Source organism: Gracilibacillus kekensis (assembly GCF_900143085.1).
Taxonomy (GTDB): domain Bacteria; phylum Bacillota; class Bacilli; order Bacillales; family Amphibacillaceae; genus Gracilibacillus; species Gracilibacillus kekensis.
On record NZ_FRCZ01000005.1, the window covers coordinates 57,672 to 173,014 of the forward strand.

The 115,343-nt window shown below is 35.9% G+C and carries 112 protein-coding genes and 1 riboswitch (1 of these 113 only partly in view); of the genes, 29 read left to right on the top strand and 83 right to left on the bottom strand.

The genetic code is table 11. The features are described from left to right. The 3 genes from BUC25_RS12625 to BUC25_RS12635 all read right to left on the bottom strand — a co-directional run. A protein-coding gene (locus tag BUC25_RS12625) for an ABC transporter substrate-binding protein (RefSeq protein WP_073202234.1) crosses the window boundary here: on the bottom strand, positions 1-930 show its 5' portion. The gene continues 429 nt to the left of window position 1, outside the view; only the first 930 of its 1,359 coding nucleotides appear in the window; its start codon is at positions 928-930; its stop codon lies off the left edge, out of view. 67 nt (positions 931-997) lie between these two features. Then, complete coding sequence (locus BUC25_RS12630; RefSeq protein ID WP_073202235.1) at positions 998-1,831, bottom strand: carbohydrate ABC transporter permease; 834 nt, start codon at positions 1,829-1,831, stop codon at positions 998-1,000. 19 nt (positions 1,832-1,850) lie between these two features. Further along, complete coding sequence (locus tag BUC25_RS12635; RefSeq protein WP_073202236.1) at positions 1,851-2,819, bottom strand: carbohydrate ABC transporter permease; 969 nt, start codon at positions 2,817-2,819, stop codon at positions 1,851-1,853. 317 nt (positions 2,820-3,136) lie between these two features. Here BUC25_RS12635 and BUC25_RS12640 point away from each other — a divergent pair, with 317 nt between their 5' ends. Beyond that, entirely contained in the window at positions 3,137-3,766 is a 630-nt protein-coding gene (locus BUC25_RS12640; RefSeq protein WP_073202237.1) for a YesL family protein, read from the top strand. Positions 3,767-3,822: 56 nt separating this feature from the next. Here BUC25_RS12640 and larB read toward each other — a convergent pair whose 3' ends face one another. The 15 genes from larB to BUC25_RS12715 all read right to left on the bottom strand — a co-directional run bounded on the left by larB (position 3,823) and on the right by BUC25_RS12715 (position 19,759). Continuing rightward, positions 3,823-4,566 (bottom strand): nickel pincer cofactor biosynthesis protein LarB, encoded by a 744-nt coding sequence (gene larB / locus BUC25_RS12645; protein WP_073202238.1) that lies wholly within the window; start codon positions 4,564-4,566, stop codon positions 3,823-3,825. 100 nt (positions 4,567-4,666) lie between these two features. After that, the gene (locus BUC25_RS12650; RefSeq protein WP_073202239.1) at positions 4,667-6,130 is read right to left on the bottom strand and encodes a gluconokinase; all 1,464 of its coding nucleotides are present in this window, start codon (positions 6,128-6,130) and stop codon (positions 4,667-4,669) included. A gap of 61 nt (positions 6,131-6,191) precedes the next feature. After that, a complete protein-coding gene (gene larE / locus BUC25_RS12655) occupies positions 6,192-6,992 on the bottom strand; it encodes an ATP-dependent sacrificial sulfur transferase LarE (RefSeq protein ID WP_073202240.1) in 801 nt (266 codons plus the stop codon). A 37-nt stretch (positions 6,993-7,029) separates the two neighbouring features. After that, complete coding sequence (locus BUC25_RS12660) at positions 7,030-7,800, bottom strand: SDR family oxidoreductase (RefSeq protein ID WP_073202241.1); 771 nt, start codon at positions 7,798-7,800, stop codon at positions 7,030-7,032. Between the two features lie 18 nt (positions 7,801-7,818). Beyond that, complete coding sequence (locus BUC25_RS12665; RefSeq protein ID WP_073202242.1) at positions 7,819-9,090, bottom strand: nickel pincer cofactor-dependent isomerase, group 22; 1,272 nt, start codon at positions 9,088-9,090, stop codon at positions 7,819-7,821. A 158-nt stretch (positions 9,091-9,248) separates the two neighbouring features. Further along, on the bottom strand, positions 9,249-10,172 hold the full coding sequence (locus BUC25_RS12670) for an AEC family transporter (protein WP_073202243.1): 924 nt from the start codon (positions 10,170-10,172) through the stop codon (positions 9,249-9,251). Positions 10,173-10,294: 122 nt separating this feature from the next. Next, on the bottom strand, positions 10,295-11,371 hold the full coding sequence (locus BUC25_RS12675; RefSeq protein ID WP_073202244.1) for a Gfo/Idh/MocA family protein: 1,077 nt from the start codon (positions 11,369-11,371) through the stop codon (positions 10,295-10,297). A 63-nt stretch (positions 11,372-11,434) separates the two neighbouring features. Beyond that, positions 11,435-12,295 (bottom strand): sugar phosphate isomerase/epimerase family protein, encoded by an 861-nt coding sequence (locus BUC25_RS12680; RefSeq protein WP_073202245.1) that lies wholly within the window; start codon positions 12,293-12,295, stop codon positions 11,435-11,437. Further along, on the bottom strand, positions 12,292-13,302 hold the full coding sequence (locus BUC25_RS12685) for a Gfo/Idh/MocA family protein (RefSeq protein ID WP_073202246.1): 1,011 nt from the start codon (positions 13,300-13,302) through the stop codon (positions 12,292-12,294). Before BUC25_RS12685 ends, BUC25_RS12680 begins: the two co-directional genes overlap by 4 nt. 32 nt (positions 13,303-13,334) lie before the next feature. Next, entirely contained in the window at positions 13,335-14,477 is a 1,143-nt protein-coding gene (locus BUC25_RS12690) for a Gfo/Idh/MocA family protein (protein ID WP_073202247.1), read from the bottom strand. Beyond that, a complete protein-coding gene (locus tag BUC25_RS12695) occupies positions 14,477-15,337 on the bottom strand; it encodes an AraC family transcriptional regulator (protein WP_073202248.1) in 861 nt (286 codons plus the stop codon). Before BUC25_RS12695 ends, BUC25_RS12690 begins: the two co-directional genes overlap by 1 nt. Before the next feature lie 536 nt (positions 15,338-15,873). Continuing rightward, positions 15,874-16,719: a carbohydrate ABC transporter permease gene (locus BUC25_RS12700; RefSeq protein ID WP_073202485.1), complete on the bottom strand. Its 846-nt coding sequence runs from the start codon at positions 16,717-16,719 to the stop codon at positions 15,874-15,876. A gap of 2 nt (positions 16,720-16,721) precedes the next feature. Further along, entirely contained in the window at positions 16,722-17,612 is an 891-nt protein-coding gene (locus tag BUC25_RS12705; protein WP_073202486.1) for a carbohydrate ABC transporter permease, read from the bottom strand. Between the two features lie 110 nt (positions 17,613-17,722). Next, positions 17,723-19,063, bottom strand: a complete 1,341-nt coding sequence (locus BUC25_RS12710; RefSeq protein WP_073202249.1) for an ABC transporter substrate-binding protein — start codon at positions 19,061-19,063, stop codon at positions 17,723-17,725. A gap of 63 nt (positions 19,064-19,126) precedes the next feature. Then, complete coding sequence (locus tag BUC25_RS12715) at positions 19,127-19,759, bottom strand: YesL family protein (RefSeq protein ID WP_170862699.1); 633 nt, start codon at positions 19,757-19,759, stop codon at positions 19,127-19,129. Between the two features lie 224 nt (positions 19,760-19,983). Here BUC25_RS12715 and BUC25_RS12720 point away from each other — a divergent pair, with 224 nt between their 5' ends. The 3 genes from BUC25_RS12720 (at position 19,984) to BUC25_RS12730 (ending at position 24,081) form a co-directional block, all read left to right on the top strand. Continuing rightward, positions 19,984-20,733, top strand: coding sequence for a response regulator transcription factor (locus BUC25_RS12720; protein WP_073202251.1), 750 nt, complete (start codon positions 19,984-19,986; stop codon positions 20,731-20,733). Further along, a complete protein-coding gene (locus BUC25_RS12725; RefSeq protein WP_073202252.1) occupies positions 20,726-22,498 on the top strand; it encodes a sensor histidine kinase in 1,773 nt (590 codons plus the stop codon). Before BUC25_RS12720 ends, BUC25_RS12725 begins: the two co-directional genes overlap by 8 nt. Before the next feature lie 404 nt (positions 22,499-22,902). Further along, positions 22,903-24,081 carry an ROK family protein gene (locus BUC25_RS12730; RefSeq protein WP_073202253.1) on the top strand — a complete coding sequence of 393 codons (1,179 nt, stop codon included), beginning with the start codon at positions 22,903-22,905 and terminating at the stop codon, positions 24,079-24,081. A 219-nt stretch (positions 24,082-24,300) separates the two neighbouring features. On the opposite strand, the gene gndA is transcribed toward BUC25_RS12730, so the two are convergent. Next, positions 24,301-25,710, bottom strand: coding sequence for an NADP-dependent phosphogluconate dehydrogenase (gene gndA / locus BUC25_RS12735; protein WP_073202254.1), 1,410 nt, complete (start codon positions 25,708-25,710; stop codon positions 24,301-24,303). A gap of 15 nt (positions 25,711-25,725) precedes the next feature. Continuing rightward, positions 25,726-27,123 carry a glucuronate isomerase gene (gene uxaC / locus BUC25_RS12740; protein ID WP_073202255.1) on the bottom strand — a complete coding sequence of 466 codons (1,398 nt, stop codon included), beginning with the start codon at positions 27,121-27,123 and terminating at the stop codon, positions 25,726-25,728. 442 nt (positions 27,124-27,565) lie between these two features. Between uxaC and BUC25_RS12745 the strand changes: the two genes are divergently transcribed. Then, positions 27,566-28,168 (top strand): TetR/AcrR family transcriptional regulator, encoded by a 603-nt coding sequence (locus BUC25_RS12745; protein ID WP_073202256.1) that lies wholly within the window; start codon positions 27,566-27,568, stop codon positions 28,166-28,168. A 232-nt stretch (positions 28,169-28,400) separates the two neighbouring features. Continuing rightward, entirely contained in the window at positions 28,401-29,591 is a 1,191-nt protein-coding gene (locus BUC25_RS12750) for a M14 family metallopeptidase (RefSeq protein ID WP_073202257.1), read from the top strand. Between the two features lie 148 nt (positions 29,592-29,739). On the opposite strand, the gene BUC25_RS12755 is transcribed toward BUC25_RS12750, so the two are convergent. Then, positions 29,740-30,375 (bottom strand): NAD(P)H-dependent oxidoreductase, encoded by a 636-nt coding sequence (locus BUC25_RS12755; RefSeq protein ID WP_073202487.1) that lies wholly within the window; start codon positions 30,373-30,375, stop codon positions 29,740-29,742. Between the two features lie 314 nt (positions 30,376-30,689). Here BUC25_RS12755 and BUC25_RS12760 point away from each other — a divergent pair, with 314 nt between their 5' ends. From BUC25_RS12760 to BUC25_RS12770, 3 genes are all read left to right on the top strand, one after another. Continuing rightward, a complete protein-coding gene (locus BUC25_RS12760; RefSeq protein ID WP_073202258.1) occupies positions 30,690-31,970 on the top strand; it encodes an MFS transporter in 1,281 nt (426 codons plus the stop codon). A 116-nt stretch (positions 31,971-32,086) separates the two neighbouring features. Next, positions 32,087-33,049, top strand: coding sequence for a helix-turn-helix transcriptional regulator (locus BUC25_RS12765; RefSeq protein WP_073202259.1), 963 nt, complete (start codon positions 32,087-32,089; stop codon positions 33,047-33,049). Positions 33,050-33,124: 75 nt separating this feature from the next. Beyond that, on the top strand, positions 33,125-33,757 hold the full coding sequence (locus tag BUC25_RS12770; RefSeq protein WP_073202260.1) for a type 1 glutamine amidotransferase family protein: 633 nt from the start codon (positions 33,125-33,127) through the stop codon (positions 33,755-33,757). A 306-nt stretch (positions 33,758-34,063) separates the two neighbouring features. Here the strand turns inward: BUC25_RS12770 and BUC25_RS12775 are convergent, their stop codons facing one another. Together BUC25_RS12775 and BUC25_RS12780 are read right to left on the bottom strand one after the other, a co-directional pair. Next, positions 34,064-34,981: an aldo/keto reductase gene (locus BUC25_RS12775; RefSeq protein ID WP_073202261.1), complete on the bottom strand. Its 918-nt coding sequence runs from the start codon at positions 34,979-34,981 to the stop codon at positions 34,064-34,066. A gap of 82 nt (positions 34,982-35,063) precedes the next feature. Continuing rightward, positions 35,064-35,930 carry an ROK family protein gene (locus BUC25_RS12780; RefSeq protein ID WP_073202262.1) on the bottom strand — a complete coding sequence of 289 codons (867 nt, stop codon included), beginning with the start codon at positions 35,928-35,930 and terminating at the stop codon, positions 35,064-35,066. A 160-nt stretch (positions 35,931-36,090) separates the two neighbouring features. Between BUC25_RS12780 and BUC25_RS12785 the strand changes: the two genes are divergently transcribed. Both BUC25_RS12785 and BUC25_RS12790 read left to right on the top strand, forming a co-directional pair. After that, positions 36,091-36,387 (top strand): hypothetical protein, encoded by a 297-nt coding sequence (locus tag BUC25_RS12785; protein ID WP_073202263.1) that lies wholly within the window; start codon positions 36,091-36,093, stop codon positions 36,385-36,387. Between the two features lie 94 nt (positions 36,388-36,481). Beyond that, positions 36,482-38,206, top strand: coding sequence for an ABC transporter ATP-binding protein (locus BUC25_RS12790; protein ID WP_073202264.1), 1,725 nt, complete (start codon positions 36,482-36,484; stop codon positions 38,204-38,206). Between the two features lie 113 nt (positions 38,207-38,319). On the opposite strand, the gene BUC25_RS12795 is transcribed toward BUC25_RS12790, so the two are convergent. The 3 genes from BUC25_RS12795 to csaA form a co-directional block, all read right to left on the bottom strand. Further along, the gene (locus BUC25_RS12795) at positions 38,320-38,517 is read right to left on the bottom strand and encodes a helix-turn-helix transcriptional regulator (protein ID WP_073202265.1); all 198 of its coding nucleotides are present in this window, start codon (positions 38,515-38,517) and stop codon (positions 38,320-38,322) included. Beyond that, positions 38,514-39,026, bottom strand: a complete 513-nt coding sequence (locus BUC25_RS12800; RefSeq protein WP_073202266.1) for a DUF6773 family protein — start codon at positions 39,024-39,026, stop codon at positions 38,514-38,516. The genes BUC25_RS12795 and BUC25_RS12800 overlap by 4 nt, the downstream gene beginning before the upstream one ends. 190 nt (positions 39,027-39,216) lie before the next feature. After that, positions 39,217-39,546, bottom strand: coding sequence for a chaperone CsaA (csaA, locus tag BUC25_RS12805; protein ID WP_073202267.1), 330 nt, complete (start codon positions 39,544-39,546; stop codon positions 39,217-39,219). 379 nt (positions 39,547-39,925) lie between these two features. Here csaA and BUC25_RS12810 point away from each other — a divergent pair, with 379 nt between their 5' ends. The 5 genes from BUC25_RS12810 (at position 39,926) to BUC25_RS12830 (ending at position 44,905) form a co-directional block, all read left to right on the top strand. Next, on the top strand, positions 39,926-42,214 hold the full coding sequence (locus tag BUC25_RS12810; protein WP_073202268.1) for a ribonucleoside-diphosphate reductase subunit alpha: 2,289 nt from the start codon (positions 39,926-39,928) through the stop codon (positions 42,212-42,214). A 117-nt stretch (positions 42,215-42,331) separates the two neighbouring features. Continuing rightward, entirely contained in the window at positions 42,332-43,381 is a 1,050-nt protein-coding gene (locus BUC25_RS12815; protein WP_073202269.1) for a ribonucleotide-diphosphate reductase subunit beta, read from the top strand. Positions 43,382-43,408: 27 nt separating this feature from the next. After that, positions 43,409-43,852, top strand: a complete 444-nt coding sequence (locus BUC25_RS12820; protein WP_073202270.1) for a flavodoxin domain-containing protein — start codon at positions 43,409-43,411, stop codon at positions 43,850-43,852. 55 nt (positions 43,853-43,907) lie between these two features. Further along, positions 43,908-44,339, top strand: coding sequence for a small multi-drug export protein (locus BUC25_RS12825; RefSeq protein WP_073202271.1), 432 nt, complete (start codon positions 43,908-43,910; stop codon positions 44,337-44,339). 110 nt (positions 44,340-44,449) lie between these two features. Next, positions 44,450-44,905, top strand: a complete 456-nt coding sequence (locus tag BUC25_RS12830) for a DUF2269 family protein (protein WP_073202272.1) — start codon at positions 44,450-44,452, stop codon at positions 44,903-44,905. 189 nt (positions 44,906-45,094) lie between these two features. On the opposite strand, the gene BUC25_RS12835 is transcribed toward BUC25_RS12830, so the two are convergent. The 5 genes from BUC25_RS12835 to BUC25_RS12855 form a co-directional block, all read right to left on the bottom strand. Continuing rightward, the gene (locus BUC25_RS12835) at positions 45,095-45,373 is read right to left on the bottom strand and encodes a hypothetical protein (protein WP_073202273.1); all 279 of its coding nucleotides are present in this window, start codon (positions 45,371-45,373) and stop codon (positions 45,095-45,097) included. Positions 45,374-45,386: 13 nt separating this feature from the next. Then, a complete protein-coding gene (locus BUC25_RS12840; protein WP_073202274.1) occupies positions 45,387-46,304 on the bottom strand; it encodes a TIGR03943 family putative permease subunit in 918 nt (305 codons plus the stop codon). A gap of 11 nt (positions 46,305-46,315) precedes the next feature. Next, entirely contained in the window at positions 46,316-47,314 is a 999-nt protein-coding gene (locus BUC25_RS12845; RefSeq protein ID WP_073202275.1) for a permease, read from the bottom strand. Between the two features lie 677 nt (positions 47,315-47,991). After that, a complete protein-coding gene (locus BUC25_RS12850; protein ID WP_073202276.1) occupies positions 47,992-49,164 on the bottom strand; it encodes a pyridoxal phosphate-dependent aminotransferase in 1,173 nt (390 codons plus the stop codon). 7 nt (positions 49,165-49,171) lie between these two features. Further along, on the bottom strand, positions 49,172-49,963 hold the full coding sequence (locus BUC25_RS12855) for a carbon-nitrogen family hydrolase (RefSeq protein ID WP_073202277.1): 792 nt from the start codon (positions 49,961-49,963) through the stop codon (positions 49,172-49,174). Positions 49,964-50,090: 127 nt separating this feature from the next. Between BUC25_RS12855 and BUC25_RS12860 the strand changes: the two genes are divergently transcribed. Beyond that, the gene (locus BUC25_RS12860; RefSeq protein WP_073202278.1) at positions 50,091-51,653 is read left to right on the top strand and encodes a catalase; all 1,563 of its coding nucleotides are present in this window, start codon (positions 50,091-50,093) and stop codon (positions 51,651-51,653) included. 79 nt (positions 51,654-51,732) lie between these two features. Here the strand turns inward: BUC25_RS12860 and hisA are convergent, their stop codons facing one another. Then, positions 51,733-52,485 (bottom strand): phosphoribosylformimino-5-aminoimidazole carboxamide ribotide isomerase, encoded by a 753-nt coding sequence (gene hisA, locus BUC25_RS12865; RefSeq protein WP_073202279.1) that lies wholly within the window; start codon positions 52,483-52,485, stop codon positions 51,733-51,735. 110 nt (positions 52,486-52,595) lie between these two features. Continuing rightward, positions 52,596-53,615 carry an NADH:flavin oxidoreductase/NADH oxidase gene (locus BUC25_RS12870; RefSeq protein WP_073202280.1) on the bottom strand — a complete coding sequence of 340 codons (1,020 nt, stop codon included), beginning with the start codon at positions 53,613-53,615 and terminating at the stop codon, positions 52,596-52,598. A 180-nt stretch (positions 53,616-53,795) separates the two neighbouring features. Between BUC25_RS12870 and BUC25_RS12875 the strand changes: the two genes are divergently transcribed. Further along, on the top strand, positions 53,796-54,632 hold the full coding sequence (locus BUC25_RS12875) for a manganese catalase (RefSeq protein ID WP_073202281.1): 837 nt from the start codon (positions 53,796-53,798) through the stop codon (positions 54,630-54,632). A 42-nt stretch (positions 54,633-54,674) separates the two neighbouring features. Here the strand turns inward: BUC25_RS12875 and BUC25_RS12880 are convergent, their stop codons facing one another. After that, positions 54,675-55,352: a phosphatase PAP2 family protein gene (locus tag BUC25_RS12880; RefSeq protein WP_073202282.1), complete on the bottom strand. Its 678-nt coding sequence runs from the start codon at positions 55,350-55,352 to the stop codon at positions 54,675-54,677. A gap of 227 nt (positions 55,353-55,579) precedes the next feature. On the opposite strand from BUC25_RS12880, the gene BUC25_RS12885 reads away from it, so the two are divergent. Further along, entirely contained in the window at positions 55,580-56,350 is a 771-nt protein-coding gene (locus tag BUC25_RS12885) for a SurA N-terminal domain-containing protein (RefSeq protein ID WP_073202283.1), read from the top strand. Positions 56,351-56,382: 32 nt separating this feature from the next. Here BUC25_RS12885 and BUC25_RS12890 read toward each other — a convergent pair whose 3' ends face one another. From BUC25_RS12890 to BUC25_RS12910, 5 genes are all read right to left on the bottom strand, one after another. Further along, the gene (locus BUC25_RS12890; protein ID WP_073202284.1) at positions 56,383-57,981 is read right to left on the bottom strand and encodes a hypothetical protein; all 1,599 of its coding nucleotides are present in this window, start codon (positions 57,979-57,981) and stop codon (positions 56,383-56,385) included. Further along, complete coding sequence (locus BUC25_RS12895) at positions 57,974-58,774, bottom strand: ABC transporter ATP-binding protein (RefSeq protein ID WP_073202285.1); 801 nt, start codon at positions 58,772-58,774, stop codon at positions 57,974-57,976. Before BUC25_RS12895 ends, BUC25_RS12890 begins: the two co-directional genes overlap by 8 nt. 859 nt (positions 58,775-59,633) lie before the next feature. Beyond that, a complete protein-coding gene (locus tag BUC25_RS12900) occupies positions 59,634-60,575 on the bottom strand; it encodes a glycine betaine ABC transporter substrate-binding protein (protein ID WP_073202286.1) in 942 nt (313 codons plus the stop codon). 69 nt (positions 60,576-60,644) lie between these two features. Further along, positions 60,645-61,481: an ABC transporter permease gene (locus BUC25_RS12905; protein WP_073202287.1), complete on the bottom strand. Its 837-nt coding sequence runs from the start codon at positions 61,479-61,481 to the stop codon at positions 60,645-60,647. After that, the gene (locus BUC25_RS12910) at positions 61,474-62,670 is read right to left on the bottom strand and encodes a quaternary amine ABC transporter ATP-binding protein (protein ID WP_073202288.1); all 1,197 of its coding nucleotides are present in this window, start codon (positions 62,668-62,670) and stop codon (positions 61,474-61,476) included. The genes BUC25_RS12905 and BUC25_RS12910 overlap by 8 nt, the downstream gene beginning before the upstream one ends. 242 nt (positions 62,671-62,912) lie before the next feature. On the opposite strand from BUC25_RS12910, the gene BUC25_RS12915 reads away from it, so the two are divergent. Continuing rightward, positions 62,913-63,407, top strand: a complete 495-nt coding sequence (locus BUC25_RS12915; protein ID WP_073202289.1) for a GbsR/MarR family transcriptional regulator — start codon at positions 62,913-62,915, stop codon at positions 63,405-63,407. Positions 63,408-63,718: 311 nt separating this feature from the next. On the opposite strand, the gene BUC25_RS12920 is transcribed toward BUC25_RS12915, so the two are convergent. From BUC25_RS12920 to BUC25_RS12930, 3 genes are all read right to left on the bottom strand, one after another. Then, on the bottom strand, positions 63,719-64,576 hold the full coding sequence (locus tag BUC25_RS12920) for a hypothetical protein (protein ID WP_073202290.1): 858 nt from the start codon (positions 64,574-64,576) through the stop codon (positions 63,719-63,721). Between the two features lie 271 nt (positions 64,577-64,847). Further along, on the bottom strand, positions 64,848-65,804 hold the full coding sequence (locus BUC25_RS12925) for an alpha/beta hydrolase (protein WP_073202291.1): 957 nt from the start codon (positions 65,802-65,804) through the stop codon (positions 64,848-64,850). Between the two features lie 104 nt (positions 65,805-65,908). After that, a complete protein-coding gene (locus tag BUC25_RS12930) occupies positions 65,909-66,361 on the bottom strand; it encodes a MarR family winged helix-turn-helix transcriptional regulator (RefSeq protein WP_073202292.1) in 453 nt (150 codons plus the stop codon). Positions 66,362-66,455: 94 nt separating this feature from the next. Between BUC25_RS12930 and BUC25_RS12935 the strand changes: the two genes are divergently transcribed. Next, a complete protein-coding gene (locus tag BUC25_RS12935; RefSeq protein WP_073202293.1) occupies positions 66,456-67,379 on the top strand; it encodes an ATP-binding cassette domain-containing protein in 924 nt (307 codons plus the stop codon). 12 nt (positions 67,380-67,391) lie between these two features. After that, positions 67,392-68,219 (top strand): ABC transporter permease, encoded by an 828-nt coding sequence (locus tag BUC25_RS12940; protein ID WP_073202294.1) that lies wholly within the window; start codon positions 67,392-67,394, stop codon positions 68,217-68,219. A gap of 85 nt (positions 68,220-68,304) precedes the next feature. Here BUC25_RS12940 and BUC25_RS12945 read toward each other — a convergent pair whose 3' ends face one another. Beyond that, a complete protein-coding gene (locus BUC25_RS12945; RefSeq protein WP_073202295.1) occupies positions 68,305-69,024 on the bottom strand; it encodes an AAA family ATPase in 720 nt (239 codons plus the stop codon). 70 nt (positions 69,025-69,094) lie between these two features. Beyond that, positions 69,095-69,652 carry a DUF6241 domain-containing protein gene (locus BUC25_RS12950; protein ID WP_073202296.1) on the bottom strand — a complete coding sequence of 186 codons (558 nt, stop codon included), beginning with the start codon at positions 69,650-69,652 and terminating at the stop codon, positions 69,095-69,097. Between the two features lie 155 nt (positions 69,653-69,807). Here BUC25_RS12950 and BUC25_RS12955 point away from each other — a divergent pair, with 155 nt between their 5' ends. Beyond that, on the top strand, positions 69,808-70,650 hold the full coding sequence (locus tag BUC25_RS12955; protein ID WP_073202297.1) for an aldo/keto reductase: 843 nt from the start codon (positions 69,808-69,810) through the stop codon (positions 70,648-70,650). A gap of 224 nt (positions 70,651-70,874) precedes the next feature. Here the strand turns inward: BUC25_RS12955 and BUC25_RS12960 are convergent, their stop codons facing one another. The 7 genes from BUC25_RS12960 to BUC25_RS12990 all read right to left on the bottom strand — a co-directional run bounded on the left by BUC25_RS12960 (position 70,875) and on the right by BUC25_RS12990 (position 80,672). Then, on the bottom strand, positions 70,875-71,096 hold the full coding sequence (locus BUC25_RS12960; protein WP_073202298.1) for a hypothetical protein: 222 nt from the start codon (positions 71,094-71,096) through the stop codon (positions 70,875-70,877). A 16-nt stretch (positions 71,097-71,112) separates the two neighbouring features. Continuing rightward, on the bottom strand, positions 71,113-72,363 hold the full coding sequence (cypC, locus tag BUC25_RS12965; protein ID WP_170862700.1) for a CYP152 family fatty-acid peroxygenase CypC: 1,251 nt from the start codon (positions 72,361-72,363) through the stop codon (positions 71,113-71,115). Positions 72,364-72,881: 518 nt separating this feature from the next. After that, positions 72,882-74,810, bottom strand: coding sequence for a fructose-1,6-bisphosphatase (fbp, locus tag BUC25_RS12970; RefSeq protein WP_073202299.1), 1,929 nt, complete (start codon positions 74,808-74,810; stop codon positions 72,882-72,884). Between the two features lie 1,029 nt (positions 74,811-75,839). Further along, a complete protein-coding gene (locus BUC25_RS12975; RefSeq protein ID WP_073202300.1) occupies positions 75,840-76,793 on the bottom strand; it encodes an ABC transporter permease in 954 nt (317 codons plus the stop codon). Continuing rightward, positions 76,794-77,843, bottom strand: a complete 1,050-nt coding sequence (locus BUC25_RS12980; protein ID WP_073202301.1) for an ABC transporter permease — start codon at positions 77,841-77,843, stop codon at positions 76,794-76,796. Continuing rightward, on the bottom strand, positions 77,840-79,375 hold the full coding sequence (locus BUC25_RS12985) for an ABC transporter ATP-binding protein (RefSeq protein ID WP_073202302.1): 1,536 nt from the start codon (positions 79,373-79,375) through the stop codon (positions 77,840-77,842). The genes BUC25_RS12980 and BUC25_RS12985 overlap by 4 nt, the downstream gene beginning before the upstream one ends. A gap of 157 nt (positions 79,376-79,532) precedes the next feature. After that, a complete protein-coding gene (locus BUC25_RS12990) occupies positions 79,533-80,672 on the bottom strand; it encodes a BMP family lipoprotein (protein ID WP_073202303.1) in 1,140 nt (379 codons plus the stop codon). A 1,243-nt stretch (positions 80,673-81,915) separates the two neighbouring features. Here BUC25_RS12990 and BUC25_RS12995 point away from each other — a divergent pair. The 4 genes from BUC25_RS12995 to BUC25_RS13010 are packed head-to-tail and all read left to right on the top strand — an operon-like array spanning position 81,916 to position 86,523. After that, on the top strand, positions 81,916-83,484 hold the full coding sequence (locus BUC25_RS12995) for a DUF6583 family protein (protein ID WP_073202304.1): 1,569 nt from the start codon (positions 81,916-81,918) through the stop codon (positions 83,482-83,484). 30 nt (positions 83,485-83,514) lie between these two features. Next, the gene (locus tag BUC25_RS13000; protein WP_073202305.1) at positions 83,515-84,741 is read left to right on the top strand and encodes an ABC transporter permease; all 1,227 of its coding nucleotides are present in this window, start codon (positions 83,515-83,517) and stop codon (positions 84,739-84,741) included. Beyond that, complete coding sequence (locus tag BUC25_RS13005; protein ID WP_073202306.1) at positions 84,738-85,859, top strand: ABC transporter permease; 1,122 nt, start codon at positions 84,738-84,740, stop codon at positions 85,857-85,859. Before BUC25_RS13000 ends, BUC25_RS13005 begins: the two co-directional genes overlap by 4 nt. Then, positions 85,852-86,523, top strand: coding sequence for an ABC transporter ATP-binding protein (locus BUC25_RS13010; protein ID WP_073202307.1), 672 nt, complete (start codon positions 85,852-85,854; stop codon positions 86,521-86,523). Before BUC25_RS13005 ends, BUC25_RS13010 begins: the two co-directional genes overlap by 8 nt. 233 nt (positions 86,524-86,756) lie before the next feature. On the opposite strand, the gene BUC25_RS13015 is transcribed toward BUC25_RS13010, so the two are convergent. Continuing rightward, the gene (locus BUC25_RS13015; protein ID WP_425292875.1) at positions 86,757-88,019 is read right to left on the bottom strand and encodes an acetylornithine deacetylase; all 1,263 of its coding nucleotides are present in this window, start codon (positions 88,017-88,019) and stop codon (positions 86,757-86,759) included. Further along, complete coding sequence (tenA, locus tag BUC25_RS13020) at positions 88,019-88,699, bottom strand: thiaminase II (RefSeq protein ID WP_073202309.1); 681 nt, start codon at positions 88,697-88,699, stop codon at positions 88,019-88,021. The genes BUC25_RS13015 and tenA overlap by 1 nt, the downstream gene beginning before the upstream one ends. A 136-nt stretch (positions 88,700-88,835) precedes the next feature. Beyond that, a riboswitch (TPP riboswitch) is annotated at positions 88,836-88,933 on the bottom strand. A gap of 181 nt (positions 88,934-89,114) precedes the next feature. Between tenA and BUC25_RS13025 the strand changes: the two genes are divergently transcribed. Next, entirely contained in the window at positions 89,115-89,543 is a 429-nt protein-coding gene (locus tag BUC25_RS13025; protein WP_073202310.1) for a pyridoxamine 5'-phosphate oxidase family protein, read from the top strand. 103 nt (positions 89,544-89,646) lie between these two features. Here BUC25_RS13025 and BUC25_RS13030 read toward each other — a convergent pair whose 3' ends face one another. The 3 genes from BUC25_RS13030 to BUC25_RS13040 all read right to left on the bottom strand — a co-directional run bounded on the left by BUC25_RS13030 (position 89,647) and on the right by BUC25_RS13040 (position 93,561). Next, positions 89,647-90,648, bottom strand: coding sequence for an NADP-dependent oxidoreductase (locus BUC25_RS13030; RefSeq protein ID WP_073202311.1), 1,002 nt, complete (start codon positions 90,646-90,648; stop codon positions 89,647-89,649). Between the two features lie 270 nt (positions 90,649-90,918). Then, positions 90,919-92,376, bottom strand: coding sequence for a Na+/H+ antiporter NhaC (gene nhaC / locus BUC25_RS13035; protein ID WP_073202312.1), 1,458 nt, complete (start codon positions 92,374-92,376; stop codon positions 90,919-90,921). 24 nt (positions 92,377-92,400) lie between these two features. Then, the gene (locus BUC25_RS13040; RefSeq protein WP_073202313.1) at positions 92,401-93,561 is read right to left on the bottom strand and encodes a trans-sulfuration enzyme family protein; all 1,161 of its coding nucleotides are present in this window, start codon (positions 93,559-93,561) and stop codon (positions 92,401-92,403) included. A 169-nt stretch (positions 93,562-93,730) separates the two neighbouring features. On the opposite strand from BUC25_RS13040, the gene BUC25_RS13045 reads away from it, so the two are divergent. After that, on the top strand, positions 93,731-94,414 hold the full coding sequence (locus BUC25_RS13045) for a FadR/GntR family transcriptional regulator (protein WP_073202314.1): 684 nt from the start codon (positions 93,731-93,733) through the stop codon (positions 94,412-94,414). Between the two features lie 315 nt (positions 94,415-94,729). Here BUC25_RS13045 and BUC25_RS13050 read toward each other — a convergent pair whose 3' ends face one another. The 27 genes from BUC25_RS13050 to BUC25_RS13175 form a co-directional block, all read right to left on the bottom strand. Next, a complete protein-coding gene (locus tag BUC25_RS13050) occupies positions 94,730-95,722 on the bottom strand; it encodes an NADPH:quinone oxidoreductase family protein (RefSeq protein WP_073202315.1) in 993 nt (330 codons plus the stop codon). A 241-nt stretch (positions 95,723-95,963) separates the two neighbouring features. Then, positions 95,964-97,691, bottom strand: a complete 1,728-nt coding sequence (locus BUC25_RS13055; protein ID WP_073202316.1) for an ABC transporter ATP-binding protein — start codon at positions 97,689-97,691, stop codon at positions 95,964-95,966. A 342-nt stretch (positions 97,692-98,033) separates the two neighbouring features. Continuing rightward, the gene (locus BUC25_RS13060; RefSeq protein WP_073202317.1) at positions 98,034-99,503 is read right to left on the bottom strand and encodes a hypothetical protein; all 1,470 of its coding nucleotides are present in this window, start codon (positions 99,501-99,503) and stop codon (positions 98,034-98,036) included. Between the two features lie 391 nt (positions 99,504-99,894). Next, positions 99,895-100,059 carry a GNAT family N-acetyltransferase gene (locus BUC25_RS19585; RefSeq protein ID WP_244535184.1) on the bottom strand — a complete coding sequence of 55 codons (165 nt, stop codon included), beginning with the start codon at positions 100,057-100,059 and terminating at the stop codon, positions 99,895-99,897. Between the two features lie 12 nt (positions 100,060-100,071). Continuing rightward, positions 100,072-100,377, bottom strand: a complete 306-nt coding sequence (locus BUC25_RS19590; RefSeq protein WP_244535185.1) for a hypothetical protein — start codon at positions 100,375-100,377, stop codon at positions 100,072-100,074. Positions 100,378-100,582: 205 nt separating this feature from the next. After that, the gene (locus tag BUC25_RS13070) at positions 100,583-101,437 is read right to left on the bottom strand and encodes a DegV family protein (protein WP_073202318.1); all 855 of its coding nucleotides are present in this window, start codon (positions 101,435-101,437) and stop codon (positions 100,583-100,585) included. A 196-nt stretch (positions 101,438-101,633) separates the two neighbouring features. Then, entirely contained in the window at positions 101,634-102,035 is a 402-nt protein-coding gene (gvpU, locus tag BUC25_RS13075) for a gas vesicle accessory protein GvpU (protein ID WP_073202319.1), read from the bottom strand. A gap of 5 nt (positions 102,036-102,040) precedes the next feature. After that, positions 102,041-102,628: a YtxH domain-containing protein gene (gvpT, locus tag BUC25_RS13080; protein WP_073202320.1), complete on the bottom strand. Its 588-nt coding sequence runs from the start codon at positions 102,626-102,628 to the stop codon at positions 102,041-102,043. 18 nt (positions 102,629-102,646) lie between these two features. After that, positions 102,647-102,958 (bottom strand): gas vesicle protein, encoded by a 312-nt coding sequence (locus BUC25_RS13085; protein ID WP_073202321.1) that lies wholly within the window; start codon positions 102,956-102,958, stop codon positions 102,647-102,649. Between the two features lie 23 nt (positions 102,959-102,981). After that, entirely contained in the window at positions 102,982-103,266 is a 285-nt protein-coding gene (locus tag BUC25_RS13090; protein ID WP_073202322.1) for a gas vesicle protein K, read from the bottom strand. Continuing rightward, complete coding sequence (locus BUC25_RS13095; protein WP_073202323.1) at positions 103,232-103,507, bottom strand: gas vesicle protein; 276 nt, start codon at positions 103,505-103,507, stop codon at positions 103,232-103,234. The genes BUC25_RS13090 and BUC25_RS13095 overlap by 35 nt, the downstream gene beginning before the upstream one ends. Before the next feature lie 10 nt (positions 103,508-103,517). Continuing rightward, entirely contained in the window at positions 103,518-104,324 is an 807-nt protein-coding gene (locus BUC25_RS13100; protein ID WP_073202324.1) for a GvpL/GvpF family gas vesicle protein, read from the bottom strand. Between the two features lie 9 nt (positions 104,325-104,333). Next, positions 104,334-104,591, bottom strand: a complete 258-nt coding sequence (locus BUC25_RS13105) for a gas vesicle protein GvpG (RefSeq protein WP_073202325.1) — start codon at positions 104,589-104,591, stop codon at positions 104,334-104,336. A gap of 4 nt (positions 104,592-104,595) precedes the next feature. After that, positions 104,596-105,363, bottom strand: coding sequence for a GvpL/GvpF family gas vesicle protein (locus BUC25_RS13110; protein WP_073202326.1), 768 nt, complete (start codon positions 105,361-105,363; stop codon positions 104,596-104,598). An 18-nt stretch (positions 105,364-105,381) separates the two neighbouring features. Then, positions 105,382-106,287, bottom strand: a complete 906-nt coding sequence (gene gvpN / locus BUC25_RS13115; RefSeq protein WP_073202327.1) for a gas vesicle protein GvpN — start codon at positions 106,285-106,287, stop codon at positions 105,382-105,384. A gap of 21 nt (positions 106,288-106,308) precedes the next feature. Beyond that, complete coding sequence (gvpO, locus tag BUC25_RS13120) at positions 106,309-106,575, bottom strand: gas vesicle protein GvpO (RefSeq protein ID WP_073202328.1); 267 nt, start codon at positions 106,573-106,575, stop codon at positions 106,309-106,311. Positions 106,576-106,624: 49 nt separating this feature from the next. Then, positions 106,625-106,888: a gas vesicle protein GvpJ gene (gvpJ, locus tag BUC25_RS13125; protein WP_073202329.1), complete on the bottom strand. Its 264-nt coding sequence runs from the start codon at positions 106,886-106,888 to the stop codon at positions 106,625-106,627. Between the two features lie 25 nt (positions 106,889-106,913). Next, positions 106,914-107,375: a gas vesicle protein GvpQ gene (gene gvpQ, locus BUC25_RS13130; protein ID WP_073202330.1), complete on the bottom strand. Its 462-nt coding sequence runs from the start codon at positions 107,373-107,375 to the stop codon at positions 106,914-106,916. A 23-nt stretch (positions 107,376-107,398) separates the two neighbouring features. Next, on the bottom strand, positions 107,399-107,821 hold the full coding sequence (locus BUC25_RS13135) for a hypothetical protein (RefSeq protein ID WP_073202331.1): 423 nt from the start codon (positions 107,819-107,821) through the stop codon (positions 107,399-107,401). A 16-nt stretch (positions 107,822-107,837) separates the two neighbouring features. After that, positions 107,838-108,089, bottom strand: coding sequence for a gas vesicle protein GvpJ (gene gvpJ / locus BUC25_RS13140; protein WP_073202332.1), 252 nt, complete (start codon positions 108,087-108,089; stop codon positions 107,838-107,840). A gap of 513 nt (positions 108,090-108,602) precedes the next feature. Continuing rightward, positions 108,603-108,710 carry a YjcZ family sporulation protein gene (locus BUC25_RS13145; protein WP_073202333.1) on the bottom strand — a complete coding sequence of 36 codons (108 nt, stop codon included), beginning with the start codon at positions 108,708-108,710 and terminating at the stop codon, positions 108,603-108,605. 165 nt (positions 108,711-108,875) lie between these two features. Further along, positions 108,876-109,634 carry a metal-binding protein ZinT gene (locus tag BUC25_RS13150; protein ID WP_073202334.1) on the bottom strand — a complete coding sequence of 253 codons (759 nt, stop codon included), beginning with the start codon at positions 109,632-109,634 and terminating at the stop codon, positions 108,876-108,878. A gap of 191 nt (positions 109,635-109,825) precedes the next feature. Then, the gene (locus tag BUC25_RS13155) at positions 109,826-111,724 is read right to left on the bottom strand and encodes an ABC transporter permease (protein ID WP_073202335.1); all 1,899 of its coding nucleotides are present in this window, start codon (positions 111,722-111,724) and stop codon (positions 109,826-109,828) included. Further along, positions 111,699-112,463, bottom strand: coding sequence for an ABC transporter ATP-binding protein (locus BUC25_RS13160; protein ID WP_073202336.1), 765 nt, complete (start codon positions 112,461-112,463; stop codon positions 111,699-111,701). Before BUC25_RS13160 ends, BUC25_RS13155 begins: the two co-directional genes overlap by 26 nt. Before the next feature lie 82 nt (positions 112,464-112,545). After that, a complete protein-coding gene (locus tag BUC25_RS13165; RefSeq protein WP_073202337.1) occupies positions 112,546-113,547 on the bottom strand; it encodes a sensor histidine kinase in 1,002 nt (333 codons plus the stop codon). Next, positions 113,544-114,248 (bottom strand): response regulator transcription factor, encoded by a 705-nt coding sequence (locus BUC25_RS13170; RefSeq protein WP_073202338.1) that lies wholly within the window; start codon positions 114,246-114,248, stop codon positions 113,544-113,546. The genes BUC25_RS13165 and BUC25_RS13170 overlap by 4 nt, the downstream gene beginning before the upstream one ends. Positions 114,249-114,348: 100 nt before the next feature. Next, complete coding sequence (locus BUC25_RS13175; protein ID WP_073202339.1) at positions 114,349-115,317, bottom strand: permease prefix domain 1-containing protein; 969 nt, start codon at positions 115,315-115,317, stop codon at positions 114,349-114,351. Positions 115,318-115,343 lie beyond the last annotated feature (26 nt).

Sequence of the window (115,343 nt, forward strand, 5' to 3'; positions counted from 1 at the left end):
GGCTATTTCAAAGTCAGGTGTGAATTGGCCCCATTCTGATAGCATATATGACCCAATTGGTATCATACTAATGGACTCTGTAAAGAATTGCTGACGATAATCCATCTGTTGGGAAAGGTTTTCCGATAATGGTACAGAACTTTCATCAACATTTTCTAGGTTATTACGTAATTCTAACGATTCTCTGACTAAAGGATCATCTATATTTGAAGTACCATCCTCTTTTAATATTTGATTTGCTCCTTCTGGTTTTCCTAATAATTTAATCAAAGAAAACAGATCGTGCCACGTGTGAAAATATGACCCATAGTGATCTTCTGTAGTTAACTGCTGTGCAATTTCACGATAATCTTCCCATGTCCATTCTGTTGGGATTTCTATACCCGCTTCTTCTAAATGATCTTTATTCATCATCACTAACATCGTTACTTGTTTCATTGGCAGACCATAATATTCTCCGTCAAAAGCAGGATAACCATTTAAATATTCTTCATTTATGTCAATACCTTCTTCATCTAAAAAAGAATTTATTGGCTCTACCAACCCTGCATCAATACGCTTAGCTAAATCATTGGGGTTACTAAACATAATAACATCTAGGTCTTCTCCAGCAGATGCCATTAAATCAAGTTGTTGAAAATAATCCTGCGAGTTCATATTCTCTACTAATGGCATAGATTCTATATTTATACCTGGATTTTCTTCCTCATACATTTCAATAATTGGTTCCCAATTCCCGTTTTCTTCGTTTATCCAGTGCACAAAATTTAATGTGATTTCTTCTTCGCTACCACTTTCTTCATTACTGCCATCATCTTCTGAAGCTTCATTGTCTCCTTCGGATGAACTATTGTCTCCTCCGGAACATGCTGCTAATAACAACATACCTATTAGTGCGGTGACCCATAACAAACCCCATTGTCTTTTCATGTAAATCTCCCCTTCTTTTTTAGAAATATTTATAGTTAACCATATCATTCATATGGTTACTAACTCGTTAACCTTTGACACCACCAAGCTGAATCCCTTCAATAACTTGTTTTTGTCCTATGATAAAAATAATCAATAGCGGAATAATTGCCGACACAGATGCAGCCATCATTAAGGAATAGATACTGCCGTGTTCATCGGCAAAGCTTTGCACCCCGAGTTGAATCGTATACAACTCCTCACTTCTTAAGAAAATAAGTGGGTATTGAAAGTCGTTCCAAGTCCAAATAAAACGTAATATTGCGTAAGTAGCAATTGCTGGTCTTACTAACGGTAATGCAATCGATAGAAAAATCCGAAAATGACCAGCACCATCCATTCGGGCAGATTCAATAATTTCATTACTGACTCCTAAATAAAACTGACGAAGCATAAATGTACCAAATACACTGAAACTATTTAGTAAAATTAAACCAGTGTGAGTATCATATAATCCAAACCATCTATATAGTAAGAATTGAGTAACTAGTAACGTTTGTGGCGGAATCATAAAGGTAGCTAGTACGATTAGGAATACCACATCACGACCTTTAAAATTAATTTTCGCAAAACCATAAGCAGCTAATGCTGATACAAAAACAGAAGTTATAGTTGTTAGTACAGTAACTTTTATAGAGTTCCAATATAATAGAAGGAACGGCATTGAACCCGTCCACACTTCTCGATAATTTTCAACAGCATTCCATGTTTGTGGTATCCATTGAATAGGGAAAGTTAGCACATCTTCTTCTACTTTTAGTGATGAAGAAATCATCCATATAAAGGGTGCCATAAACAGAATACCGATAATCGTCATAATAATTGTCATGGCTAATTTTCTAAAATCAAAACTCTCTGTCATTATAATTCCCCCTCCCTCATTAGTAGTTCACCCATTTTTTCTGACCAACAAATTGGATATAGGTAATTACTAAAATAATTACGAACATTACTAAGGCTATTGCTGAAGAATAACCAGTTTTTAACTCTAAAAATGCTTGTTGATAAAGATAAACTACAGGTATATTGGTAGAATTTGCAGGTCCACCGTTTGTTAGTACAATAATTAAATCAAATATTTTAAAACTTGATATGATACCGGTTACAAATAATAAGAAAGTGGTAGGTGAAACTAAAGGAATCGTAATTTTTGTAAACTGATACCACGCAGAAGCGCCATCAATCTGTGCAGCTTCATACAGTTCTTTTGGAATATTTTGCAATCCTGCTAAATATATAATTAAGTTAAAACCAATACTTGTCCAAATCATAATAATCATCACAGAAGGCAATGCATAAGTTGTATCCGCTATCCAGCCAGGAGGATTATCGATTCCGATTGTCATTAAAAATTGGTTAATCGGTCCCTCAGAAGGATGAAATAATACGCGAAAAACAACAGCAACTGCTACAACACTTGAGATAAAGGGCATAAAGAAAATAACTTTAAATAGATCTTTGAAAAAAATATATTTGTTGATAATAACAGCAATGCCAAGTGAAAAAATTAATGTAATTGGAATTGCTATTAAAACAACGAAGTTATTTCTTAGCGATTGTAAAAATACATTATTATTGAATAAGGTAACGAAATTATCTAATCCTACAAAAGCTGCCTCTGCATAACCAGATACAAAATTCCAGTCCGTAAAACTTAATGCTAATGATGACACCATTGGGAATAAAACTAAAATTGATGTTCCAATTAACATTGGCGCTATAAACAACCATCCAGCTAAGTTTTCACGCCAACCACTAAATGGATCACCGTTCCTTTTTTTCTTTTTCACTTTCGATTTGGCGGAGCGCTCTTTTTGTATTTTTGTTTTCGCTCTCACTTCACTACTCATGTTGCTCACCTCTTTTTTGAAATTGTAGATTCATTATAGTATCTGCAACCGCTTACAACAATGGACATTATTTACGTTAAAAGAAAAATTTTTACTACTTCAATCTGATACCATATAGCTCATTAAATACACTCGCATCAATGAATTTGCAAATTTAAAGTGGATAAAACAAGTAATTTAAACTTTTATTTTGATCTTTACTTAATTACCGAAACGGAAGAATTTCTACTTTTCAGGAAAAATTTTTACCTTCTTCAAATTTAAGCATAAACCCAATAATAAACATGTTATATTTGTAATAAAGAGGAGGAATTGCAATGCAACTAGGAACTTTTTCTAATTCAATCTATACTTTATGTACATGGTTTTACCGATTAGCATATGTAAATGTTCTATGGATATTATTCACAATATTAGGATTAGGGATCTTTGGTCTGTTTCCTGCAACAATTGCGATGCTGGCTACTTTAAGACAATATATAAATAAAAAAGATGTACCTGTATATAGTACCTTCTGGAAGTACTACAAGGATGAATTTGTTAAAAGTAATAAACTTGGCGCTGTCATCATGTTAATTGCGATAATTCTCTATATAAACACTCAATTCATCAAAACAACTGATCTTAGTATTTCAGAATTCATGACCGTAACATCCATTATAATGAGTTGTTTTTATTTTTTAGTAATTTGTTACTTATTAGCCTCATATGTAGAATTTGACTTAAATGTAAAAACTCATATTAAAAATTCTATCTTAATAGCGATGTATAATCCGTTACCTAGCCTATATATCATTTTCGGTTTTGCGGCTGTCTATTATGCACTAACCTACATATCAGGTCTTGGTTTCTTTTTCAGTGTTAGTATATTAGGTTTAGTGGTTTTATCTTCTGCTAAGCTGGCATATCGCAAAATTGAAAAGAAACAAACAGCTTTGCCAACATAATAGAGACCCCTTACAGATTGTAGGGGGTCTCTATTATATGCATGCAAAACCAAAAGTTAGTGTGTATTTGCTATCCGCTGTATCATAACCGCATTATAAGCGCCACCAAAGCCATTATCGATATTCACAACACTAATTCCAGATGCGCAAGAGTTCAACATCGTTAACAACGCGGATAATCCTTGAAAATTTGCACCATATCCTACACTGGTAGGAACTGAGATAACCGGATGGGAAACTAGTCCTCCGACAACGCTTGGTAATGCTCCTTCCATACCTGCGATCACTACAGAAACAGTCGCATTTTGAATCTCTTCAATATGTGCAAACAACCTGTGAATCCCTGCTACTCCTACATCGTAAAAACGTCTTACTTCCACTCCAAAAGCTTCTGCGGTTTTTGCTGCTTCTTCAGCTACAGGTAAATCAGATGTACCTGCACAAACAATTGCAATATATCCACTAGTTTGTACATTCTCATCATTGTTCTTCATAAATAAGGTTCGACTTGCTACATCATATTGAAAGTCAGGCAATGATTTCATAACGGTTTCAGCTTTCGTTTGTTCAATTCGAGTAACTAACACGTTCTCTTGTTTGTTTATCATTGCCCGGGAAATATTGATGATTTGTGTCGGATCTTTTCCTTCGCCAAAGATTACCTCTGGAAAGCCTTGGCGCTTTTTTCGATGATGATCTACTTTAGCAAAGCCTAGGTTTTCAAACGTTTCTAATTCTTTTTGCGCCTGATCAGGTGATAATGTACCATCTGCTACTTGTTTTAAAATTTGCTCCAACATTTTGACCACTTCCATCGACAGATTTTATGGCCACTTTTAATTGCTTTATGGCCACTTTTCTTACTTTTATGGCCACTTTCACACCTTTTATGGCCACTTCCTAAAAATACTTCTCAATATCCTTTGCTAATTGCTGATATTTCGCAAATACTGCTTGATATTTCTGATGATTTAACATATCAGGTTTCACAACTTGATCGATCGGAATATTTTCTTTAATTTGTTCAAATGACTCCACTTTACCGGTAGCAACTAGTGCTGTCCAGCTCGCACCCCACGCTGCTCCATGATGTGTATCTGCCAGTTGTATATCCTGACCGAACACATCTGCCAAAATTTGAACCCATAAAGGGGATTTGGATAACCCACCATTAACGGAAATCATAGTTGGTTTTCCTGCTATCTCTTCTAAGGATTGACCAATTTGATAAAGGTTAAAGACAATTCCTTCTAATACTGCTCGTACTAAATGTGACCTTCGATGAGTTACACTTAAGCCATAAAAACTACCTCTTGCATTTTGATTCCATACTGGTGCTCTCTCGCCATTCACATATGGAACAAACAATAATCCTTCTGCTCCGACTGAAATGTTTTCAGCACCACTTAGAAATTCTTCATGGCTACCGCTGAACTCCATCATTTCCTTTAGCCACTGAAGTGCAATCCCACCATTATTTGTTGGTCCACCAATGATTGATGTATTATTTGTAAATGCATAACTGAATGTTTCTTCATTATCATTAACATGATGACCTGAGATTAATTGTCGTATTGCTCCACTTGTTCCAACAGTTACTGCTACTTCTCCAGGTTTAATAGCTCCATTACCGAGGTTTGCTAATTGACCATCTGCAGCTCCAATTACTAATGGTGTACCTTTAGGCCATCCTAGCTCATTTGCAACCTCAGGTTTTAACCCCTCAAAAATTTCGGTTGGAGGTACAATTTTAGATAATTGAGAACTTTCTATGCCCGCTAACTTTAATGCTTCAGGTTCCCAATCCAATGTCTTTACATTCATGAGACCTGTTGCTGACGCCATTGAATAATCAACGACACGCTCTCCAAACCACTTATATAAAAGGTATTCTTTCCATGACATAAAATAGGCAGCATTTTGATAGGGCTGATAATTATTTTCTTTCATCCACATCAATTTCAATAAAGGTGACATCGGGTGTATCGGTGTCCCTGTTTTGCTGTAAACACTCTTTTTGGTATTACGATTCAATCGCTCAGCCAGTTCACTACTTCTGCCATCCGACCATATCGACATGTCTGAGAGTGGATTACCATGTTCATCTACACATATTAAGGAATGCATCGCACAAGAGATCCCCACACTTAATATGTTATTCCCTGTTGTTTCATTTAAAATGTCTCGTATAACTTGATGCGTCTTTAATTCGATTTCAGCTGGTTTTTGTTCAACAAATGTCGGCTTTGGATAATACGTTTCAATTAGTTGTTCTTTTTCAGCCTTTACATTTCCTTTTAAATCAAATGCAACAGCCTTTACACTCGTTGTACCAAAATCCAGTCCAATCACTAACTCTTCCATAATGCCCTCCTCAACCTAGATAGAAGAAAAGCCTTGGATGACCCAAAGCTTTTCTTCTAAATTATGATAATGCACGGTTCATACTACCGCTTTTATATCCAATTAAGTCCATTGTTACAAATTTATAGCCATAGCTTTGTAACTTTTCAGTTACACGTTGATGATTGGCTAATAATTTCTGCATATCCTGTGGTTCCACTTCAATTCGGGCAATATCCTCATGTGTACGTACGCGCACTTGACGAAGTCCAATTGTTTTTAAAAAGGCTTCAGACTTATCTACTTTTGTGAGCTTTGCTTGTGTTATCGTTTCACCATAGGCAATACGTGAGGATAAGCAGGCGAATGATGGTTTATCCCATGTTGGTAGTCCCGCTTGTTTCGATAACTCACGAATCTCCTCTTTATATAAATCAGCTTCTGCCAGTGGTCCTCGAACGCCCTGTTCTTTTGCTGCACGCATACCTGGACGAAATTCACTCATATCATCCGCTATCACACCATAAACGATATTTTCAAATCCTTTTTCCTGCATAATTGGCACTAAATGATCAAACAAACTGCTTTTACAGAAATAACAGCGATTTTTATCATTCTCTGTATATCCTGGGATCGCTAATTCACTTGTTTCAATTACAGCATGTCGTGCACCAATATGGGCAGCTAATTGTTTTGCCTCTTCTAATTCACTTGTAGGATAGGTTTCTGAGTCAGCAGTTACAGCTAGTACGTTTTCTACGCCTAAACTATCTACTGCTACTTTTAACAAGAAGGTACTATCTACCCCGCCTGAAAATGCAACAACAACCTTTTTCATTTCTTGGAGAATAGAAACTAACGATTCATACTTTTGTTCTACCATGTTCTATCTCCCTCCCTTTTTACGAGTCTTACCTCTATTATATCGTCATACTTCCAAATCCGCCATCAACTCGTAATAGCTCACCTGTTACAAATCCACTCGCTTTATCTGAGGCTAAATATACGGTTGCACCTTGTAATTCTTCTGGATCACCGAAACGATTCATTGGCGTATGACCCATAATCGAGTTAACACGGTCTTCACTTAAAATTTTACGGTTTTGTTCTGCAGGGAAGAAGCCTGGAATAATAGCGTTCACTCGAATATTGTGTGGTGCAAATTCGCGTGAAAGATATTGCGTCACACTATTAATCGCTGCTTTTGAAGCCGAGTAGGTAAATACTTTCGATAATGGTGTTGTAGAGGACACAGATGAAATATTAATGATGCTTCCACCACGTTTTTGCTCGACCATTTTTTTGGCAAAGATTTGAGTAGCAAAGACAACTCCGCGTAAGTTAACGTCCATGATTTTATCCCATTCTTCTGTTTCTAACTCTAAATAGGGTGTTGTACTGTTCATACCTGGAGCATTAAGGAGGATGTCCCAGCCGCCTGACCATGCTTCAATTTCTTTTGCAACTTCTTCTACCGTTTCCAGTTTACTGACATCTGCTTGAAAGGCTTTTGCTTCTCCACCAGCTTCTACTATTTCTTTGACTACCTCTTCAGCTGTATCAAGATTACGTCCGACAATCGCAACCTTTGCCCCATGATCTGCAAGACCTTTTGCCATTGAACCTCCTAGTGTACTGTTTCCTCCAAGTGCTACTGCTACTTTTCCTGTTAAATCGAATAATTTACTCATTTTATTACCCCTCTCTGTTTATTGTATAAGATTTCCTTCTTGATCAAATGATAATTCGTATAGATCACTTATTTTTTCTAGATTATCATGCTGTTCGACATCCGCTATCATATTTTCTGAAACTTCAATTTCACCAATTTCCAGCGTGTTTTTTATTCGGACTACCCGCGCTTTAGTAAAATCTAAGATATTACACGTTTTAATTGCGGCTTGAATCGCAGTTTTATCTGTCGGCATTGCTGTTGAGATATGTGTTGGACCTACTACGGTCGATGTTAAGCCATTGGCATACGTTGCTTCACGATCCATTTTATCGACTAATTTTTGAGTGGTGAAATCAGCGGTTCCGACTCCGTTGGCATTTCCTTCTGTCTCTTCTGTTAAATCTAAAACAATCATTTTAGATACATCTGGGCCACCGTAGGCATATGGTGTCGGATAACGACCAGTTATGTTGGGATCCATCCCATCACCACTAATGTTTTTACCAATTTCATCAATGATTAAGACATCAATTTGATCAAAAAATAACTTCGGTAGAGATGCCTTGGCAAGTTTTTGCAGATCTGGCTCCTGTTCAGCTATTTCCTCCGGCAGTAACACATTTAACTTTGCTACCTTATCAAATGCGTTTTCTACCGTTGCAACAGCAAAAAGGATCGGCATTTTATCAATGATGATTTCTGCCATTGCTGGAACATGTTCAGCCATATGTTTAAAGCCTAGCTGATGACATGCTTCTGCTCCTTTTTGTTTCCCTAATCCGATACTAATCATTTTCATAATCCCGCTCTCAACTGGACCACGAAAAGCAGTGTGTGGTTTCACACGATTGATGACAACAATACCATCTGCTTCAGAAGCTAACTTATCAATATAAATTGGTAAACCATTTTCTAATTGATCAATTTTTATAACTTCCATTGAAGACCGAATTTCTGCACCGACAACATCTTCTTTTACACCCAAATGTTCTAGTACAGCTTTTTGTCCAGGACCTGTTGCACCGCCATGACTTCCCATACAAGGTACAATAAAAGGTTTCGCACCATGTTCTTTTAAAAAATCAGTCGTGCCTTTAGTTGTTTCAACTAAGCGATCTAAACCACGACTTCCAACTGCAACTGCTACTTCCATCCCTGGTTTAATTTGACTTTTTATGTTTTTTTGTTGTAACTGATCATTAAGCTCTTGACCTAAATCATCCAACTTCTGATCATCAAAGTATTGTTTTACCTTCATCATTTTAGGAACTGGAATATGTTGTACTAATTCATCCAAAATACTCATCCATGTCACTCCTTTAAGATTAGTATGGCTAAAAGTTTTAATATGAGACTTCAATCAGGAAATTAGCGTCCGTGTATCCCTAAGCGAGCTTCATGTTCGAAACTCGAATTAGATTGTTACATGTAGTATATCATTAATTTGTTTGGCGGACAAATTAATTAAAAAATCACATTTGCCATATACACCACTACCGTAACGGTTAGCATGCTTGCAATCGTTGAAAATAGCACAGTCTGGGCTGCAAGGTCCGGGTGACTTTTATATTCTTCAGCAATTACGGCACTATTGACAGAGGTTGGCATCGCAGAAGCAATGAATAATGCTTGTGCCATTATGTCCTCAATCTGAAATACCCAAATGATGAAGAGAGCCACTATAGGTCCACCGATTAATCGCAACACGATACTTGCATATACGGTATATAATCCCTTTTTAAATTTCATTTTTGCAACCTGTGCACCTAAAGTCATTAATGCTAAAGCAATCATGGCGTCTGCTATATAGTTGGCGGACACCCAGATTGGTTCCGGTATCGAAACGTTCCAGGCATTTAACAAAACACCTGAGAGCATTGCATAAAGAACAGGCATTTTGAAATAACCTAATGCTGCCTTCAACTTCCCTTCTTTTGCAGCTCTAAGAGAAAATATGCCATAGGAAAACAAGAAAATGTTTTGCAGTGTCAGCATAATTACCTGTATCGACATTGCAAAAGGATCACCGCGAAACACTAAATCATTCACCGGTACACCGTAATTGCCAGAATTAAAAAACATCACACTGTTGGCAAATGTCGTCTTTTTTCCTCCTTTTATTTTCATTACATATGCTGTAGTGAGTGCCAATACATACAGCAAGATAACAAGTAATAAAAAGAATAGAAAAACATAAATAAACAATTCTAAACCAAAAGTTGCTTCATACAATTTCACAAAAATAAATCCCGGAACCAAGAAATAAATATTCAACTTAGCTAATGTAGCAAGATCTAAGGTGAATCGGATATATAAAAAATAGCCGATTGCCATTAATATAAAGATAGGGAGAATTACATCCTTGAAGATGACGAAAAATTCTACCAAGTCCTCACTCCCTTATAACAACGTTGTTATTTTGATTTTATCATAAATTTATTCGAAAAGATATACTCAATAATAGCAGAAAAAGCTGCATTCCACGATTAAAATGCAGCTTTTTCTTTCATTTATTTCGTTACATCTAATGCTTTAACTTGTGCCTGAATACAGAGCTCTGCTGCTTTAAATGCATGTTGTTGTGTCATTGCATTTTCTGTACGGTGGATACAATCCTTGATTAACTCTCCAAAGAACGGGAATCCAACTTTACCATTTAAATCGAAATGCTTTTCGCCTTCTTGATTAACTAGATATAATTGATTTCCGCCTTTGTCCGTAGCTAAATCGACATACTTACGAATCTCAATCGTTCCTTCTGTTCCGACAATAAAGGTACGGCCGTCTCCCCAAGTACTTAGGCCATCTGGCGTAAACCAGTCGACACGGAAGAATTGGGTAGCACCATTCTCACCTTTTAAGGTAGCATCGCCATAATCCTCAAGTTCAGGATAATCTGGATTGTCATAATTAGCTACTTTACTTTGGAGTACTTCCGCATCCTTACAACCTGTATAAAATAAGAACTGTTCAATTTGATGACTTCCGATATCACAAAGGATACCGCCATATTTTTCTTTTTCAAAGAACCATTGTGGTCTACTTGGCGCATTAAGGCGATGAGGTCCAAAACCTGTAACCTGAATCACTTTTCCGATTGCGCCATCCTCAATAAGCTGCCCAGCAAATACAGCACTCTCCACATGAAGACGTTCACTATAATAAACCATATATTTTTGGCCAGTTTCTTCTACTACCTTTTTCGTTTCTTCAAGTTGTGCCATTGTTGTAAAAGGTGTTTTGTCAGTAAAGTAATCCTTGCCTGCTCGCATGACTTGATTGCCAAGTGCACTCCGTTCCGAAGGGATTGCTGCTGCTGCAACTAATTTTACTTCCTCATCCTCAAGCACCTGTTCAAGTGATTCAGCTTGCCTTGCTTGTGGAAACTTCTCTAAGAAATTAGCCACTTTTTCCGGATCTGGATCATAGACCCACTTCAATGTCGCACCTGCTTCGACAAGTCCATTACACTGACCAAAAATGTGCCCATGGTCTAATGCTACAGCGGCTATTACAAATTCTCCATCTTTCACGACAGGATTCGGCTTTCCTTTTGGTGCATAATTCATTCCGTCTGCATTACTCACTTTTACGTCACTCCTTATCTATTAAATTGCTTTTATTGTAAATGCTTCTTTAGAATAATTAAATTAAAACCAATTTGCATAACCCATCTTCCTTAAATTTTCTGCAGAATCATGCAGGCAATCGAACGGATCACGACCATATGTGTCATCTTGTTCAATAAGGAAATACTTCGCACCAGCTTCCTGGCTTGCTTCAATAATCGCTGGCATATTAAGATTGCCTTCCCCTACCTCTGCAAACTCTATCAAATTGACAAACTTATTAAAAAAGTTACCCATATCTTTTAAATCTTCCTCGGTTACATCGAGATTACCGATTCGATAATCTTTCAAGTGAATTAAAGAAACGCGATCTTTATATTGTTTGATAAAGTCCACTGGATCAACACCTGCACGGTGAATCCAGTGCACATCCAATTCAAAGCCAAGTTCAGTAGTATTTTCTTTCATTAGATCTAATAAGAATTTACCATCAAAGCGTTGGAATTCAATATGATGTGTATGATAATAGAGCTTAATTCCTTCTTCTTTTAAGCGCTTCGCCGTTTCTTCCGCTCGATCAATAAAATCCAAGATCTTTGCTTTATCTCCCATTATCGAAAAAGGAAGCATACCAATACGGATAAATTGACAATTTAACACTTTACAGTCTGCTACAATCTTATCGTAGTTGTCTGTTAAATTCTCCTGTTCTTTACCAGCCACCATTGGTTCAAGTGGTGCAGAGATTGCCGTAATATCGATGTTAAAATCATCACTTGCCTTTTTCAGGTTTTGAACATTTTCAGGTGTCATCGGAATTTGTGAAACTTCTACCGAACGAAACCCTAATTCATAAATTTTTTTCATTGTTTCATAAGCACCTAGTTCTTCTACTTTTCCTTTCAACATCATCATTTGAACACCGATCTTACCATTTGTCATTGTAAAACCCCCATCTTCATGATTTGCTTCTTTTCTGATGATTGATTAATTAAATCAATCATTTCCATGGAAATATAACCTTCTTTTGCATGAATATACTCATCGCCGTCCTGAATTATCTGATCATAGAAATTTGTGATTAATTTCGCATGACTTGCACCATAATAAAACTTGGAACCAGTTAACTTACGGTCTTCCAGCAACTTTATTTTTTTACCATGTTCATTGGCAATCGTTAAAATACTGTCTTTGATCGTTAATTTAGCTTTTTCAAGTAGCACTTGAAATTCTATGGAAGAATTCTGTGCATTGGAAATGGTAGCAAAAAATAAACCTGTTGCACCATTTTCATATTTAATATGGGCTGTTGCAGTGTCTTCAACGTCAAAACCATAATCCAATAAACGATCAACAGAGCCACGAATGGTTTCAATATTGCCACCAATCCATTGCATCAGATCAAGGGTATGAATCGACTGATTGATCATGACTCCACCACCTGCCGTTTTCATACTCCCCCGCCACGGTTTTGATTCATAATAGGATTTAGGGCGATGCCAAGTAACAATTCCCTTTAGACCGGTAATACTGCCATACTTTCCGCTGACAATGATTGCTGCTAATTCCTCTACCGTTTCATTCAATCGGTTTTGCAAACATACGGCAATTTTTACATGGGGATGTTGTTCTTCCAAAGCAACAATCGCCCGACTATCTTCTTTTGAATGTGCTAGCGGTTTTTCTAACAGAACATTGATCCCTCGTTCGACAGCAGCTTTTGTTGCGGGATAATGAAGATGATGTGGCAAGCAAATATGCACACAGTCGATGTCAACTTCATCCATCATCACTTGATAATCTCTATATAAAGGGACATTCGTTACCTTGTTGGTATAATTCTCATCGATATCACATACTGCAACTAACTGAGCATTATCACTTTGTTTGATTGCCGGAAGGTGAATGTTGGATATATCACCTAATCCTATTACTGCAACTTTCAACATCATTTCACACCCCATTTTTTTAGCGAATAATATTACTTTTCTTGTTGTCGAAGTTTAGTTAATTCTTCTAAATATTGCTCTTCATTTATCGGTAAGCTTACTTCTTTGTTTAACCAGCTTGAAAGATGCATTGCATTCGCTAATTCGACACCATTAATACCGTCTGATCCTGGAGCAATTAACGGCGTACCATCGAGAATGTTTGCTGCAAAGTTTTCCAAAACTGCTACATGCTGACCGCCCCAAACGCTTTCAAACTCCAATACTTCCTCCTGGTAAATAGAGCCCGGTCCTTCACCTTGGAACAATCTCATGACATCCTGCATCGACATCGAGTCACTCATGTCACTTTCTGGTGTATTCAAACGTTTTACCGTTACTTTTTTACTATCATCAACTACAATTTTACCCTTATCACCATGAATTTCGAGACGGTCCGTTCCCATAATATCGTGTGTACATGTGATGAATACACCAGTAGCACCATTTCCATAATCAAAAACAGTTGTTACGTCATCTTCTACCGGAATATTACGCTGGTAACCATATTGGGCTTTTGTATACACCTTCTCAGGCATTCCACAGATCCATTGTAAAAGATCGATTTGGTGTGGAGCTTGATTAACAAGTACTCCACCTCCTTCACCATCCCAAGTAGCACGCCATGAACCGGCATCATAATAACCTTGTGGACGCCACCATGTTGTGATAATCCAGTTTGTACGGCGTATAGCCCCTAATTCTCCATTATCGATAATTTCTTTTACTTTTTGATATAATTCATTCGTTCTCTGGTTAAACATAATTGCATAAGTCAGTTCTGGCTTCGTTGCTGCAAATTCATTAATTTCTTTCACTTGTTTTGTATATACACCCGCTGGTTTCTCTAGTAATGAATGGATATCACGTTTTAATGCGTTGATTCCCATCTCTGGATGCAGGTAATGAGGAACACAAGTTACGATAGCATCAACATCTCCACTCTCTAACATGTCTATATAGTTATCATAAAAAGGTATACCTGGAAATTCTTCATCTGCTCGTTTCTTCTTTTCAGGATCCGTATCACACATGGCCCCAATTTCCATATTACTTACTCGACCTTCTTTAATAAAGTTTCCGTAAGCACCACCCTGTTGTCCTAGTCCGATAATTCCTAATTTAACTTTTGACATTAATCTTCACTCCTTTTATATATTTCAAGGCGTTTCTGTCGATATTGTCTAGCAGTCATTCCAACATTGGATTTAAAAAAACGACTGAAATGCGAAACGCTTTCAAAACCAGATTCATCTGCTATTTGTTGTAAGGTCTTCTCTTCGTTAACTTCCAAAAGAAATTTCACTTGCTGGAGGCGTGTCGCCATTACAAACTCCATAATGGTATAACCAGTCATCTCTTTGAAGACATGTGAGACGTATGATTTACTTAAATTTAGGCTTTCAGCAATCCGATCAATCGACATTTTTTCACGGAAATGCTCTTGAATAAATGACGCTATTTTCTCTGCATGCTGCGCTTTATCGTATTTTTCATTGGCTGCCTTATGAGAAGAAGTATGACCTAAACGGTTAACCAGAACAAGAACCTGAATCAATAATGCCTTCAATCTCCATTCCTTTTCTTTCTCCGTTGCCTCTTGATCATTTTTTGCTTCGCTCATTTTTTTGATTAATTGCTCCAATTCTTCAATATTTTGTCGACTTGAAGAACGAATTAAGCAATGATGAAGCTTATGAAACACATCTAACAAAGAAGATGCTCCGATTGATGATAGCGCCGGCTCAATTACGTCCGGTGAAAAATGAATATGACTTCGAACATATTCACTATCTCGAGGTAAATTAGGCTTATGCAGAGCTAAACCATCCATCAGTAAAATATCACCTGGTTGTAAATCATATATTTGATTATGAATCAAATACCTGCATGTTCCTTGATGAAATAAATAGATCTCATACTCTTGATGTGAATGAGCCTTCACCTCTCCAAATTGACCTTGCAGACGATAATTAACCATTAATTCTCGATTCATATTTTCATCACCTTTATCACTTACACTTTTATTCTATTGTAAACGATAAGATAATAAAATAACTAATATTGCTTTATTTATTATAATTTTTGACTCAGAGTGCACACGTTCAAAACAAAAAACGGCCGACACACAAAATTTCTCCTCACTCTAAAAATAAATTGTTGCGCAGTATACGGAAACTGCGCAATAAATGATGTTGTAATTTTGACATAATGTGCGAGCTTAGCAATCGCTTCGGCTTGTCCGCTTCTACTTCTATGGGAATGTTTTACCTGAAGATCCACTTTTTCAAGTGCTCTTTGCTTGAAAAAGTTAGCTGAAGGGAAAACCCCACGGAAAGGGAAGTGGGCAGCCGGAGCGGTTTACTAGTCCATAACATGTTTCAAAATTACCACTTTTCTATTAAATATACGTCCAGTATTACGTAGTTTCTTCCTACGACGAAATATAAACCCAAACGATGCGAGGGTGTCTACATCATCGTTTGGATTTTATCAATGACAATGGAAATGTGCACTAAACTCTTCCATATATTACCCTTTCACACTTCCTGCTGTTATTCCTTCCACAAGATATTTTTGGAAAAACAAGAATACTAGTAACTGAGGTACAATAGAGGCAACACTCATTGCGAACATTGGACCCCATGCGGAAACGGAAGATGGGTCTGAGAACATCTGTAGCCCTAGTGCAACCGTATATAATTTCGTATCATTTAAATATACTAATGGAGTCATAAAATCATCCCAAGTCCAATAAAATGAGAAAATAGCTACTGTTGCAATTGCTGGAGTAGTCAGAGGTAATATGATTCTCCAAAAGATCGCAAACGTACTAGCACCATCCATGTATGCAGCCTCATCTAATTCTCTTGGAATCCCTCGTATAAATTGAATCATTAAAAAGATAAAAAACGGAATACCACCAATGAAAGCAGGAACTATTAATGGTAAATACGTATTAACCCATCCTAAATTATGAAAAAGGATATATTGCGGAATTAATGTTACCTGTTGTGGTAACATTAGCGTTACGATCATACAAACAAACAATGGAGTACGAAAACGAAAATTCACTCTCGCAAAACCAAATGCCACTAATGTAGAAGAAAAAATGGTTCCAATTACTACCATAGTAGTCACAAATGTAGAATTTAGAAAGAAGGTAGTAAAGCTAAGATTTCCAAACCCTTCCCAGCCTCTAGCATAGTTTTCCCAATTCCATTCAGAAGGGATTAATGACGCCGCATTCCGGAATATTTCATTTTCTGCTTTCAATGAACTGGCAATCGTCCATAAAATAGGATAAATCATCAATAGTCCTAACAGCCATATCGATCCATGGTAAACAAGTGTTCGAAGTGATTTATTCTTTTTCATCATTAATTCCCTCCTTCCGATTCATAGTGAACCCAGCTTTTAGCTGTTCTGAATATAAATGCAGTGAAAAGTCCACATATTATAAGCAATATCCAAGCTAATGCTGAAGCATAACCCATGTCAAAGTGCGCAAATGCTTTCTCATATAAATAGACAGCATAGAATAACGTATTATCCATTGGTCCGCCATTTGTAATTAAAAAACTTTGAGTAAACGCCATAAAACCCTGGATCGTTTGCATCACAAGATTAAAAAAGATAACAGGAGATAACATTGGTAACGTAATCTTAATAAATTGCAAGAATGGATTCGCTCCATCAACGGATGCTGCTTCATACAATTCAAATGGTATCGCTTTTAATCCTGCCAAGAAAATTAACATTGGCGATCCAAATTGCCATATTACCAATAAAATTAGAGTTGATAATGCAAAATCTGGACTTGTTACCCAACTCGTCGTTGGAATGCCAAAAATTGCTAATATATCATTTACCGCACCATCACTACCGAATAGTTGTTTCCAAACAACGGCAATTGCTACACTTCCTCCAAGAATCGATGGCACGTAATATAGTGTACGATAAACACCAACACCTCGGCGTTTTGTATTAAATAGCATTGCGACAAACAAAGCAAACGCTAACTTTAACGGTACACTGCCAAATACAAAAATAAGTGTGACGCGAATTGCTTTCCAAAAACGATCATCATTAGTAAACATGTTGATATAATTGTCTAAACCTATCCAACTAGGGGCAGATAATAAATCATAATTAGTAAAAGAGAAATAGAGTGATGCGATCATCGGGCCGATAATAAAGCCTAAAAACCCAATTAACCACGGCGCAATAAATGCAAACCCTATTAAATCCAATCTAAGTTGACTACGCATTTTACTTGTGTGTTTCTTTTGGTTTAATTCATGTATTTGTTCAGCCAAGCCCCGCACCTCCAGTAATTAAAGCAATCAGAAGCCACCTGAAAGATGGCCTCCATTGCAATTTATTCATTTTTCGCTAGTATTTCTGATGCTTTTTCTCTGAAATTCTTTGCTGCTTCTTCAGGTGTTATTTCGCCATAATGAATCGGATCCTGCACCTCATTTTCAAATAATGATTCAATTTCTGTAGCTCCTTGTGGATCTGGTGGATCAATCTCACGGCTATATTCTTGCGCTAACTCTACATATTCAAACATTTTCTTACCAGCATCTGATGCATTTTCTTTTAGATGCTCTCGAACAGCTGTGGCTATTGGTACACCACGTTCTGCATTAAGAATGTCATTCGCTTCAATACTATTTGTGAAAAAGCTGATGAATTTAGCTGCCTCTTCTTGCTCTGTTGAATCATTTGATACGGATAAAAACTGACCTGGCTTAATGTAATGACCTAACTCTCCGCCTTCTAGTGTTGGTTGAAGCATCAAGTCTAAAGGTCTTCCTGCTGCTGATTCTAAAGCGATCAATTGGTTACTATGAATATCCATCGTAATTGCAGTATCTTCTGTCACTATAGGGAATTGTTCAACATTGGCATCAGCATCCATAAATACTTCTGGTGGAGCAGCTCCGCCAGATTCCAACATATCTGCAGTAATTTGCAAATAGTCGATTAATATTTGATCATCTTCATACCCTAACGCTGTACCATCATCACTATATAACCACTGACCATTTTGTCTTAGATAATGTTTAAATCCCATTACTCCGGCCATTGGGTGCACACCATAAACACCATCACCTAAATTTTCTGACAATTTTTTTGAAGTCTCCTTTAAATCTTCCCACGTATAACCTGGTTCAAATGGTTCTAGACCCGCTTCTTCAAACATCGCATTATCTACCGCTATCGCATGGGCATTTGCACCAATATTAATAGCAAATAACTGATCATCGATATATCCTCCCCCAATATACGTATCTTCTACATCGCTTAAATCGAGGGCACCACTATCCACATGTTCACTTAGATCAGCTAATAAACCTTTACCAGCATACTCAGCTAAGAATTTATAATCCATTTGGACGATGTCCGGAAGATTCCCACCTGCTGCTTGGGTTGCCATTTTCTCCCAATAACCATCCCATCCAGTGAATTCCGCTGAAATTTCTACATTTGGATTCTCTTCCATATATAAGTCAATTACTTCCAAAGTTCTGTCATGTCTATCTTGCGAGCCCCACCATAGCATTCTCAGTTCGACTTTCCCTTCACCTGCTTCTGAATCATCCTCCGAAGCACCTGATCCAGAAGAGTCACTATCAGAGCTACAAGCTACTAAAATACCGATAATAAAAAATAATACGGCCATATACATTCCTTTTTTCCAGATTTGTTGCATCCTTCAATCTCCCCTTTTCATTTAATATATATTTAAAACAATAGATATTGTCTTAAACCATTGTTAATTGCTATAGCGCTCCTTAATGATTGTTATTTGGTCTATAGCATGTGTTGCCATAATCATAATTATAAAAAAAGTTAAACTAACACCTATCGAAAACATGATTTGGGGAAAATATAAAGACAAATATAGCATCCCACCTGCTGCAACAGCCATCCCGATTGTCTTAAAGGGATTTAACATTGCTACAATAAAAGCATAACGTATGGTTGTAAATAACCGGACCTGATAATGGATATAGATAGGAAACACATATAAAACCACCATCATATACCAAATTGATAGAATAAAGATGAGAATACTAATTGTTCTGAATAGTAGTCCCTCCTTTTGCATAAAAAACTGGAGATCAAAATAAATAATAGCACCTAGACCGATTAAAACAATGGTTAACATATTTACTTTAAGAAAACTTGTCTTGTACTCTTTCCAAAACGACGAAAAAACAGAGGAAACGTTTTCATTTCTTAGCCAATTATGTTGAATTTTACATATTGCAGCCGTTGCAGGCCCTAATCCAAATAACACGAAACCTAATAGTGTAAACAAAAACCATAGGATATTCAAATAGGTTAACTTTAATGCAGTGATACAAAATGTTCGTGTGATTTCCGTTAATTTTACTGAATTCATTTCCTCATCCTTCTTTTTGACGTTGTCATTTTTTCCTGGTTCCATTAAAATAGAAAAGGCCTTCCATGTTTAATCGATATGTTCAGTATACTTAATAAAAACGATCAAAAAAGGCTTCACAATTAATAAAAACACTTTTTTCTTAAGCGCTTACATTTAAAGGTTCCATATTTTATCTTTTGAAATAATAAATGATACCTTTTTAAATCGAAGGGAGTTTTTAGATGTATAAGATACTTTTAGTTGATGATGAAATAGAGATCCGAAGTGGATTGAAAAATTACTTTCCATGGAACAATTTAGGTTTTGAAGTTATCCATGATTGTGAGAACGGTAAAAAAGCATTAGCCTATCTTGATATGAATGAGGTAGATGTAATACTAACTGACATTCGCATGCCTGTAATGGATGGGATTGAACTAGCCAAAAATATATTTCATAATAAGAAGCCAACGAAGGTAATTCTTTTAAGTGGTTATAAAGAATTTCATTATGCAAAAGAAGCAATAAAATATGGGGTAGTTGACTATATCGTAAAGCCAGGTAAATACGATGAAATACAAGAAGTGTTCACTAATTTGAAGCAACAACTTGATACCGATGTCTCTACTAAACAGTTAAAAACTTATCCAAACTATACAGATAATGTTATTGAAACAATCAAATCATTTACGATAAAAAATTATGCAGATATATCGCTCGAGGACTTATCAGACCTGTGTAAAATGTCCCCGAATTATATCAGCACTTTTTTTAAAGTAAATACTGGAAAAAACTTTTCAACATATGTAACGGAAATTAGAATGAAGAAAGCTGCAGAGATGTTATCCGATTTTCATTATAAAACTTACGAAATAAGTAGTTTAGTAGGTTATACAAATCCCAAAAATTTCACTCGCGTATTTAAAAAGTTTTATGGGATAACTCCACGAGAATACAGAAAGCAGAAAGAAGCAGCAGATAGTCATGAATAATAAAATATTATTTAAGAATATGGTACTATTTCTTTTCCCTTTATTAATTCCTGTCTTTATTTTAGGATCTTTTGCTATCATCATAACAGATAAATATATGAAGGAATCTATTACAAATAACAATTTAAATACCCTTCAACAGCTCGAACAACAAACGAATATCGTTTTGAATGAAATGCATCTATTGCATTTAGATTATAATTGGAATCCACAAATCATTTTATCACTTCAAAATATTCTTGATTCTGATTATTTAACCCTTGAACAAAAAAGAAATTTGGAATACGGAAGAGGAACATTACGCAGGAAAGATATTGCAACCGATTATATCCATTCCATTTATGTATATTATATGAATGATAAAAACCGTGTACTTACTTCCAGTTCTGGTGTAAGAGACATTGATACGATGTATGATCAAGACTGGTATAAAGAATTCAATACTAATTCGACAAATGAAGAGCTTTGGATTGAAACAAGAGAAATTGCTCCATATGAATTTGTTAAGCCAGTTCCAGTAATTACAATTTATAAAAATGTATTTAAAACAAACGCTTCAAATGCTGAAGGATTGATCGTCTTAAATATCAGTCAGGACTTTTTCAAAAATTTAATTAGTGAACTTAATCATTACCATAACCAAAGTATTTTTGTGGTAGATGAAAATAATAATAAATTATATGGTAATGCTGCTAGCGATGACATAGAGTTCAACGATTTATCTCCAACAAACGAACAAGACACATATGAATTAACTATCAATAACAAAAATTATATCGTCAATCAGCTCCATTCCACAGAACATCATTTAAAATATTACTCAGTAACTGAAAAAAACATTATTTATTTTTTACCAAATCAGTTACGTTTACTTACTCTTGCGTTCGTAGTTCTTTCACTTATTTTGGGAGCAGCTACGATTTACTATTTATCAAGGAAAAACGCGCGACATGTCAGTGATATTATAAAAATTCTAAACACTACTAATCAAAATGAGAAGGAATTAATTAGAAATGTGTCCTTCAAAGACAATGAGTATCAAATGATTGTTAGACGAATCCTTAAAAATTATATTGCGCAAAACAATCTGGAAAAAGAACTTAATAATAAGCAGTATCAACTGCAATCTGCGGAGTTACTGGCACTGCAAAATCAAATCAACCCGCACTTTCTGTCTAACACACTAGCTATCATCTATTGGAGAGCAATGGCACTTACAGGAAAACCAAATAAAGTAACCAAAATGTTAGAGACCTTAACAGATATACTTAATTTTTCTTTAAGAATCAAACATCATACCGTTACTTTAGAGGAAGAAATTGAAAACACCAAAAATTACCTCGAAATCCTAGCAATTAGATCTGATAAATATTTCGATGTGGAATGGGATTATTCACCTGACCTTAAACAGATAGAAGTGTTAAAGTTTCTCCTGCAACCCATTATTGAAAATAGCTTGCAACATGGTTTTGATTATGAGAGTGATACCGACTGTCTACACTTAAGAATCAAAATAAGATTAGATCATGACATAATTAGGTTTACTGTTATTGATAACGGACAAGGAATCGATCCTGCAAGGCTGCATGATCTTCAAAATATCATCAATAAAACAGGGTACACAACCGATCATATTGGATTAACAAATATTCAAAAAAGGTTATCACTAATTTATAACAACGATTATAAGTTTATCATTAGAAGTAAAAAAAGTTGGGGAACGATTATAATTATCGAGCATCCGATTCACTCTACAATAAAATGAAACATTCATTAAAAAACTAAGAAAACCGGAAACTCATCCGGTCCTTTTAGTAGTAATTTTGGAATGAATATTAGATTTAACACCCTCTCTGGCTTATCCACTTCCACTCATGCGGGAAGTGGACAGCCACAGCGCTGGTTCCTGTAAACTTTATTTCAAGATGACTACTCTGATCACAAATGCGTTGATACCGTGGGTTAAATTATATGCTTTCTTTCCTTATTGAAAAGTCCCGGGTCAAACATCATTGTTCCACACGGGGCTTTTTGCAACTATCGTATATAAGGATTATTGTTATCTAATTAACCACTATCTTTTTCTTATCTTTATTTGTTATAATTTATATTAAGATAATCATTAATTTTAGTTTGTTTTCCAAACAAATATATACATGGAGGTTACAAATGCATACTGGGGATGGAGCTTACATAAAGAAATTAAATCGCAGCTATATATTAACAGAAATCTTTGAGCATCATAAAATTTCAAGAGCAAGCCTTTCTAAAGTGACAGGCCTAAATAAAGCAACAATATCTGTACAAGTACATGACCTGCTTGAAGAGGATTTAATATACGAAACACAAGAAGAACACTATTCTGTCGGGAGAAGACCGATTCTATTATCTATTAATGAAAAAGCCGCTTATTTTTTAGGTATTGATCTTGATCATGAACATATTCTTTTTAATATTACTGACTTAAAAGGAAATACTGTGAAATATGAAAAATTCGATCTTCACACAGATGTTTATGAGGAAATAATTGTATTAATGGCAGAACAAATAAAGAAGTACCAACAAGAGTTTGATTCAGCCAAGTACGGACTGGTTCAAACTGTGATCGCTATCCATGGTACAGTATCCACTGACAATAAGATTCACTTCATTCCACGCAGTCAATGGAGAGATAAAGATATATTAACAGATCTTGAAAAACTGCAAATTGAAAATATTACAATAGAAAATAACGCTAATTTATCTGCATATGCCGAACGAATCTTTCAGTACCATAAAAGTGAAAACTTATTAAATATTAACTTTTCATCTGGTATTGGGTCAGGAATTATAATTAATGGTGAGTTGCACAAAGGTTATCATGGTCATGCTGGGGAAATGGGACATATGATCATTTATCCAAAAGGAAAACCTTGTCGCTGTGGCAATGAAGGTTGTTGGGAGCGATATGCATCTGAACCCACATTTTTTGAAAATGCGAATAAACTTTTAAACAAGAAAATACAAACACATACTGACATCAAAAGATTATTAAATGAACAAAATGAAGATGTCATTAATGCATTAAACATTTGGATCGCTGATTTAGCAATTGGATTAAACAATGTAATCAATTTATACAACCCGGAGATGATTGTATTAAATAGTCCTATTTTAAAAATTTATCCTCATTCACTAGAAGAGATCAAAAAACATCTTATATCTTCTGTTTCGCAGTACCGTGATATTGTAATCTCAGGATTAGGTGCAAAGGCAAGTGTAGTAGGTGCATGTGCAATGGGAATTCAGCAATTTCTGGATCTGCCACGTCTAACGTTGTCAGAAACAAATAATTCGATTTCTCATTAATTTTTATTTTTCAAATCTTTTCATCATGTTGGCATCATAAACATATACAGACAAAAAGTTCTTCTCATAGGAAAATCCAAACGATTCAATTGATCGTTTGGATTTTCTTACTTATTAAGATCAAATTACGCATTTAATTATCAAGTGTTTTTAGAGATTATACGTACATAACAATATTAAATTCATCACCTAGCGTTGAATTTCAACAAATACATATCGTTATTTCATCCACTCAGTATGGAAAGTACCCTCTTTATCTTTTCGCTGATACGTATGTGCACCAAAATAATCACGTTGAGCCTGGATTAAGTTGGCAGGCAGATTTTCAGACCGATAACTGTCATAATAGGCAATCGCACTTGCAAATGTTGGAACAGCAATACCATTAGCAATCGCTACAGACACTACTTCTCGAAGGGACGATTGGTATCCTTCTACAATCTCCTTGAAATAAGGATCTAGCATTAAGTTGGCTAAAGTTGGTTCACGATCATATGCATCCTTAATCTTTTGCAAAAAGTGTGCTCGAATAATACATCCGCCACGCCAGATCATTGCAATTTCACCATAATTCAAATTCCAATCATTTTCATCTGATGCCTGTCGCATTTGGGCAAATCCTTGTGCATAAGAAGTGATTTTACTCATGAATAATGCCTTGCGAACAGATTCAATTAATGCTTTTTTATCTCCATCAAATTTTACAGTTGGACCATTCAATTGTTTACTAGCTGCGACACGTTCTTCTTTTAAAGCAGAAATAAAGCGTGCAAACACAGACTCCGTGATTAATGGTAAAGGGACACCGAGATCAAGCGCATTTTTACTTGTCCATTTTCCTGTTCCTTTCTGCCCTGCTGTATCTAGAATAACATCAACAAGTGGTTGACTTGTTTCTTCGTCCTTTTTCGTAAAAATATCAGCAGTAATCTCAATTAAATAGCTGTCCAATTCCCCTTTATTCCAATCAGTAAATACATCATGTAATTCTTCTGTTGTCAGTCCACCAATATGCTTCAAAATATAATAGGCTTCAGCAATTAATTGCATATCTCCATACTCAATGCCATTATGAACCATTTTGACATAGTGTCCTGCACCATTTGGCCCGATATATGTAACACATGGTGCACCGTCAACTTTAGCAGAAATAGCTTCTAAAATTGGCGCCACTAAATCATATGCTTCTTTTTGTCCACCAGGCATGATCGAAGGACCCTTTAATGCTCCTTCTTCACCACCAGAAACACCTGTTCCAATGAAGTGAATGCCAGTTTCATCTAATTCTTTGTTACGACGGATTGTATCTGTAAATAACGTATTACCACCATCAATTAGAATATCACCTTCAGCTAAATGGGGTTTCAGCGATTCTATTGTGGCATCGGTCGCTGGTCCCGCCTTAACCATTAACAAAATTTTTCTTGGTTTTTCTAAAGATGCTACAAATTCTTCAATTGTTTTAGCGCCTGTGAAATTTTTACCTTGTGCTTCATCTGCAAGAAAAGCCTCTGTCTTTTCATACGAACGATTAAATACTGCCACAGAATAACCACGACTTTCGATATTCATGGCAAGATTTTTACCCATAACTGCTAATCCAATCACACCAACTTGTTGTTTTTTCATTTATTTCACCCTCGATTATAGATTAAAATATCTTTTGGCATTGTTATAACAAATATCTGCGACATATTGTTTTAATAAAGTAATATCATTTGGTACTTTGCCTTCTTCTAACCACGTGCCAATTACATTACATAAAATACGGCGGAAGTATTCATGTCGCGAGAATGATAAGAAACTTCTCGAATCTGTTAACATACCAACGAAATGACGAATCAAGCCAAAATTGGCAAGAGTTTTCATTTGGTATTCCATTCCATCAATATGGTCATTAAACCACCAGGCAGTACCGAATTGAATTTTACCAGGTATTTCTGCGTTTTGGAAATTCCCAGCTGTGGCAGCTAAAACTTCGTTATCACGTGAGTTTAACGTATAAAGAATCGTTTTTGGTAATTTGTCCTGTTGGTCTAACGAATCTAATAATTTATTCAGTGGTTCAGCTAATAATTTGTCACCCAACGAATCAAAACCTGCATCTGGTCCAACTTGATTAAACATTCTCGTGTTATTATTTCGCTGAGGTCCAATGTGTAATTGCATCGCCCATCCTTTTTCTGCATACCACTCACCAAGTTGAATCAGTGTAAAAGTCTTAAATTGATCGATTTCTTTACTTGTTAACGATTGGTTATTCAGACGTTTCTTAAAAATAGAAGCTATATCTTGTTTTGACGCTGCTTGATAAAACATCACATTGATCCCATGATCAGAACTGCGGCATCCTACCTCATCAAAAAAGTTAACACGTTTTTCCAGCGCTAGTAAGAAGTCTTCATAAGTCTCAATGTTCATGTTAATGACACTTGCTAATTTCTCTACCCAATCAATAAATCCTTGCTTTTCAATTGCTAAACCATTATCAGGTCGAAATGATGGCGACACTTTCGTTGAATAACCCTCTTTTTTTAGTTTAATATGATAAGCTAAATCATCGGTAGGATCATCGGTTGTTCCTACTAGTTCAACCTTATCCTTTGCTAAAATCGATCGAACGGATAATTCGGGTGATTGTAATTTTTGATTGGCTTGTTCCCAAATCGACTCTGCTGATTGTTCATTCAGCAATTCATCAATATCAAAGTACCGTAATAGTTCCAGATGTGTCCAATGGTATAAAGGGTTACCAAACGTATTTGGCACGGTTTTTGCCCATGCTTTGAATTTATCAAAGTCACTTCCATTACCGGTAATTAAATCTTCTTTAATACCATTCGCTCTCATTGCCCGCCATTTGTAGTGATCACCAGATAACCAAATATCATAAATGTTTTTATAATTTTTATCATCATATATCTCATTTTGCTGGAGGTGGTTGTGGTAATCAATAATAGGTAAGTCTTTAGCCGTTTCATGATACAAACGTTTTGCAGTTTCGTTATACAATAAAAAATCTTCTGTAATAAATGTTTTCATTTTTTCGCCCCTCTCCTTTAGTTTGTTTGGTAAACAAATTTATAATTACACTATAATCTTATTTCTTCATGATTTCAAGTTTTCTCCTTATGATTCGGTTGAAACACTATTAACACCACCGAACTATGGATTGTTTTTTTAATCGCATTTTCATTAAATATTACATTTTGGTTAATATAATGAATGAGTTTGGAATTCTACAAAAAATTACATTTTTCAATGGTGTTATTTAATTTATCCATTAAATGACCGATATAATTAATATCCTATTATTATTGTAATAAATTGAGTGCTCATGAGCATTGACTGAAAGTGCTTAACATTATCACAAACTTTACTTAACATCTTGTATATTTTAATTGTTCCACTTTCGACATCCTTTCATTCCAAGAGATTTTTCCTTCCATAAACGTATATAAAAATAATTTAAAGGAGCAAAAAAGTGCCTAAAGAAACTTTTTTTAATTTACCTACTGAAAAAAAACAGAAATTAATCGATGCTTTAAAAAGAGAATTTTCAAATACTTCCCTAGCTGATGCCTCTATTGCTAACATTATTAATTATGCTCAAATTCCAAGAGGTAGCTTTTATCAATACTTTAAAAATAAAGATGACGCATTCTTCTATTTATTTGATAAGCAAACAAACCATGCAATGGAACAATTTATTTGGATCCTTCAAAAGCATGATGGTAATTTATTCGATACAGCTACTGCCTTCTATCAACTAATTATCGAAGAACGTGAGAATTTTACATTCTTTAAGAACGCTTTATTAAATATGAATTATAAAATTGAGGAATCATTGACTGGCATCTTTGCCAGTAGAGATAGAATGGATCACTTTAAGAATATCTACCACAAAATAAACTGGTCACTTCTCACCATTCAGTCAGAAGAAGAACTTTTTCAACTGATGAAAATGATTTCTGCTGTCACCTTTCATAATATTGTTGAAAAATTTTCAAAAGATCTACCTATTGATGTTTCCATTCGTAATTATAATGGGCAGTTAACTTTGATTAGAAATGGTGTTGGCAGTTGAATTGTCACTACACAAAACTTTTTTTATAGTCATCACTAAAAAAAATAGTGATGGCTTTTGATTTTATTACAATATAATCCCCCCTCTTCAAGATTTAAGAGTAAACTTTAGAAGCTAACCATTGACACGTTTAGGTGAGCATATCAGTACTTTTGTTTGAAATCTTCTTTGATCATAAATCTTTCATTTCCTTCATATGATGAAATAGTGTCTAAGATCGGAGTGAAGCCAAATGAAAGTAAGCGTTCGAAAAGGTGATTCCTTTTGGTATTTCAGTCAATTGTTCCAAATCCCACTCCCTCTAATAAAAGCATCCAACCCAGATTTAAACCCTAATCAATTAGCGATTGGACAAGAGGTTAATATACCTGGTTTTGTCCTCCAAAACTATGTAATTCAGAAGAATGATACACTCTGGCATATTGCACAAAACATGTCATTTGCAGTGGATGCCTTACTACTGCTTAATCCCACCATTCAACCTACACAATTACAAATTGGTCAAAAGCTAATACTTCCTCAAAGGGTGACCGACCTTGTACTATCGAATGAAAATAATTATTCCTATCAAAAGATGATGTCAGATATTCAACAACTGGTCACTATCTATCCATTTATCCAAACACAAATTATTGGAAAATCCGTACTAGAAAAAGATATTGTTGAATTACTAATTGGCATTGGGCCCCGCCAAAAACATACAAATGGTTCTTTTCACGCTAACGAATGGATAACAACCCCCGTAATTATGAGATTTATAAATGAATATGTATTAGCATTAACAAATAACAACTCCATTCGTGGACTGAATTTGTTACCTTTTTTTGAAAGCAATACGTTTTCTTTAGTTCCGATGGTAAACCCTGATGGTGTGGATTTAGTTTTAAATGGGGCAGAAGCTGCTGGGAATTTAAGAGAGTCCGTACTTTCATTAAATGATGGTAGTAATGATTTCTCTAGATGGAAAGCAAATATTAACGGAGTGGACCTCAACAATCAATATCCGGCGCTATGGGACACAGAAGCAGCTCGAAAACCTACTTCACCAGGGCCACGTGATTTTCCGGGTTATCAACCATTAACAGAACCGGAGGCTATTGCAATGGAACAATTAGCACAACAGCGCCCATTTGAAATTTTGAATGCCCTTCATACACAAGGTGAAGTTATTTTTTGGGGTTTTCAAGGCTTAGAACCACCAGAGTCCCAAACGATAGTAGAGGAATTTAGTCGTGTGAGTGGGTATCAACCCATTCAATATGTCGATAGTTTTGCCGGATATAAAGACTGGTATATACAAGAATTTCAAAGACCAGGTTATACGGTAGAGTTAGGTATGGGAGTCAATCCTCTTCCAATTTCACAGTTCGAAGAGATCTATCAGGAAACACTGGGGATTATGTTAGCAACATTGTACTTATGAATTGAGTCGTTCATCAGTAGAAAACAATTGGTTTAAAGTATTATTATAGGTCTGATAATTCAAGTAAGGCATTCGCGTTATCTATTTGCGAATGCCGATTTTCTTCGTTTCTATACTTGTCTAATGTATAACAAGAGTACTTCATTTCTTATTCTATCCACTTAACAATATCATCATAAGGACGACGTATTTTTTTCGCAGCATCCTGTAAACGATAACCAAAAGCTGCCATTACCGAAATGGAAAAACTTTCATCTTTTAGTAACCCTTCTTCTCTTAATAATTGATTCATTTCTGCTATTGAGAATCCTTCAATTGGACAGGAATCTATACCAATTTGAGCAGCAGATGTCATCATATTTGCTAATGCTATATAGGTCTGTTTAGAGGACCAATCCATCATTCTGCGATCATCTTCTAACAATGCAAAATCACTTTTTTGAAAGTTTTCTATCATTTCCAATATACCTTCTATTGCTTGATTTGGAAATTGATGAACTTTCTCAAAGTGGTTTTTTAAATATTCTGCATCATATTTTGTGTCTTTGGCAGTTCGTGCTAAAAGAATCACAAAATGACTGGCATCCATTACTTTTCCTTTTGCACCCCAAGAAGTATTTTTAATTTTTTCTCTTATTTTTTTATTTTGAATAACTAAAAAACGCCAAGGTTCTATACCAAACGAACTTGGTGACAAATAAGCAGTTTCCAAAATAAAGTTAAAATCTTCATCAGATATTTTTTTGTTTGGATCGAATTTTTTAGTAGCATGTCTAAAATTCATCGCTTTTAGAATTTCGTTTTTTTTATTTGTCTTATCCACTCTACTACCTCCTACATCATGTATAATTAATTTCAGTTCATGTACTTATTATACGGATTCATTATATTACCATCTAATATTTCGACCTATAATTAGAATTAATTAATCTATCCTTGTGATTTTTGTTTCATTTATTCATCACTCAGCAATTTTTCTCCCCTATTCGTGCAATATATGTTTTAATTTAAACACAGGAACTTTCCTACCTATTAGATACAGATGTACTGAATCTCACTCAATAAATTAAATTTTTGAAAAATGAAAGGTGTTTGATTATGAAAGAAAATTCCACTCTTCAACCATATCTGGAGTCAGAAAATAAGAGAAAGCAATTATACAAGCGGACATTAGTTTTTGTTATTTTATCACAAATTTTTGGTGGTGCTGGACTAGCTGCCGGTATAACCGTTGGAGCCTTATTAGCTAAGGATATGTTAGGTACAGATAGCTATGCAGGGCTTCCCGTTGCTATTTTCACACTAGGTTCAGCCCTTTCAGCATTTTTAGTAGGGAGAATTTCACAAAGAAATGGCAGAAGAACTGGACTTGCTTCCGGATTCATTGCAGGAGGCATTGGAGCTATAGGAGTTGTTTTAGCAGCCGTTAGTGATAATATCACTTTGCTCTTTATCTCCTTATTAATCTATGGTGCAGGTACGGCAACAAATTTACAAGCAAGATACGCAGGTACTGATTTAGCGAGTGAAAAGCAAAGAGCTACTTCTGTTAGTATCGCAATGATTGCTACTACTTTTGGTGCCGTTGCGGGCCCTAATTTAACAGAACCAATGGGAGAGGTCGCATTATTTTTCGGTATTCCTGCTCTCGCAGGTCCTTTTTTATTAGCAGCTGCAGCCTATCTTCTTGCTGGAATCATATTATACATATTTTTAAGACCTGATCCATTATTAGTAGCAAATGCATTCGTCAATCAACAAACCAGTTCAAATGAAGCAACCAAAATTGTTGAAAAGCAAGCTAAAACAAACAATAACGGGATCATCATTGGAGCGATAGTCATGGTCACCAGTCAACTAGTTATGGTAGCTATTATGACGATGACTCCTGTTCATATGGGCCATCACGGTCATACAATAAGTGCCATCGGTATGGTAATAGGCATACACATCGCCGCCATGTATTTACCTTCTCTTGTTACTGGTGTATTAGTTGATAAGCTAGGAAGAAATACCATGGCAATTGCCTCTGGATTGACATTGTTACTTGCAGGTGTTTTACCATTTGTTTTGGATCAAAGTTCGGTCAGTGTGATGATTCTATCATTAGCACTATTAGGATTAGGCTGGAATTTTGGATTGATTAGCGGGACTGCTATGTTAGTAGATGCCACAACTGTTAAAAATCGTGCTAAAGTACAAGGATCAGTAGATGTCTCGATCGCTTTATCTGGGGCAACTGGTGGAGCATTGTCTGGTATGATAGCAGCTCAAACTAGTTTCGTGACGTTATCTCTTGTTGGTGGTATTTTGGCATTGGGATTAATTCCTGTGGTGGCTTGGTATTCAAAAGCAAATACAGCTAAATCGGATGGTTAGGAAACTCATACGAAAGGTGACGCCCATTTATTTTGTTAAAGCTAAGAAAATTTTAGTGTCTCAAAGTTTGATGAAATATATAATAGAAAATAAATTCCATATAGAGGTGGAAATAAATGCCTAAAATTGACAATATGTTAGCAATTCTATGGATGCTTCGTTCAGGTGAAAAAATCACTGCAAAACAAATTTCAGAAAAGTTAGAGATGAATATAAGGACTGTGTATCGTTATATTGATACAATTTCAATAAGTGGCGTACCTATAATTTCAGAACCAGGACATAACGGTGGATATACTTTATTGAACAATTTTATTGAGGCTCCCCTATTTTTTGATTTTGAGGAGCAAACTTCACTATTTCACGCTGCTGTTTTTGCTGAAGAAGCTGGATATTATGGAGGTGAAGCGTTAAATAGGGCCATTTCAAAACTAAGTAAATACTCTAATCAAGAGCAGGAAACAAAGATAAACCAACATCTAACTAGTCTTGAAGTAATCAGTCGATTAAGTCCACTCTCTATGGAGCCTTATTTGAAGGAGTTGGAGCATGCCGTAACTGACGAATACTCAGTAAAAATTCTTTACTATAAAAGTGGTGAAGAGCAATTAAATGATAGATTGGTCGATCCGTACAAAATTATCTATTGGAATAATAAGTGGTATCTGATTGGATTTTGTCATCTTAGGAATGATATTCGTAGTTTTAGAGTAGATCGAATAGAAAGTCTAAAGCTAACCGAAAATAAGTTTAACCAGCCAGAAAATTTTTCAGCACGTGACTTTTTTATGAAAAATCTTCTTCCAACTATAGAAGATAAGGAAGGAATTATTTCTTTGGTTATTAACGGGGATAAAGGTGTATTGGCTGATATTTGCCAACATTGGTTTTTAGGACATTATTTACAAGATAGGACTTCAAATCAAGCAGTATTTCTTCTTGAGAAAGATATAATACATACATATGTACCTTATTTACTTTTAACGTACGGTAAATCTATTCGAGTTATTGAGCCAATCAGCCTTAAGAAAAGAATGATTGAAGTTTTGTCGGAATTAATAAAATTTCATCAAATTTAATTACTTCCCTGACGCTAGGTGTCAGGGAAGTAATGTTATAGTTGGCTATATCTATAATGATTGGAGCGGTATTGAATGCACACAAATGAAGTTTATCTATATGTATTTAACACTATGTCGGACTGGGAATACGGATATTTAATAGCTGAACTAAACACAGGAAGATATTTCAAAAAAGATTTAGCACCTTTAAAAGTAATTACAGTAGGAGCTAATAAAGAAATGATTACTACTATGGGAGGTCTGAATATAAAACCAGATATTTCCTTTGAGGAATGTACTCTTGAAAGTAAAGATCTTCTAATCCTACCAGGAGGGACTACTTGGAGTGAAGAAATTCATCAACCAATCTTGGAAAGAATTGGACAAGCTTTAAAGCTTGGAACTATTGTTGCTGCAATTTGTGGTGCAATTGAGGGCCTCGCGAATATGGGATACTTAGATACTAGAAAGCATACAAGTAATAATTTAGAATATACTAAAATGGTTTGTCCTAACTATAAAGGAGAAAAGTTCTATGAGTTGAGATCTGCGGCAGCTGATGCTAATTTAGTCACTGCATCAGGAATAGCTCCTCTGGAATTTGCAATGGAGGTACTGAAAAAACTAGATGTATTTACACCAGATACATTAGATTCATGGTATAACCTAAATAAGACTCATAAACCTGAATACTTCTTCCAGTTAATGGATTCAATAAAAAGATGAGTTAAAAAAATCAACTTAGCAGATTTATATAAGTTAAATAATTACCATGCCTTAGACAGTCAAAGCATTGTTTTTAATCATAAAGCACAATTTTTCTATTAATTAAAGGTGAAGTTGGTGATTTTTGTATTGAAGATTCCTTAACGTTGTAAATCCGCATTTTCCTGACGGTACCACTAACTACAAACTACAGCTACTGACTGGATGAATCTTATTATCCAGACAAGCGTGAAAAATGCGATTAAGTCTCAAGTAAAAAACGAACCAAAAATCATGGTTCGTTTTTTACATACCTAAATTTTATGTTTACGGCAATTTATTCCCCGCCACACGATACAGATCATACCATTCTTCTCTAGTCAATTTCACGTCAGATGCCTTAGCGATTTCCTGTAAGCGACCAGGGTTCATCGTACCGACAATTGGTTGCATTCGTGCCGGGTGACGTAAGATCCATGCTATTGCAATCGTCGTTTTTGTTACACCTTTGGCATCTGCATATTCCTGAAGTTTTTCATTTAGAATAGGGAACTGTTCATTGTCCACAAATACGCCATCAAAAAAGCCGTGTTGGAATGGCGACCATGGTTGAATGGTCATATCATGTAGACGACTATAATCTAAAATTCCTCCGTCCCTTACGATGGCTGGATCATGCTCCATATTGACATTTAAACCTGCGTCAATCATCGGTGTAAACATCATACTTAATTGCAATTGGTTTGCCACAAGTTCTTGATCGACATTTTTCTTCAACAAATCAATTTGTGTTGGATTATGGTTACTGACACCAAAGTGACGAACTTTGCCACTTCGTTTTAATTCATCAAAGGCTTCTGCTACCTCTTCGGGTTCTACTAGTGTATCTGGTCTGTGCAACAATAAAATATCTATGTAATCTGTATTTAATCTTCTTAAACTGCCTTCAACAGATGAAAGAATATGTTCTTTTGAGAAATCAAAAAAACCATCTCGAATACCGCATTTTGTTTGAATCACCATTTTTTCTCGAATACTAGGGTTCATATTAATGGCATCTGCAAAGATTTCTTCCGATTTACCACCACCATAGATATCTGCATGATCAAACATGTCAATTTCTAATTCAAGCGCATTCTCAATCACACGATTGGCATCTTGTTTCGACAGTTGATCCATACGCATACAACCTAATGAAATTTCACTTACTTGTAGGCCACTTTTGCCTAGTTCTAGTTTATTCATCTCTATCACCTCGTTGATATTGTAGCATATAGCCTGAATGTAAGCGATTAACTTGCTCGATATTTAAAAGGAGTATTATTAGTTATTGCATCGCTAAATAAAGTGCACCTTTCACGCCTGCTTCATCTGTTAACCCAGGGGAAACAATATAATGATCAATTTCTTTTTCGGTTAAATATGGTGAACTGACATAGCCATTCAGCATTTCTAAAACATTTTTTCTTATCAACGGGAATAGTTGTTTTTGTTTCATCACTCCTCCACCCATAATAATTCGCTCAGGAGATAATATATAAATATAGTTGGTTAAAGCTTGAGCTAAATAAAAAGCTTCCATTTCCCATACTTTTGGATCATCTGCTAATTCAACACCTTTTTTGCCCCAACGTTTTTCTAATGATGGACCTGCTGCTATTCCTTCTAGACAATCTCCATGGTAGGGACAGGTACCAGCGTAAGTATCATCAGGATGACGTCGTACTTTAATGTGTCCCATCTCTGAATGGGATAACCCTTTTAACGTTTTTCCTTGAAAATATGCGCCAGCACCGATTCCTGTGCCTACCGTTATGTATAAACATGAGTCTACATCTTTTGCATTACCCCATTTAGCTTCAGACATAGCTGCTACATTTACATCCGTATCTATTATGACAGGAATATTTAGTCCATCTTTTAATTTGGCACCGAGTGGATAATCGACCCAGTCTGTTTTTGGTGTTTTTTGTAATTTACCATATGTTGGACTTGAATCATTTATATCAATTGGACCAAATCCACCTATCCCTATACGTTCTATTCCTTTTCCATCAAAAAAAGCTAAGATCTTATGTATCGTTATGTCAGGGTGTTCTGTTGGAATTACTTTCTTTTCCAGTATATCTCCTTTTTCATTACCTACTGCTAATACAAATTTTGTCCCACCAGCTTCAATAGCACCTAAATACATTAGTATGTTCCTCCTCAAAGTTAAAACAACTTTCATCATAATCTATAAAATATTGTAGCATAATCTAACAGCTAAAAAGGAATCTTTTTTGATATATTTCTTTAAATTGGGCATTGCTATCAAAAGGAATATATTGAATTGTTTAGAGGAGTGACATGCGATGGGTATAGAGAATTTTTGGTTGATTGTTATTTTAACCGCTAGTTTTATTTTACTTTTAAGACATTTAGGATTATTGATAATTCAAATCATTTTTGCAATATTGGTAGATCAATTTATGCATTCATTTCTATTTACAATAGCATTCATCATTCAAATCTTGTTTAGTTTATGGATTGCATACCGCGTTTTCCAAGCGGCAGGCTATCAATACCAATTAGAAATGGAGAAGACTAGTCGAATACCACAACACTATACTATCGAGAGCAGATCAGGAAGAAGAAAAAATTTCTTATAGACTAGGTAAAAATTTGATAACGCGTGAGTATTACGAACGGTTAATATCGTGATATAATATGTTAGTTAAATCAATTAAAGGAGTACATACTAACATGTTAAAACAGTTTTTCTCTTATTATAAGCCACATAGACGGTTATTTATTATTGATTTCACAAGTGCTGTTATTGTAGCCATTTTAGAACTTGCCTTTCCCTTAGCTGTTCAGTGGTTAATTGACGATTTATTAGTTGATGGCAATTGGAACTTGATTGTAACCATTAGTATCTTATTATTCGCTGTGTACTTATTAAGTACATTTTTACAATATGTCGTAAGTTACCTTGGACACAAACTAGGTATTAATATAGAAACAGATATGCGTGAGGAATTATTTACCCATGTGCAGCGTCAATCGTTTCGTTTTTTTGATAATACCAAAACAGGTCATATTATGAGTCGAATCACTAACGACTTATTTGATATCGGAGAGCTTGCTCACCATGGTCCTGAAGATTTTTTCATAGCAATTATGACCTTCACTGGAGCTTTTTGGATTATGTTCACAATTAATCCGACGTTAGCTCTGATTGCATTGGTTATGGTTCCACTATTGGTTGCACTTGTTACCTTTTGTAATATTGCGATGAACAAAGCCTGGCATCAAATGTATCATAATATTGCCGATGTCAATGCACGAGTAGAAGATGCAGTATCTGGTGTCCGTGTTGTCCAGTCTTTTACGAATGAAGATTTTGAGTTAAACCGTTTCAAGGGGGACAATGGCAGATTCCGAAAGGCAAAGATCAAAGCATACAAAGTAATGGCAGGTACCCATTCAAGTATTTATATGATGACTCGTTTTCTTACATTGATCGTGTTAATAGTGGGGGCATGGTTAAGTATTAACGGAAAGCTTTCCTATGGTGAGCTTGTCAGTTTTGTTTTGTATACCAATGTCTTGATTAAACCTATTGATAAAATCAGTGCCTTATTGGAATTATATCCCAAAGGAATGGCAGGATTCCGTAGATTCAGAGAAATGTTATCTAAAGAGCCTGAAATTAAAGATGCTCCTAATGCAGTAAGTGTAGACAAATTAGATGGCAACATTAAGTTTGAAAAGGTTGACTTCTCTTACGACGATCAGCAGCAAGTTCTTGAAGATATTGATTTACAAATAACTCCTGGTGAAACGATTGCCTTTGTTGGACCTTCTGGTGCTGGAAAAACGACAATTTGTTCATTAATTCCAAGGTTTTATGATATTAATAGTGGGGCTATCACCATTGATGGTATCGATGTTCGCCAAATGACAAAAAAATCACTTCGCGCGCAAATTGGTATTGTTCAACAAGATGTATTTCTCTTTACTGGAACGGTTCGTGAAAATATTGCATACGGTAATCACCAAGCATCAGAAGAAGACATCATTGATGCAGCTCAAAAAGCACACTTACATGATGTTATCACGAAGCTCCCTGACGGATATGATACGCAAATTGGTGAACGAGGCTTGAAATTATCAGGAGGGCAAAAGCAACGATTAGCGATCGCCCGAACTTTTTTAAAAAATCCACCGATTCTCATTTTAGATGAAGCTACATCAGCATTAGACACAGAAACCGAACGGATTATACAACAATCATTAGATCAACTTGCAGAAAATCGGACTACTCTAGTCATTGCCCACCGACTAGCTACGATTCGCGATGCAGATCGGGTGGTCGTAGTTACTAATGATGGAATTGCAGAAGAAGGCAGTTACCAGGAATTACTGGCTAATAATGGCGTATTTGCTCGGTTACATAAGATACAATACGAACAAAATCAAAATTAAGAAGCGATATGACTTTAAAGATAATCAGTTTCTTATTTTTGTCCTTCATCTCGCTTATGAAGGACACTTTTTCTTCGTTTTCAATTTTTTTGTCTTTCATTTTAACTGGTTACTTACTCTTCTTCCCAAAACAAATCATCCAATGTTTTACCCAAGGTCTTACATATCGAAAGGCATAATTGCAAACTGGGATTGTACTTACCTTGTTCAATTAAGCCAATGGTTTGCCTTGTCACACCTACTTTCTTTGCGAGATCCGCTTGCGACAAATCATGCTCGACTCTTGCTACTTTTATTTTAATATTTTTCATTCTTCCTCATCCTCTAACTGCTTTTCAATTACCTTGTCACTTCTACTTTTAGCTATTGAATAACTTACAACTAAAAATACAACTAAAAAAGGAATATAGAACATCATTGTAGCTCCGAATGTTATGAAGAAGTAACTAACGGCTTGAGGAGTACTATCTGCATATCTAAACGCACTATTAAATCCAAAAAACAATGCAATTAAACCACCAAATATAACCGCATAAACAATATTCTTCGTTTGATAGCTCCACTTGCTTCGATTATCATGCATCTCTACTTCTGAGGAAAAGAGTCCTTTTTGAGTGGACCTTATACCATAGTAAATTCCTGCCACTAAGAAAATAATTGTTTCTGTTACCACATGTTGGATCTCAATACCAAAGCTGCTAAACTTATAAATCACTGATCCTAAGCAAATTAGATATATCAATAAATAAATTTCCCGGTAAATTTTATTTTGTTCTATGGTCACTCGCTCATCTTGAAATTTCCTTTTAAATAAATTCACCTTAAATTTCCTCCTTACGATATTATAATCTCATCATACAACATCACATTACATAATGCAATATATATTTTTCATTAAGATAAATATATAATGCGAAAAGCATACTAACAATTTTAAATATGAGGATCATATGTCAATTTATACTTCGTTGTTACAAAAAAAAGAAGCCTAAACAAATTCAGGCCTCTCTTTAAGAAATTTTTGTACCGTTTTCTACTTGTTGATCTGGACTTAATAATATTACATCATCCTCATCTGGTACTCCACCTAATACTAATACTTCCGATTTAAATCCTGCAATCCTTAGCGGTGGAAAATTGACCACAGCAGTTATTTGTTTTCCAATTAATGATTCTGGCTGATAACGTTTAGTAATTTGGGCAGAAGATTGCTTAACCCCTAACTCTCCAAAATCTATTTTCAGTTTGATAGCAGGCTTTTTAGCTTCTGGAAATTCCGCCGCTTCTAATATAGTACCAATTCGCAAATCTAGTTTCATAAAATCATCAAAATTCGCCAACTTTTTCACCTCACTTTCCTATTAACCGTCTTTTATTTCACATTAAAAAACATCAGTATTGAAAGATATTAAACATATATTACCATTTTTTTAATAAGCAGGACTTTTGTATGAATTTTAAAAAGCAATTTATATTGTAACCCTTTCCACATCAACTTATCCAACGTTTTCGTGATAGAAACCTCTATTATTTTATAGTTGTCAAAACACTTTTTTTCGTATAAAATACAACATATAGTAAATCAGATTTGAAAAGCATCAATATATTGTATTTTTTCTACTATGCATTTCAATCACGGTTTATAGATATTATACATATTTTTATCTAATTATCCGCTCCAAGTTGGGCGCTTTTATTATGTAAATGGAGGTTTTTTTCATGACAACTGAAGTTCAATCTATTAAACAATCTGTCATTAATGCTTTACAAGAGGCGGAAGAAAAGTATGGTCTTGATACAACAGATATTACGAAACGTATCGAAGAATCGACAAAATCAGATAAGGATTCTACACAGGAAGCTCTCTTTTATTCTTTGAATCGGATATCCATGGATCAGCCAAACTGGACATTTATAGCAGCTCACTTTCAACTGAGTCAATTATATGAAGCTGCCAGCAAAAACAGAGGCTATAATACGGATCAAAAATACGGTGATCTTTACCATCTTATTCAAATTTTAACGGACAAAGGTATTTATAGCAACGATTTACTTACACACTATACTAAAAACGAAATTGATCAACTTCAACAATCTATCAACCCTGATAGAGATGATTTATTTAACTACATAGGACTATTTTTATTAGCAGACCGCTATCTAGCTAGAGATCATGATCGAAACCTGTATGAACTTCCACAGGAACGATTTATGATAATCGCAATGACGCTCATGCAAAATGAATCAGCAGAAAACCGCTTAGAGTTAGTAAAAGAAGCATATTGGGCATTAAGTAATCTTTATATGACGGTAGCCACTCCTACTCTGTCTAATGCTGGAAAAAGCTATGGTCAACTGTCATCTTGTTTTATTGATACCGTAGATGATTCATTAGATGGCATCTACTTAAATAACTGGGATATCGCCCGCTTAAGTAAAGACGGCGGTGGTATTGGTATTTATTATGGAAAAGTCCGTGCATTAGGATCGGATATTAAAAAATTCAAAGGCAATTCTTCTGGTGTCGTGCCTTGGATTCGTCTACTTAATGACACAGCAGTTAGTGTTGATCAACTTGGTCAACGTCAAGGGGCTGTTGCGGTTTATTTGGATGTATTCCATAAAGACATTATGAATGGCTTCCTTGATTTAAAAACAAATAATGGAGATGAACGCCGAAAAGCACACGATATCTTCACCGGTGTCTCTATTCCTGACCTTTTCATGAAACAAATCCAAGAAAAAGACGCAAACGGAAAAAGTATTGGCGAATGGCATACGTTCTGTCCACACCAAGTCAAGCAAATGATGGGTTGGAAAGATGAACATGGCAACCCTCTTGGCTTAGAAGATTTTTATGATGAAGAAGACCATAAATATTTCACTAAAAAGTATTGGGAAGCAGTGCAACACCCCCTTCTTCCTAGAAAAACTTACCGTGCAATCGACATTATGGCCCGTGTGATGATTGCTCAATTGGAAACAGGAACACCTTATATGTTCTATCGCGATGAAGTAAATCGTCAAAATCCAAATAAACATAAACGAGGTATTGGTAAAACGTCGATCTATTGTAGTAATTTATGTACAGAAATTGCGCAAAATATGTCTCCTACTTCGATTACTAAAGAATACCAGGATCAAGATGGTAATATCGTAATTGTCCGAAAACCTGGTGATTTCGTTGTTTGTAACTTATCATCGATTAACCTACCGAATGCCGTTCGTGAAAAAGTATTAGACCGTTTAATCTCAATACAGGTACGGATGTTGGATAATGTGATTGATTTAAATACAATCAGTGTAGGACAAGCCGAAGCTACCAATAAAAAATATCGTGCCGTTGGGCTTGGAACATTTGGTTGGCACCACCTGCTTGCATTGGAAAGTATTCATTGGGAATCAGAGGAAGCAGTTGATTTTGCTGATAAAGTATATGAAGATATTGCCTATTATACGATAAAAGCATCGATGGAGCTTGCTAAAGAAAAGGGAACTTACTCTGAATTTGAAGGCTCTGAATGGCAAACAGGTGTCTATTTTGATCGCCGGGATTATCAGTCGGACAGATGGAACCAATTACGTCAAGATGTTGCAACAAACGGCATCCGTAATGGCTGGTTAATGGCTGTTGCACCGAACTCCTCAACAGCCAAAATCGGTGGATCAACAGATGGAATTGACCCATTATACGCGGTTGAATACGCAGAAGAAAAGAAAAACTTTAAGTTTAAAGTGACAGCACCAGATCTTGATCATGTGACATATAACTATTATCGTCGTGCTCGTCATGAATTAGATCAAGTGTGGAGCATTAAGCAAAATGCTAAAAGACAACGTCATATTGATCAAGCCATTAGTTTTAACTTCTATGTACGCCATGACATCAAAGCAAAAGATTTGTTGAATTTACATGTTGCTGCTTGGGAAAATCGATTAAAAACGACCTATTACGTCCGCAGTACATCTCAAACCGAAATCGAAGAATGTGAAGCATGTCATAGCTAATCAAAACTAGTATATCTTAGGATTTCACAGTATCCTCTGTGGAATCCTTCTATTATTGTTTTAAATTTATAGTATAACAGCCATTATACCTAATCATTCTAAAGGAGGACCTGTGATATGACACAAGTCGATCAACCATTATCAAAAATCAAACTATTAAACCCAACCTACCCTAATAAAGCGACAGGTATCATTAATGGAGAATCTTCCGGTTTATTAAATTGGAACGATATTGCCTATCCTCAAATGTATGACCTTTATCAAACATTACTGGCAAACTTTTGGAAAGCACAAGAGATTAATATGCAAGACGATATTAAGCAATGGGATAACCTATCCGAAACAGAAAAAGATATCTTCTTACGTATTAACACACAGTTAGCATCACTAGACAGTCTGCAAACACCAACTATGACACATGTGATGGATTATGTAACAGACTCCAGTTTCAAAGCAATCTTTGCAGTGATTGCACAACAGGAAGCTGTTCACAATGAATCTTATTCTTACATTCTAAGTTCGATTGTTCCATTGCGCGAACAAAATGAACGATTCACTCAGGCAAAAGAGGATCCTATTGTACGTAAACGAAATCAACTTATTCTCGACAGTTATGAAGCGTTTCGTGAAAACCCTACACCACAACGACTATTTGAACTTGCGATTAATTCAATCAACTTAGAAGGTATCTATTTCTATGCTGGGTTCGCCTTTTTCTATCATCTAGCGCGTCAGCAAAAAATGTTAAAAACAAGTACAATGATCAGCTATATTCAACGCGATGAGATGCAGCATGCATATTTTGTTTCACAGTTTGTTCGGATCTTACTTACGGAAAATCCTGAATTAAATACAGACGAAAATATTCAATATGTATATAAAACGATTGACCATGCGGTTCAATTAGAGAAAGAATGGGCAGATTACATTTTGAAGGATATCGAAGGTATTGACCTTGAGGAATTTCATGGTTATGTCGAATATTTAGCAAATAAACGTTTTCGTCAAATTGGACTTGATAACTACTACCCAGAACGTGATAATCCAATGGAATGGATTCATGTCTTTAGTGATGAAATGATGAATGAAACAAAATCAGACTTCTTTGAACAAAAGTCACGTACTTATACAAAAGTATCTTCATCCAATGGGTTCGATGAGCTGTGATGATTCAAAAAAGGAGGTACAACTGAAATGAAAGCAGCGATAATCTATACTTCTGTCACTGGTAATACCTCTACCCTGGCAGAAATTATTCATGATAAAATGGAAAAACGTGATATTGATACGGATTTAATACCAATTGAAGATTTTCAGCCCCATTTATTAAAACAATATGATATTGTTGCTGTTGGCACTTATTCATGGGATAATGGAGATCTGCCGATGGAAATGGAAGATCTTTTTGAATCGTTCGAAACAGCAGACCTCAAGCATGTAACGACCGGTGTGTTCGGTACAGGTGATAGTTTCTATCCATATTATTGTGGTGCTGTTGATCTTTTTAGGGATATGCTTTTTGTCCACACTAACCTAGCTGTGACATTAAAAGTAGAATTAACACCACAAGATGACGATTTGGATCGGTGTGAGAAGTTTTGTGATCGATTATCAAAAGAACTGGCAGTTGTATCTTAGCTTGATATGATAGTTGCTGTATGAAGTTCTGATGGTTGCTTTAAGGAGAATAGATATGATTGTTGAATATTTATTAGTTTTTTTAGGTGCTGCTATTCCATGGTTTGAGATTGCTTTAGTTATTCCATTTGGAATCATAACTGGTTTAAATCCTGTCATCGTTATTGGCGTCGCCTTTATTGGAAACATGGTGACCATATTAGCTTTGATTATTGGATTTGACAAATTTAAAGACTGGTTTTCTAAGAAAGAAAAGAAAAATTCCAAAAGAGAAGAACGAGCAAGAACGATGTGGAATAAATACGGACTGCCAGGAATGGTCATGCTTGGACCTATATTTATTGGTTCCCATATTGCCGCATTCATTGGTATGTTACTAGGTGCAACAAAACAAAAAACTTTGGTCTGGTCCACTATTAGTATTGGCGTATGGTCATTGGTTTTTGGTATATTTACTGCATTAGGGTTTGATTTATTTGTTCGGTAATAGACAGACTATCCTTAAAATTTTGGGATAGTCTTTTGTTATTTGTTCACAAAATTACCATTATCAGTTTACAATTAATACGATATAATAAGAAGTAAGAAGGTGATGGAATGCAATCATTATACACATGGCTGGTCATCATTCATATTTTTTCAGCAATTGTTGGGATCGGTCCCGGTTTTATATTAACAACTATTGTTCGATCGGCAAAAACAATGCCTGAAATACGACAGGCATTTGCTTTAAAAAAGACGATACATATTTTTGTAATGATCGGTGGAATTCTTGTCTTAATTACTGGGCTCTCCATGGGAGCTATTAGACCTATTCTTTTTCAACAAGGCTGGTATATAACGAGTATGTTTCTGTACTTAGTCGCTCTATCATTGGGGCCCACGTTTTTAAAAACATATTCCGCACCTATAAAAAAAATACTGTCAGATCAAAGTATAGAACAAGTACCTGCCAGCTATTATCCGCATTTGCATCGATTATTACGAATCGAATATCTGGAAAATGGGTTGCTGTTAATCGTGATCTTTCTGATGATAACCAAGCCTTTTTAATATAAGTTCTCATCAAAATTATTTTAAAATAGTGCAGTGCAATTAAAAAATCAGGACCTAGCCGCTTCGGTTTGTTCTCTTCCCTGTCGATAAAATTTCATTCAAGTAGAAATGATCGATTACGCTGGATTAATGTGTTGAATGGTACAAATAAGAGTGGTACAAGCGAATAGTTCATTAGTAAATTAACTACGAGATCAATAATGTAACACCTGATAGAAAGAATATAAAAACGATAATGACTTCTTTCTTATTCCATTCGTTCGTATGTCTATGATAGTGAATAGCATCCATCATTATACTAACAGATGCCAAAATTGGTGCAATACCCATAAAATTATGCTCGGAATAAATAATACTTACTATTACAATTACTATCATCGCTGTCAATAGTAGACCTTGCGTTATCATAAATAGTTTTGATTTTGTATATTTTTTACGGTGATCTTCTTCAAAAAACAATCCCATTTAAATGCCTCTTTCATTCTATTATTTCAATATTCACAGGATAAACATAAGGTTGATCCGGCTCTTCTATTATATGTGCATCCTTTACTTGAATCAGTGGGAGTTCCGCACCTTGGTACTCTGTTAAAGTTATGGTTCCGGTTATTTCCACCCAAGTATTATCATCTAGCGTCATTGGTTGATCAAATTCTGTTAAAAAGCCAATCAAACTAGCATCTGCCACACAATGTGTCACCAGAAATCGTCCTATGACTAATTGTTGAGGGCTAAAATCCGCTTCCCGATAAACAAATCCGGCTAAAGTAACTTCTATTCCTTCTAGTTGTTGAGCATTCTGCATGATTTCCTGATAATAGGTTGAGAAAAGCGTGTCATCCATCATGATATGGCTTTGATTTACAACATTGTCGCGTAATTGATCATAGTCTTTTTTGGAAATTTTATTTTTATAAATATTTGGATCAATAGCATTATGATCTATCACATCTTGTTGGTCTTCTTCATTCGGAGTAACGTTTTCCTTTCCAGAATTTTCTGCAGTATTTGTAATCGATAATGTTGCTCCTTTATTTTTTGCTATCGACGCATCTAAACTTGATAAAGGGACGAGTATACCTGTAAACAGCGGAAATATAATAACTATATAACTAATCACCTTTTTTAAAGTTAACGGTTGGTCCCCATGGTCGTGAGAATGCTCGTGGGCATAATGATGGTGCTGATGATTATCTTCTTTTTCCTGAAAGGTAAATACTCTGTGCATCTGGGCTAGAAATAATAGTAAAAATAATCCAGCTCCAATTTTACTTAATGTCTCATATTTAGGGTTAATTAATTTTAGTATATCCTCACTTACATGTAATTGATAGATAAACACAGTGAAAAATAATAAAATGATAGCACGTCCCAGTTGTTGCCCATTGATTTTCATTGGCTTACCTCCTATATAATGATTGTCAACAGACTGATGATAAGAAACACAGTTACCGATACAATCCCGACAAAAATAATAACAAATTTCGTTTTAAAGACACTTAACATCATCAAAGTATTTTTTAAATCAATCATTGGGCCATAAACAAGGAATCCAAGGACAGCACTTCTTGGAAATATCGTAGAAAACGATGCTCCTATGAATGCATCCGCTTCTGAACAAAGTGAAAGCAAATAGGCTAAGCTCATCATCACTACAAGCGATGTGATTTCACCATCACCTATGCTTGCTAACAAGTTGGTAGGGACATAAACTTGTACAAAAGAAGCTAACAAGGCACCAATGATAAGATATTTCCCCATATCAAAAAATTCATCTACTGCATGTATAAGTGTTTTTCCTGTTTTGTCAAGAAACGATTGACGATTAGTAACGTGATGACAACTCGTCATTGACGTAGAAGTTGTTTTTAATTGGTTGGATTTGAAAAGGAAACTGATTATAACCGCAACAATCAAGGCAATACTAAACCCCACTCCCATCCGTAATATAGCCATCTCTAGATCATTCCCAAATGCCATATAGGTGGAAAAAATAACTATAGGATTTATCAATGGGCCTGTTAATAAGAAGCCTACACCGGCATAAATAGGTACCCCCTTTGCTATCAAGCGTCTGACGATAGGAACTATTCCACACTCACAAGCAGGAAATAACCCGCCAACAACACAACTCATAAATATCGCTGCATATTTATTTTTTGGTATCCATTTCTTTAATTGATTCTCTGTAATAAACATTTGGATAAATCCGGCGATCAGTACACCGATTAACACAAATGGTAAAGCTTCGATCAAAATGCTTAAAAAGATGGTATTGAGCTGATAAAAATGATTAGATAAACCATTTATCTTATATGTATCACTAAAACCTGTTACATATACGACCATACCAAAAAGCAATAAAATTGCAGTATCAATAATAATAGATGGCACACTTTTTTTCATAGCTTAACTTACTCCCTTTTATACAAATCTATTAATAATCTATATGAATCGGTCGATAATAATAGAAGTATAAAACAGCAATAAATCGTAATCATTTCGTTTCTTTATTTTCATATGCCAATTCTATTGTTAAGGGATAAATTTTCCCTGACGATACATACATAAATTATCGTTATCGTGGAGTAGTTAGTACAATCGATAAACGGAAGAGGAAATCAATTTGGGACAAGGGTTTTCCAGGAATTTTGTTCGTTCAAATAGATTTGTTTTTGATGAAGTAAAAAAATATGGAGAAGTTATTTCTAATGTAGAAACAAATAAATGGCTAGCACCTAAACCGCTGCTATCTATATTCCTGATACTATCTAAGCGTAAGAATACCTAAGTGAAACAGATGGAGAAGAACTTTACAAAATCACTCTTGCAGCCATCTCTGGAGTTGGTGAAACTGTCCTTACCTTAGATTATTTTAGTCCACTAAACGGTTAGCGTGAGGATTATTCAAAATTAAAAACTGTATCAACAGAAGCCTACTTAAATGTATTCGCATCAACTTTCCATGAAAAAGGAGCTTAAAAGCATTCGGGACGTAGATATAATTCATTTGTCCGGAATACTTCTGCTATTCAATTTTAGCTATCTGGTTGTTTAGAGCAGGCACAAGTCAGATGGTGTCATTAGTTAAATAAGCAAAGTTTCTCAATTCGTTCACATGCCTCTTGTAGTCTTTCTTCGTTATCCAGAAGCCCAATTCGAACGTAACCTTCTCCTGTATCACCAAACCCATTACCAGGTGCAACAACAACATGTGCCTTTTCTAATAAGAGTTCTGCAAATTGTTCAGACGAATATCCTTTTGGTGTTGGCATCCAGACAAAAAAAGAACCACTAGCTTTTCCACCATACCAGCCAATCTTCTCTGCATTCGTTAAAAAGGTATCTCTTCTTTTCTGATAGACTTCGTTTAATTCCTTAATAGCTGTTTGTCCATTATCCAATGCCGTTTTTGCTGCTTTTTGAATGGCGCCAAAAATACTGACATAATAGTGATCTTGAATTAACTCTAATGCTTTAATAACGGACGGATTACCAACTGCAAATGCCACACGCCATCCAGCCATATTAAAAGTTTTAGATAATGTATAGACTTCAATACCTACCTCTTTAGCTCCTTCAGACTGTAAAAAGCTTTGAGGTTGATTTCCATCAAATCCTATCGCGCCATATGCAAAATCATGTACGACACAAATATGATGGTCATTTGCGATTTGAATCGTTTTATCAAAGAATTTTTTTGTTGCTGTTGCCGCTGTAGGATTGTTCGGATAATTTAAAAACATTAATTTCGAATCATTTAAATCCGATTCCGATATTTTCTGGTAATCTGGTAAAAAGCTGTTTTCTTTTAATAGAGGCATATGTATAGGAGAAGCATTAGCAAGAGCAATCCCTGACATATAATCGGGATAGCCGGGATCTGGTACCAACACTTTATCATTTTCATTTAATAAACATTGACTGATTTCGACCAGTCCCGTTTTTGCTCCAAATAATATGGCTACTTCTTTTGTTGGATCAATTTCGACCTGGTATTCCTTTTGGTAGAAGTCCGCAATCGCCTCCTTTAGAAAAGGATAACCCTGGAATGGCGAATATTTATGAAACTTTGGATTCTCACTCGCCTGCTGTAATTCCTTCACAATAAACTCAGGTGTTGCCTGATCAGGATTTCCTTGCCCAAGGTTAATGACATCATGCCCTTCTTTCACAAGTGCCTGTGTCGTTTTCACTAATTTAGCAAAAAATTGTTCTGGTAATCGTTTCAAAGCATCTGCATATTCAAATTCCATATTACATTCACTCCCCATATAGGTGTGGTACCCGACTTGTGAAGACTGGTATATTGCTTCTAATCTCTTCAACAATCGATAAGTCAATGCTAGTCTCAACCGTTGCCTCTTTTTCAGGTGGTCCGGACGTAACTAACTCACCTGAAGGATTTATAACAAGTGATTCCCCTGCAAAGTTTGTACCATTACATGTTCCACTGCTGTTGGCTGAAATAACATAACATTGATTTTCAATGGCTCGTGCATACTGCAAATATTTCCAATGTTCTTTTCTGGAAGTTGGCCATTGTGCGACAACATGAATAACTTCCGCACCTTGTAATGCCAGTGAGCGCATTAATTCTGGGAAACGTAAGTCATAACAAATAATTACACCCATTTTGACGCCATCTAATTCAAATATTTTTGCCTTTTGTTCGCCACCATTTAAATATTTTGGTTCATTTAACATCGGCACGAGATGGACCTTGTCATATTCATAGACCAATTCACCTGACCGATTAAAAATATAACTCGTATTGTAGATTGCTTTACCTTTTTTATTTGCGATCGAACCAGCAATAATGTTGATATCATGTTTGCTCGCCAGATTACGTAAAAATGGAATTGTGACTTCGCCGTTGTCATCTGCCAATTCCTCTAATTGGTCTAATGCATAGCCCGCATTCCACATTTCAGGTAAAACAATCGTGTCTGGTTTACTTTTAGTGACTTGTGCTTCCACCCATTTTTCAATTTTTATTTGATTTTCTTTTGGGTTAGCTACCACTACATCCATTTGATAAATCATATATTTCATCCAAACACCTACTTTTTCTTTTCTTCTATTGTAAAGCAAATCAACAAGATTCGCGAATGAACAATACTTACATAACCTTTACCATAATGGGAATAATGGAGATGACAAGTCACAAGGAGGTTACATAATGGATAAAAAAAGTAAACCGAATCATGGGAAAGAAACATTGACAAATCAACAAGGACATGTTGTAACAGATAACCAAAACGTAAGAACCGTCGGTAATCGAGGGCCGATGACACTTGAGAATTATGATTTTTTAGAAAAGATTAGTCACTTCGACCGCGAAAAAACTCCTGAGCGTATTGTCCATGCGCGTGGGACAGGAGCACATGGTTATTTTCAATCCTATGGAACAGTAGATGGTGAGCCGATATCAAAGTATACAAGAGCTAAAGTGTTTACTAACACCGACGTTCAAACACCTGTCTTTGTTCGATTCTCTTCGGTCGTTCACAGTAAACACTCTCCTGAAACATTAAGGGATCCTCGTGGGTTTGCGATAAAGTTTTATACGGAGGATGGCAACTGGGATCTGGTTGGCAACAATTTAAAAATATTTTTTATCCGTGATCCTCTTAAATTTCCAGATATGATCCATGCTTTCCGACCAGATCCTGTTACAAACATTCAAAACTTAGAGCGAATGTTTGACTTTGTCAGTCAATCACCAGAAGCGATGCACATGATTACTTTCGTATATTCACCATGGGGCATTCCTGCCACCTATCGTCATATGCAAGGTTCTGGAGTGCATACTTACAAATGGGTAAACGCTGAAGGAAAAGCTGTGCTTGTGAAATACCATTGGGAACCTGTTCAAGGCATTAAAAATTTAAGGCAAGAAGAAGCCAATAAAATTCAAGCGACTAACTTTAACCATGCCACACAGGATTTATATGAAGCAATTGAAAATGAAGATTATCCTGAATGGGAACTATATGTTCAAATTATGGAGGACGGAGAACATCCGGAATTAGACTATGATCCCCTAGATCCTACGAAAATATGGTACAAGGAGACCCACCCGTGGCATAAGGTTGGAATGATGGTACTAAATAAAAATCCTGATAATTTCCATGCAGAAACAGAGCAAGTTGCGTTTGGAACAGGTGTATTGGTTGATGGATTAGATTTTTCAGATGATAAACTATTGCAAGGCAGAACCTATTCCTATTCTGATACGCAACGTTATCGTGTCGGTCCAAATTATTTACAGTTGCCGATCAATCGACCACATAAAAAAGTGTCGACCAATCAAACAGGCGGTCAGATGGATTTCAGACAAGATTATGGTGAATTTAAAAATCCTCACGTAGATTATGAACCGTCGAACATAGGTGGTCTAAAAGAAGACAACAATCCTGGTGTGGAGCATCAACCATATGTGGAAGGTGAATTACAACGCAACGCGATACCTCGTGAAAACAATTTTGGTCAAGCTGGTGAAACGTATCGAAGACTAGATGAATGGGAAAAAGATGATTTAATAAAAAACCTTGTCTCTGCTTTATCAGGTTGTCGAAAAGAGATACAAGATCAGATGCTGAACATGTTTTACGAATGTGATAAGGACTACGGTGCACGGGTAGATCAGGGATTAAAAAACAGTAGCAATTCACAAACAGAAAAAATGGAAGATGCTATGCACGATGCTGAAAGGATGGGACATCCATCTGATCCATATTAGAATGACAAAGGTTTCTGGTTCTGCTCACAGGATATCTCAGGTTATCCTGTGAGCACCAAAACCTCCTATTCTACGTTACTTATTTACAATGCTCCACTACCTGATCATATGATAAATCTCCTCCAAAAATATCTAAGGCACTACCAATAGTAACATTCAAATTACCTTTTGATAATGTTTCAAATAATTGGAGATCTTCTATTGAGCTAACACCACCGGCATATGTAACAGGTATGGAAACAGCATCTGCTAATATTTCTACAAGGTTTCCTGCTATCCCCCCTCTTTTCCCTTCCACATCGGCTGCGTGGATGAGAAATTCATCACAATAACGTTCTAATTTTTTTATGTTTTCTGGTGTTATTTCAATCTTGCTAAATCTTGTCCACTTATCTGTTACTACATACCATTTTCCATCTTTTTGCTTACAGCTTAAATCAATTACAAGCTTTTCCTTACCTATCTTATCGACTAATCGCTGTAAACGATCCATCTTTAACTCTCCATCATGGAAAATATAAGAGGTAACAATCACATGAGAAGCACCAGCTGCTAAAAACTCATCAGCATTATCAGCATTAATGCCCCCTCCAACTTGTAAACCACCTGGATAGGTTTGTAATGCTTTAATGGCAGCCTCTTTGTTGCCCTCCCCTAACATGATGACATGGCCACCTTTAAGCTTATCCTCTTTAAACATCTCAGCATAATAAATGCTATCATATGTAGATACGTAATTTTCAATCACTTCTTGATTTTCGTTATTTAATGTGGCACCAACAATTTGTTTGACTTTCCCTTGATGCAAATCAATACAAGGTCTGAATTCCATGGAATCACTTACCTTTCCCTCTAACTTTTATAGCCTTATTTTAGAATAGTTTTCAAAAAAAAGAAAGACGTCGCTTTGGAAAAGAGACGCCTCTAACTATGTGCTGATCCTTAAAATCCTCTTTGATATGCAACTGGTATATCGATTGTCTCACCTAACTCATGTGCAGCATGAATTGCCCAATATGGATCACGAAGCATGCCACGTCCCACTGCTACTAAATCGGCATCTTGAATTCCTACAATAGCATTTGCTAAATTAGCATCCTCTAAATGTCCTACAGCAATTACAGGTATTTGAAGTGCTTCACGGATTGCGCGTGCAAAAGGCACCATATAACCTGCATGACTACCTGGATTTCGATTAGGTGAAATAGCGCCTTCTCCACCAGCACTAATATGAAACATATCTACTCCTGCTTGTTTATATGCTTTTGCGATATCAATACCATCTTCTAATACATAGCCTTCTTCAACAAACTCCGTTGCGGAAATCCGCATTATCAAAGGCATATCTTCAGGCATTTCACTTTTAGCAGCCTTCACCACTTCTTGACCAAAACGAGTCAGTTCCGCGTATTCATCTTCTCGTTTATTCGTATAATTAGAATGAAACTGATGAATTAAATAACCATGTGCTCCGTGTAGTTCAATCGCATCAAATCCAGCCTTCACGGCACGTCGAACCGCTAATCGGAATTTTTCTACCATTTCTTTTACTTCTTTTGTTGTTAAAGCACGCGGTTCTTTATATTTTTCACTGAAACGAACGGCTGAAGGAGCAACAGGTGTCTCTGCATCTTCAGCTTTACGACCAGCATGTGCAATTTGAATCGCAATTTTGGAGCCGTTATCATGTACCGCATCCACGATCCGCTTATACTCAGGAATTTGTTCGTCTGACCACAATCCTAAACAATGATTAGAAATACGGCCATCTGGCTCGATATTTGTCATCTCTACGATAACAAGTCCGGTACCACCTACTGCTCTACTAACATAATGTGTATAATGCCAATCATTTGGTGTACCGTCTTCCTTGGTAACGGAGTATTGACACATTGGCGGCATCACTACTCGATTTTTTAACTCAAGATTTTTTATTTGAAATGTATTGAATAATGTATTCATATTGTTGAAATCCCCCTTATTCTCTTCTACTTACCAAAATTAGTATACCAAGAAAGTTTACCCGGATCACATAATTGAACTTAGTACTTTTATTCCCAACCACAATATAAGCATCTGTCACGTTTTATAAACCTCATGCATAAATTATGGACAGAGACCTATATAAAAGGAAGTGAGACCATGTTTTATCACATTAAAGAATTACAATATCCCGCTAAACCAGATAGACCTGATCCGGTTTTTGCAAGAAAATTACAAGAGGTATTAGGTGGCCAGTTTGGTGAAATATCTGTTGCAATGCAATATTTATTTCAAGGGTTTAATGTTCGTATGGACGGAAAGTATAAGGACTTGCTTATGGATGTGGGAACAGAAGAATTAGCACATATCGAAATGCTTGCAACCATGATTGCGCGTTTATTAGATAACGCACCACCAGGGCAACTAGAGGAAGCTGCAAATGACCCAATAATGGCTGCTATTATTGGGGGAATGAATCCACAACACGCTATTGTAAATGGATTAGGGGCTGCTCCTAAAGATAGCAACGGAAACAGTTGGAGTGCTGACTATATAATTGCTAGCGGTAATTTATTAGCAGATTTTCGGGCTAATTTAAATGCAGAGTCCCAAGGACGCCTGCAAGTCGCTCGATTATATGAGATGACATCAGATCGTGGTGTAAAGGATATGCTTTCTTTTCTAATTGCCCGAGACACGATGCACCAAAACATGTGGTTAGCAGCTATTGAAGAGTTAGAAGCCAAAGAAGGAGTTGTAGTTCCGTCAACCTTTCCTCGTCATTTAGAAAAACAACAGGTTGCTTATGACTTTTATAATTTTTCACAAGGAGAGGCTAGTGCTGAGGGAAGATGGGCTCACGGGCCGAGCATAGACGGTTGTTCGAACTTTTGTTATGTACAGAATCCACCAGCATATGGTGGGATACCACATTTAAATCCAGCACCCGCCTATACATTCGATACAAACTTCCATATACCACCGTCTTTATGTTAACAAAATGATTACGGTCTCCACCATCAAAAAAATGCGCAATACTTAAGTATCGCGCATTTTCGCTTTCCTTCGCCACAGCAAAAATTCTAATGCAATTAAACATGTGATTAACCATGCTAAACCTAACGACATACCCGCTAGTATATCTGTAAAATAATGCACTCCTAACACGACTCGACTTAATGGTATAGCTACAGCAAGAAACCCTGAAAGAACCAATGCCAAAAATTTCACCCATTTAATTGAAACTTTTTTCCAAATTAAATATATAATAAAACCGTAGAATGCGATTGCTCCTGTTGAATGACCACTGGGAAAACTAAAGCCTGTTCCATCATACTGATCAATTAATTCAGGCCGTTCTCGCTCAAAAAGCAACTTCAATACCTTTGTTAATAGGCTAATACCCACCATATTAACAATTAAAAACAGGATATACCATTTGCTTTTTTTCGTTAGAAATAAATAAGCTATAACCATTACGGAAGCAACAGTTAAAAACAATACAGACCCAGCTTCCGTTAAAATTTCCATCATTTGATAAAACCAGTTATTTGAATCAGATACCAAATAATCTTGAAAGAAATGATCAATCATAAATATTTCTTTTTCTAATACGTCTTCAGCTAGTTCAAGAAACATCGCAGTTGTCAAAATAATTGCTATGAATCCTAGTATTAAGGTAATAATAGCTGCTTTTGAAAGGTCTTTTAATATCATCTTATATGCTCACTCCCAGCTACAACATTCCCTTTTTATAAAGAAATAAAACTATTGTGGCAAAAGTATGGAATTTACCCTTTCATTGTTGTTCAAATGTAATAATCCTCTTTAATTACTGTCAGAACGGAATTTGACTACTCTCTCCTCACTTATGACACTTGCATTTGTTCTCCCAGATATGTTTGAATGGACAGACAATGATTTTTATTTGGAGGTTTACTTATATGAAAAGAATACTAATGTTATTAATGATGATTACTTTAGCTGTGATAATAGTAGCTTGTGGAAATGATGATGATACAGCTGAAGACAATAATACAGAAGAACCTGCTTCCTCAGAGGAAAATAAAGAGGAAACAGCAGCAACAGATGGTGAAGAAGCACAAACTGAAAGTGCGAAACAGAATACAGTAAGTGATGAAGAAATTGTCGAAGAAGGACAAGCGGTAGCAACGATTAATGGTGAAGAAGTTTCAGCAGCCAAGTATAATCGTGTATATCCACTAGTAAAAAATATGCTTCAACAATATGGTCAAGATGTAGAAGATCTTGATGCAGTAAAAGATCAAGTCTTAAATGAGTTAATCACGCAAGAGCTAATTTTACAAGATGCAAAAGAAGAGGGACTTGAAGTCGATACCGAAGAAGTCGAAAGTCAATTTACAGCTTTAAAAGAGCAGTCTGGTGATGACTTTTCTTCTGTACTTGAGGATAAGGGTTTTACCGAAGAATCGTATAAATCCCAACTGGAAAATGATCTATTGAGAAACCAGTATATGGAGTCGGTTATAGGTATTACTGTCACCGATGAAGAAGTAAAAGAATATTATAAACAAGTCAAAGAACAATCAAAAGAAGAAGTTCCAGCACTTGAAGAAGTGGAAGGTACAATTAGACAACAGCTAACTGCCCAAAAACAGCAGGAAAAACAAGAAGAGATCAGTGCAAAAATCGAAGAATTAAGAGAAAATGCTGAGATCGAGGAATTAATATAATAAGAAAGTCCCCCTGACAATCGGGGGATTTTTTATTTTCTCCATATCAATATGTTTACGACTAATAAAATAAGACCATGAATAATTAAGCCGTATGAGAAAATATTCGCTACATAGTGAATGACACCAAACAATACGATAAGAGCCAACATCCCAAACGCTTCTCCTGTCTGCTTACTTTGAGCTACTTTGAACGACTCTGAAAAAGGCAAGCTCTTTTTGAAAAATATATGGTAGCAAATTCTTGCATAAACAGTAGCAGATAATAGCAATCCTATTAAAAATGGAGCAACTCTTTCGGAAAAAATAAGCAAAAATATCAGACTAAGAATGAGATAAACTGGTATAAATAATTTTGCAAAAAAAGCCTTTAATGTTGCCCGGTGACTAACCCTTATATCTTCAATAGGTGCTGCTCGATAAATCCATGCTCCTTTTTCGGTACTAGAATATTGAAGCATTTGTACACCTGCAGGAATCATCATAAAGCAAACATACATGGCGAAATACATATTCCCCTCTCTTATTTCCTCCATAGTCCGTAAAATCAAATCGTTAATAATAAAAATAAACGGAAATGCTAAAGCCATAGCAATAGAAGGGTATACCTTTAACTTATAATCCCGTTCATTTCGTATCATGCGACCAGCAAAATCAAAAAATATTTTTTCTTGTTTTTTGCGGACAATTAGCTGTGAAAATAGCTTCATCCACCAATCCTTCGCTTTTTTATGTTTGCCACTATTAGTCAAAAGCTTCTCCAAATTGCGTTCAAAAGATGGTATTAGCTTCACATAAAGAGCAAGAGCAAGAAACGGAACGACAATACCTAGTGTAGCAAGAATACTATAGGTTTGGTTAACCGTTCCATTCATTATCATATCATAAATCGCACCATACCAAATCGGCGGCATAAAAGTGTGCCACCATTCAAATGTATAGCTGATATCCAGATTCACTATGTTAAACGATCTAGCCACTAATTGATAACCAACAACCATCGAAATACTTAATAGAATTTGTATATAGTTTATAATATCTTTTAACTTCTCGCCATCAAAAAATCGAAGGATCGTAATATATACAATGGCGGTTAATATCAACACCAATATATTAATGAACATAAAACACAAGAGACTTACCAAGAAAAAGATAACCCCATGGTTAAATAAACCAACAATTAATGGAATCCCAACAAATGCAACAGATAAAAATACTAAATAAATTGTAATATGAATCACTTTAGCTGCGTTAATAGTTTTAGGATCAATTGGTTTAGTATTCAAAACCATCTTATCTCTAACATCTAACAAAACGCTTGAAAAGTCTGAAATCATTGATGTCATCACAATAAACATAACGATCGAAAATAGAATACTCATTTGAAAAATAAAATGTTCACCGAATAAGAAAGGAATTAGAATTAATCCCATCAAAGCATAGATCCAGAGAGACTTGAGAAATTGATTACCTGATCGCTCTTTTGCCTCATTAAATATGGTTGGGACCCTTCTAGCATCCATTAATAGTTTAATATGTAAAATTTCTCGCATCATTGGATAATCAATATTCGCTTTTTGAAATGCAAATTTGAATTTATCTAATACTTTTAAGGACTTAAAATCAGACATTGTTATCACCGCTTCTAACAATGGAAACAAACTGATTCGCAATTTCCTTATGCTGATCAAAACCTGTTAATTGATTAAAGATTTCCTCCAATGAGCCTTCTTTACTTTGCTGCTGAAGTTGTTCAAAACTGCCATCTGCAACAATTTCGCCGTTTGTTAATAGCACAATCCGATTACTAATTTTCTCAACTACATCCATTATATGTGAAGAGTAAAAAATAGTCTTTCCTTGATTTGCTAACTGTTCTAAAATTTCTTTGACGATCATCATACTATTTGCATCAAGACCACTAAGCGGTTCATCTAAAAAAAGTAAATCAGGGTTATGTATAAGACTAGCAATAATCAATACTTTTTGCCGCATCCCTTTTGAAAAAGAAGAGATCCTTGTATGTAACATATCTTCTAAATCAAACAGCTCCATTAATTCGGATGTTTTATGTATTATTTCTTCGTTATTCATTCCATACAATCCGCCAACAAATGATAAATATTCCAATGGTGTTAAACTATCATAGATTTCTCCGTTTTCCGGTACATAACCGATTCTACTTTTATAGGCTGCTCCACCTGTTTTAATATTATGATTGAATATTTCAATATTACCTTCAAATTCAGTAATAAGACCTAGCATCATTTTTACTGTTGTACTTTTGCCAGCTCCATTCGGTCCGATATAACCAATAATTTGCCCTTTGTACACTTCGAGATTAATAGAATTTAAGACTTGCGTCGCCCCATAAGACTTTGACACGTTTTTGATTGAAAGAACTACTTCATCAGATTTGCACATTACCTTCACCTCCACTAATACCTTAACATATATTTACTTTTTATTCTTTATTTTCTAGGTATAGCCAGACGATTTTCTTTCTGATAAATTATAAATGTCCGTAAGAAGTGTTTTTATGCAGAGAAATGATTGTTTCTCCAATCCAGAGAACCTTAGCATTACCTTCAACATTTAACAAGTACCAAAATTTTTCTAATGTTTTGTCATTCGAATTTTTCATGATCTCTAAATTAAGAAAAAGCACAGAGCGCTCGCTTAGAAATGTAGCGACAGGAGCGAATCACGGTGAGTTTGCGAACCGATGATGACTTTCACCTGAAGGTATAAGGGCGACTAAGACTCTGGTTTCACCAATCAGCAAGTCTTCTTTTTTGTAAAGCGATTCGTGAAGTCGCCTAGTTTCTTACGCATATATACTTTACCAAGGAAAACCGGAAAAGCCCACTCGGTCCTTTTAGTAGTAATTTTGAAATACACCCGCTCCGGCTTGCTAAATAATGCACTACAATGAGTGGAAGTAGTGATATGCGACTTTTTTTCATATTGTTATTAAAACTCTACAAGTTAGCTGTCACAAACGTTGTAGAATCACTGTAAAGCGTAGGCCGTCCGCTTCCACTTCTGTGACATTTGTTTTCCCTGAAGATCCACTTTTTTGAGCGGTTTGTGCTCGAAAAAGTTAGCTGAAGGGAAAACGCCGCGGAAAGGGAAGTGGACAGCCGGAGCGATGGATTCATATACACTACATTTCAAAATGACTACTTTAGATAACAAATGCCCTGATACCACAGATTATATGCTTTCCTTGCTTATCATAAAAAAACTACCTCTCGTTATAACGAGAGGTAGTTCCACTATATTACTCTACACCTTTTGTCCATTCTGCAACTTTATCTTGGTTTTCTTCAATCCAAGTTGCTGCTGCCTCTTCTGGATCTTGTTCATTTATAATTACATCTACCATAACAGAGTTTATATCTTCCTCTGTCCATGCGAATTGATCCAATACTTTATATGCGTTTGGCATATCTTCTTCAAGACCTTGACGAACCATCGTTTCGATCGTTTCTGCTTCACCAAATACACCTTTTGGATCCTCTAAATATTTAAGATCATATTCAGAGAACATCCAATGTGGATTCCAACCTGTAACAATAATATTTTCTTCATTATCAATTGCTTCACCTAGTGCAGTTGTCATAGCACCACTAGAAGAAGTTTGAACGTTCCAATCAGCTAAATTTTCGTATTTTTCTACTGCAGTTTCTGCCGCACCTACAACACCAGCACCAGCTTCAATACCAGTAATTGTTTGGTCTACTTGGTCTGCTAAATCTTCAATAGAATTAGCTTCCATATAAGAAGGTACTACTAAACCAATCTTAGCTCCTTCAAGGTTTGGTCCCAGTTGTACTACTTCTTCTCCAAATTCACTAAATTGTGATTCGTGTGTTGCTGGTAACCATGCTGCCACCATACCATCTGCTTCACCAGTTGCTACAGCTTCCCACATTGCCGCATTCTGGATAGACGTAAGAGTTACATCATATCCTAAATTTTTTAATACTTCACCAACAACGTGTGTAGATGCAATTTCTGTATCCCAGTTCACATAAACTAGTTCAATTTCTTTTCCTTCGCCTACTGCAGCTGCTTCCTCATCATTTGTTTCTTCTGTTGTTCCTTCGTCACTTCCTGTATCCTCTGTAGTGTCTTCATCATCTGAACCACCACAAGCAGCAAGTACTAATACTAAGGCTAATACAGCCATTAATCCTAAAGACTTCCATGTTTTTAACATGAATAGATCTCCCCTTTTCTATAAAATTTATATTTAAACTTTCCAGTAATTCTGGAAAAGTTTATCACCTTATCCTTTATTTAGGTTTTGTGATACACGATCAATAATAATCGCTAAAATAACAATACCTAAACCGGCCACAAAACCTGGTCCTTCTTGCGAACGTTGTAGTGCGGTTAATACTTCATCACCAAGACCTGGTGAACCAATCATCGATGCGATAACTACCATCGATAATGCAAGCATTACCGTTTGGTTTACCCCAGCCATAATCGTTTTACGGGCCATCGGCAATTCAACTTTAAATAGTTTTTGTGACCCTGTCGTACCAAACGCATCAGCTGCTTCCACTAACTCAGCAGAAACTTGTCTGATTCCAAGATTCGTAAATCTTACGACAGGTGGTGTTGCAAATACTACAGATGCAAAAATACCTGGTACCATTCCGATACCGAAGAAAACAACGGCAGGAATTAAATAAACAAAGGCTGGCATTGTTTGCATAAAATCTAATATCGGCGTAATAATTGCCTGTGCCCATTTACTTTTAGACATCCATATACCGGCTGGAATACCGATAATAATAGATATTAGGCTGGCAAAAACAACCAGTGTAAAAGTATACATTAATTGTTCCCAAAGCTCTTGATTGTAGACAAACCATAGACCTACAATTGCGAAAATCGACAATCCAAATTTCTTACCAGATACGAAAAAAGTCATAAGAGCAACAATTATAATAACCAATATTGGAGGAATTTGACTTAACCATTCTGCAGTGCTCTCTACAAATCCACCAAAATCTTCTTTAATCGGATCAAAAATAAATTCGAATGTATCTTGAATTCTTTCAACTGCCGTATTGACCCAATCTGCTAACGGAATTTTGGGTATGAAATCAAGCATCTTCCGTCACCCCACTTCCATTTGCTAGTGCAGCGATTACTGCTCCACGGACAATAATACCTTTTAACTTACCTTCCTCGACAACCGCTACTGGAACGGGTGCATCATGGATAATTTCAAAAATCTCATGAATAGGTGCCTCCAAGCCAACTGTTGGCATATCTGTACGTAAGATGGTGTGTAAATCTTTTTCTTCTTTTTCACGAGCTGCTTTAACATCCTCAGCGATTACGTAGCCTTTTAATTGTTTAGAACGATCGACTACATAGATACTAGATAAGCCTTGTTCACGAATTCGTTCTAGAGCAACTCTAGGACCGTGCTTTTCAATATCTACCGTTTCAGGTCGCTTCATAATGTGACTAGCGGTTAATACTTTAGAACGATCGACATCTTCAACAAAGCGTTCGACATAATCGTTTGCTGGATTCACCAGGATTTCTTCAGGTGTACCTATTTGTACGATCGAACCATCTTTCATTAATGCAATACGATCACCAATTCTTAAGGCTTCGTCCAAATCATGGGTAATAAAAATGATGGTCTTCTGCATTTTTTCTTGCAGATCTAATAATTCATCTTGCATATCCTTTCTGATTAAAGGATCTAACGCAGAAAAAGCTTCATCCATTAAAAGTACTTCAGGATCGTTTGCTAGAGCGCGGGCTAAACCAACACGTTGTTGCATCCCACCGGACAATTGATCTGGATACTGGTGAATAAAACTTCCTAATCCAACTAATTCTAAAGCTTCTTTTGCTTTATTAGCACGTTCTTCTTTATTGATCCCCTGTATTTCAAGACCAAATTCGGTATTCTCAAGTACTGTACGAAATGGGAATAAACCAAACTTCTGAAAAACCATACTCATTTTTTCACGGCGAACTTTTCTTAATCTTTCTTTACCAACTTTTGCAAGATTTTCACCGCCAACTTCTACGTCACCTTCCGTTGGATCAATCAAACGATTCAACAGTCGTACTAAAGTTGATTTACCACTCCCAGAGAGCCCCATGATCACAAAGACTTCTCCTTCTTCCACCTCAAAGCTGGCACGATTCACACCAACAGTACATCCAGTCTTCTTTAATATTTCTTCTTTTTTATAGCCCTCATCCAATAATGAGAGTGCTTCTTTTGTCTTTTTACCAAATACTTTTGATAAATTGTTTACTTTAATAACAGACATGAATTGATATCACCTCATTTTTTTCTTTATCCGTTGTTTTTGACATCACTTTTTCCATGCTAAAGGTTTTACACATAAATATCAAGCGTTACACACTGAATAATCTTTTCGTTAAGTTTATAAAGTTTTAACTTTACAAAATGAATTCCTTTCTTTTACCATATATTTAGTATTGCCATTGATTTTTGAATTATGTAGTGTAAAGTTATTAATAAGGGATTTAAAGGAGGTTGTCATGCATAATGTCAAGTACAGAAGATCAAGTAAAATTGGAAAAAGTCAATAATAAAATTATTTCGGAGTTTTCTAAAACATTAGAAATGTTTTCTCTAAATAAATCGGAAGCACAGTTATTTGTCACACTCTATTTACATGAGGCACCAATGACATTAGATCAAATGAAAGATGCATTAGGAAAAAGTAAAACGGCTATGAGTTATGCAATTAGACGATTACAGGAATTTAATCTGGTCGAACGTGTCTGGCAAAAAGGGGTACGAAAAGATTTATATGAAGCGCGTGAGGATTTATATAAGAAGTTTATGAAAACTTACGTCAATCGTTGGCTTGAATCACTTAATCTGCAAATTAATAACTTAGCAGATATTCAGGACGATTTGGATAACTACCCTAATGAACAAAAACAATTAATTGAGCATAAAATTCATGAAGCAATCTCGTTTCATCGATCCCTGGAACAAGTATTTTCAAAAATTAAGAAAAATGATTTCTTATAAAATAGACTGAAGCATAAGGATTTTTCTTAACTTCAAAAACGAACTATATGATATGTATCGTTCAACAGTAAGGATAATGCGCAGTAAGTGATGTAGTTATTTTGACATTAAATTTGTGCATAACTCCCTTCAGCTAAAAACCCGCGGAAAGGGAAGCGAGCAAGCCGTAGCGGATGAAAAGCACATATAAAATCTCATAATTACCACTCCAGCAATGTCGCAGTATTCTCCTAATATACATAAAAAATCCAAACGATCTGATCGTTTGGATTTTCTAATTATAAGATTCTCTATTGGCCTAATCTATTTCGTTACATCATTTCTTCAACAGAACCATCATCTTTATCAACAATATACCATCCTAATGTTGCTGTATGGCTTGTTTCCCCATTAGAAACTAATTCATAAACCTGCACGACATAATCGCCTTCCTCATTATTATGGTCCATTACCACATTAATTTCGGAATTTTGGTCGATATTTAGGTGTTTACGTACGATATCTTCGGCTTTTGCATCTGTTAATTCACCATCATCACCACTGTCTTCTTCCGATGCTGGTTGCTGTTGTTCATTATTATTCGTATCATCGCTTATTTGCTCTGATCTCACTTCCGATACAATCCAATCGTCTTCTTCTAATGTAATTACGTATGTCATTCTAACATTACCAACTAGTTCATCGGATTGTTTCTGGACAATTTCATATTCAGTATCATTGATTTGTTCGAAGGAATACTCTTGTTCTTCGTCAAACCAGACAGGCGCATCCATGGCTACTACATATATTTTTCCATTATCTTCTTCAAAGTAATGAGTGACAAAAGATTCTGCTAATACATCCGACATAATTGTTGTTAACTCTGCTTTTAAATCTGCTTTAGTCTCATACCCTGCTATAGCACCTTCATTATCCGTATTTTCTATTGCTTCCATAAACGTATCACGGTAATCATTTAAGATTTCAATTGCCTTTGTTTCTGACAGAGAAGGTGTTTGTTCTTCATCCTCATTGGATTCATCCTTCACAGATTCTACATCTTCTGTTTGCTCTTCTTGATCATTATCCACTTCTTCTACATCTTTTTCCTCTGCTTCATTATTTGAACAGGCCATCAAAAATAGTGAAAATAACATAAATATAATTACAAGTAAGATTTTCTTTTTCATATTGACCATCCCCTATTATTAGTCTGTTTTTCGTACACTTTATTACTATATTAATACCCTTTACCTTATAATAACAAACTATTCCTCATGCTCCTATAAGCCTTTATTACTATAATTTTTCTTTAGCGGTGCTTTTCTTTATCACGGTGCCTATTGAACGAAAACTTTTTAAACGCTTTAAAAAATTAAGTGAGTACGGATGATAACTTTCTGATAAATTTTGCCGATCATAGTGGGTGTATAAACTCTTACTTCGTGAAATTTTTCTTTATCATTCCATTACTTTCTTTAAAAATGACTGCAATTTTTCTTGATATTTTTTTGGATGCAGCACATATCCTTCACCATGTCCAGAATTATCGAATAACATGATATCTGTCATGGTACTAGTATTTTCATATAATTGATTAGCCATTTCTGTTGGTACAAATGTGTCTGCTTTTCCGTGAAAATAGAGGATAGGAACTTGTGCATTCTTCACTTGTTTCAGTGCAGAAGCTTCTCGAAAAGAATAGTCAGCTCTTACATCTGTAACCAAGCTAGTTGTCGGCAAAATCGGTACTGCAGGCAAATGATACATACGACTCATTTGATACTGAAACAGTTTATAAACATCTGTATACGCACTATCCGATACTATTGCTTTTACTTGTTTAGAATGGGGCTCTCCACTTGCCATTAACATTGTTGCTGCTCCCATCGACAAACCGTGTAATATAATTTCAGCATCTTCTCCAACTCTATCAATTACCTTTTCGGTCCAATCTAGTACATCCAGGCGATCATGCCAGCCGAAACCAAAATAATCCCCTTCACTATTTCCATGTCCTCTCATATCATAGAAAAAAACATTGTAACCTAATGCTTCATAATAAAATTTTGCATATAGTCCCATATCTGATCCTTTACCAAGATAACCATGTGTAAAGATTACTGTTTTATTCGTTGATTCCTTTGCTGGTAAATAAGAACCCGATAATAACAAATGATCAAACGTTTCCAGTTTCCAAGTTTCAAAATCTTGCTCATTGACCCAATTTCTCCACTTTCCTTTTGTAAAAACATCCATCGCGGTGGCTGAAACCTCTAAATCATCATTGTCTTGTAAAAAAGTTTTTTGTTCTCTTTTTATTGCGAGATTATAAAAATAATTACCAGCAATAATATCTATCATTAATAGAGTAATGATCATCACGATTATTATTTTTAAGCGCTTTCTCTTTTTCATTTATTAATTCCCCTTTTTCCGACATCTATACCTTTATTATAACAACCGTAATCAGTGAAAAGGGGAATTACTTCCTGGAAAATATGGTGAATTCCGACAGTATCCTATTCTTCTATTTGAGATAATATTTGATTTATTTTAGTAAAAGCTTCGTTTAATTCTTTTTTATCTTCCTGCGCTAATGAAGAAAATCGTTCTCGCACGCTTTCATATAAAATCGATTTATTTTTTTGTGAAAACTGTTGACCTTTTACCGTCATTTCAATATGGGTAATACGCCGATCCCTCTTGTCTTTTATTTTAGAGATATAGCCTCTTTCAACAAGTTTACGGATCAGGGGTGATAAATTCGATTTATTAATAGCTAATTTAGCTGCAATATCAGTCATTTGTATTGAATTAGCCTGTTCTACTATATGCAGGACATGAAAATGAGAAGGATGAAGCCCTTCGCTTTTTACAGATGGTTCTAAACCAAATATTTTTTTAGGAAGCTGCGGTAATACCGTTAGAACTTGTTCGACTAACTCATTTGTGAGCATATCTTGCTCGTTCATCTCATTCGCTCCTTAATCAAAATTGACTTTATATTCCATACAATGGATAATAGTTATTATAACATAACTATTATAATGGTAAGGAGGTTACATATTGGATTCTATTATTTCTGTCAAAAACTTAACAAAGACCTATAAAAAAGTAGATGCCGTTAAAGGAATTAGTTTTGATGTAGAAGAAGGAGAAATCTTTGGTTTTCTTGGACCAAATGGTGCTGGGAAAAGTACGACGATTAATATGATTTGTACAATGTTAAAACCAACAGCAGGTGAAATCATCATTAATGGTTTTAATGCCAATAAACAAAAGGACGATGTTCGTGGCAGTATCGGCATTATTTTTCAGGAAAACACGTTAGACGAAAAACTAACTGCCAATGAAAATTTAAAACTGCACTGTCGTTTCTATAATGTACCGAAAGAAAAGCGGGATCCACGGATTCAAGAGGTATTAGAAATTGTCGATTTAGTCGATGAACAGAATCAACGAGTCGAAGAATACTCTGGTGGAATGAAAAGGCGCCTGGAAATTGCGCGAGGACTACTGCATTACCCAAAAGTACTTTTTCTAGACGAACCCACAGTTGGTCTTGACCCTAACACGCGGGCTCATTTATGGGAATATATTTTAAAACTAAAAGAAAAAGAAGGCATCACCATGTTTCTCACTACGCACTATTTAGATGAAGCGGAAATCAGTGATCGTGTCGCCATTATGGATCAGGGAGAAATTATTGCAATCGATTCACCAAAAGCGCTAAAAGACCAGTTAGGTGGCGACATTATTGAATTATCGACAGAAGATAATCAAACAGCCTTAGAAGAAATTAACGAAAAATTCGATAATGCAGATGTGAAAGTAGAGGATGATACCATTCATTTAAAAGTTGCCAGCAGTGATGCTTTTATTTCTTCATTCATAAAAACGTTAGACATTCCTATTACCAAATTAAATATACGAAAACCAACATTAAATGATGTGTTTTTAGCATTTACCGGTCGAAAAATTAAAGAGTAAGGAGGTTTTGAAATGGAAGGTATTATTGCTATTTGGCAAAGAGATTTAAAAAAGTTTTTTAGGGATCGGGCCCGATTATTTGGCTCCTTTACGATGCCTATTTTATTTTTATTAATATTTGGTGGTGGCCTTAGTGGCACTATGGAGACAATGATGACCGGGAATTTCGGTGAAGGTTCAGAGAGCTTCAACTATGTAGAATTTATATTTCCTGGGATTGTGGCTATGACTCTATTAATGACTGCTATTTTTTCAGCGATGTCTGTCATTGAGGATAAAAACTTTGGCTACATGAAAGAAATTTTAGTATCACCCATCTCTCGTGTCAGCATCGCTATTGGAAAGATGTTAGGCGCTGCAACAGTATCTACCATTCAGGGCGTTATTTTATTTCTTTTAATTCCATTTTTAGGATTATCCTACAGCATATATTCGCTGCTTCTAGTCATTCCCTTCATGTTTTTACTTGGAGCAGCATTATCTGGTGTTGGCTTATTGTTTGCAAGTATGATCAAATCAACACAAGGATTTCAATTAATTGTACAGATTCTTGTCATGCCGATGGTATTCTTATCTGGAGCATTATTTCCAATTAATAATATGCCTTTTTGGCTCGATGTGATTGTAAAAATAAATCCTGTTACATATGGGGTTGATGTCATGAAAAAAATAATGATTGATGTCGATAGCTTATCTGCAACAGTGAGGGAAACAATGGGACTTAATTTAACAGTATTTGGTCGCCAGGTTACTGTATTTGAGGAGATTTTATTTGTCTTTGCATTTGCTATTTTATTTGTAGCGATTGCAACAGTTAGCTTTAAGCGGGCTCACGCCTAGCAAATTCGTCATTATTCTATTAGATAGCTTTAACGATGTAGAGTATGAACGAAATTATACTCTACATCTTTCAACAGAATCTAAATCATTCTTCATTTTTAAATAATTCATGTAAATATCGCTCTCGATTGTCGAGAAAAGATTTTGTTATTTGATAATGATCGGTTTCCTCATAATTCACTTTACTAATTTCACCGTTGTCAAAACTAAAAATGTCAGAATCAGGATACCCTAACAAAATTGGTGAATGAGTAGCGATAATAAATTGACTATTTCCATCCGTTGATAAATCGTGTAAAACACGCATAAAAGCAAGCTGTCGTTGTGGCGATAATGCGGCTTCCGGCTCATCTAATAAGTATATAGCCTTTTGGTGAAAACGATGCTGAAATAACGACAAAAAGGATTCCCCATGTGATTGCTGGTGAAGAGATCTGCCGCCATACGCATGAGTTGCTTCTACTTCATCAATATGGGAAGCAAATTGGTAAAACGTTTCTGCTCTAAGAAAGAAACCATTTGTTACTTTTGGTAACCATGAAAGTCGAATATAATCTGCCAGTGCTGACTCAGCAGCCTCGACATGATAGACATTATTTCGCCCTCCTCCAGCCGTATTAAAACCTGCCTTTTCTGCGATTGCTTCAAGTAGTGTCGATTTACCCGAGCCATTTTCACCTGCAAAAAAAGTGATATTACTAGTAATATTTAGTTCTCTTAAATTTTTTATTGCCGGTATGGTAAAAGGATACTTTTGACAGGATGATATTGTTTCTTGTTGAAGTGTAATTCGCTTTAGAAACATCTCTTCGCCTTCCTTTAGTTGATGTAAATCTTTTTCAACATATAATCTATTATTCTGTCATACTCCATTTTCACTCAAAATACATTTCTACATATTGTCGTTCTTCTTCCTCAGTTAAAAGCCTTGATGCTCGGCCTATCGTTCCATTTTGTCTTTCCCAAATATAATTATGCACCTCTACTGCATTACTAAAGTCTCCATTTTTCCAGGCAGTTAACGCATCCATATAAAACTCCCTATGAGTAAATGTAGAATCTTTGGCAATGTCAAGCATTAAATTAATACGCTCTGGTGTTATTTCAACGGCTCCCCATTTCTCATTGGCGTGAATTTTTTGGTGTGTCATTTTATGTAGCGTATTCATGAAGGAATTCTCACTTAATATTTTTTCTTCATCTACTTCTTGTACTTCTTCTTGAATACTTTCTTGGTCTTGTTGCTCTGATTCTTTTTCCGCTACTGTGTCTGAATCTTTTCTCTCAGATTTAACTAATTCTTCTTGATTAGCTGAGTCTACATTATCTTCTGATACCAAAGCGAATATGATAAAAATAGCTAGACCGATCACAGCAACACCCAGTCCGAGAGCAACTATCCAGCCTATTATACCTAACAATTTATTTTTCATTTCACAACCTCCACCACATGACCTATGTATAGGTTACCAAATTTTGTGAATAGAGAAAAGAAAAAGTTTTACCTTGATCTTCCGTTGTTTACGTTTACAAACCATCTAATTAGTGGTAATAAATAGATATAACCTATTATATAAGGAGTGGGATAATGAGTTCGCAAATACCTGAAGTAACTTTACATGACGGATTAAAAATTCCGGTAATTGGTCTGGGTACAGCAAAGCTTAAAGGAAGTGATGGAGTTACAGCCATCACTAGTGCGATTGATAATGGATACCGTTTAATTGATGCTGCCTATAACTATGAAAATGAAGGAACTGTGGGTGAGGCAGTCCGAAAAACTACCGTTTCAAGAGAAGATTTACGCATTACGTCAAAACTGCCAGGTCGATACCATAGTTATCATGATGCTGTTACAACCATACAGGAATCATTATATCGAGCAAATTTAGACTATTATGATTTATATATTATCCATTGGCCAAACCCAATTCAAGGAAAATATATAGAAGCATGGCAAGCATTAATCGATGCAAAAAAATGGGGATTGATTCGCTCAATCGGAGTGAGTAACTTCTTACCAGAGCATTTAGAGCGTTTGGAGAATGAAACTGGTATATTACCAACGATTAATCAAATTGAGCTTCATCCTTTTTTCAATCAAGAAGAACAAAGGAAATGGCATGAGAAACATGAAGTCATAACAGAGTCCTGGAGTCCCCTTTCACGCGGAAGTGATGTATTTGAAAATGAGACGATTCAAGCAATTGCGAATAAATATAACAAAACCATCCCACAAGTCATACTACGCTGGCATTATCAGCTCGGGGCTGTGAGTATTCCAAAGTCTTCTTCTCCGTCACGTCAATTAGAGAATATCTCTATATTTGACTTTGCTCTAGATTATGAAGATATGGATTCAATTGCTAATCTAACTCGACCAGATGGTAGAATAAATGATCAAAATCCGGCTGTATACGAGGAATTCTAAGAAGAAAAAGGTGTCGCCAAATGCTATGGCGACACCTTTCTTATTATTGTGTGAATACGTTTATCGGACAAATGAGGGGAGCTATCCCACTTGTTTTCGCCGATATATTCGTTTATCGGACAAATGAGACCTTCTTTTCTTCTCGGTTTGGCCGATATATTGTTTAATCAGACAAAAGAGGTCGCTTTTCTTCTCGATTTGTCCGATAAATCTTTTGTTCAAGCCTATCTTTTATATTTTTCTTCTGACTGAGAAGTACTTTGACTATGATGCTTTTTCTTGTTATTCTTTTCTTCTATTTCTAAATCTTTTAATGGGATATCGTCTACGAGTTGCTGTTCTTTAAATTTATACAAATCCGGACGCTTTTCATCATGCACACTTTCACGTTGATTATCTACCTTTTCCTTGTTTTTTACCTCTTCTCTTTCTCTTTTTTCACTCATTTTATCTCTCCTCCTTTTAAATATTACGCACATTACTAATAACGATTCTGCTTTTAGGCAAGGACGGAATCTGATTCATACTGTAATCAAAGTCTTGGACAGGAAAATCATATTTAATTCGGTTAATAAAATAATCTAAGGTTGCCTTCAGGATATCGATGGTTATCCACTCGCCTGCACAACGGTGACCAATATCAAATTCACCACCCCCTTGAGGAATAAAATCAAATGGTGAGCCTTGCCAACTCTCAAATCTACTTGGATAAAATTGATCAGGGCTGCTCCAAATTGCTGGATCATGATTGGTCCCATATAAATCCAATAAGGTCAATCTTCCTTTTTTAAACCTATAATCGTTCCAAATAAAGTCTCTTTTGACCCTCGCAGTTGTAAAGGGAAAGAAAGGATAGTATCTTCTAACCTCTTGAATGAAGTATTTTAATTCATCATCATTGCCATTTTTAAGTTCAATCGTTTCTTCAGGAAAGTCATGTATGGCTAAAAGCATAAAATCGACATATACAGAAATTGCAACAATAGGACGTAATAAGTTCAACAGTTCTACAGCTACAGTATGAGGATCTAACAAATCCCCTTGTGAATCACAATGCCATGAAAACTGATAAACCGCCCTATCCTTTTCAACATTCAGTCTCTGATCACGGACTTTTTTAACTACTTCAATCAAAAAATCTTCCGCCTTTGTCCGAGAACTTCGAGCCTTCCAATGTTTCGGACCTATTTTGGCAGTATTTTCAAATAAATTACTCAGTTCATTCACCCATTTTTCTAGATCATCCTCTTCGCTTGGCATTCCTGTCCAGCGTAATGCAACTCTCGTCAACACTCGCTTTGCAGCCTCATAAACATTGACATCTTTTTGGTATAATCCCGAGAATTCATTCATCCACTCTACCTGTGTCATTGTTGTAATTTCTTTTAGCTTATCTTCTGTCATTAATGACATAAACATCGCCTTACGATGATGATGTTCTCTCCCATCTAATCCTTGAACACCCCCTAAACCAAACAAAGTTTTTTGAATTCTGCCAGGTGCTGCACCTTTTCGAATAAATTTTTCATTATCATAAAACAACCCTGCGTGTTCCTTACCTATTAAACAAATTACCTTTTCCCCTAATAGCCTTGTTTCGAAAATGCGTGAATCGAACTTTTCGGATCGATTCATTATGAAATGATATCCTTCTTTCAGTACTTGCAACGTATGATCTAAACCTTTATCTTGAGGGATATTATTTTTTATCATAATCACTTCTCCATTACTTGCTAATATGTAATTATTTTTCCCATGTAAGTAAAAATATAAACACATGCATCTTTCAAGTTTAAAAATGTCACTAAGAAAAACGGAAAAGCCCACCCGGAATGGATTATAGCTTTAAAACCCGCTACGGCTTGCCCACTTCGCTAAATAATGCGCTACAATGAGTGTAAATAGTGATATCGCGACTTTTATTTCATATTGTTAATAAACCTCGACAGTTAGCTGTCACAAATGATGTAGAACCACCATATAGCGTAGGCCGTCCGCTTCCACTCCTAGGGCATCTGTTTTACCTGAAGATCCACTTTTTTGAGCGGTTTTTGCTCGAAAAAGTTAGCTGAAGGGAAAACGCCATGGAAAGGGAAGTGGACAGCCGAAGCGATAGATTAATAGTCACTATATTTCGAAATAGTTACTTTGAAACAGAGTTGATACCGCGGATTATATGCTTTACTCATAAAAAGCGCATAACGATTAATAATCGTTATGCGCTATGGACATTAGTTCATATAACGGTACTCCATCAAACTTTTCAGCATGTCAATTTCCTCTAATAATTCTTTACCCACATTTGTTTCCAATACTTTTTTTCTTTCCAACTCTTTATCTACTACTCTTTTAACCGACAAAACATCTGTGCCATTTAGCAAAACATCTTCTTTTGACTTAAATTGTTGATGGGCAACAAGCTGCATACCGTACGAGTTATACAATAAAGTATACCCTGCGATGCCTGTTGTCGATTGGTATGCTTTTGAAAATCCACCATCGATCACAATCATTTTGGCATCTGCTTTAATCGGATTCTCTCCGTCTATTTCTTTTACTGGTGTATGACCATTGATAATATGACCTTGATCGGGATCCAGATCAAACTCCTCCAAAATTTTACGGCACGTTTCTTCATTCTCCCTCAAATAATAGTAAGGATTTTTTTTCTCTTTATGTGTGGTCTTATCATTTATAAAATATCTCTCAAAGGTTGTCATAGCCCTCTTTCCAAAAAGGGATGAGTACTCACCTGTCCATAAATACCATGCCATATCTGTTGCGAGATCATCTGTTTTTTCACGATGGGAGAAGGCATAGCGTAAATATTGTTCAAATACATCTAGTAAGTTACGGCCCGCATATGTTTGATCTTCAATTTGCATTTGTTCCATGTTACCTTGATTATCGATTGGCATGCAACCATGAATTAATAAGTTACCATTATATTTCAAATATAGACTACCTTTTTTCATTAGAAACTTCATATGTCTTGCTAATTTTTCAGAATTTTGAACAGAAAATAGTAACTTATTGATCACTTGTTCTTCTTCTTTTAAAAGTTGATCCGGCTGATCTGGATTAATCGTAGCAAAACAAGTATTTTCCAACGGATACGTATTTCCATAGATCGTTATTTCATTTTTTTCATAATCTACTTTTTCTAGCAGAAGCCGTTCAGACATATTAAAATAGGGACGTCTTTTTATGATTGGGCTTTCTAATTTAAACTGAATAATAGCAATTGCCTGGTGTATTTTAGTAATCTGTGATTGTTCTTCTGTCAAAGGCTTACTTGAATGAATTTTTGGTCTGAAAGCTGGATTATCTTCATAGTACTTCTCTGCCAAATTGAGAAGTGGTCGAAGGTTTATTCCATAAACGTCCTCAATAATATCTAAGTTATCGTAACGTGCGCAAATTCGAATAATATTTGCAAGACAAACCTTTGATCCCGCAAAAGCACCGATCCATAATACGTCATGATTTCCCCACTGGATATCTACAGAATGATAGTTAATTAAGGTATCCATAATTTTATCAGGTTCAGGTCCTCTGTCATAGATATCGCCTACCACATGAAGGTGATCGACCACTAATTGTTGAGTTGTATATGCAAGACCTGTAATTAATTTGTCTGCTTGACCAAGTGATATAATTTCCTGGGTAATTTTTTGATAATAGGGCTTTTTATTCGTGTATTCATCTGTTTTATATAACAATTCTTCGACAACATAAACGAACTGTGTTGGTAAAGCCTTACGCAATTTAGATCGAGTATATTTGGAAGAGGCATAAGATATAAGTTGTATCATTTGTTCCATCTTTTCTTTGTACCAAATATTTAATTCTTCCTTATTATCAAAATTGCTTTTAATTAACTTCAATTTGTCTTCTGGATAGTATACTAATGCCGCAAAATCATTTATTTCGGTTTCCGATAACTCTGTTTTAAAAATGTCTCTTATTTTTTCCTTCACTTTTCCTGAACCATTCCGCAATACATGTTGAAATGCTTGATATTCTCCATGTAAATCACTGACAAAATGCTCCGTACCTTTAGGAAGATTTAATATGGCTTCTAAATTAATAATTTCTGTAACCACTTTTTCTTCACAATCAAATTTTTGTGCTAATAAATCTAAAAATTTCGTATTCACTATGGAGCGAACCCCTTTCTGATCTACTTCATATCATATATTATACATTATTTTTATAAATAGTATAGTATTTCAGAGATATAATGACAATATTTAATTATATATGTTGCATTAATTATAGGTGCGCAAAGTCCCGCTTTGCAAAAATTGTAGCTTTGGAATCAACTGAGATGACAATACGTAATTAACAAGGATTATATGCTTTTTTCTTTAAGAAAAACCGGGCCCACCCGGTCCTTTTAATAGTAATTTTGAAATGTATAATAAATTTATCACCCGCTCCGGCTTGCTCATTTCGCTTTTACCCATAGGGCATAAGTCAACATCTGCTCAAGCAAGCTTTCGCAGTGTATCCTATACCAAGGGGTGGGTCTTCAGCTAACTTTCGTAAAGAAATTCATTTTACAAAATGGATCTTCAGATCACACTGACAAATGCGGAGTCGAAGTGGCCGCCTGCGTTAATTAATGCGCTACAATGGGTGGGTGTAAGTAGTGATAAGCGACTTTTAAGCTCGTTCTTTTTCTGCTTCCTATTCGCCTATGAGAGACAATTTTCCTCTCTTTTCACTTTTTTTGTCTTTCATCTCGCTTATGAGAGACAGTTTTTCTCGATTTTCGCTTTTTTTGTCCTTCATCTCGCTATTAAAACTCTACAAGTTAGCTGTCACAATCATTGTAGAACCACTGTATAGCGTAGGTCGTCCGCTTCCACTCCTGTGGCATTTGTTTTCCCTGAAGATCCACTTTTTTGAGCGATTTGTGCTCGGAAAAGTTATCTGAAGGGAGAACGCCACTGCATAGAAAACACTACGAAAGCTTGCTTGAGTAGATGTTGCACTTGTGCCCGTGGTAAAAGGGAAGTGGACAGCCGAAGCAATGGATCCCTACACAAAATGACTACTTTGATAACAAATGCCTTGATACCACTTATTATGCTTTCCTTGCTTATAAAAAAAACAGTCTTGTTAATGAAAACAAGACTGTTTTATCGTACTATTTAACACGGATGTAACTGAGAATTTCCACTTTATCTGCCACCTTTTAAATAAGGAACTCCATTTGCGCGTGGGGCATCGGCACGTCCGATGAAACCTGCCAACGCTAGTATTGTCAGTAAATAAGGTGCGATCAGCAAAATAACTTGTGGAATATCTGCTAACAGAGGTATTCCAGAACTTACCACACTTAAACTTTGTGCAAGACCAAAGAATAACGCTGCCCCCATTGCTCCAAGCGGATGCCATTTACCGAAAATAACGGCAGCCAGAGCCATAAATCCTTGCCCGACGATTGTAGCATGGGAAAAGTTCGATGCAATTGTTAAAGCAAATACAGAGCCACCTAATCCTCCAAATGCACCAGAAAGTAATACAGCGATATAACGCATTCTCTCTACTTTAATACCATTCGTATCTGCTGCCATTGGGTGTTCTCCAACAGCTCGCAAACGTAAACCAAATGGTGTCTGATATAATACATACCAAGCCACAAAAGCCAAAATAAGAGCAAGATAAGAAGTAATATAAATCCCTTCAAAAAAGATAGGACCGATGATTGGAATATCAGCTAGTATTGGAACATCCATCGTGTAAAATGGGCGATCCACCATATCGGTCTGTCCCTTACCATACCAAACCTTCGTTAAGTATACCCCGATCCCCAATGCGAGCATATTAATTGCTACCCCACTGACAACCTGATTGGCATAGAAAGTGACAGAGGCAACCGCATGTATGATCGAGAAAATCGATCCAATCACCATGGCCACTAATATGGAGATCCAAGGTGTCCAAATTCCAAATAGATCCGCAAATGTTAAATTAAAGACGATACCAACAAATGCCCCCATAACCATGAGGCCTTCTAAACCTATATTAACAACACCTGATCTTTCACTAAAGACTCCACCTAAAGCCGTTAAAATAAGAGGAGCAGAATAGAATAGAACGGTTGGAATAATCGATTGTAATGCTTCAAACATCTATTTCCCCTCCTTCTTAAAGCGAGATAAAGCCCAACGTATAATATAGCTAGATGCCACAAAGAAAATGATAAGAGCGATGATAATATCAACAAGTTCTGTTGGTACACCTGCTGTTGTAGGCATTTCCCCTGCACCCTCTTTTAGCACACCAAAGAGTAGACCTGCCAGTATCACACCAAATGCATTGTTAGCTCCGAGTAATGCAACAGCGATTCCATCAAACCCCAGATTTGTAAAACCAGACATGACAGAAATAGTTCCATATGTTCCAAGGCCTTCCATAGCACCAGCAAGACCTGCAAAGCCACCACCAATAACCATTGATAAAATGATATTTTTACTCACATTCATACCAGCATAATTGGATGCATGACGATTAAATCCTACTGCTTTAAGCTCGTAACCATAGCTGGTTCGCTCAATAATAAACCACATGATAAACGCTGCAAATAAAGCGATTAAAATACCATAATGAATTCTCGAATAAAAAGTAATGCTTTGTAACCATTCAGATGCCAACGAAGCTGTTCCTGCTATCGGCTCTGTTGTTGTACCTTGATCTGTAAGAACATTACGAATAATAGCATTTGTTACATGTAAGGCAATATAATTCATCATAATTGTAATAATAACTTCATGTACACCTAGTTTTGCTTTCAATAAGCCTGGTAAGAAGCCCCACAGACCACCAGCAATAGCACCAGCTAAGATAGCAACTGGTAAATGAATAATCATCGGTGCATCAATAGCAAGCCCTATCCAAACAGCTGCAAGCCAACCAACAATTACTTGGCCCTCTGCCCCAATATTGAACAGACCCGTTTTAAAAGCAAATGCAACTGCTAAACCGGTTAAAATTAATGGTGTAGAACGGCGAATGGTCTCACCAATCGTATACGAATCACCGAAAGCACCTGCCCATAAAGCCGCATAACCTTCGATCGGATTGTGACCAGATAATAACATAATGATAGCACCGGCTATTAAACCAATAATCACAGAAATAATAGGAACTAATAATCCAAAATGTTTGCTGTTAGATGTCATTGACTTGTCTCACCTGCCTTGTTCACTTGGCTTCCTGCCATAAGCAGCCCAAGTTCTTGTTCATTGGTTTCTTCTGGTTTAACGTTAGCTACTACTTTTCCATCAAACATAACGGCAATCCGGTCACTAACATTGATAATTTCATCTAACTCAAAGGATACGAGTAAAATCGCTCTTCCTTTATCACGCTCTTCAATTAATTTTTGATGAATAAACTCAATTGCTCCTACATCTAAACCACGAGTTGGTTGCGTAGCAATTAATAAGTTTGGCGATCGGTCTACCTCCCGACCTATAATTGCCTTTTGTTGATTACCACCAGAAAGTGCCCGCGCTTTCGTATAAACACTAGGTGTTCTCACATCATATTCCTCAATAATTTTGTTCGCCTTATCAAAGATTTCTTTATAGCTCAGAACTTTAGCTTTTGAATAAGGTTTTTGATAATAGGTTTGCAATACAATATTCTCACCAATGGTATAATCTAATACTAATCCATATTTATGTCGATCCTGTGGAATATGTCCTACACCACTTTCGGTAATTTTACGAGGAGAAAGATTCGAAATTTCTTTGTTATTCACCTTAATCGATCCCGCTCTCGCTTTGCTTAATCCTGTAATGGCTTCTACTAATTCCGATTGTCCATTACCATCTACTCCCGCTATTCCGACAATTTCTCCAGCACGGACTTCTAGGTCCAATCCCTTTACCAAATCTACTTTACGTGCATCTCTTACATATAAATCTTTAATTTGCAGAACCGTGTCTGTAGGCTGTGCTACTATTTTTTCTGTTTTAAAGCTTACTTCACGTCCAACCATTAAGGAAGCAAGATCCGTTGTATTGGTTTCTGAAACATTAACCGTTCCAATCCCTTTTCCTTTACGGATAACAGTACATCGATCACACACTTCCATAATTTCCTTTAACTTATGAGTAATTAAAATAATCGATTTTCCTTCCTTAATTAAGGAACGCATAATTTCAATCAATTCTTTAATCTCCTGCGGTGTTAAAACAGCAGTAGGTTCATCAAAAATTAATACCTCGGCACCTCGATAAAGTGTCTTTAAAATTTCTACACGTTGCTGCATACCTACCGATATTTCACTTATCTTTGCATCAGGATTGACCTGTAATCCATATCGATCAGATAATGCTTGTATTTCATTTCTAGCCTTAGCAAGGTCAATTTTCCCAAGCTTATTCGTGGGTTCACTTCCCAACACAATGTTTTGTGTAACCGTAAAAGGTTCTACTAACATAAAATGTTGGTGTACCATTCCGATTCCTAAATCGTTGGCAATATTTGGATTCGTGATATGTACTTCTTTACCGTTGACACGAATTTCCCCTTTTTCAGGCTGGTATAAACCAAACAACACATTCATTAATGTTGATTTACCTGCTCCATTTTCACCTAATAAAGCATGTATTTCCCCTTTTTGTAACTGGATGGTAATATTATCGTTCGCTACAATACCAGGGAATTCTTTTCGGATATTTAGCATCTCTATTGCGTATTCCACTCATTTCACCCCTATAAAAACATACTATTTATATCATTTGTTGCTTGAAAATGTGCAATAAAAAAGTCTTTTTTTATAGAAAAGGCTTTTTTATTGCATGTTTTCTTAATTAACAAAAGAGTAGAGAAGGCTAAGCTAAAGCCTTCTCTGTAAAACTTTATAATGAATCTTCGTACGCTTCTAACTCTTCTGTTGTTTTAGGTGCTTCTACTTCACCATTCAGAAGCTTCTCTTGCCATTCCTCGACAGTAGTAATAATATCTTCTGTCATTGCTTCTTCATTTGTTGTAGCAAATGTTATACCATCTTCTTCAATACCATATTCCAGTAATTCTCCACCAGGAAATTCACCATTCATTCCACGATTAGCAACATCCTGAACTGCTACATCTACACGTTTTACCATTGAAGTTAATGTTACATTATGATCATTGATTTGTCCTTCTTCGTGCTGATCACGGTCCACACCAATCACCCAGATTTCTCTTTCAGGATCATTTTGTTTTATATCCTTCGCTTGGTTGAATACCCCGTTACCAGTAGCACCTGAAGCATGATAAATAACATCAATACCACTATCATACATGTTTGTCGCTATTAATTTACCTTTTGCAGCATCTGCGAATGATTCTGCATACTGAACGTCAACTTCAATATCAGGATTTACTGATTTAGCACCAGCAATAAAACCAGACTCGAATTTTTTAATTAAAGGTGAATCAACCCCTCCAACAAATCCAAGTTTATCTGTTGACGTTTTTAGTGCTGCTGCCACACCAACTAAAAAGCTTCCTTGATGCTCTTTAAATGTAATACTAACAGCATTAGAAGCATCTACTGTATCATCAACTATAGCAAAGTTAGTATCTGGATATTGATCTGCAGCTGTTTGAATATCTTCTTTCAATTCGAAACCAATACCATATACTAAATTATATTCGTCACGAACAAAACGAGTAATGTTCGGCATATAATCTGCTTTTTCATTTGATTGTGCATAATCATATCCTTCATCTTCAACTAATCCATTTTCCTCGCCCCATGCTGTAATACCTTCCCAGGCCGATTGGTTGAAAGATTTGTCATCTACCCCACCAATATCTGTAACCATTGCAATTTTGTAATCACCAGACGCAGCTTCCTCTTCAGTAGCTTCTTTTGTATTTTCTTCTGCACCTTCTGTTTCTGTACCTGAATTGTCGTCAGTGCCCTCTTCTTCTGTTTCTGTACCACAAGCAGTTAAAAACAGACCTAATGTTAACACTAAAATAAACAATAAAAATATACGATTTTTCATCGTGTCCCCTCCTGTTTTTTTATTATGTAAGGAATATCACATTATTGAAAAGTGTTCTCCTTGCATGATTCTTTCAGGACATCTTTTCATGATGAATTTTTCTGAAAGCTGAATTAATAGTACCACTATTAAAGTAAATTATAAATACAATTTGTAAAAAACATATCACAAAAAAAATATTTTTGTAACAAAAATGAAACAATCCTTTTGTTTAATAAAACAAATCTTTTATAATCTCCTCCTTATTTCCAATTTGATTAAATTTGAAGGTTGTAATACTCGAAATGAAAACCCTTTCTTTAGTTATTTTTATTATATAGGTAAGACGTCCAACAAGTCAATGTTAATTTAGTTATTTAAAGAAAACAGGAAACTCCCCAGTCCTTTTAGTAAGTCAAAGATTAGTTGTTGAATCCTATAAAAGCCGCAATCAATGAGTAACGGTGATTGAAAGTGGTTATTTTGAAATGAATTTTATGCGTAATAACCGCTATGGAAAACGCCACGGCATAGAAAACACTACGAAAGCTTGCTTGGGTATATGTTGCACTTGTGCCCGTGTAAAAGGGAAGTGGGCCGACGGATCGATTTCCTTGCACACGATAACTCTCATAATAAATAACATAACTAGTCAATTATATCTTCATTTATTTCATATTCAAAACGGAATTGGATACCAAAATACTATATTACAAACGGTTATATGCTTCCCTTGCTTACAAAGAAAAACCGACTGCTTTGTTTATAGAGGCAATCGGTTGTAACTTTAAGTAAACTAAACCGTCTTCATTTCTCGTTTATATTGATACATTTTCTTATCCACCGTCGAATAAAGTTCATCGATGCTCATCCATTCATCATTTTTGATCATTTATTTCATTAAAGTAATTTAAATCGATCTGCAAAATCCCAAATCGCTTGTTTTCTTCCATCAAATGCTGCAAGTATGTCTCGTAAATGCATAACTAGTTCCAAAGAATCTATTAAACGTAAAAATAGGTATTTTTGATTATTTTATTCTTTCGTTCCATAAAAAAAATGATACTATTTAACCATTTAATGTCTATTAATGTCGAAAGCATGGATTAATATGGAACTACATGCTATTTTATAAATTGTATGCATTTTTTCCCATGACAACGTAACTTTCATTCTAGATTTATTAATTTTTTTCGTATTCATCCATAAAGATAAGAGTTATAGGGAGATATTTGCAGATATATTAATCGAGGGGGAACAGGAAATGGAAGAAGCATTACAACAGGAAGAAGTGAAACAAAAGAAAAGCAAATGGATACCAATAGCGGCAGGAATTATAATTATACTAATTGCAGGGGTTATAACTGTTCAAGCTTTTCTAAATACTTCAGCTAAAGAAGATTATTTCTTAGCAGAAAAAAGTACAATAGAACAACTACAAGAAACATTCGAATCGAGATTTCAAGAGGAACTTGCTTGGAAAGAACATAGCGATGAAAATGCCATAGAATCAATCTATGAAATTACCGGACAGATGAATGATCCGAATATGGCCGGAATGGGCTTTGACCAAATGATTAATAATGCTAGTATTACAGTTGAAACGGCATTAGATAAAGAGAACAAAATATCTTCTGCAAACATATCTGCTGGAATGTTAGGTACTGAAATAAGTGGGCTAGAAGCTTATATTGAGAATAATGACTTATATGTTGGTTTACCCTTCCTGGATAATATCATTCAATTAAATGGTGATGAGATTGGGAGAATTTTACAAGAAATCGATCCTGTTACCTTTTCAGGTGAAGAAAGCTTTGATTTTAGTACTCTTTTCAATGAAAACCCAATTCCAGAAGAAGATATAGAATACCTCAACGAGGAATATGTAGAATATCTTTATGAGGAGCTTCCAGAAGATGCATTTGAAACAGCAACAGATAAAGTAACTATCGGGGAAAGCAGTGTAAATGCCGATAAAATTTCTTTTAACTTATCTGAAGAAGAAACTAAATCTCTTCTGAAGAACCTATTTGATAAAATGGCTAAGGATGATAGACTAGCAGAAATTATCATTGGGCAAGCATCTTATATGAGTTATGCTAACGTTCAACCAATCGAGGATGAGATTGCAGGATTTGAAGAAGACTTCGCAAAAGCAATGGAAGAAGCATCTACAAATATCGATGACATAACTCTTCCGAATGGCTTTAACTCTATTATTTGGGTAGACGACGATATTATCGTGCAAAGAGAGCTTGACTTTGCAATTGAATCTGATGGTGAAACAGCCGAGTTCACTATGAATAGCACTAATGAAATGACAGAAGGAAGTCAGCTCATTGATACTGTATTTACTGTAAGTGATGGTTCAATGGAAGAAACGCTTAATATTAATGCTAACTTATCTGCAGATGAGGAAGATACAAATGATACACTTTCCTTTTCTACCTCAGACATGGCTTTCAAGATTGAATCAATTCAAACTGATCAAGGTGAAGGAAGTAAAAACTTTGAACGCAGTCTTTCTTTTGAAGAGCAAGATATGGAAATGTTCACCATCCACTGGCAAGGTGAAGCTCAATATGAAGAAGACCAAATGACCGTAGACCATACTTTCTATGCTGAAGATGGATATACACTAAGCCAGGATACTCTATCTGTTTATGTTACTGAAGAAGGTTCAACCATTAATCAGGTAGAAGTCCCTGAAGCTGATCAAGTACAGAACTTAAGCGATATGAGTGGCGATGAAATTATGGAGTACTTTGAAACAGATGTAATGCCTCAATTTGAGCTTTGGATGAGTAGTATGATGGGGCCTAGCGGTTTCTAATCGATTTTGCAAATAAAGTAGGTGTCACATATGCATTCACTTAAACATATAGTATTGTTTACAAAAAGTAATTTAATCCAACTTAGGAGGAAGTGGTTATCACTTCCTCTTCTTTTGTTGTCTCCTATTCTATTAATTGGATTACTTATTCTCACTGTTATTTCCATGCTAGATGTTACGAACCAAAAAACAATAGAGGTTGGGCTTGTTGATCTTGATCAATCAGAAGAAACTGAAATTATCGTTAAATTATTAGAAGAATCTTCTCAACTTGGCAATTACTTTACTATGGAGAAGGTTGAAGAAGAACAAGCTATTAAAGCTATCGAAAACAATCAGATCAGCTCTTACATTATCTTTCCAGATGATTTTTTTCAAAATCTAATGGACGGTGAACGATCACAACTTTCGATTATCGGGAACCCAAAACAACCAATTGAAAGTCAGCTTATTAATGAGTTAATCGAAACAGTAACCCGACATATTCGAGGTTCTCAGGCGAATATTTTAACAATTAATCATTATGCGAAGCAATTAAATATGGATAGTGAGGAAAGAAATAAGCTATTATTTGAACAATTCACCGACTATTTCTTTTATGTACTAGGAGGCGATCAAGTAATTCAAGAGGATCAAGTTACAAATAACGCTACGTCATCAACCATTCTTTATTTTAGCATTGCAGGTTGGTTCACTTTAGTAACAATCTGGATATTTATTATTTATACGATGTTACATAAGGACAACAACTTGAGAATGAGACAGCGGATGAGACTATATGGAGTTACCGACCTTCAGCAAGCTATTGCAACGGGGATTGTAACACTTTTAATAACAGCTATTTTGGCAGTCCTCTCCTTTAGTCTTATCCCCTATTTTTTTAATGAAGTAATCATTACTGGGGAAAACTATATAAGATTAAGTCAATTATTATTGTTTCATGGAATCATCTTTTTACAATGTATTATTCTAATAGATTGGTTGATTTCCTCTAAAAAATTAACAGTTTTGATCCAGACATTATTCACCGGAATTATCATCCTATTTAGTGGTGCCATTATTCCCAAAATATATTACCCTATATACTTGGAGGAGTTTTTCTTGATGAGTTTTTCTCATCAATCGTTTTACTGGATGGAACAAATTATCCTAAATGGTCGTTTCTACGCCGAATTACAACCATTAATCTTTACGACAATTATTGGTGGCGTACTGTTAGTTATAGTTTCATTTGGAAAGGAGCGTGTTTTTAAGTGAAAGAGATTATTTACACACGTTTCCTGTTACTAAAAAAACAATGGATCAGCCTTAGTTGTTGGATTGTACTCCCGATACTTATCGCCATAGGATTTCTCTCCACTGCAGAAACGGTGCAAGATGATTTCAATGTTCCAGTTGGCATTGTTCTAGAGGAGGAATCAGAGTCAGCCCTTGCGTTATGGCAAGAAATTAACGAATCCTCCCTAGTGGATGCTTCGAAATTTTCAGAGAGAGAAGCAGTTCGAAAACTAGAGCAACATGAACTAGATAGTGTATTTATTATACGACAAGGATATGAGGAGACTCTGCAGAGTGGAAACAGGAGAAACCTTTTAGGAAGTTATTATTCAGACCGTTCTTTTGCCTATACTCCTGTAAAAGAAATGATCGTATCGATTATTCAACAAACCACGGGACGAATTAAGGCAGCCAACACCGTGATCAACTTAGAAATGAAGTTAAGTAGTGAGCAAGATTGGTCGATCGAGGAAATTATTGCGAAATCAAAAGAAATTCAGAACAACGAAGATTTACTAAATAATCAATTCCGTTTTCATGGTGAATCAGACCTCTCAAATAATTCAGGTCTCCAATGGAATCCTTGGATAGTTTGGGCATTCGCAACGATGTTGATCACGATCTTTATTTTTGATTGGGTTATAAAAGAGAGAAAAGCAATTGTTGCAGTTCGCTTTCCTTTTATGAAAATATCATTTCCAGCATATATGCTTATAAATGTATCGATATATATCATAATATTGCTCAGTATTGATTTGAGCACAGTGGTTATTTTTTACTCTATTTATCAAGAAACAATCAATCTCTTTTCACTCGTATCCTATCGAATTATGGTATGCTTGTTTGCCTTTTTATTTGTAAATATAATAAGGAATGCCTATTTCAGTTATATCGCTGCTATTTTATGGGTACTTGTGTTAATTGTGATCAGTGGTGCCGTGTTACCAATTGGAGGGTTTGATAAACTCGGAAGTTGGATTAATCACTTCAACCCGTTATACCGCTTTTTAATTGGGGAATGGACGGTTGGCTGGCTTGCTTTTTGTCTTGGTGGGATAGCAATTTGGTATGTACGAGAGGGGAAAAAATATGCTTAAGGTAGAAGAATTAACGAAACGTTTTCATAAAAAAACAATACTTTCTGATTTATCTTTCAACATTGATCATGGTGAAATTGTAGGGTTAGTTGGGGAAAACGGAGCTGGTAAATCTACGTTGCTTCAAATCTTAGCAACAACGATGAAACCAACTTCAGGAGACATCCTTTTAGATGACTTGAATTACCAGAGAGATAAGGCAAAGATTCGCAAAGAAATCGGCTTTGTTCCACAGGATATAGCTGTTTGGGAGCAACTTACAGTGGAAGAGAATATGGTTTTCTTTGAAAAGTTATCTTGGAAAAAGAAATCTAATGTTCAACTAAAGGAAATTTGTCAGGACATGAAGTTAGACCGATGGAAAGACCCTGTGAAGAAGCTATCAGGTGGTATGAAACGGAAGCTCAATTTGGCAATTAGTCTGATTCATGATCCATCGTTGTTGCTACTGGATGAACCGACAGTTGGGATAGATTTAAAATCCCGAAAAGAAATCGGCGCTTATTTGCGAAAGCAAGCAACTGATTACAATAAAACGATTATTTATACATCGCATGATATGGATGAAATTAAAGAACTATGTGATCGAGTAATTACGATTGGTGAGGACTCTTTCTATAAAAACTTATTGCAAGAGGCTGATAAAGAGGTTATTTCCTTTTGAATTCAGCCTCCTTCTTGCCTTTGAGAACTAAATTTACAAACTAGTACAAGACCTGTTGGCAAAAAACGCAACGAAAATAATATTCCTGCGGTTGATTGCGTAAGCACCGATTAGCACCAAATCCGATTAGATCATTTTTATATCTAAGTCAGCTAAAAGAGAGCTAGTTCTTCATCAAAAGCAAGTCTAATGGTAATTGCTAAGAGAAAGAACCTCAATCAACCGCTACAAAACTATTCTTTTTTTGAATTACACCACACAGGAATAAAGGTAAGTAACGTTTTAGTAAAGGAAATTAATTCTTCCAATTCAACCTTTTCATCCACCGAATGTGCCTCACTTAATTTTCCCGGCCCATAAATTGCTGTCGGAATCTCGGCATCATCGAACCAGCCTGCGTCCGTCACGGTCTTTGACATACCAATAGAAGTAGTATCCTTTTCAACAGCATAATGGGATTTTTCCAAGAGCTTGATCGCTGGATGTTCCGGGTCTACTTCAGCAGAAGGAAATATTTCTCCTCGGTCCTCTATCATGGATTTACCACCCCATTCAAAAACAAGAGGATTATTCTGAAACCAAGGATCCTCTTGAACAGATTGCTGTAAGTATTGCTCTACTTCCTCTGCTACCGACCGGTAATTTTCATTAGGGTAAAAATGTAAAGTGATCCAAAGGCGGCATTCATCAGCAACAAATGCAGGATGTCGTCCTCCTTCGATTACAGCAGGATTTATAGTGGTCGTTCCTTTTTTAAAACCTGGATATTGTTTAGAGTCAGCCCATTCCTTTTCTAATCGTCGTAAGTTTTCAATAATTTTTGTCATTTTTTCTATCGCACTTGCTCCGTGACCTGTTTCATTTAATTCAGCGCGCATTGCATCATGGTAAACTTCTTTACTTTTTACAGTGATCCATCCCGTGATGACGCCTCCTTGTCCATGAATCTCACGATCGCTTCCATCGATAACTAATGCAAAATCTGCCTTATATCCTTTTTCGATGCAAGAAAGAGTACCTGCTTCCCCTACTTCTTCACCAATTACGGTCTGCAGCTGCAGATCGCCTTTTAATTCGATTCCCTCTTCATCTAACAATTTCATAGCGAATAAAGCACAGGCGACTGCTCCCTTCATATCCGAAACATCACGCCCGTAAAGATAACCTGACTGCTCTGTAAGGGAAAAAGGAGGTACAGTCCAACTCGAATCGTCTCCCACCTCTGCCACGTCAATATGTCCGTTAATGATCAGACTGTTGTATACATCAGGTTGTTTTCCTTTCTTAATCCCGACAAGATTAGGATCATTAGGGAAGACATTCCAACGATCTGTGCGAAAGTCTATTTTTTCTAAATAATCCGCAATGTACCCTTGAATTTCAGATGTATTTCTAGCGGGTGGACTTACGGTTGGATAACTAATAAGCTTTGATAAAATATGTTTTAATTCTTCTTTTCTTTCATCTACAAGATTTGCGAGTGTTGATTCTCTCATCATGCATTCACCGGCCAATTCTCTTTGTTGTCAACCATATCCCAAAACATGTATTCAAACTGACTAGTTTTCACTACGATTTCTTCGATTTGAGCTAAGTCGCGTTCAGGTTTTCCTTCCGCAACTTGATTCATCAGTTGTTTGGTCTCTTCGGCTAAATCGGTAAATTCATTCGAGCTATACATTTCGATCCAGCTTCTATAAAAATTATCATCAAGGGCACCTGGCCATTTCGCTAATGACTTTCCGATGTAATTATAGCTCCATTCACATGCAAGCACAGATGCAACAACATTGTCCACTCCACCGCGCTGAGATAAATTCAACATATAACTGGTATAAGCTGTTGTTATCGCAGATGGTTCTGTCGCTTCGAGTTCTTTTTTAGAAATTCCAAATTCCGCTGCATACTTCCGATGTAAATCCATTTCCACATCTAAAACACCATGTAAAAGCTTGGCAAAAGTCGTCATGTTTGCAAGGTCCTCCGCCTTCGCACTACCGATTGCAAAAAGTCTCGCATAATCAATGAGATACACATAATCTTGCTTTAACCAGTGTTTGAATTTTCCCTTTTCTAATGTACCGTCACCTAACCTTTTAACAAAAGGATGATCCAAATAAGAACGCCAAATCGGTTCCACCCTTTGCCATAGACGATCTGTAAATAATTGACTCATTTTTACACTCTCCTTTTTATTTAATAGTTGATAGTAAATCAGACAAAGTTGCTAGTATATTCAAACACACAATAAAAACCCATCGCCATTGTAAGGAGATGGGTTAGTAATATACAGAATAGTGAAACAATCTATACATCTACCAATTCCACTTCCCTACGCTAGTCTTAACTAGATCAGGTTCAAAGGGTCGAATTACTCTCTCAGCATCACCATGCTCCCCTAGTCGAATCTACTTGATATTAAATTTTCATTAATAGTATACTAGAAAATTTTGGAACAAGCAAAGAATGATTCAATTGTTTCTTTATAAAGATCTGAATAATAACTTAATTTTTGTCAAGAATGGTTCGTATAACCATCCTTATGTTTCACTCACTACACTCTAGGGAAGGTCCTATGCAGAGGTGATAATATGGCAAAGAAGAAAGCAATAGAAAAAATCAAACAAATTTTGGAGACTTCGAAGGTCGGAGTGCTTTCAACAGCTTACAACAACCATCCTAATAGTCGCTATATGATATTCTATAATGATGGAGAAATACTTTACACAAAAACAAGTAAGGATTCTTTCAAAGTCGATGAAATAAGAAGTAATCCACATGTGCATATTTTGCTTGGTTATAACGAAACTAAAAATCGCAGTTTCGTGGAATTCTCCGGCAAAGCAGAAATTGTAGAGGATCAAGCAACCATTGATTGGTTATGGAATAAGCAAGATAAAAGTTTTTTCAAGTCTAAAGATGATGCGAATTTAATCGTTTTGAAAATGATACCAGAGGAAATTAAACTATTGAACGATGATGATGTAGATACACCTGAGACAATAGACTTCACAAAATAGAACCTAAAGAAATCCCCTTCCTTTGTTGGGGATTTCTTATATGGTCATTGGATATCTTGAAGATAATGATGAATGCAACATTTGAACCTTCACCATTTTTCATTCACACTTTAACTAGCAGTTTTCCTATATTATTTCCTTTAAATAGATCAAGGAATGCTTCTGGAATGTTATCGAATCCTTCTTTAATGGTTTCTTCATACTTAAGTTTATCTTCCTGAAGCCATTGTGCAAGTGCTTGAGAACCTTCAGCGAATCGATCCGCAAAATCTCCTAACGTAAATCCTTGCATTAAGACACTCTTCTTAATCAGTGTTGTCTGAATACGTGGTCCAATATCTTCTCCTTCAAGATTATAACTTGATATCGCTCCACAAATAGAGATTCGTGCATATTTATTTAGATTCGCGTGAACCGCATCAGAGATTTCTCCACCAACATTATCAAAATAGACATCGACCCCATTTGGACATGCTTTTGCGATATCTTCCTGCAAATTAGAGGTAGTCTTATAGTTAATCGCCTCATCAAAATGCAATTCTTCTTTTAAATATTGATTTTTTTCATCAGTGCCAGCTATTCCGATAACACGTGCACCTTTTATTTTAGCAATTTGTCCAACAACCGAACCTACAGCACCCGCTGCTCCAGAAATAACAACTGTTTCCCCTTCTTTTGGTTTACCAATGTCAAGCAACCCAAAATATGCAGTTAAACCTGGCATTCCTAAAATACCTAAATGAGTAGAAATCGGTGCAATATCTTTGTCTATTTTCCTGACTTCATCTTCTTTTGCCTTATAATAGCTTTGCCAGCCATAGCTGCCTATCACGATATCACCTTGTGCAAATCGTTGTGACTTAGATTCGACTACTTCACCGATTGCCCCTCCACCAAGTACATCATCTAATTGATACGGTGGCACATAGGAAGGCGCATCAACCATTCTTCCACGCATATATGGGTCTACTGATACATAAATTGTACGAATTAGTATTTCGCCATCTCCCGGCTTTTTGATTTCTGTTTCTACAATTTTAAATGTATCTTTATCAGGTGTTCCTTCTGGTCGTTTTGCTAATAGAATTTGTTTGTTATTGCTCATGTATACCACTCCAATTATTTTTAAAAATTTCTTCTTCCTAAAAATAACAGAAACATACTTCAGACTAAAGTTACTTGCTTACAAGTTCTTACAATGCATAAGTTTGTTTTACTCCCCACCGGATATGTTGGATTTTCCGCTACCACACTGAAAGTTTTTAAAAAAACAGACCAAATCTTATTTAGATCTGGTCTGTTTATTAAGCATAATAGTTCCCTGCTGATTACTATACCGTTTCAAGCGCTATATCTCCCCATATACACATTTCATCTAAATTATGTTCTTTGTTTTGGAATCCTCTACACGGTCAGTTTCCAATTTACGGATTCCAAATCCACCGGTAATCGGGGCAAGAAAACCGTATAACGCTGAAAATACAAATCCACCAAGATTGAAAATGGCCCATGGTAAAAATTCGAAGTTGCTAACACCTAGCGTAGTTGCCATAAAAACCCCCGAGACAGTCCAAGGCATTAATACCTCAGTAATTGTAATGGAATCCTCCATGTTTCGTGATAGATTTACAGGGTGCAAATTCTTCTTCCTGTATACCTTTCCATAAATATCTTGTACTAGGAAGTACGAGACAAGCGCATTAGACGTACAATTAATAACTGCAAATCCAGTAACAAGTGCTGAGAAAGTGATACTTCCGATTGATTTCAGATGCGTCAAAATACTTTCTAAAATTATATTTAGTGCTTGAGAAATTTCTAATGCTGAGGCAAAGAAAAAAGCTACAAAAACAAAGAATGTTGCATTGTACATAGAATAAAGGCCACCACGATTTAATAGCGATTGTAAATCTTCACTGATTACATTTGCTTCCGCCCCTAGCATATCTACATTAAACCCAGAAACAGCAGAAGCAAATATATTTGCAAAAGAAGCGCCCTGCAATACCAACCCAAGAATCATGGCAATAACAGATGAACTAAACAGTACGATTAATGGTGGTTTTTTCATTAATGAACCAACTATGACAACAACTGCCGGTAATAAAAGTAATATGTTCAGATTAAATAGTTGATCAAGTCCCGAGGTCATTTGCTGAATATTTGTCAATTGTGTTGAATCTGTCTCAATACCTAAACCTACTACTGTAAAAACTATGATTGCGAGTATGGAAGATGGAATAGCTGAATAGAGCATATGCTTAATGTGTTCATACAAATTCGATCCAGCTGCTATTGAACTCATATTAGTCGTATCTGATAAAGGCGATAATTTATCACCGAAATAGGCACCAGATACAACCGCACCAGCTGTAATTGCCAACGACAAATCCATGGTTTGAGAAATACTCATAATGGCTACACCTATCGTTCCGGCTGATCCCCATGATGTTCCCACACAGGTTGATACGATTGCAGTTACTAAGAAAGCAATTACGTACAGATAATTCGGGTTAATGATCTCAAGCCCATAATAAACGAAGAGAGGAATGGTACCTGAAATCATCCATGTTCCAATTAATAAACCAATACAAAATAATATTAAAATTGCTGGTAATGCTTTTTTAATTTTGGAACCCATTGTTTCAATAATACTTTCCCATTTGTGACCATACCACACTGAAAAAATGGTAAATACGATACCAGCAAATAAAAGCATCAGTTCAGCTGGATACTTTAATATACCAATACCCACTACTAATATCGCTAATGCCATAGCTATTGGTATTAGAGCACTGGCAACAGAAGGACTTTTAATATTTTCTTTTCCCATAAAACAACTCTCCCTTTAAATTTTTTATTTTAACTGTTGAAACGCTTTTTCTAAATCGTTAATTTGCAATTCTGCTCCTTCTAGTCCAATCGACAAACGAATAAGTCCTGGAGAAATCCCACTTTCTATTAGTTGCTGTTCGTTATCGCCTTTCACTGGAGAGTTTACTAAACTTTCATACCCACCCCAGCTAACACCGATTTTAAAAAGGGTTAATGCATCAATAAATCGCGAAACACTTTCAAAATTAGCACCCTTTAATTCAAAGCTTAGTAATCCTGAATACCCTTTCATCTGATTCTTCAAAAAAGGATTTTCCTTTTCTTCTAAACTCGGATGATAAATACGAGCAATTTCCCGTTTTGTGCTTAAATAATCAATAACCTTTAAAGCATTCTCCTGATGTTGTTTTAGTCGTATTGGCAGGGTGCGTAATCCTCGATTAATTAAATAAGAATCATGTGCTCCCAACACAGCACCATTAAGCTGATATCCGTATTGAAAAATTTCGTCAACTAAATCGTAATTTCCTACAACAGCACCTCCGACCACATCGCTGTGACCACCTATATACTTCGTTAAAGAGTGGATGGATAAATCGAATCCTAGCGTTAAAGGTTTCTGAAAAATCGGGGTAGACCAAGTATTATCTATCGCTGTAATAATGCCTTTAGCTTTGGCCAATTGTGTAATTTCCTGAAGATTCACGACTTTCATTAACATGGTTCCTGGACTTTCTACATAAATCATTTTAGTATTGTCCTGAATCATCTCATGAAAATTTGTTAAATGATGATCTACAAAACTGTACGATATGTTGAACTTTGATAGATAATCTATTAACTGTGTAGTAGGTCCATAAATATTATTGATTAATACCACATGATCTCCGCTATTTAGTAGCGTAAAAAACACGGCACTGATCGCCCCCATTCCTGAGCTAAAGCATTTGCATTCTTCCCCCTTTTCAAGAGCCGCTAATTTCTTCTCCAGAATGTTAACCGTTGGATTAACGCCTCTGGAATAAACATAATTTTTTCTTTCCAACTTTTGTGCTTCTGTAAATTCCTTGAAATTTCTAAAAGTAAAAAGACTTGTTTGATAAATCGGAGGAGAAACTGCACCCTGATAGGAGTGTGGATCCTCTCCAAACTGTGTACAAATCTCTTCATCAGTGTACGTCATAAGTTAATCATCCTTCCTTCCATTGAAATGCTTTAACTTTATTTAATTTTTTTCATTTTACCATACTTTCAACCTGTATGAAAGGTTGGAATTTTCTGATATTTTAATCATTGGATAAATAAGCATTGATAGTATACACTTAAAACAAGATTTTTTAGAGGTGAATGGTATGAAACTATTAAAAAAGAAACGACTTTCAGAATTAGTTGCGGATGAAATAAAGAATTATATAAAAAAGCAAAATTTGAAAGAAGGAGATAAGCTTCCTCCCATTTCTTCACTAATTGAGACTTTAGGCATCGGAAGGTCTTCTTTGAGAGAGGCACTGCAGCTTTTAGAAACACAGGGTTATCTGGAAATTTTAAATGGTAAAGGGACCTACGTAAAAAATATTAAACCTTTTCATATTCAGACTGCGTTCGAAATTGAGAATGAACGAAACTTTTTATTAGAAGCTTTAGAAGTAAGAATTGCTTTGGAAGGAAAAGCTGTAGATTTGGCATCAAAAAAAGCTACGCAATCTGATATTGAAAAGATGGAATACCATTTAAAAGAATATATCAGGTGTATTAACAACAATGAGCGAGAGAAAGCGAATCTTTCTGACTCATTATTCCACCAAACTATTTACGAAGCAGCCAAAAATAAGATGTTAAAGAGTATTATTGATTCCGTTTGGGATACCTTTCATCAATTTTGGAATGAGCCATTTGGCATTGAAGATATATTTGATAAGAGCTATCCATATCATGAAGACATGCTAGAAGCAATAAAGGAACAAAACCCTACTAAAGCCTCTGAGGCTTTTTTGAAAATTATGGATTCGGTTAGAACTTCGATTAAGAATATTTAAAAATTATTGTCAAGAAAACTTGAGGAATAGATTAGAGATCAAGTTAAGTTGAAGTTATGAAAATTCCAACCATCGTACAAAACTTTAACACGGATGTAAAAAAGGAAGCTTAAACAAAATTATATATATGAAGGATTATGTGATTCTTATATTTCTCGCAATCTATGTTTATGTTCTACCTTCTAATTTTAGGTCTGATAATAAATCCTTGGAAAATCACATGAACCTTATCTGAGGGGACGTACTAAAAAAACGCACCACTAAAAATTATATGTGGTGCGCTCATCATTCTCTTTTATGATTCAAAAATCCCTATTATAATTTCACAATCATTCTCCCGCTCACTTGCCCTTTTAGCAATTTAGGAAGAACATTAGGAAGCTGTTCCAGGCTTACTTCTTCTGCTATAAACTCTTCCATATTAGCTGGTTTAATATCAGACGCTAGACGCTGCCATGTCTTCACGCGCGTTTCCATCGGACAATTAACAGAATCAATCCCTAGCAGATTAATATTTCTCAAGATAAATGGAATAACACTAGTTGGTAGTTCTGTTCCAGCAGTTAATCCACTAATTGCAGCAGATCCACCATATTGAATTTGAGTTAAAAGAGATGCAAGAGGTTCGCCACCTACAGGGTCAACAGCCCCAGCCCATTTAGGTTTTCTTATAACTTTTATTTCTCCATCGTATACCTCGTCACGAGAAATAATTGTATCTGCTCCAAGTCTTCGCAAATAGTCATGTTCAGATTCTTTACCCGTACTTGCTTCCACTTGATACCCGCGAGAAGCTAGTATTGATACCGCAAAGCTTCCGACACCACCAGTTGCCCCTGTCACAAGTACCTTGCCATTTTCAGGCGTCAGATTGTTTTCTTCCAGACGTTGAACAGATAATGCTGCCGTAAAGCCAGCCGTTCCGATTATCATCGCTTCTTTTAGCGAAAGTCCTTCCGGGAGTGGAACAATCCACTTACCAGGCATACGCGCATATTCACTATACCCGCCGAAATGGGAAACACCGATCTCATAGCTAGTCGCAATGACCTCGTCCCCTTCCTTAAACTGTGGATCATCAGATGAAACAACTACACCTGCTAAATCAATGCCAGGTACGGCAGGATATTCTCTTATAATTTTGCCATCAGGATGTGCAGCAAGGCTATCTTTATAATTTACTCCGGAGTAATGAACCCTGATCAGGACTTCACCCTCTTGTAAATCCCCAAAATTGAGTTCATTAATTTCAACAGAAAATTCTTCATTTTGTTTATTTACTACTAACGCTTTGAATGTATCTGACATTTTTATTCATCCTTTCTAGAATGGAGCGATCAATTTACTTCTTAATTTATTTTATTTTTATCAAAAAATGGTATTTAATTTCTTTCATACACATCCTAGTTCATTTAAATAGCTACTATCAAGAGATCTGCTTGTATATTAAAAGTCACCAAATAGTTTTCAGCAGACACAAGACTATTTGGTAACGAATTACTTCACTTTAACGGCAATTCTCACATTAGCATATTACTAACGATATCATTTACGTCAGTTGCTGTTCAGCGAAGGATCGATACAACGCATGGTTCTCCAAGAGATCCTGATGCGTGCCTTTTCCCGTAATTTCACCTTTCTCGATAAAGATTATTTTATCAGCATCGACAATCGTTGCCAGGCGATGAGCAATGACGAAAGTAGTTCTTCCTTCCATTAATCGATGCAGTGCTTTTTGTACGACTTGTTCGGATTGGCTATCTAAACTGGCCGTTGCCTCATCCAATAATAATAGCTTTGGATTACGTAGAAAGGCACGAGCAATATTGATACGTTGTCGTTGTCCGCCTGATAGCTTTGTACCTCTTTCTCCTACCTCTGTATCTAATCCTTTAGGAAGTTGTTGGATAAATTGCTCGGCATACGCCATTCTGGCAACGATCCATAGCTGCTCATCTGATACTTGATTAGCATTTTCCAACCCATACGTTAAATTCTCACGAATCGTCCCAGACATCATCGAACTCTCTTGCGATACATAACCTAGCTGTGAACGCCAGGACTGTAGTGATAATGCACCTATCGACTCTTCCCCAATCAAAACTTGGCCATTTGTCGGATTGTAATAACGTTCCAGTAGGCCAAAGACTGTAGTTTTCCCTCCCCCACTCGGTCCAGCAAAAGCAATCATTTCTCCTGAAGCTATGGAAAAAGACATGTTTTTGATGATAGGATCGCCTTCTTCATAGGAGAAATCTACCTTATCAAAAGTGATAGGCAAACCTTCAATCGAACGCTCAACTCCTTGCTGCTTTTCTTCTACCTCTTCTTCAAGAATTTCCATAATCCGACCTGTAGCACCTTTTGCCTTTTGGAGCTCGGTAAAAAACATCGCAAAGCTCGTGATCGGAAAGACAATTTGAAACAAATAAAGCAGAAAGGCTACCAATGACCCTGTGGACATCGTTCCTTCCTCTACACGAATTCCTCCATAAGCAATGATAACCACAATTACCAGCATCACGATCATATACATAAAAGGACCAACTACTGAGAATATCCGCGCTTCCTTTAAACCTGTTTTAAGTAGGTTAAAGATACCGTTATTTCCTTTTTGTAACTCTACCTTCTCTGCTGTCGATGACTTCATTAATTTAATTTCACTGACGGTTTGCTGGATTTCCCCTTGAAAAGTAGCTGTCTGATCCTGCAAAGTTCTAGAGACCTTAGACATGCGTGAACCTAGTGGGATCATCACTAGCACTGTTAATGGCACTGCAATTAACATCATCAGTGTCATACGCCAATCCATAATGAATAAAATAATGACCGCACCAAAAATCGAAATGAGTCCGGATATAAATTGCGGAAAATGCTGTGATACCAGATTTTTGACGATCCCAGTATCATTGATTACACGACTGACCGATTCGCCACTTGGCTGCCGATCAAAGTAACGTACAGGTAACCGAATCAGCTTCGACCAGATGATCTCTCGTAAACCAGCAACCACTTTTTGTCCGACATAGGAAAGGGCATAAGCGGAGAAACCATCAATCAATGCATGCAAAACAAAGATCCCCACAATAAGTGCAATAAATCCAAGGCTTATAGAAGTGATAGAAAAACCATCAACCAATTCCCTTGTCAGCAATGGGATGGTTAAACCGACCAAGGTAGTTAATACACTACCTGCTAGACCGATAATTAAGATGAATTTCGGTATTTTCAATGAAAAAATAAGCGATAAAAAGGCTTTAATTGATTGATTTTCCATGAACTTTATTCTCCTTTTACTTACGATTAAAAAACTGTTCTACTATCTGATCTAACCAAACTTCTTCCTTCTTTGTTAAGGGCACATACATAAGTTTATCCAACTCTTCTAAAAAGTGACCCCTGTATATCTGGCGATTTCACTAACCGTAAAGCACAGCTACTGCTCCTATCTCTTATGTTAGCGCATCATTTCACCTCACGTAACGTAATGCGCCAGAGTTTTTATATAATTTGATTTAGAGAGTCTGTGAGATTCAGACTTTCACTAGAAGTGTAAGATTCTGTATTAAACAGCGGAAAAGTCAACTCGTCACTGAGTTGACTTTCTCTCCTAATATTATTATTCGCTTTCTCTTATAATCCCTGTATCCACGTATGTAACTTCACCAGTATGGGCATTTATTTTTTCAATATGGTTGCCCGTTTTCGGAAAGTCAACAAGGTAAGAAAGCGTATAGTATTTGGCATCATCAAGGTATTTAACAGTACGGGATAATTTCATTTCCATTTCACTAAAGAAGCGTTGTTCAGCTTCTTCCATCGTTATAGTGGGTGTGATGCTTAACTGAGAGAGACTGTGTAGTTGTTTGTCACTCAAACTAGCAACAGAACATTCACGAATAGTCCCAGTGTAAATTCCTACATGAACATGCGCCTCATATCCCTCTAATCTTATACCATGATATTCTCGGTAAAAAGTAAACATTGATGTTGGTTCAGGCTCCGGTAACTCCTCCCAATCTTCCTCCTCTATACCTTCTAACTCTTCTTGTTCTATCTCCTCTTCAACCAATTCCTCATCAATTTCAGTTAGATCCATACTTGTGTCATATGGCTCCTCTAGTACATACTTCTCTTGAACATTTCCAACTACTAATTCCAAAAACTCTACTGCTCTCTCCTGCATTTGTTCTAAAGGTAACTCAGAATCATCTTCTTTATGTTCGTATGGAAGATTGGAATAACTAAAATGACCCGTTTCATTGTTATATACGGATATTAAAGCTTCTTCTTCATCTTTATCAACTAGTATCGTTGGATCAATCCAAATTTCGGATCCTTCCTCCCCAACTTTTTTCACCAAGCCATCATGTACCTGTAACATTTCTTCCAGAGTTTCTGTCGGTTTTGTGGCAGCAATACGCTGAACAGGGAGATCTTTCGCATCCATAAATTCATACAACGACTCCACCTTGCCATCCACACCAACTCCCATTAAATCATCGTTGGTACGATTAACGAGTTTCGCATCGCCGTAATCCTCTTCAGCTTCATCAGGAAGATGAATAGAGAGTTGAAGATAGCCAGTTGTTCTTAATCGCTCTTTTGCTTCTTCCTTAGAATATTCATTGGTTGGATACTCGAGTTCAAAGTCTGTTTGACCAATGGTAGCTGATGTTAGCTCCCCATTCCTTGTAAAATGCAAAGTACACCCTGTATGGGGAATAGATAAATCAAGCTTAGGGTCGCGTTCCTCATAGGTTACCATATAATTATTATCCGTAAATTCGTTCAACATGCTAAAATGTACTTCTCTATCAATGAACGTATCAACAAAAAGCTGTGATAGTCTCATCATTTCATCAATGTTTGCAGGTTTATCGCTTATTTGTTCTTCAAGTTCCTCTTCATCTTCATAGAAAGAGTAAGATTCATAACCTTCAAACTGTCCCTCTTCATTTAGTAGAACGATGCCATATTCCTCTTTTGTCACTGCATCAATTACCTGGGAATCAAATTCGCCAATTACTATTTCAATTGAAGGACTGGCTGGTATAAAAGGTTGTAATTTATTGATTAGGTTTTCCATTCGTTCACTCCATTTCATTGTTATTTAAATGAATTTATACATATACGTGTGGCCTTGCAAAGTGGTTACACTTTTTTAAAATAATTATTAATGTTTTAGCATTAAAATATAAATAGATGGTTGCTGATTAAAATGATATTTTCGTTGGCCTATCAATGAAAAGATTGGAGTATATTAGCGTAAGTAGTTCTCTTACCGTGCAAAAATTATCAAATAACATAACAAAGCATATGGCACTCGCATTATTCAAACATTTGATTTAACACAAAAAAATGCTTGGATACATAACGTATCCAAGCATTTTTCTTTGTTTTCATTTATATTGTCTTGTTCAACTAAGCCTCGTTTGTAAAATAAAGACTTTATTTAAGTCACCATCTTGTTACAAAAATTAAATCGTTAAAATCATTATATAGGAGTTCCCATCATAATCATAATCCTTAAAACCTAATTTTTTATAAATATGAATTGCATTACTATTTTCTGGGTCTACACTCAATGATATAGATTTAAAACCATCCATTTTTGCTTGTTCAATAATACTCCTCATTAACATAAAACCTAAACCTCATCCTCTAACCTCTTTATTAACTGCAACCCCCAATTCAGGGGTTTTTGGATTGACATAACCGTAGCCTTTGTTATCGCCATCAAACAATCTATACCATACAGCGCCAACTCGTTCACCCTCCGAATTATGTGCGATCAGTGCCTTATCTCCTTGTCTTCCCCAATCTACATAGTACTTTTTAATATGGGGTAAGCTCAATAATTCTTCTTTTGGTGGTTTGTTTTGAGGGATATGAATGGATTCATATAACATATCCATTAAAAAGTTTACTTCATCCCTTTCCATACCTCTTATATGAAACATTTTTATCCCCGCCCGCAATTTTTTTCTGAATAACTTTTTGAATAAAACACCGAGTTAGTTCAATAAAAATTATCATTAAATTCATTCTTTTCCATGTTCTCGAATGAGTTTAGTATCGTCTTGATATTGTACAAGGGGTCCTTCTTTTATCAACTTCTGAAAAACAATGTCACCTTTCAAGTGCATGCTGAAAAAAATGCTTTTCCTACTCTCTTTCTATGCCAGCGACCCCGAGCCCTCCTGGACCAGCATGAGTAGAAATCATTGCACCTGCTTGTATCCAAGTGATATTTTTAAACCCATTTTCCTTTGCAATATCTGTCACATTCTCCTTGATTGTTTCATCTAAACCAATTGAATAAATGAGATATAATTGCTCTTTATCAAGGTTATATTGGTTGAAATACTCTAGAATAAGTTTCTCGGTAACGACACTCATTTTGCCGCGATATTTCTTAGTAGAAACCAGTTTTCCATCCTTTAATTCAATGCACGGCTTTATTTTTAATAGAGCCCCTCCCAGATAGGCTATATTACTGACTCTTCCACCCGCTTTCAAAAATTCTAAACTACCGGGAACAAAAGCTAGTCTTGATTTTGGAACAATGTACTCAATTTTTTCTACTAATTCTTCTGGTTCGATCGTAGTTTCTTTTTCTAGTAAGTTCACCGCGTACATCACAATTGCCGCTAGTCCTCCGGTGACGTTTAATGCATCAATTAGAAATATATCCTCCAACTCTTCCGTCGCAATCACGGCATTTTGAAAGGAAGACGATGCTTTTGATGTGTAGCCAATATGAACAATAACACACCCCGGATTTTTTGCTTGGATATCCTTAAAAAATTGTTCATATTCATGAATATTAGTCGCTGTAGTAGAAGGTATGTTTTTCGTTTGGTTATAAAATTCATAAATATCCTCCACCGGTAACGAACCATCTAAATAATCTTTGCCATCCATAATAACGTGCATCGGAACCACTTGAATGGGATGCTGTTCAGCAACACCTTGTGGTAAATCTGCTCCACTTTCAGTCGTCAAAATAATTTTTGTCATATTGCTACCTCCTTTCTAATTACTTATTTTTTCATTTCCTACTCTTACTATACATGAATATCGGTTATCTACCAGAAATATATAAAGAGACATGTATAGGGGAAAGCGAATCTGCTGTTTTAGACATCTAGGCAAAAAATAGATCTAATTAGATTAACGACTCTAATTAGATCTATTCATCTGCTCTAGTGCAAGATTATTTAGAACTGCTTGTACTTGAGCTTGATTTTGATTCCGCTATCTTTCCTAGGAAAAAGCCGTCAATATCGCTTAACTTTCCCCTCCAAAGTATATTACCTTTAGAAGGAGTGGATTTACTGTCACCACAATATACTTTTGTACTTTTTAAATGGATAAAGCTTGCTGACTCATTTGTATTTGTTTCAGCCTCTTCACTTGCTTGTACTAATTGTTCACTAATTTTTTTTGATATTTCATTACCATCCTCGAAGGCCTCACTTAATTCTTCAAAGTATTCCTGGGCTGAAATAGTTGTGCCCGAAACAAGAGCTCCATTGACATTTAATGTTATATCTAAATTAAAATCATGTTTATTGGTAGCTTGCACAAAAAAACCAAGAATCGTATCAGCACTCATTGATTTCACTCCTCTTTCTCATCCGATTTTGTGTCATCATTTTTAGAGACAGCTGTATCAGTCGGCTCTGTTTCTTCTGCTTTTTTACTGGTCTTATTGGTTGTTTTATTTCTAGGCTTTTTAGTACTAGTAGATTGCTGACCACTTTGTTTTTTGGCGGTGGTATTTTTTTCTTTCGCTGAAGCAACTTGATTTAATTTCTCTTCAAGTTCTTGTAATCTTTCATGCAATGCCTTGTTTTCTTCCTTCAATTCTAAATAACTCTCTTCGTTTACTACTTCAGTTGTTACCTCCTCATCCGATTTCTCTTGCTCATTTTCATCATCACTAGAGCCTGTTGAATCTTTTACACGTTGATAAGCATTCTGTGTCTTCTGTTTTCCTGCCTCTGTTAACTCAGATACTTTTCCTTTGGTTGCTTTTCCTAGATTCTTGCCCTTTTCTTTCCACTGGGTATCATTTATTCGAGCAATAAGCTTTTTGCTATTTTCGGGTGTTGCGAGATAGCCAATTGTAGCTCCTACTACCCCTCCAGTAATTGTTCTCTTAACTGGGGCTTTTTTGTTTTCGTTCACTGATTGTTCTTCTCTCATTTTTTCACCACTCCTATTTTAATTTTTGGTACTTGTATTGATTGCTTTTTCCAGCTGATTTAATCGTTCATGAAGCTGTTTATTTTCCTCTTCTAATGCCTTGGTGTTTTGATTTGCTTTTGAACTCAGGTAAGGATCCGTTTCCCACCAATCCATACCAATTTCCTTCGCTTTATCTACTGAGGCTACAATTAACCTTATTTTGATCGTTAACAATTCTACATCTGCTATTCCTACAGAAATATCTCCCGCTATCACCACACCTTTGTCCAAAATCTTATCTAATACATCAACAATCGTATTGGACTGAGTTGGATGTTCTACTGGCATAGCCATTCACCTCCAGCTTTTCATTACATCAACTTTCCTAAAGGACCTAGGTCAATATTTAAATCCTCTGCTTCAAGACCAAAAACTTCCTTTAGCTCTTCCATTTTTTCTTCTAGATTCATTAAAGCAACACCTAGGTTCTCTATTTGTTCTTCTGTTAAATTGCCGCCCTCAACTCTTCTCATGGCATGCCGTTCAACTATTTGTCGCAATAGTTCTATCACTGTCATCACAAGCTGTGCAAGTCCTTCTTCGGCATTATCTGGATCGAGATTAATCCGGCCATCTTTCTGATTCGCTGGTTGCATGGGACAGCTCCCTCCTTTGACTGTCAAATTGTTGGGAAGAAATGACACTAGAATCATTTTCACGGGATTCTACAAGTTTTTCTACGGATGAAATCAATACTCGTAAATCTAAATATACGAGGTCGACTCCTGCTATTGAGATAATTAAGTCTCCTTTTATAGCAATTCCTTTTTCTAGGATCACATCTAAAATATCAATTAATGCAATATCCTTGTTTTCGACAGATTCCTTTATCGGCATTACGATTCCCTCACTTCAAATCGGAAAAATGATAGGCAGGCCAAGGACCCGATAATTCTAAGGTGAATCCTCTCTTTTCTAACGACTTTTCTATTTGCAACATTTTATCTTTTAAAAGTTCTACCATCTGTTTACTCAAGAAATACACACTATTCCAGCACATATGCTCCTGTCGGCCTGTCATTTCCTTATTCCAATTTTTCTTAACAGTTGCCTCTATTGCGAACTGATTCAGTTGCTCATGGATCTCTTCACAAATCTGACTCTTTTCCTTTTCCAATTCATCATCTATTAGCCGGTCTATCTTTTTCATTTCGAAAAATCGGCGTCCTGGTGATAGTTGATCAATTTCTTGTTTCTTTGCTTCTATAGCAGGACTATACTGACTTATATCGTCTTTTAACTGCTCATTATCACAGTAGATTTTTAGATTCCACTCTTCTTTTTCTTTCAAATTTTCTAAGACATTTTTCATCTTTTCCTTTTTAGGTTCTACTGTCTGATAGAGTCTGTCTTTATTTTTATAAATGGTACAAAACTGTAAAGGAATTAAGGTGTACTTATTATTAAGATCCATAATGGTATGATGATGATGAAGAGCTTTTTGTTGAAGCCATTCCATATCATTTTCTGTTTTTTCTTGAAGTGCCTTCTCAGAAAACTCCCTTTCATCGAGCCCACACACTACCGCTTCCATGGAATCGACTGGAACCGTATAAATGCTGCCTTTATCATCAAAACCTTTCATTTTTGGTAAAGGGTTACTCTTTGTTTCATTTTCGGGAATAAATCCATACAGATAAATTAGTTGCTCCACTCTCTCACCTCATTTTTTCCTCCTGGCCATGTTTTGCCACTGCTCTATTTCCATCTGCTTAGCATGCTCATAGCGTGCCAACAGCTCCTCTTCCTGTTTCTGATATTCTGCTTCAGGTATTTCTCCTTGTTCATACATCGTTTGTAAGTAAACAAGCTTTCGCTGAATGGTTGAAAGGTCATAGAATTCTTTATCTGCCTCTTCCTTTACCTTCTCTCCAATCTTTGTTAGGACATTGATAGGTCCTGTCGCAATTTTGTGCAACATTTGATTAACTCTCCTCTACTGTCAATCGAATATTAACAAAATTATATGCTGGCCACGGGCCACTGTATTTAAAATCTACTTTATCCTTCCATTTTTCATGGGCTTCGTTGACCAACTGATCAAATACCGTTTCTTTGTTACGATCCACTAAAAAGGATGCGTTAAGTAGCATTTTTTCGCCAACAGGATCATTTATTTTGGATGCTTCGGCACTTGATTCAAGAGGTGTATAAACCTCTTGTTCTATTTCTTTACTAATGGAAGAAAAGATTTCCTGTGCTGCACCACCTAACTGAATCCGTTCATAATATCCTGCATCCTCTGTTTTTCCACGTAGTTGTTCCGTTAACTTCTCTACTTTCTCACTGGCATGGACCTCCGACTTGAGCCAATCTGTTTTTCCGATAACTTTCAATCCTAACTCCATTTTCCCTTTAATTGCGGGAAAAAGCTCTTCTAATTGTGGATAGAGGTTTTCCAGTAAAATCTCTACATCCTCCACTGAGTGAAATACATTTCCAAAGCTGATGGGGATAACCGTGTCTTTTTCTGCCATAACCTTAGAAATCAAGTTCTGATGCATCATCAGATTTTCTTTATCTGGATGATAGATTTTCATTGGGACCTTAACCGCAATCATAGCAGCGTCTTTATAATGTATCGTGAAGGTAGGTCTCTCTTCATTTTCTAACAGAATATTTCCAAAATCTTCTTTTACATCTGTCTGAATTCCACAGAAAATATATATACCATTTTCTTGTTGCTCTGACATAGTCTATACCCCTTTATGTTACGTAGTTTTCTTACATAATTCTCGAATAAGATCATTTGCATCTTCGTAAGTTATCTCAAGACCTTGAACAACGGAATGACTTAACAAATCAATGCACAGCTGCTGAAAATCCTGATTTGATCCCTTGATGGGTATGTCATCATTTTTCGCTATCTTTGTAATTTGAATAGATAGTCTAAGGCTTGGATTTCCTTTTCTTTTGCCAAATTCTTTTCGCAGATCCTGAACCAAATTCGATATAATATGAGCTTCATTCTTTTCTACACCTAACTTTTCCCTTAAAATAAGTGCTTCTTGCTCCTTATTCTTATATCCCACATGTAAAGTTATCAATCTATCTAATAAGGCATCTTGTGTTTGGTAGACACCCGCATATTCATCAGGATTACTGGTAAATATCACCTTAAACTTAGGGTGTACCTTCACATACGGACGTTTAGACTTCAGCCCATATAAAGGCAGTACTCCTTCTTCCAAAACCGATAGAAAGATATTATTTGTTGCTGGGCTTGAACGGGAAAATTCATCATAAATGAGTGTATATCCTTTCTTGACCGCTTCAAGTAGACGACCATCTATCCAAGATTCTGTTACAGTTTCGTCTTTCTTATAGACAGACCTGACATATTGATCCACTACTTTTGAACTCGTATAGCCACTAAAACTGCCTATTAAATCTTTGTTATCCAATTCATGATTACCATGCATCACCATAACTGGTCGTTTTAGTTTATTTGCTAATGCTATAGCTATTGAGGTCTTACCTGAACCAGAGGGTCCTGTAAAGTGGACAGGATATCCTGTTTTAACATACCTTAAAGATCTGGATAGGAGTGATTTCGTCAACTCATCTTGAATAAAAGCATTATTGTTTGTTGTGATTCTTTCACTTAAAACAGTCATCTCCTCTTCCCTCCATCAACTCTAACCCTCTACTCCGACCGCACTTCTGTAACGAAGCTCTAGTCTCTTATACGAGGTAATTTCTTTATCTTTATCTAGTAAAACTTCATATGTTCCCAGCATTTCATCCTTTGCATATTTCTTCATATACTCTTTTTCTTCCAGCACTTCAATTTGCACTCTCCAACCACCTTCTTCAAGTGTTTCTACTGAAGTAATTTTATGTGGGAGGGCTATATTCTCTTGAAAGAAATCTTTAACATTTTTCATTATTTCTTTGATTTCCATGTGTTACCTCCTCTGAATGTGAAAGTGAGGGCTATAGAAGCCCTCCACTCTAAAAGCTAAAAGGCGTTTCACTTCGTTCATTTTGCTGTGAAGGTAATCCTTCTTCTTCCACTTCATCTCTTAAGAGACCAACAGCTTCGGCATAACGCAACCATGTGTCGACACTTGCGATAACCACCCGCGCCTCCACCGTTAATATTTCAATTCCTACCACTGAGACTCTTGCAAATGCATCAATTACTATACCTTTGTCTAAAATTCTATCAATTACTTCTGCTAGACTTGAACTATCTGTCGTTTTTTGAATAGCCATAGTTAATTCTCCTTTAATAAAAATTTTAAGAGCCTATTTTTTTAATATCCTTAGATGATTTAATGCTTGTAGAACTTTTTATGTCACTTGCTCCTTTAATATCCATAGAGCTCTTAATATGTTGAATACCTTTGACATTCTGATAGCTTTTTACCTTATTACTTTTATTACTTGAGGAAATCTCTTCCTGAAAGTTTGTCCCTGCCTTTTTCACCTTTGCTAATTTTTCTCGCACGGATAATAATACATCTTGCACCTTCTCTTTTGCTTCTTCTGCATTACCATGCACTTCTTTGGCATTTTGGTTCTTTGTTTCTTTCAAATTAGTAGAGGCTTGTTCTGCTTTATCTTGTACTTTCTCCTCTATTTTTTCTGTTGCCATTTCTTTCATTTTATCAATTGCCTTTTCTTTTAAAGGCTCAGGTGATTTTTCAAAAGCTTTTTCTGCTGCTTTTTTAGCCGTTTTTTTAATAGGTTTATATTTCATTGCATCCTCCTTTAATCTTTCGGCTAATCATTGACACTGAGAAGCTCATCTAACTTTTTCTCTATTTGATCTAAACGTTGATGAATTTGCTTATTTTCCTGTTTCACCACTTCATATTGAGAGTCTTCCTCCATTTCTTTATGCTCTGATTCATTGGAAGACATACCCGTAAGTCGTATTTTTGCTCTATTCAAGTAATCAGGTGCTGCTTGTTGAACAACTGCCATCGTCTGATGGGTAATGAGCTGTTGTACATTTCTACCTAACTCTTTGGCAATTAATTGTCCAGTTTCTGAGTGTTGAACGCTCCGGTAAAGCTTTTGAGCAGTTCCTGGATTCGATAATAATCCAACACCAGCTCCTACAACTCCACCCATTAAGATATATCCCATCGAATTTTGACTACTGTTCTGATCATTTGATTGTTGAATCTCTTGTTCTGCCATAAGGAACCTCCTCTCATTAGATCGGTAATTCTGCTTTACTTCTGTTAGAATTACCTTCTTCCAAAGCCTCATCACGAAGCAATCCAACTGCTTCTGCATATCTCAACCAAGTATCCACACTTGCGATGACAATTCTGGCATCTACTGTCAACACCTCAATTCCCACAAGAGAAACTCTTGCATAAGCATCGATGACAATTCCTTTATCCAGTATTCTGTCAATCACTTCGGCTAAACTAGAGCTGTCCGTTGTCTTTTGTATACTCATTAGAAATACCTCCTTAGCTAAAATGGCTACTACCATTTGCAAAGTTAGTTATCAATACCACGCAAAAGCACCGTTTGAAACATGGGTTGGATATAACAGGAAAATAAATGGTAATTATTCCATCCATTTTTACAATCTTGAAATATTTTTTAATAGAAGAAGTGAGATATATCATGGATTATCTTTGTTAAACTTAACTTTTCTATGAGAGTTATTACAATTTCTTTACTTTTATTATTTATTTGTTTCATACTGTCTAAAGAAAAAGGAAGAAGAGAATAAATAGAGAACAAATTAATGAGGAAGGTATTAATGAATATAGAGTTCGAATCGTTTTCATTATAGTTATGTATCAATCAATACTAAAAACACGTGAAGCCATATGTGACTTCACGTGTTTTTAAATATTATTTTTAGACCTGTTACCTAAGCTACCTTAGTTAGCAGCATAGTAAGTTCAGGCCGAATTTGTAATATACCACTTACTTATATCCGCCCTATATACTTTAAAAATTAGTATCCTCCAAATCCACCTACATAAGAAGTTCCAACAATAATTAAAAGAATAAACAAAACTACAATCAACGCAAATCCTGAACCATATCCATATCCTTCACTCATTTTATTGCCTCCTTTCAAGGGTTATATTAGTAACATATTAATCTTTCACATAAAGGGCAGGGCGTTTGTACGTACTCTGGCTTTTTTTCTGAGCATATTTTAGTCTGAAGGATTTACTGTATGTACGCATCTCTGAAAGAAACAATTTGTTTTACCACATTAGCCTTAATGTGCCATCATCTCATGGGCAATGTCATGCCCATCCATTTCTGTTGGATAATATGTAGGCCAATTTGTCACTTCATTTAAAAGAGATTCCCGATCGTCTCCCCAATAGAGATGATAATGATCTGCTTTCGTTGGAAAAATACCATGGTCACTAAATTGGATATATTGCGGAAGACCTTCCTCGTCTTCTACTCGTTCAAAAATATATCTTACCCCTCTATTACCAGCTTCATAGGTTAATATCTCATACCCATCATATTGATACTCCGCAGAGATTTTTTCTCCATTTTCAATGAATGATACAATGTCTTCTTCAATCACTATTCGATCTACATCTGTCTCATAGCCTATTTGATAATATTCCTTATACTCCTCAGCATTCATATCATCACTATGTTCTGCTTTATATTCAAATACTTCATCAAGTTTTCCATCTTGAAGATAAGGATAGACCGATTGCCAGTCACCTTCCCAATCGGAAAGTTCGCGATCTTCTATCTGACTGTCTTCAAAATAACCGTCATATATTTCTGGTGTTTCTTCATCATGTGAATGTCCATGATCGGGATCGTGGTCATGTTCAGATTCTTCCTCCTGTTTATGCGTGTTATCCTCTTCGGTTTCGTTACCATTATTATGTGTTTCTTCCTCGTCTACATTATTTTCCTCGTTAGCGGCATCTGAATTCTGACAACCTGCTAACAGCATTAATCCAAATACTACTAAACTAAATCCTTTTACCAATGAAATTTTCATCATTACATTCTCCTTTTTAAATCGTAATCATTACGTTTTATAATTATATATATTAATTTGTGGATCGTCAAGAAATATTTGGTAATTGTTTATAAAATAATTAAAAATGCCCATCATCCATAGTTTTTATCGGATGATGGGTTCAATATTTTACGAGAGATATTATTATCGGACTCTATTAGAAATTCAGCTTACCTAAATACCAACCTTTTCACCTGTTTCACATAAAAATAGCGGACAATGATGAAATAAAGAATTTGAATGACAGCGAAACTTCCTAATACAAGGGTAGATTCAACTGTTAAATTGTAATCAAACAAATGGGATAAAGCAGTAAGTGCAACGGCACCATGAACCAGTGCGACTACAATCGGCGAGAAGAATAGAATAGCAATTTCCCGGTTTACGACCTTTTTCAATTCTAATTGGGTCAAACCAATTTTGGCAATCGAAAGGAATTTGCGCTTTTCTTCGTCCAAATCCGTGAATAATCGGAAGTAAAGAAAGCTGCCAGCGGAAACAAAGAAGACAATTCCAATAAATAATCCGATAAATAATATCGGTCCATACGCTTTTTCAATTTCATAAAGGGTATAGTCAACAGAATATGCTTTATACTGTAATTGTTCATTTAATTTCCTTCCAGCTTCAAGAACTTGATCGGTTTGCCCTTCTTTTGCTTTCCATACGACACTCCAATCAGTTCTTACCGGTGTTTCAAGTTTCTCATAGGCCTTGTCGTTGATAACATAATATGCAGCTGACTCCGATAGGACTGGAGTCGATACTACATGACTGGGTTGAAGAGTTTCCCCATCTTCTAATACGATGCTTGACTCCATCAAACCTTCACTCGCCTTTGTCTCTTGTGTTAACATAGCATCACTCTGTTCAACTACAATCGCTTTGTTTGGTTCCGGATCTAGTTCCTTTTCTTTGATTAGCGACGCAAAGTAATTGTAATCAGATGCTCTTACAATGAGCACACTATTATTTTTTTCAGACGTTTCAAAATAGTTCAGTTCCATTTTACCCATTTGTGCGTCTATATTTTCTTCTTGCAATACAGTGTTGATTTTACGAATATCTCTTTCAATCACTTCTTCACTATCATCCAGCCATGGCAAATACGTAAAGGTATATAGGTTCATATCCTTTCCACCTTTCGTAAGATAGGACTGAAATCCATATAATGCACCGATCGCGCTAAAAGCAACAGTAGAAATGATGGCAACCATGAAAAATGTTCTGGCATTATCTTTCATTCGAAAGGACAAGTCTGAAAACAAAAGCATATTTGTTTTTCGCCAAAAGATCGATTTGTTGCTTTTTAATCGACGAATGATAAAAACACTAAGTTGGGTGAATAAAAGATATGTTCCAAGTGTCACAACTAAAATAACAGGAATCATCGCATAAATAACAGCAGCACCTTTAACAATGATTGCAGTGGCATAACCAGCAATAAGCAGGATTGCAGCGATAATTGATAGAAAAATGGAAGCTTTTGGCTCTCCTTTTGTCTGCTTATCTCCTTTAATTAAATCGGTCAGTTTATTCGTACGTAGAATAAAGGAAACAAACAATGATATACAGAAAAACAGGAAAATAAAGCTAACAAACGTTACGATAATTGCTAATGTTGGAAAATAAAAATTAAGTGATTCACTAATGATTAGAATATTTTCAGCAATTAATAAAATCGCTTTGGCGAATACTAAGCCAATCAGAATACCCCCAACAGTGGCAATAAAACCAATTATAATATTCTCCAAAAATACCATTAACCGGATTTGTTTATTGGTAGCTCCGAGCATCATTAACAAACCAAACTCTTTCTTTCTCGATTGTAAAAAAGAACTCATCGAATATAGAACGAAAAAGAATGAGAAAACATATATAATGCCTCCAGCAACAGCCATTCCAAAGAGCGCATTTTGATTAAACGAAGCTTCTGAAAATGCTGGATGAAATGCAAAGATAGCAAAGGTGAAAAACACCATCACGGTGAACATGCTACTGAGGAAATAGGCAATATAAAGTCGCTTATTCCGTAGTACATTATTAAGGGCGAACTGACGAAAAGTCATTACCGTTGCCCCCCATCAGCGAAAGCATATCAATGATTTTATGAAAAAATGCTTGTCTACTCTCCCCTCGATGAATTTCTGAGTGTAGCTTTCCATCTTGGATAAAGATAACACGATCAGAATAGCTTGCAGCTTGGGCATCATGGGTTACCATTAACAAGCTTGTTTGTTCCTTCTGATTAATTGACACAAGCATATTCATTACATCCTGGGACGATTTTGAATCAAGGTTACCTGTTGGCTCATCGGCTAACAGTAATTTCGGCTCATGAATCATCGCTCTTGCAATGGCTGCTCGCTGCATTTGACCACCCGATATTTCCGTTGTTCGTTTATTCATGATGGATGATATACCAAGACTCTCAGCAATTTGATCTGCTCTATTCTTCATTTCTCTTACACTCGTACCATCTAATGTAAGGGGCAGGACGATGTTCTCCTCTACCGTCAACGTATGCAGTAAATTAAAATCCTGAAATATAAATCCTAATTGGTTTCTACGGAATTTAGCTAACGCATTTTTTTTCAGATTTAATGGATTCTTCCCTTCCATTTCTACGTTTCCAGTTGTTGGCTGATCATTTGTGGAAATAATATTAAGCAATGTCGTCTTACCACTTCCCGATGGACCCATTATCGCGACAAATTCACCTTTTTCTACTTCTAAATCGATATCCGTTAGTGCACGATAAGCTACTTTTCCCTCGTACACCTTGCTTACTTTTGTTAGTTTAAGCATAATCAATCTCCTTTCAAAGCTTCTATATAAAAGTATAGTCTAAGAAGTTCTCTGCAAACTATCGATTATGCTTTCACGAACCTTACATGTTTGTAAGGTTTTGTGAACGAGAAAAAATAACTCGGATTGTTGTTCCTTCTCCGACGATTGATTCTAATTCCAACTTGTGTTCTAACTTTTCTGCAACTTCTTTCACCAAATAAAGCCCCATACCTGTTGATTCACGGTATTTACGACCATTTTCTCCGGTATAGAATTTACTGAATACACGTTTTTGATCGGCAACTGGGATTCCAATTCCGAAATCTTTCACTTCCAACACCGCTTTTGAAGCTCTTTCAGAAAGAGTAATTTCCAGATGATTTGATTTACCAGTAGAATATTTAACAGCATTATGTATCAATTGTGTTAATAGGAAAAAGAGCCATTTTTCATCGGTTTCTACCGTTATTCGTTGTTTTTGTTCTTTTAATTGAGGATATACTTCATTGCGGATATAAAAGCGCTTATTTTCCTGATTTACTTCGTGTATTAGCTTGGAAAGGTTGACAGGTTTGATCTGAAAATCTTCGGCAATCGTTCGAAGTCTGGCCATGTAAAGCACCGTATTAAGACCTGTTCGAATTCGATCCGTTTCCTCACGAATGCTCGATGATTCCGGCTCATCCAGTGACTGTGCCGTTAGTTCGATGACAGATAATGGTGTCTTCATTTGATGAACCCAGCGATCCATAAATAGCAAATGCTCGTCCTGACTGTCTTCCGCTCTTTGAAGCTCTTCGGTGTACAAACGATATTGTCTAAGTAGTAGTTGATCTAGGGCATGGGAGAGTGGGGCTCGTTCAGTAGTCTCGAGGGATTCATCCAACGTTCCTATTTGATTTTGTAACCTTTGATAAAAGTTTTTTCTACTAATATATCGATAGATAAGATATATGGTTACGAAGAATAAGGATAAAAAGATAGCGTATATACTTACACCGACACCTCGATAGCCATCTAACCAAAAAAGTAATGGAACTACTAAACACTGGACTAGTTGCATCACTACCAGTAACAAGTGTTCACGTAAAAATAATTTCATAATACTTCCTCTTTCCAGGTAATTCGCAATCGATACCCTGCTCCTCTAACTGTTTCAACAGCATCTTCCAATCCTACATCCTCAAATTTTTTCCGAACACGTGCTATATTAACATTCAAAGTATTTTCATCGACATATGCTTGGTCATCCCAAATCTTTTCTAATAAATCTTGTCGTCCAGCAACACGCGGATAGCGTTCAAGCAAGCTTTCAATAATATCCGTTTCTTTTTTGGTTAATTGAGCCACTTCTTGTTCAAAATGCATTTCATAACGTTCTGGATATAAGCTTAGCCCATGTTGGGTCAACACTCTTTCCTCTAGCTTAGCCGCATATTCACCATATGCACGGCGCAGTTGACTTCGGATTTTTGCCATAACGATATCGGGGTGGAAAGGCTTTGTAATAAAATCATCTCCGCCATTGTCAAGTGCCATTACTTGATCCATTTCCCCTGTTCGAGCCGATATGAAGATCACCGGACAAATCGACTCTTTTCTAATTTGCCTGCACCAATAATACCCGTCATAACTAGGTAAGTTAATATCCAGTAAAAGAAGGGTGGGGTCTGTTTCACGAAAAGTGGACATTATATCCTCAAAATCAGTAGCAATCACGGATTCGTAGCCATATTTTTCTATAAATGAGCCTAAGTATTCAGCGATTTTCATGTCATCTTCTACTATCATGATTTTTTTCATATTGATTTCACCGACCTATTTTTATGTCATGTATGCCTATCATAACATGTTTTGGCTCAGGTTATGATAGGCGAACGTTAAGGACGCCTCTCCTACTGAATTATGAACTAGGTTTTGAGAACAACGAATAGGCTCCACTAAATATCGCAATTAATAAGGCCGCTACCGGAAACACAATCCAATTAATATGCCACATTTCATATACAAATCCAGTAATTAGAAAAACAATCACAGCCAAAGGCATTAAAATTGTTGCTATTGCGTCATGAATACGATTATTTTTTTGAGCTATTTTCCTATCTAGTACAGGTTCTTCTAGCAACTTTGTATACGCACTTCGATTCGTGCCAAAATAAATCAGTAAGTGAATAGCAATTGCAACAATCGCTAACAGTATTACTACACCAAAGATAACCATACTTTCATTTATTACTATTGTAATAAGGAGAATTGATGGTGACAAAATAATAAGAACAACAGCAACTATAATAGCAGTTACGAATTTTGGGTGTTCCTTCTGTTTTTTTGCTGCAATTTTATCTTTAAGTAGCTTAGGTATTTCTACATCTATTTGCTGATATACATATTTCCACTTATCCATCTTCATTCCAGCATAGATAAACAATGCGACTGCTAACGCCACCACTATTAAAAAGAAAATAATCCCCGTAGTCAGGGCTATACTTGTACCCATATAACCGGCTTCAGCAAATCCTGTAAATAAGACCACCATTGCTGATCCTAAAATACATAGTAGTGTACCCATTCCAATCCATTTTGCTGCTATCCGATTTGAATGAAGAAATGCATCAACCTCTTCTTCTGACAGCAACTTCTTTGAATCTTTCTTTTTATCCCTTGAGATATCATAAGCTTCCATAATTTCATCCATATTACCAAACTCAGCAATCACAATTCCTATTGCTTCATTATCCGTTTTACCATCTTGTAAAAGTTCATAATACTTCTCTTCCATATTTGCTAAGATTTCATCATGTAAGGCTTTCATTTCTTCTGTCTTTGGAAGTGAAGCAAACATATTATCAATATAATTTTCAATCGTCTCCATTAGCAAAATCCTCCTTAATAAAATGA

Excerpts from the sequence above, each read along its gene's own strand:
- BUC25_RS12630 (WP_073202235.1), bottom strand. The coding sequence starts at position 1,831 with ATGACAGAGAGTTTTGATTTTAGAAAATTAGCCATGACAATTATTATG.
- BUC25_RS12635 (WP_073202236.1), bottom strand. The coding sequence starts at position 2,819 with ATGAGTAGTGAAGTGAGAGCGAAAACAAAAATACAAAAAGAGCGCTCC.
- BUC25_RS12640 (WP_073202237.1), top strand. The coding sequence starts at position 3,137 with ATGCAACTAGGAACTTTTTCTAATTCAATCTATACTTTATGTACATGG.
- larB (WP_073202238.1), bottom strand. The coding sequence starts at position 4,566 with ATGTTGGAGCAAATTTTAAAACAAGTAGCAGATGGTACATTATCACCT.
- BUC25_RS12650 (WP_073202239.1), bottom strand. The coding sequence starts at position 6,130 with ATGGAAGAGTTAGTGATTGGACTGGATTTTGGTACAACGAGTGTAAAG.
- larE (WP_073202240.1), bottom strand. The coding sequence starts at position 6,992 with ATGGTAGAACAAAAGTATGAATCGTTAGTTTCTATTCTCCAAGAAATG.
- BUC25_RS12660 (WP_073202241.1), bottom strand. The coding sequence starts at position 7,800 with ATGAGTAAATTATTCGATTTAACAGGAAAAGTAGCAGTAGCACTTGGA.
- BUC25_RS12665 (WP_073202242.1), bottom strand. The coding sequence starts at position 9,090 with ATGAGTATTTTGGATGAATTAGTACAACATATTCCAGTTCCTAAAATG.
- BUC25_RS12680 (WP_073202245.1), bottom strand. The coding sequence starts at position 12,295 with ATGACAAATGGTAAGATCGGTGTTCAAATGATGATGTTGAAAGGAAAA.
- BUC25_RS12685 (WP_073202246.1), bottom strand. The coding sequence starts at position 13,302 with ATGTTGAAAGTTGCAGTAATAGGATTAGGTGATATATCCAACATTCAC.
- BUC25_RS12690 (WP_073202247.1), bottom strand. The coding sequence starts at position 14,477 with ATGTCAAAAGTTAAATTAGGAATTATCGGACTAGGACAACAGGGTGGT.
- BUC25_RS12695 (WP_073202248.1), bottom strand. The coding sequence starts at position 15,337 with ATGAATCGAGAATTAATGGTTAATTATCGTCTGCAAGGTCAATTTGGA.
- BUC25_RS12700 (WP_073202485.1), bottom strand. The coding sequence starts at position 16,719 with ATGAAAAAGAATAAATCACTTCGAACACTTGTTTACCATGGATCGATA.
- BUC25_RS12705 (WP_073202486.1), bottom strand. The coding sequence starts at position 17,612 with ATGCGTAGTCAACTTAGATTGGATTTAATAGGGTTTGCATTTATTGCG.
- BUC25_RS12710 (WP_073202249.1), bottom strand. The coding sequence starts at position 19,063 with ATGCAACAAATCTGGAAAAAAGGAATGTATATGGCCGTATTATTTTTT.
- BUC25_RS12715 (WP_170862699.1), bottom strand. The coding sequence starts at position 19,759 with ATGAATTCAGTAAAATTAACGGAAATCACACGAACATTTTGTATCACT.
- BUC25_RS12720 (WP_073202251.1), top strand. The coding sequence starts at position 19,984 with ATGTATAAGATACTTTTAGTTGATGATGAAATAGAGATCCGAAGTGGA.
- BUC25_RS12725 (WP_073202252.1), top strand. The coding sequence starts at position 20,726 with ATGAATAATAAAATATTATTTAAGAATATGGTACTATTTCTTTTCCCT.
- BUC25_RS12730 (WP_073202253.1), top strand. The coding sequence starts at position 22,903 with ATGCATACTGGGGATGGAGCTTACATAAAGAAATTAAATCGCAGCTAT.
- gndA (WP_073202254.1), bottom strand. The coding sequence starts at position 25,710 with ATGAAAAAACAACAAGTTGGTGTGATTGGATTAGCAGTTATGGGTAAA.
- uxaC (WP_073202255.1), bottom strand. The coding sequence starts at position 27,123 with ATGAAAACATTTATTACAGAAGATTTTTTATTGTATAACGAAACTGCA.
- BUC25_RS12750 (WP_073202257.1), top strand. The coding sequence starts at position 28,401 with ATGAAAGTAAGCGTTCGAAAAGGTGATTCCTTTTGGTATTTCAGTCAA.
- BUC25_RS12755 (WP_073202487.1), bottom strand. The coding sequence starts at position 30,375 with ATGAATTTTAGACATGCTACTAAAAAATTCGATCCAAACAAAAAAATA.
- BUC25_RS12760 (WP_073202258.1), top strand. The coding sequence starts at position 30,690 with ATGAAAGAAAATTCCACTCTTCAACCATATCTGGAGTCAGAAAATAAG.
- BUC25_RS12765 (WP_073202259.1), top strand. The coding sequence starts at position 32,087 with ATGCCTAAAATTGACAATATGTTAGCAATTCTATGGATGCTTCGTTCA.
- BUC25_RS12770 (WP_073202260.1), top strand. The coding sequence starts at position 33,125 with ATGCACACAAATGAAGTTTATCTATATGTATTTAACACTATGTCGGAC.
- BUC25_RS12775 (WP_073202261.1), bottom strand. The coding sequence starts at position 34,981 with ATGAATAAACTAGAACTAGGCAAAAGTGGCCTACAAGTAAGTGAAATT.
- BUC25_RS12780 (WP_073202262.1), bottom strand. The coding sequence starts at position 35,930 with ATGTATTTAGGTGCTATTGAAGCTGGTGGGACAAAATTTGTATTAGCA.
- BUC25_RS12785 (WP_073202263.1), top strand. The coding sequence starts at position 36,091 with ATGGGTATAGAGAATTTTTGGTTGATTGTTATTTTAACCGCTAGTTTT.
- BUC25_RS12790 (WP_073202264.1), top strand. The coding sequence starts at position 36,482 with ATGTTAAAACAGTTTTTCTCTTATTATAAGCCACATAGACGGTTATTT.
- BUC25_RS12795 (WP_073202265.1), bottom strand. The coding sequence starts at position 38,517 with ATGAAAAATATTAAAATAAAAGTAGCAAGAGTCGAGCATGATTTGTCG.
- BUC25_RS12810 (WP_073202268.1), top strand. The coding sequence starts at position 39,926 with ATGACAACTGAAGTTCAATCTATTAAACAATCTGTCATTAATGCTTTA.
- BUC25_RS12815 (WP_073202269.1), top strand. The coding sequence starts at position 42,332 with ATGACACAAGTCGATCAACCATTATCAAAAATCAAACTATTAAACCCA.
- BUC25_RS12820 (WP_073202270.1), top strand. The coding sequence starts at position 43,409 with ATGAAAGCAGCGATAATCTATACTTCTGTCACTGGTAATACCTCTACC.
- BUC25_RS12825 (WP_073202271.1), top strand. The coding sequence starts at position 43,908 with ATGATTGTTGAATATTTATTAGTTTTTTTAGGTGCTGCTATTCCATGG.
- BUC25_RS12830 (WP_073202272.1), top strand. The coding sequence starts at position 44,450 with ATGCAATCATTATACACATGGCTGGTCATCATTCATATTTTTTCAGCA.
- BUC25_RS12835 (WP_073202273.1), bottom strand. The coding sequence starts at position 45,373 with ATGGGATTGTTTTTTGAAGAAGATCACCGTAAAAAATATACAAAATCA.
- BUC25_RS12840 (WP_073202274.1), bottom strand. The coding sequence starts at position 46,304 with ATGAAAATCAATGGGCAACAACTGGGACGTGCTATCATTTTATTATTT.
- BUC25_RS12845 (WP_073202275.1), bottom strand. The coding sequence starts at position 47,314 with ATGAAAAAAAGTGTGCCATCTATTATTATTGATACTGCAATTTTATTG.
- BUC25_RS12850 (WP_073202276.1), bottom strand. The coding sequence starts at position 49,164 with ATGGAATTTGAATATGCAGATGCTTTGAAACGATTACCAGAACAATTT.
- BUC25_RS12855 (WP_073202277.1), bottom strand. The coding sequence starts at position 49,963 with ATGAAATATATGATTTATCAAATGGATGTAGTGGTAGCTAACCCAAAA.
- BUC25_RS12860 (WP_073202278.1), top strand. The coding sequence starts at position 50,091 with ATGGATAAAAAAAGTAAACCGAATCATGGGAAAGAAACATTGACAAAT.
- hisA (WP_073202279.1), bottom strand. The coding sequence starts at position 52,485 with ATGGAATTCAGACCTTGTATTGATTTGCATCAAGGGAAAGTCAAACAA.
- BUC25_RS12870 (WP_073202280.1), bottom strand. The coding sequence starts at position 53,615 with ATGAATACATTATTCAATACATTTCAAATAAAAAATCTTGAGTTAAAA.
- BUC25_RS12875 (WP_073202281.1), top strand. The coding sequence starts at position 53,796 with ATGTTTTATCACATTAAAGAATTACAATATCCCGCTAAACCAGATAGA.
- BUC25_RS12880 (WP_073202282.1), bottom strand. The coding sequence starts at position 55,352 with ATGATATTAAAAGACCTTTCAAAAGCAGCTATTATTACCTTAATACTA.
- BUC25_RS12885 (WP_073202283.1), top strand. The coding sequence starts at position 55,580 with ATGAAAAGAATACTAATGTTATTAATGATGATTACTTTAGCTGTGATA.
- BUC25_RS12890 (WP_073202284.1), bottom strand. The coding sequence starts at position 57,981 with ATGTCTGATTTTAAGTCCTTAAAAGTATTAGATAAATTCAAATTTGCA.
- BUC25_RS12895 (WP_073202285.1), bottom strand. The coding sequence starts at position 58,774 with ATGTGCAAATCTGATGAAGTAGTTCTTTCAATCAAAAACGTGTCAAAG.
- BUC25_RS12900 (WP_073202286.1), bottom strand. The coding sequence starts at position 60,575 with ATGTTAAAAACATGGAAGTCTTTAGGATTAATGGCTGTATTAGCCTTA.
- BUC25_RS12905 (WP_073202287.1), bottom strand. The coding sequence starts at position 61,481 with ATGCTTGATTTCATACCCAAAATTCCGTTAGCAGATTGGGTCAATACG.
- BUC25_RS12910 (WP_073202288.1), bottom strand. The coding sequence starts at position 62,670 with ATGTCTGTTATTAAAGTAAACAATTTATCAAAAGTATTTGGTAAAAAG.
- BUC25_RS12915 (WP_073202289.1), top strand. The coding sequence starts at position 62,913 with ATGTCAAGTACAGAAGATCAAGTAAAATTGGAAAAAGTCAATAATAAA.
- BUC25_RS12920 (WP_073202290.1), bottom strand. The coding sequence starts at position 64,576 with ATGAAAAAGAAAATCTTACTTGTAATTATATTTATGTTATTTTCACTA.
- BUC25_RS12925 (WP_073202291.1), bottom strand. The coding sequence starts at position 65,804 with ATGAAAAAGAGAAAGCGCTTAAAAATAATAATCGTGATGATCATTACT.
- BUC25_RS12930 (WP_073202292.1), bottom strand. The coding sequence starts at position 66,361 with ATGAACGAGCAAGATATGCTCACAAATGAGTTAGTCGAACAAGTTCTA.
- BUC25_RS12940 (WP_073202294.1), top strand. The coding sequence starts at position 67,392 with ATGGAAGGTATTATTGCTATTTGGCAAAGAGATTTAAAAAAGTTTTTT.
- BUC25_RS12945 (WP_073202295.1), bottom strand. The coding sequence starts at position 69,024 with ATGTTTCTAAAGCGAATTACACTTCAACAAGAAACAATATCATCCTGT.
- BUC25_RS12950 (WP_073202296.1), bottom strand. The coding sequence starts at position 69,652 with ATGAAAAATAAATTGTTAGGTATAATAGGCTGGATAGTTGCTCTCGGA.
- BUC25_RS12955 (WP_073202297.1), top strand. The coding sequence starts at position 69,808 with ATGAGTTCGCAAATACCTGAAGTAACTTTACATGACGGATTAAAAATT.
- BUC25_RS12960 (WP_073202298.1), bottom strand. The coding sequence starts at position 71,096 with ATGAGTGAAAAAAGAGAAAGAGAAGAGGTAAAAAACAAGGAAAAGGTA.
- cypC (WP_170862700.1), bottom strand. The coding sequence starts at position 72,363 with ATGATAAAAAATAATATCCCTCAAGATAAAGGTTTAGATCATACGTTG.
- BUC25_RS12975 (WP_073202300.1), bottom strand. The coding sequence starts at position 76,793 with ATGTTTGAAGCATTACAATCGATTATTCCAACCGTTCTATTCTATTCT.
- BUC25_RS12980 (WP_073202301.1), bottom strand. The coding sequence starts at position 77,843 with ATGACATCTAACAGCAAACATTTTGGATTATTAGTTCCTATTATTTCT.
- BUC25_RS12990 (WP_073202303.1), bottom strand. The coding sequence starts at position 80,672 with ATGAAAAATCGTATATTTTTATTGTTTATTTTAGTGTTAACATTAGGT.
- BUC25_RS12995 (WP_073202304.1), top strand. The coding sequence starts at position 81,916 with ATGGAAGAAGCATTACAACAGGAAGAAGTGAAACAAAAGAAAAGCAAA.
- BUC25_RS13000 (WP_073202305.1), top strand. The coding sequence starts at position 83,515 with ATGCATTCACTTAAACATATAGTATTGTTTACAAAAAGTAATTTAATC.
- BUC25_RS13010 (WP_073202307.1), top strand. The coding sequence starts at position 85,852 with ATGCTTAAGGTAGAAGAATTAACGAAACGTTTTCATAAAAAAACAATA.
- BUC25_RS13015 (WP_425292875.1), bottom strand. The coding sequence starts at position 88,019 with ATGAGAGAATCAACACTCGCAAATCTTGTAGATGAAAGAAAAGAAGAA.
- tenA (WP_073202309.1), bottom strand. The coding sequence starts at position 88,699 with ATGAGTCAATTATTTACAGATCGTCTATGGCAAAGGGTGGAACCGATT.
- BUC25_RS13025 (WP_073202310.1), top strand. The coding sequence starts at position 89,115 with ATGGCAAAGAAGAAAGCAATAGAAAAAATCAAACAAATTTTGGAGACT.
- BUC25_RS13030 (WP_073202311.1), bottom strand. The coding sequence starts at position 90,648 with ATGAGCAATAACAAACAAATTCTATTAGCAAAACGACCAGAAGGAACA.
- nhaC (WP_073202312.1), bottom strand. The coding sequence starts at position 92,376 with ATGGGAAAAGAAAATATTAAAAGTCCTTCTGTTGCCAGTGCTCTAATA.
- BUC25_RS13040 (WP_073202313.1), bottom strand. The coding sequence starts at position 93,561 with ATGACGTACACTGATGAAGAGATTTGTACACAGTTTGGAGAGGATCCA.
- BUC25_RS13045 (WP_073202314.1), top strand. The coding sequence starts at position 93,731 with ATGAAACTATTAAAAAAGAAACGACTTTCAGAATTAGTTGCGGATGAA.
- BUC25_RS13050 (WP_073202315.1), bottom strand. The coding sequence starts at position 95,722 with ATGTCAGATACATTCAAAGCGTTAGTAGTAAATAAACAAAATGAAGAA.
- BUC25_RS13055 (WP_073202316.1), bottom strand. The coding sequence starts at position 97,691 with ATGGAAAATCAATCAATTAAAGCCTTTTTATCGCTTATTTTTTCATTG.
- BUC25_RS13060 (WP_073202317.1), bottom strand. The coding sequence starts at position 99,503 with ATGGAAAACCTAATCAATAAATTACAACCTTTTATACCAGCCAGTCCT.
- BUC25_RS19585 (WP_244535184.1), bottom strand. The coding sequence starts at position 100,059 with ATGTTAATGAGGAGTATTATTGAACAAGCAAAAATGGATGGTTTTAAA.
- BUC25_RS19590 (WP_244535185.1), bottom strand. The coding sequence starts at position 100,377 with ATGTTTCATATAAGAGGTATGGAAAGGGATGAAGTAAACTTTTTAATG.
- BUC25_RS13070 (WP_073202318.1), bottom strand. The coding sequence starts at position 101,437 with ATGACAAAAATTATTTTGACGACTGAAAGTGGAGCAGATTTACCACAA.
- gvpU (WP_073202319.1), bottom strand. The coding sequence starts at position 102,035 with ATGAGTGCTGATACGATTCTTGGTTTTTTTGTGCAAGCTACCAATAAA.
- gvpT (WP_073202320.1), bottom strand. The coding sequence starts at position 102,628 with ATGAGAGAAGAACAATCAGTGAACGAAAACAAAAAAGCCCCAGTTAAG.
- BUC25_RS13085 (WP_073202321.1), bottom strand. The coding sequence starts at position 102,958 with ATGCCAGTAGAACATCCAACTCAGTCCAATACGATTGTTGATGTATTA.
- BUC25_RS13090 (WP_073202322.1), bottom strand. The coding sequence starts at position 103,266 with ATGCAACCAGCGAATCAGAAAGATGGCCGGATTAATCTCGATCCAGAT.
- BUC25_RS13095 (WP_073202323.1), bottom strand. The coding sequence starts at position 103,507 with ATGCCGATAAAGGAATCTGTCGAAAACAAGGATATTGCATTAATTGAT.
- BUC25_RS13105 (WP_073202325.1), bottom strand. The coding sequence starts at position 104,591 with ATGTTGCACAAAATTGCGACAGGACCTATCAATGTCCTAACAAAGATT.
- BUC25_RS13110 (WP_073202326.1), bottom strand. The coding sequence starts at position 105,363 with ATGTCAGAGCAACAAGAAAATGGTATATATATTTTCTGTGGAATTCAG.
- gvpN (WP_073202327.1), bottom strand. The coding sequence starts at position 106,287 with ATGACTGTTTTAAGTGAAAGAATCACAACAAACAATAATGCTTTTATT.
- gvpO (WP_073202328.1), bottom strand. The coding sequence starts at position 106,575 with ATGGAAATCAAAGAAATAATGAAAAATGTTAAAGATTTCTTTCAAGAG.
- gvpJ (WP_073202329.1), bottom strand. The coding sequence starts at position 106,888 with ATGGCTATTCAAAAAACGACAGATAGTTCAAGTCTAGCAGAAGTAATT.
- gvpQ (WP_073202330.1), bottom strand. The coding sequence starts at position 107,375 with ATGAAATATAAACCTATTAAAAAAACGGCTAAAAAAGCAGCAGAAAAA.
- BUC25_RS13135 (WP_073202331.1), bottom strand. The coding sequence starts at position 107,821 with ATGGCAGAACAAGAGATTCAACAATCAAATGATCAGAACAGTAGTCAA.
- gvpJ (WP_073202332.1), bottom strand. The coding sequence starts at position 108,089 with ATGAGTATACAAAAGACAACGGACAGCTCTAGTTTAGCCGAAGTGATT.
- BUC25_RS13145 (WP_073202333.1), bottom strand. The coding sequence starts at position 108,710 with ATGAGTGAAGGATATGGATATGGTTCAGGATTTGCGTTGATTGTAGTT.
- BUC25_RS13150 (WP_073202334.1), bottom strand. The coding sequence starts at position 109,634 with ATGAAAATTTCATTGGTAAAAGGATTTAGTTTAGTAGTATTTGGATTA.
- BUC25_RS13155 (WP_073202335.1), bottom strand. The coding sequence starts at position 111,724 with ATGACTTTTCGTCAGTTCGCCCTTAATAATGTACTACGGAATAAGCGA.
- BUC25_RS13160 (WP_073202336.1), bottom strand. The coding sequence starts at position 112,463 with ATGCTTAAACTAACAAAAGTAAGCAAGGTGTACGAGGGAAAAGTAGCT.
- BUC25_RS13165 (WP_073202337.1), bottom strand. The coding sequence starts at position 113,547 with ATGAAATTATTTTTACGTGAACACTTGTTACTGGTAGTGATGCAACTA.
- BUC25_RS13170 (WP_073202338.1), bottom strand. The coding sequence starts at position 114,248 with ATGAAAAAAATCATGATAGTAGAAGATGACATGAAAATCGCTGAATAC.
- BUC25_RS13175 (WP_073202339.1), bottom strand. The coding sequence starts at position 115,317 with ATGGAGACGATTGAAAATTATATTGATAATATGTTTGCTTCACTTCCA.